We start from the raw sequence: 115,343 nt of genomic DNA, 5'->3' as shown, positions 1-115,343 counted from the left end.
AGCACATGCCGGTGATGGCCTGACTCATCCCGAGGGGTGAGCGGCCCTCACGCCGGCGCGTGGCACACCGCCTCGATGTTGTTGCCGTCGGCGTCGCGCACGAACGCGCCGTAATAGTTCTCGTGATAATGCGGCCGCAGTCCAGGCGCGCCGTTGTCCATTCCGCCTGCGGCGATCGCCGCTTGATAGAACGCATCGACCGTGGCGCGATCCTTGGCGTGGAACGCGACATGCGTCGAGGTCGCGGCCGTCCCGCCGGTGCCGATCCAGAAATCCGGACGGCCGTCGCCGAAGCCGGCATGATCACCATGGCCGCCGGTCTGCGCGTCGGTGATCTCCATCATCAGGACATAGCCGAGCGGCGCCAGGGCGGCCGCATAGAACGCCTTGGCGCGGGCGAAGTCGGAGACAGGGAAGCCGACGTGGTCGAGCATGGTGATCCTCTCGATGATGACGGCCGAATGCTAGCTCCGCGGGCAGGACGGCGCAACGAGGCACGCGGCACGATCACACCGCGAGGATCCACCGCGCCGTCCGTTGCCCACTCGCCAGCGCCGCCTCGACCGTTCCCATGTCGCGGCCGCGATACAACGCCTCGCCGGAGATCAGCACTCGTCCGCCATCCCGGCGCGAAAGCGTATCCTGCGCCTCGCGCGACGTCAGCGTCGCGTAGGAATAGGCGCCGCGCGCGAACGGATCCTTCGCCCAATCCGTGACATGCGACGCGACGAGCTGCTGCTCCAGCAAGCCCGCCGGCTGTGCGAAGATGTCCGCGAGCGCCGAAAGCCCTTTTTCGATCAGCGCGTCCTCGTCGCACGCGGCGAAGGCAGCGGCCGGCGGCCCGGCGAGCCAGCCAGTCATCACCGCGTCATCGTTCGGATGCTGCGTCCACCACACCGGCACGTCGGCGTCGGACAGCACGAACAGCATGTCGGAAAGGTCCTCGGTCCGGGCCTCTCGCCACCAGCGACGCTCGAAGCGCAGCAGCAGCTTGATGACATTGCCGAAGCCGATGGTTTCGGCTGCGGCCAATTGCGGGCGCATGGCCGGCGGCAGCGCGATGGTTCGCAGCAGCGGCAGCGGCACGGTCAGGATAACGAGATCGCCGCGCTGCGCACGGCCGTCAGCCAAGCGCACGACGACACCATCATCGGAGCTCTCCACCGCGCGGACCACCGCCTCGAGCAGCATCGCCACGCCATGCGCCCGGCACTCCGCCAGGAGATGATCGAGCAGCGCCGCGTAGCCGCCGACGATGCGCGCCTGAGCGCCGCGGTCGCCGCCCATCCATTCGTCGCGCAGCGCGAACACGCTGGCACGACCGGGATCGGCCGCGTCATAGCCCTGCACCATCCCCAAGACCGACTTGCGCAGGGCGGCAAGCTCCGCGCCGGCGAAATGCCGATCGAGCAGCGCCGTCACGGTCATATCCTCGTCGAGCTGACGCGCCACGCGGTGCAACTGGCGCATCTGCCGATCAGCGGGATCCTCGCGCGAGAACGCGCCATCCGTCACGTACCAGCGCGCGCCATCGACCGGCGTCGAGGTGAGCCCCGCCTCGACCATCAGCGCGTGGGTGACGGGCGCCTCGCCATGGATGAATTCCGCACCGGCATCCGCGCGATATCCGAACCTGCTCGCGGGCAGCGGATGGATGCGCCCGCCGCAGCGATCGCGCGCCTCCAGCAGCGTCACCTGCTGGCCTGCGCGGGCCAGTTCGCGCGCCGCCATCAGGCCCGCGGCACCGGCCCCGACGATGATGATGTGCATTCGCCGCTCAGCCATGACTTGCCTGGGCCGGCAAGGCCGAGCCGTTGGTGATCTTGTAGCGCAGCCACAGCGCGCCGCCCTCCAGCGCCGTGCTGCTTTCGAGCGTCATTGCCGTGATCGGGGCACGCTCCCCGGACTCGGCTTCCGTCGAATCGAACACGCTGGGCGCCCCCTTGGCGCCATCCACCGCCGGACACAGAACGAGGTTGAACTCGTCGACCAGGCCCGCGCGAAGGAACGCGCCGTTGGCGCCGCCACCGCCTTCGAGCAGCAGGCGTTTCACGCCGAGCTCCTGCGCGACGATCTCGAGCACGCGTGAGAGATCGAGCTTCGCCTGGCCGGCGAAGATGTACGACACGCCCTCGCCGCGCAGTCCCGAAAGATGCGCATCCGACACGGCCTCGGTCAGCACGACGACGATCGGATCGCCGCCGATGTCGGAGCGACCCCAGCAGATCTTGCCATGGGGATCGAGCACGATGCCGTAGGCCTTGGCATCGCGGCGCGCGATCCAATGGGTGCGCGGGAATCGCTCCGTCGTCTCGGCCGGATAGGCCGAGCCCTTGGCGAATTCCTGGCCGGTGACGCGGCCGATCAGCCAGGCGTCGCCGCCGAGCTTGTCATGCACCTGCTCGAACAGATCGCCCGATCCCTTCGGACGCCAGCGGCTCGGCAGGGTCCGGCCGTCGACGCTCGACGCCATCAGGCAGATGACTTCCGGTTTCATGCATCCTCCTTGTCGCCGCTGAACGGGGGTCACCGAATATCGCTCCGGCGGCGTTGTCAACGAAGCGGCGTGCGTTTCGTTCGATTGCGCCGGCGCGGCTCGCCTGCGCCGTCGTTGTTACCGCACCAATTCCTGCGCTAGTTTCGGCTGCAAACGGAGCCGATCATGGACGCTGCGCCGCGCAGACGATACGCCATCGGTTTGCGCGGGGCAGCCCTGCTGGCCGCAGCGCTCGCCGGCCTCGCGCTCTGCGTCGCCGGGATCTGGCGCCTCGAAGCCGAGCGCGCGGGCATCACGATCACCCCGCTGCAGGCAGGCACCACCCCCATCACCGTCTATCGGCGCGACGACGCGGCTGCGGCGCCCGTGGTCGTCATTGCCCACGGCTTTGCGGGCTCACGCCAGTTCATGGAGGCCTATGCGCTGACATTGGCGCGCGCGGGCTATGTCGCGGTCTCGTTCGACTTCGAGGGGCATGGCCGCAATCCGACGCCGATGTCGGGCGACGTCACGCGCGTCGACGGCACGACGAAGAAGCTGATGAGCGAGATCGGCCTCGTGACCGACGCCGCGCTGTCCCTGCCGCGGAACGACGGCCGGGTGGCCCTGCTCGGACACTCGATGGCTTCCGACATCATCGTCCGCCAGGCGCTGGCCGATCCGCGTGTCACGGCGACGGTGGCGATCTCGATGTTCTCCGAGGCCGTCACGGCAAGCGCGCCGCGCAATCTGCTGATCATCACAGGCGAATGGGAGGCGGCCCTGCGCCGGGATGCGCTGCGCAACCTCCGGCTCGCCGATCCCGCCGCGCGCGAGGGCGACACCGTGGGCGATCCCGCCGCAAACGGCGGACGCCGCGCCGTGGTCGCGCCCGGAGTCGAACACGTCAGCGTGCTGTATTCGACGACCGCACTGCGCGAGGCGCGCGACTGGCTCGATCGGGCGTTCGGCCGCGCCAGCAGCGGCCCGGTCGCTTCGACGGGGGGTGCGATCGCGCTGCTGCTCGCCGGCATCGTGCTGCTGGCGTGGCCCTTGGCCGAGCTGCTGCCGAAGGGTGATGCGCCGCCGCCGACAATTCCGCTGCGCGGTCTTGCGATCGCCACGCTGGTGCCGGCGGTGACGACACCGATCGTCCTGAGGTTCGTCGAGACCCGCTTCCTGCCCGTTCTGATCGCCGACTACCTCGCCGTACATCTCTTCGTGTACGGCACGCTGTCGCTCATACTGCTACGCGCGCAGGGCGTTCACTTCGGCCGCGTGGCCTGGCTCGCGGCGCTGGCGCTGGCCGCCTACGGCATCTGCGGCTTCGGTGGCGCGCTCGACCGCTACGTCGCCTCGTTCATGCCGATCGCGGCGCGCCTGCCGATCATCGCAGCGATCGCAATGGGCGCGGTGCCCTACATGCTGGCGGACTGCATCGCCAACAGGGGCGGCCACGCCGCGCTGTGGCGCACCGTGTGGATCCGCACCGCCTTCCTGGCCTCGTTGGGCGGGGCAGTCGCGCTCGACCTCAAGCGGCTGTTCTTCCTGCTCATCATCATCCCCGTGATCGTGCTGTTCTTCATCGTGTTCGGACTGATCGGCGGCTGTGTCGGTCGCAGGACCTGCTCGCCGATGGCCGAAGGCCTCGGTCTCGGCCTGATCCTGGCGTGGTCGCTCGGGGTGTCGTTTCCGATGTTCCTGCCGGGCTAGCGTCCGTTTCCGATATGTGCGAACGAACGTGCTGTCCGACGATCCGAAACGCGGACATGAAGCACGCGCTCGTGCCGTGCCGTCGCCCCTCGCAGACCCGACATGCCTCGCCTACGATCCGATGGAGTCAGCATGGCAAAACACCGCATCTACACGACGAGCTTCGCGAGCGTGTACCGATTGTACGTCGCGAAGGCCGAGAAGAAGGGACGCACCAAGGCAGAGGTCGATCAGGTGATCTGCTGGCTGACGGGCTATGGCCAAAGCGAGCTTGAGATCCGGTTGGAGCGTCAGACGGACTTCGAGACCTTCTTCGCACAGGCGCCAGCGATGAATCCGGCGCGGACCCTGATCAAGGGCATGATCTGCGGCGTCCGCGTGGAGGATGTCGAGGAACCGACGATGCGGGAGATCCGCTACTTGGACAAGCTGGTCGATGAGCTGGCGCGGGGAAAGGCAATGGACAAGATCCTGCGCAAGGCCTGATCGTGTCTCGCGCCCCGGTCTCCCTCAATCCTGCTCCTGCCCTGGCGCCGGTCGTAGCATGAAATGGCCGAAGGCGGTGGCGATCGGCTTCGTCGCATCGTCCTGCCAGGCGCGGGCCTCGAAGGCGACGACGCGGCGCCCCTGCTTGACGATCGACGCCGATGCGACGGTGTCGAGCGCGCGCCCCGACCTCAGATAGTTGATGGTGAGGCCGACCGGCTTCGGCGGCGCCGTGGCGCCGAGCTCGCGCATCACGGTGACGATCGCTGCGGTCTCGAGAAACGCACCGGTCATGCCGCCATGGATCGCAGGCAGCACGGGATTGCCGATGATCCGGCGCGAGAAGGGCATCACCAGCGTGTCGTTCTCGGCGAAGCGGATGCCGAGGCAGCGCGCGAACGGACTGGTGGGAAACGGCCCCGCCGGATCGTCCGGGGCGTCGAGCGGCGGTGGCGCGCCGTCGAAGGCCGCCCGGTCGGTCAGCATGTTGGTGCGGTTGGCGCCAATCATGAAGCAGGCGGTCGCGGTGGCGACCGGTGCGGTCTCCTCCTCCTGATAGGCGGTGGCGCGCACGAACGCGATCGAGCGCGTGACGCGGAAGCAGACCGCATGGGCCTTAATGTCGAGACCGGGGGTCGCCGGCTTCTGATAGTCGATGCGCAGATCGAGCGTGGCGATCGCCCGGCTGCCGTCGAGCGCAAGCTGCACCGCCATGCCGCAGCTCTCGTCGAGCATCGCGGTGACGACGCCGCCATGGATCACCCCGGTCTCGCTGTCGCCGACGAACACGGGACGATAAGGCAGGGTCGACCAGGCTTCGCCGGGCGCGAAGCGATCCATCCTGAGCCCGCTGATATGGCCATAGACCGAGCGGCGCTGCCCGATGGCCTCGGCGAGCACGTCGAAAGCCGGCGGTGCGGCGGTGGGCGGAATGTCGGACATGCGCGATTTAGATCACGATCCCGAGGACGCACGAAGCCTTTTCCGACGGATCCGATCTGCGTGCCAACGATCCAGGCCAGGCCATCACCGTCCCTGCATCCGCACTCTTGAGCGCCGCCGGTCATGCTCACAACTCGAGGCTGCGAGAGCCCATTCCCGCAAAACTACGTGGATGAAATGTTCCGCGGGAGCGGCGCGCTTAGAACATTGGCAACCTTAATATGATCATAATTGTCTCCATCAAATCCCGGAGACCCGTCGATGCGCAGATCCACCAAGACGCCGGACGCCCCGCCGAGCAGCGGCACGGCCTCTCTACGAATTGTCCTGAGTCTGGCGCTCGTAGCCAGCGCCGGTGCGATGTGGTGGAGCAGCGGCGGCGCCAACAGCTTCTCCTTCGGCACCAGAGCGCCTTCGCTCGAGAGCCGCGTCGCCACGCTGACCTCGGAGCTGGCGCAGCTCAAGGCCGAGACCGCCCAGCTGCGCGACCGCCAGAGCGACACCTCCGGCGAGCTTCTGCAATTGCGCGCCAGCCTCACCACGGCCGAAACGGGCCTGGCCGTCCTGCGCACCGCCGCCGACGAGACCGAGGCCCGCCGCCGCGATACGGCCGACAAGATCGAATCCGATCTCGCGCTGCTGAAGCGCCAGACGATCCGCCTCCGCGGCGCCCAGGAAGATGCGGCAACCGAGCTGAGCGGGCTGCGCACCGCGGCCGCGAACAGCGACATGACCATCGAGCAGCTCCGGACCTCCACCGGCGAGATGCGTCAGCAGTTGACGCGCATCGAGACCGCTCGCGAGGCGACCAGCTCGATCTCCCGCAGGCCTCACCGTGTCAGGCGCGTGGCGCGCGCGACCGAGGCGCAGCACGAGCCGCAGCCTTTCTTGATGCAGTGGCCCGGCGTCATCCCCGCAGGTCGCAACTGATTTGAAGGGCCATCCGGCCTGACCCGCGAATCGCGGTCAGGCATCAGCCCGGCTGGTCACCACCAGCCCGGCTGCACCGGCCGGTAGTAGGTCGGAGGCGGACCGCGGCGGCGCGGCGCCGCGACGGGCTGGCCATCCCAGCTGCGCTGGAAGATGCTGCCGAAGCCGTCGTCATATTCGTCCCCGCTGGCGACGACGTCGACATTGGTCGTCGGCCGGCGCGTGATGAAGCCGCCCTGCGGCTGGTTGCTCAGCACCGCGACGAACTCGGTCCGATAATTGGTCTCGCTCGACAGCGGCTCGTCCGAGACGATGATCGAGGAGCGCGGCACGGCCGTCGGCGCGATCCGGTCGAGCACGTCCTTCGGAATGGTGATGCGGTCGAGCGCGTCCTTGGCGGTGTCGCCGTCGTCGATGGTCACCGCCGTCCAGCGCAGCTCCGCGCCGTTCTGCGCCACCGCGGTGAACACATGCGTTCCGATCGGCCGGTCGGGATCGCGGATGGTCACCGGCGCCTCGATCGAGGTGTCGAACACCTCGCCGCCGCCATCGGGGGCCGGCTTGTGCGTGTTGCGCCTGACATAGAGCATCTGCGTCGAACGGCTGATATAGACCGAGACCGGCTCGGTCGCGAGCCTGGCGTCCGTCGCAGCCTTGCTCGCATCGGACTTCCTGGCCGCCGCCGCCTTGGCAGCATCCTTGGTCGAGGTCGCCGCAGCGAGCTTCGCAGTCGCGTCCGACTTGGCGGCCTCGAGCTGCGCTGCCGCGTCGGTCGCCTTGGCGGCGGCCTTCTGCTCCGCATCCTCGGCCAGCGTCCTGGCCTGATCGGTCTTGGCGGCGGCCAACTTCCTGTCGGCGAATTTGAGCTCGGCCTCGGCGCGCGCCTTGGCCTGCTCCAGCTTGCGCAAGGACGCCTTCAGAGCCTTGGCCTCGCGCTCGGCCGCGGCAGCCGCCGCCTTGGCCTCGTCGGCGCTCCTGGCGGCGTCCTCGGCCTCGCGGCCGAGCGTCGCGGCCCGCGAGGGCACCGCGGCGAGCGCCTGCGCATTCGGCACGAACAAGGCGGGATGGGAGAACTCGACGGGCGCCGGGTCACCCGGCGCGATGATCACCCGCATGCCGATCCAGGTCCGGTCGAACAGCTTCTCGGCAAAGCCATAGGGCATGCGGACGCAGCCATGCGAGGCGGCATAGCCGGGCAGCGGCCCGCCATGCAGCGCCACCCCGTTCCAGGTGATGCGCTGCATGTTCGGCATCCAGGCATCGTCGTAAAGAGTCGAGTGGTGGTCCTTGTCCTTCTCGATGATGGCGAACACGCCGGCCGGCGTCTCGCGGCCCGAGACGCCGGTCGACACCGGTGCGCGCCAGATCCAGCCATCGGCGTCGTAGAACGTCACCTTCTGGGTCTTGATCGACACGATCGCCATGATCGGATCGCCATGCGCACGCGGCGCCGTCGCCTCGATCACCGGCGCCGGACGTGCCTGTCGCTCGCGGGCCTCGGAACCTTGCAGAGCCAGCACGGTGGCGGCCGCGACAGTCATCAGGACCGCTCCCCGACGCCGCATCGCTGCAAGGTTCTGAGCCACCGTGGATCGTGTCACCATGCCCTATCCCAATTCGTTATTGCTGTTCCGCCGGCGCGATCGGCGCAGGACGATCTATACGCTCGATCATGTCTTGGGGTGAAGTGAGGCGAAGGCGCGTCCTCATGTCATCGGGCCCCCCTCGCCGCAATTGGGGCAGGATCGGGCAACGAATCGGACTCAAGGCGCGCCCTTCCGTCGCAAGCTCCCCCGAAGGCCCGCATTCCACCACCCTACCAGTTGCTCATCGCTTAACGCCGAACAGGGCGATCTGGTCCGTGGCTGGACTGGAGAACGGCGGGGCGCAGGCGCCGCGCGAGATCAATCTTAGAGCTGCTTCTCGAAGAACAGGTCCGGATAGGGATCGTCGTTGAAGCGGTCGATCTCCGTCCAGCCGGCGCGGCGATAGAGCTGGACGGCCTCGGCGAGCGCGCTGTTGGTGTCGAGGCGAAGAATGCTGATCGAGAGCGTGCGGGCAGCCTCTTCGGCCGCGTCCATCAGGCGGCGGCCGAGGCCGAGGCCGCGCGCGGCGGGCGCGACCCAGAGCCGCTTGATCTCGGCGACATCGCCGCCGCTGCCCTTCAGCCCGACACAGCCGAGCGGCAGGCCGTCGGACAACGCCACGAAGAAAGCCCCGCGCGGCGCCATCATGTCCAAGGCATCGGGATCGCGCGACAGCGACACATCGAAGCCGCGTTCGAAGCGCCGCGACAGCTCGGCGTAGTACTCGCCGAGGCAGTAGCGCGACTGCTCGCCGCGCGGATCAACCTCGTCGATGGCGATGCGGCTGCGTCCCAGCGCGGCCGCGACCAGGTCCATCGCCGCCAAGAGCGCTTCGGGCTGCCCGTGACGCGCCAGCATCGATTCGGCCTGAGCGTTGGAGAGCGTCTCATAGGCCTCGAATTCGCGCCGCCCGGCGGCTGTGAGCCTGGCGATGCGGCGGCGCGCGTCGTCGGGATGCGGCCTGGTCATCACCAGCCCCTCCTCCTCCAGGCTGCGCAGCAGCCGGCTCATCAGCCCGGAATCGAGTGCGAGATAGTCGCGCAGCTCGGCCACGTCGCTGCGGCCATGGCCGATTGCATTGAGCACGCGGGCCGCCCCGAGCGGCCGACCGCGCCCGAGGAACGAGGTGTCGAGCGCGCCGACCTCCGAGGTGACGGCGCGGTTGAAGCGGCGGACGCGGGAGATGGGGTCGAGCATAATATCTGACTTAAGTCAGATATTTCCGTCTGTCAATTGTGCCCGTAGTCGAGTGCAGGCGGCCGCTCCAGCCTCTGTCGTCATTGCCTGCGCAAGCAGGGCATCCAGTACGCCGCAGCGTTTCGATTGATCACAACCGTCATGTCCGGTCCGCGGGTACCAAAAGCATCCCCAAGCAAAAAAGGGCGGCCCAGCCGCCGGCCGAAGCCGGTTGCCGGACCGCCAGGTTTTCCCCGGGAGGAACTCAGTTCAAAAGCTTGGCGACGTTGTCCTTGGTGACGAGGTCGAGGCCGGTGTAGATCACCTCCGGCACCTTCTCGCCCTTCTTGATCGCGAGCAGCGTGTCCATCGCCTTCTCGCCCATCTCGAACGGACGCTGGCCGGTCAGCGCGTTGGAATAGCCGTCGCGCAGCAGCTCGAGCTGCATCTTCAGCGTATCGGCAACGACCAGCGTCAGCTTGCCAGCGTCGATGTCCTTGCGGTTCTTGTTGACGAAGGCCTTGTAGCCCTCGGGCGCGAACATCGGCCAGCCGCCGATCGGCACGATGGCGCCGAGATCCGGCGTCGCGGTGCGCAGATCGGCCATCTGCTGCACGGCGAGCGCGGGATCGTCGTTGCAGAAGGTCGGCGAGCCCGCCACTTCCGTCCACTTCGAGCCCTTCAGCGCCTCGCGCACGCCGTCGACGCGCTCGGCGAGGTTCTTGGCGCCGGGACCGCCGGAGACGACGGCGTACTTGCCGCCCTCAGGCCGGAGCTCGCGGAGCTGCTTGCCGAGCGCGAGGCCGAAGTCCTTGTTGTTGGTACCGATATAGGCAATGCGCTTCGAGCCCGGCGCATCGGCGTCGAAGGTGATGACGGGAATGCCGGCCGCCGTCGCCGCCTCGATCGATTTCGTCATCGATGGAACGTCGGCGACCGAGATGGCGAGGCCGTCGACCTTCTGGGTGATGAAGTCCTGGATGATCTGCGCCTGCGTGGCCGGCTCGTGCTCGACCGGGCCCTTGTAGATGCACTCGACATTGCCGAGCTCCTTGGCGCGCTTCAGACAGCCGTCGCGCGCGACGTCGAAGAACGGATTGTTCATCGCCTTCGGCACGATGGCGAAGCGGTATTTGGTCTCGGCCTGCGCCGGGGCCATCAAAATCGCGAGCGATGCGACCGCATAGAGCAGCTTCTTCATGGGTTTCCCTCCTCCATGTCTATCCCTGATCATTGTCTGTTCCGGGTGAGGATAGACGCGATTGTCACCCCGGCCAGTATTCGTCACAGCAGGCGCGCGCGGATACGATCCACAAGCACGGCGGCGATGATGATCACGCCGACCAGGGTCTGCTGCCAGTAGGAGTTGACCTGCGCCAGCACCAGCCCGTTACGGATCACCTCAAGCAGGACGCAGCCGACGATGGCGCCGAGCGGACCACCGAGACCACCGGCGAGGTTGGCGCCGCCGATCACGGCCGCGGCGATCACGTTGAGCTCGTAGGACGTCGCCATGTTCGCGGGCGCCGATCCGAGCCAGCCCGAGATGATGATGCCCTGCAGGCCGGCGGCAAGCGCGCCGATCACATAGACCTCGATCTTCACCCGGGGCACGGAGACGCCGGTGAGCTCCGCGGCCTTCTCGTTGCCGCCGATCGCGAACACGTGGCGGCCGAACGCGGTGTGGTGCAGCACCAGCGCCATCACCAGCGCCAGCACGATGAGATAGATGAAGGGCGCCGGCACGCCGTACACATCGCCCTGCGTCAGCGCATAGAAATAATCGGCGTCGGGGCCGCCGGGGAAGCTGCCCTTGCCGTTCGAGATCACGTAGCTGAGACCGCGCACGATCGACAGCATGCCGAGCGTGGTCACGAACGGCGACAGCCCGAGCAAGGCGATGCAGACGCCGTTGATCAGGCCGACGACCAGCGAAACCGCCAGGCCTGCCAGCACCGAGACGATCAGGATCAGGCCGGGCACGTTCGCGACCACGGTCTTGCCGTCCGCGGCGAGATGCACGAACAGCGACGACTGCGGCATCCCCGGCGTCGATAGCGTCGTCATCACCATCGAGGTGATCATCGCCGCGAAACACATCATCGAGCCGACCGACAGGTCGATGCCGCCGGTAATGATGACGAAGGTGATGCCGAGCGTCGCGATGGCGATGAAGGAGAAGTTCTTGGCGACGTTCTGCAGATTGCCTTCGGTCAGAAAATAGGGACTGGCGAAGCTCATCACGATGATGAGGGCGATGAGCGCCAGCGTGACGTAGGCCGTCTGCGAGGCGAACACGCCGCGGTGCCACCATCTGATGACGCCGACATTGGTGAAGGTGACGTCGGTGCCGGCGGAGCTGGTCTCGGATGGAACGGACATCACGCCGCCTCCTTGGCGCCAGTGATCAGCGCGGTCACTTCCTCGGGGCTGGTCTCGCCGACCGGCTTGTCGGCCTTCTTTTCGCCGCGGCGCATCACCACGACGCGATCGCACACCGCGAAGATGTCAGGCATGCGGTGCGAGATCAGGATGACGGCTATACCCTGTTCCTTCAGGCGATGGATCAGGCTCAGCACCTGCTCGACCTGGCGCACCGAGATCGCCGCGGTCGGCTCGTCCATCATCACCAGTCTGGCGTTGGACAGCCGCGTCCGCGCGATCGCCACCGCCTGGCGCTGGCCGCCCGACATGTCCTTGACGAGATCGTGCGGCCGCGTCTCGGAGCGCAGCTCGCGAAACAGCTCCAGCGCGCGCGCCTCCATGCCCTTGTGGTCGAGCAGCGCCAGCGGGCCGAAATTGCGCTTCAGCTCGCGGCCGAGAAACACGTTGGCCGCTGCCGTGAGGTTGTTGGCGAGCGCCAGGTCCTGGTACACGACCTCGATGCCGACGCTGCGCGAATCCATCGGGCGATGGAAATGCACCTCGCGGCCGCCGAAATGGATCGTGCCCTGGCTCGGCGGAAAATTGCCGGCGATGATCCGCACCAGCGTGGACTTGCCGGCGCCGTTATCGCCCATCAGGCCGACGACCTCGCCGGAGCCGATCGAAAGATCCACGCCCTGCAGCGCGCGGATCGCGCCGAACTGCTTGCCGATGCCCTTCAGCTCAAGGACCGGCTGCGCGGCGGTGCTCATCACGGCGCGCTCAGCGTCATTCGTCATCGTGCGCAGGCTGCTGTCGTCAGACATAGCGGTTCACCACGCTTTCGAGATATTCCTGCCGGCCGGACCGCGGCTGCGGATCGAGGCCGGTGTTGACGGCGCGGTCGGCGAGCTCGGCGAGCGAGCGGCGGCCGGCGAGGATCGCCTGCCCCTCGTCGCCGTCCCAGCCGGCGTAGCGCCGCGCCAGCGGCGCGGTCAGCGCACTGTCGGTCAGCATCTCGTCGGCGGCGATCAGCGCCCGCGCGCAGGCATCCATCGAGCCGACATGGGCGTGCAGCAGGTCATCCGGATCGATCGACTGCCGGCGGATCTTGGCGTCGAAATTCAGCCCGCCCGTGGTGAAGCCGCCGCCCTTGAGCATGTCGTGGAACACCAGCGCCAGCTCCGGCACGTTCATCGCGAACTGGTCGGTGTCCCAGCCGAGCAGATCGTCGCCGCGGTTGATATCGAGGGAGCCGAACACGCCGAGCGCCTGCGCCAGCGCGATCTCGTGCTGGAACGAATGACCGGCGAGGATGGCGTGGTTCTGCTCGATGTTGAGCTTGACGTCGTTCAAAAGGTCATAGCGCTGCAGGAAGCCGTAGCAGGTGGCGACGTCGAAATCATACTGATGCTTGGTCGGCTCCTTCGGCTTCGGCTCGATCAGCAGCGGGCCCTTGAAGCCGATCTTGTGCTTGTGCTCGACGACCAGCGCGACGAAGCGGCCGAGCTGGTCGAGCTCGCGCTTCATGTCGGTGTTGAGCAGCGTCTCGTAGCCCTCGCGGCCGCCCCACAGCACGTAGTTGGCGCCGCCGAGACGATGCGTCACCTCGAGTGCGGCACGCACCTGTCCCGCCGCGTAGGTGAACACGTCCGGATCCGGATTGGTCGCGGCGCCCGCCATGTAGCGGCGATGCGAGAACAGATTGGCGGTGCCCCACAGCAGCCGCACCTTGGCAGACGCCATCTTGTGCTCGAACAGATCGCCGATCGCATTGAGATTGGCAACCGACTCCTTCAGCGTCGCGCCTTCCGGCGCCGCATCGACGTCGTGGAAGGTGAAGAACGGCACGTCGAGCAGCCGGAACAATTCGAACGCCACGTCGGCCTTGGCCCGCGCCATCGCCATCGCGTCGTCGCCATGCTGCCACGGCCGCAGGAAGGTCTCGCCGCCGAACGGATCGCTGCCCGGCCAGCAGAACGAATGCCAGTAGCAGACCGCGAAGCGCAGATGATCCTCCATCCGCTTGCCCCGGATGACGCGATCCTTGTCGTACCAACGGAACGACAGCGGGCTGCGTGACTCGGGCCCGCCATAGCTGACGGTCGCGCCGGTCTGGAAGAAGGGGGCCTGGACGTTCACGACGTTACTCCTTGAGAGCAGGATAGAGCTTGCGCCATTGCGCGTAGGCGGCGTCATATGCCGCGCGCTGCGGCGCGCGGGGTTCGAAACTCTGCAGCCGCTGCGGCTTGCGGCAGACATCGGCCGGTGCTGCGCCGGTCGCGGCAAGACGGCCGAGCCGCGCGGCGCCGATGGCGGCGCCGACCTCGCCCTCCTCGACCCGGTGCACGGTGACGCCGAGCACGTCGGCCATGATCTGCGCCCACAACAAAGAGCGCGAGCCGCCGCCGACGAGATCGAGCTCTGTGATCGGCTGCGCGCTGCGCGCGAGCGCGGCGAACATGTCGCGTGAGGCAAACGCCACGCCCTCCAGCACCGCCTGCACGAGATCACCGCGGCCGGCTGCGCTGCGCAGGCCAACCAAGGCGCCGGCGGCATGGGCATCGTTGTGCGGCGTGCGCTCGCCGTCGAGATAAGGCAGGAACTGCACCGGGCTCGGACGTTCGACGCTGATACCGAGCGGCGCCAGCAGCGCGGCTTCCGGCGTCTCGAGAAGGCGGGCCAGCCACGCCAGCGAGGCCGCGGCCGACAGCATCACGCCCATCTGATGCCAGAGACCGCCGAGCGCATGGCAGAACGCATGCACGGCCGCTTCCGGCGCTGGCGCGAAGCGGTCGGTCACCCGGAACAGCACGCCTGATGTGCCGAGCGACAGGAAGGCATCGCCGGGCGTGATGGCGCCGAGCCCGATTGCGCTCGCCGCGTTGTCGCCGGCGCCGCCCGCGATCACGACGTCAGCGCCCATGCCCCAGCGCCGCGCCAGCTCGGGCGACAACACGGCACTGCGCTCATTGCCCTCGACGAGGCGCGGCATGTGATCGAGACCGAGCCCGGTCGCCGCCAGCAGTTTCTCAGACCAGCGCCGCGCGCCGACGTCGAGCCACAGGGTGCCGGCCGCATCCGACATGTCCTCGACCATCTCGCCGGACAGCCGATAGCGCACATAGGCCTTCGGCAGCAGCACCTTCGCGACCTCGGCAAATATCTTCGGCTCGTGCTTCGCCACCCAGACGAGCTTCGGCGCGGTGAAGCCGGGCATCGCGAGGTTGCCGGCGATGGCGTGCAGTTCGGGACAGCGGCGTTCGAGCTCGGCGCATTCGGCTTGCGAGCGGCCGTCATTCCAAAGGATCGCCGGCCGCAGCGGCCGACCGGTGCGGTTCAGCAAGGTCGCGCCGTGCATCTGGCCGGACAGGCCGATGCCGCTGACGGCAGCGGTCTCGCGCGGACGCTCCCGCGCGAGATCATCGACCGCGCCGATGACGGCCTCGACCCAGTGATCCGGATTCTGCTCGGACCACAGCGGCTGCGGATGCGACAGCGCCAGCGGCCGCGCGGCGCTCGCGATCAGCGCGCCCGTCTCGTCCTCCAGCACGGCCTTCACGCCGGATGTGCCGACATCCAGTCCGAGAAACACGTCTCCACTCCTCCCACCGACCGCAAGGCGCTTCGGCGATCTGCCGTCGCCTCGAAACCAGCACCTCGGTCTCTTCTCATTCCGTGCTCAGGCCGACCGCGTCATCGCGGCCATCCGCTCACGGCAGATTGTCCCGCATCACGATGTCGATGCGGATCGTCTCCTGTTCGCTCAGGATCGGCTCGCCGCGCGCCAGCGCCAGGAGCACGCGCACCGCGGAGCGCGCCTCGTGTCCCGGGTTCTGCGAAATCGCCGCGTCCATCACGCCGTTCAACAGCAGCTTGCGCGTCAGTGCCGTCACGTCGTGGCCGACGAACACGATGTTGTCGGCGCGCCCCGACTCGGTCAGCGCCTTGGCGACGCCGGCCGTGCCAGCGCCGACATTGTAGAGCCCGACGATGTCGCGATGCTCGGTCAGCAGCTTGCGCATGAGGTGCTCTGAGCGATCGTCCACGTCATGCCCCTCAGCGACCGGCAAAACCTCAAGTTGCCGAAACTCCGCCGCCAGGACCTGGCCGAAGCCGAAGATGCGCTCGGCATGATCGCGCAGGCTTTGCGAGCCGGCCATGATCGCGACCCGCCCCGCCCTGCCACCGGCGAAGCGTCCGACCAGCGCGCCCGCGGTGCGGCCGGCGGCGATGTTGTCGATGCCGACATAATGATGCCGTCGCGACGACGGCACGTCCGACACCAGCGTCACCACCTTGGCGCCGGACTCGACGAGATCGTTGATCGCCGCGCGCACGCTCGGATGATCGAGCGCCACCACCGCGACGCCGTCGACCTGACCGACGAGCTGCTCGAGCTTCGCGGCCAGCACGGCCGCATCGAACACGTCCGTCGTGACCACATCGACCGTGAGCCGGCGCGCGGCCATCCAGCTCGTCAGATCGCCGAGATGCGCCTGAATCTGCTGCATGAAGGGATTGGCGCCGGACGGCATCACGAAGGCAAAGCGCCGCGCGCGGGCACGGGCGAGTTCGGAGGCCGCCGCATGCGGCTGGAACGCGCTGCGCTCCATCGCGTCCTTGACGCGTCGCACCGTATCCGGGCGCACGCCGGGCCGGTTGTGCAGCACGCGATCCACAGTGGCGAGGCTCACGCCCGCCTGCCGCGCAATATCCCGCAATGTCAGCGGCGCGTTCATGCTCCTCCCCTTTGGGTTGAGGACCATAGCGCGGTTTTTGAGGTGCGCAACTCATTTTTGAGGGCGAGCGGGGGAAGCCGACAGACTGAGGCAGCCGGCGCCCTTCCCGACAGCGCGTCCCGGATCGTCTGCCCCCTCCATCTCGAGCTGAGCGAAGTTGCACCAGCCGAAGCAGCCGCAGGCGGATGGGCAAAGCCAATCGCCAGCCTGCCTCAAACCGCTCCCTGGGTATGGGTGCCGGCGTTCGCTGGAACCACAGCGAGGCTATTGATGCGTGATGCCATCAAGCAGCGCAGGCGAAACGCGTCGCGATGACCCCGCTCAAAACGGCAGCCCGACATAGTTCTCTGCCAGCGACCGCTGCGCGGCCTCGGACGAGAACAGATAGGCGAGCTCGGTGTCCTGCAGTCTGTCGTCGTAGGACAGCCGGTCGGGGAAACGATGCAAGAGCGTTGTCATCCACCAGGAGAAGCGCTGCGCCTTCCAGATCCGCGCCAGCGCCCGCTGCGAGTAGCCGTCGATGCCGCGATCGTCGCCTTTCTTGTAGTGGTCGAGCAGCGCATGATAGAGATAGTAGATGTCGGACGCAGCCGAGTTCAGCCCGCGCGCGCCGGTCGGCGGCACGATATGGGCGGCGTCGCCGGCCAGGAACAGCCTGCCGTAGCGCATCGGCTCGGCGACGAAGCTGCGCAGCGGCGCGATGCTCTTCTCGATCGAGGGCCCGGTGATCAGACGGCCAGCGATCTCCGCCGGCAGCCGGCGCTTCAGCTCCTCCCAGAACGCGTCGTCGCTCCAGTCCTCGACCTTGTCGGTGAGCGGCACCTGGACATAGTACCGGCTCAGCACCTGCGAGCGCAGCGAGCACAGCGCGAAGCCGCGCTCGTGCTTGGCATAGATCAGCTCCGGCGACACCGGCTTGGTGCGCGACAGCACGCCGAGCCAGCCGAACGGGTACACCCGCTCGTATTCGGTCAGCTTGTCGTGCGGGATCGACTTGCGGCTGACGCCATGAAAGCCGTCGGCGCCGATGATGTAGTCGCAGTCGATGCGGACGACCTCCTCGTCCTGACGGTAGGTGACGAAGGGCTTGTCGGAAGCGATGTCGTGCGGCGTCACGTCGGCCGCGTTGTGCACGACCTTGCCGCCGAGCTTGTCGCGGGCCTCGTAGAGATCGCGCGTCAACTCGGTCTGGCCATAGACCATCACCGAGTTGCCGCCGGAATATTTGTGCAGGTCGACGCGATCGAGCTTGCCGTCATGGGCGATGTAGAAACCGTGATGGATCTCGCCCTCGCGGTCCATGCGCTCGCCGCACTGCGCCTCGCGCATCAGCTCGGCAAAGCCGTGCTCGAGCACGCCGGCACGGATGCGCGACAGCACGTAGTCGCGGCTGGATTTCTCCAGGATGATCGTATCGATGCCCTGCAGATGCAGGAGCTGCGACAGCATCAGGCCCGACGGGCCTCCGCCGATGATGCAGACTTGGACTTTCATGGGCGTGTTCTCCCGGATTCGCAGACGCAGGCTTGTTGGGTATGCTTTTCAGTCGCGGATTTTAGCAAGGAATGCGCAGGGATCACTTGGATGGACGCGGCATTCTCTTGCACTTTTCCGACACCATGCCGCGATGCACAACGAACGCCGCAATGGTATCGGCGGCACCGATCAGCCTGCCGGCGGCGCCGCGTCGTCTCCGACGCCCATCGCACGCCGATAGTCGCGCGGGCTCGCCCCGGTGTGCCGCTTGAAGAAGCGGCAGAAATAGGCCGGGTCCTTGAAACCGAGCTCGAACGCCAGCTTCGACACCGGCGCCGCAATATAGGTGAGCCGCCGGCACGCCTCGCGCGCGAGCCGCGCATGCACGATGTCGAGCGCGGACTGACCGGTCTCGGCCCGCGTCAACCGATTGAGCCGCTCCGGCGTCATGCCGAGTTCGTCGGCGTAGCGCGCCACCGACCAGTGATCGCGGTGATGCGCCTCGACCAGCACGATGAAGCGGGTGAACAGCGCGGCATGCCCGCTGCCGCGCCGCGCGCCTTGCGACTGCCGCGCGCTCTGCTGCGCCAGCCGCCACACGATCGAGCGACCGAGCCAGTGCGGAACCGGCGAGGCCGCGGAATCGGCGGCGGCGAACTCGTCGGCGAGGTCGACGAACAGCGCGGCGATGCGCCGCGTCGCGACCGCCTGTGCGTCGAGATGCAGGATCTGCGCGGTTGCGAACAAGTCGCGCAACGCCTCGCCGGTCGCCGGCACGTCGCCCTCCACCACCGCCCGCGGATTGAACGTCAGCACATAGCCGTCAGTGTCGCGCGAGAAGCGGAAGGCATGGACGACGCCGGGGGGAATGATCACGGCGACCGGGCCGGCACAGCGCTCGCGGCTTTCGTCCAAGGCGATCTCGGCCGGGCCGGAGCCGACCCAGAGGATCTGGTGCAGGCCCTGATGGGTGTGCGCCTCGATCTCCCAGCGATACAGCTTGCTGCGCACCTGGATCGGCTCGACATGCAGCATGTCCGGCTGCGCGGCCGACGCTTCGCCGTACAGCGCGAACGCGGGGATCGACGGCTTGGTGCGAAAGCGGGGCATGAGCGAGAGCTAACCCTGAATGTCGGAAAAGTACAAGTCTTGGCCGGCTTTCGTGTCTCACGCCGCGGCCACGGCTCGGCTAGATCAATGAAAAGAACAACAACGACCACACTCAATGGAGAGGAGGCCCAAGATGTTCGCGTTCGACCCGTATTCGCCTGCGGTCGATGCCGACCCGTTCCCGTTCTACAAGACGCTGCGCGACGAACACCCCTGCTTCTGGAGCCCGCAGGCCCAGGTGTGGATCCTGTCGCGCTATGCCGATGTGGCGGCGGCCGGAACGAACTGGCAGACCTATTCGTCGGCCAAGGGCAACCTGATGACCGAGCTGCCGAACCGTGCCGGCGCGACGCTCGGCACCACCGACCCGCCGCGCCACGACCGGCTGCGCGGCCTCGTCCAGCATGCCTTCATGAAGCGCAATCTGGAGAGCCTGTCAGGCCCGATCCGCGACATCGCGCGCGACTGCGCCGAGGCGCTGCGCGGCCAGGACCGGTTCGACTTCATCGAGGCATTCTCGTCGAAATTCACCGTGCGCGTGCTGTTCGCCGCGCTCGGCCTGCCGCTCGGCGACGAGCAGACGGTGCGCGACAAGGCGGTGCTGATGGTGCAGAGCGATCCGGTGAGCCGCGCCAAGGGACCGCAGCACATCGCAGCCTACAACTGGATGCAGGACTATGCGGCCGGCATCATCGCGGAGCGCCGCGCGCGGCCGCAGAACGACCTGATCTCGCACTTCAGCATGGCCGAGATCGACGGCGACAAGCTCGACGAGCGCGAGGTGCTGCTGACGACGACCACGCTGATCATGGCCGGCATCGAGTCGCTCGGCGGTTTCATGACGATGCTGGCGTATAATCTCGCCGATCACGCGGAGGCGCGCCGGGCCGTCGTCGCCAATCCCGACCTGATGGCGGACGCCGTGGAAGAGTCTCTGCGCTACAACACCTCGGCGCAGCGCTTCCGCCGCTGCCTGCAGAAGGACGTCACCCTGCACGGCCAGACCATGCGCGAGGGCGATTTCGTCTGCCTCGCCTACGGCTCCGCCAACCGCGACGAGCGGCAGTTTCCCAATCCGGATGTCTATGACATCAGGCGCAAGCCACGCGGCCATCTCGGCTTCGGCGGCGGCGTGCACGCCTGTCTGGGATCGGCGATCGCGCGCATGGCGATCAGGATCGCGTTCGACGAGCTGCACAAGGTCGTGCCGGACTATCGCCGCACCCAGGAGCAACTGCCCTGGATGCCGTCTTCGACCTTCCGCAGCCCGATGTATCTCGAGCTGACGGTGCATTAGTCATCGCGAGGACTAATGGCAGGCTCGAGCTCGCGCCTCGCTGACGGTACGCCCCCTCGCCCCGCTTACGCCGGACGAGGGGCACCAACGGGTCTACAAGAGCTCAAACCAGCGCGCCGAGATCCGCTGCGCTGAAGCCCTTCAGGCCCGCCTTGTCGCCGGCCTTGATCTTGGCGACCCATTCGGCATCGCTGATCAGCGCGCGGCCGACCGCAATGAGGTCGAACTCCTCCTTGGCCATGCGCTCCAGCAGCGCATCGAGATCGGCCGTCGTCGACGGCTTGCCGGCGAAGGCCGAGAAGAATTCATCGGACAAGCCGACCGAGCCGACGCTGATGGTCGCGGCGCCCGTGATCTTCTTGGCCCAGCCGGCGAAGTTCAGGCCCTTCTCGCCGTCCACGTCCGGGAATTCCGGCTCCCAGAAACGGCGCTGCGAGCAGTGCAGGATGTCGACGCCGGCCGCGACCAGCGGCTGCAGCCAGTCGGCCATCAGCGCCGGCGTCTCGGCGAGGCGCGCCGCATAGTCCTGCTGCTTCCACTGGCTGACGCGCAGGATGATCGGGAAATCGGGACCCACCGCCTTGCGGATCGCGGCGACGATCTCGCCGGCAAAGCGGGAGCGCTCCTTGATGGTGGCGCCGCCATAGCGGTCCTCGCGCTGGTTGGTGCCGGACCAGAAGAACTCGTCGACCAGATAGCCGTGCGCACCATGGATCTCGACGGCGTCGAAGCCCGTGCGCTTGGCGTCGGCCGCGGCTTGCGCGAATGCGGCAACGGTGTCGGCGATGTCGTTCTCGGTCATCGCGTTGCCGCGCGGCTTGCCGGGCGCAACCAGCCCGGATGGGCTCTCGACCGGCGCATCGGGCTCCCAGCGGCTCATGCCCTTGGTCGAGCCGGTGTGCCAGATCTGTGGCGCGATGCGGCCGCCGGCGGTGTGCACGGCGCTCGCCACGTTCTGCCAGCCGGCCAGCGCGGCATCGCCGTGGAAGAAGGGAATATTGGGCTCGTTGCGCGAGGCCGGGCGGTTGACGACAGTGCCCTCGGTGAGGATCAGCCCCACGCCACCTTCGGCGCGGCGGCGGTAATAGGCAGCGTTGGCCTCGCCGGGAACGCCGTTCGGCGCGGCGTTGCGGGTCATCGGCGCCATGACGATGCGGTTCTTCAGCTCCAGCGACTTCAGGCGAAACGGACGAAACAGCACGCTGGTATCGAGGTCGGACATTCAGGGGGCTCCATTGCGTTCGGAACCGCTCCAGTATACTTCGTAAACCTGAAGTCAATCAGGCACCCGAAGTCGCTCAGGTATATCGGAGGAAACCGCTGTCGTGACCGCCGCATCGACATCACAGACCGCCCCGCTCCGCTGCAAGCCGCAGCACTTCTCGTCGGAATGCCCGAGCCGGGTGCTGATCGACCAGATCGCCGACAAATGGTCGATGATGGTGCTGGCCGTGCTGGACTCCGGTCCACTGCGCTTCAACGCGATCAAGAAGCAGCTCGAGGGCGTCACCCAGAAGGCGCTGACGCAATGCCTGCGCCGGCTCGAGCGCAACGGCCTCGTCGCCCGCGAGGTGATCGCGGACTCGCCGGTCGCGGTTCAGTACGAGATCACGCCGCTCGGCCGTACCCTGCAGCCCCCGTTCCGCGCGCTCTATGCCTGGACCATCGCCAAGATGCCGGAGGTCGAGCAGGCCCGGCAGGCCTTCGACGAGCGCCGGAGTCGCTGATCCCAGGCGGCCAAAGGCCGCTACTGGAAGGCCACCTCCGCGAAGCTGCGCAGCTTGCGCGAATGCAGCCGCTCCGACTCCTGATGCTTCAAGAGCTCCAGCGCCTTCAGCCCGATCTGGAGATGCTGGCCGACACGCTGGCGATAGAAGTCGCTCGCCATGCCGGCGAGCTTGATCTCGCCATGCAGCGGCTTGTCGGAGACGCAGAGCAAGGTGCCGTAGGGCACGCGGAAACGATAGCCGTTGGCGGCGATTGTGGCCGACTCCATGTCGAGCGCGATGGCGCGCGACTGCGAGAGGCGATGGATGACGGCCGGGCCGGAGATCTCCCAATTGCGGTTGTCGACGCTGGCCACGGTGCCCGTGCGCATCACCCGCTTCAGCTCGAACCCGGAATAGCCGGTGACCGTCTCCACGGCCTCCTCGAGCGCGACCTGCACCTCGGCGAGCGCCGGGATCGGCACCCAGGGTGGCAGCTCCTGGTCGAGCACATGGTCCTCGCGGACATAGCCGTGCGCCAGCACGTAATCGCCGAGCCGCTGCGTATTGCGCAGGCCCGCGCAGTGGCCGACCATCAGCCAGGCATGCGGCCGCAGCACCGCGATGTGGTCGGTGACGTTACGCGCGTTCGACGGACCAGTACCGATGTTGATCAGCGTGATGCCCTGGTGCCCCGGCTCGACGAGATGAAGCGCCGGCATCTGCGGCGTGCGCGCCGGCGCGGAGCCGGTGGTGCCGCCGCCGAGACGGGCATTGCGGGTGATGACGTTGCCCGGCTCGACGAAGGCCTCGGCTGCGCCCTGCCCGGCCGCCAGTTGCTGGCGGCCCCAATCCGCGAAGGCGTCGACATAGAACTGATAGTTCGTGAAGATCACGAAGTTCTGGAAATGGTCCGGGTCGGTGCCCGTATAATGATAGAGCCGGCGCAGCGAGTAGTCGACGCGCGCGGCGCGAAACAGCGACAGCGGCTCGGGCATGCCGGGCTTCAGTCCGAGCGTGCCGTCGGCGATCGCATCGTCCATGGTCGCAAGATCCGGAGCGTCGAACACGTCGCGCAGCGAGCGCGTCACCAGCGGGCTCTCGTGGTGCGGAAGCGCCGTCTCGATGTTGATGTCGCGGCGGTAGGCGAAATGCACCGGGATCGGCTCGGCCGACTCGCCGATCTCGACCGGCACGCCATGATTCTCGATCAACAGACGGATCTGCTCGGTCAGGTACGAGCGGAACAGGTCCGGCCGCGTGACGCTGGTCTCGTGCACGCCGGGCCCCGCGACGAAGCCATAGGCGAGACGCGAGTCGAGCCGGGCGTGACTTGCGGTGGTCAGCCGCACGAAGGGATAGGTGGCGCGGATCCGTGTCGCCGGCACGACGCCGTTGGCATAGGCCTCGAAATGGCCGCGCAGGAAAGCGGTATTGCGCTCGTAGATCTCTTCGAGCCGGGCCACCGCGGCGGCCGCGTCGGTGAAGGTTTCTGTTGCCACGGGTGGCGGAGATTGGACAGTCAATGGCGATCCTTTGTATCCGGCGGACGGTCGTCGAGGCAGACTTGCGCAATCATAGAAATCACCCCTGGCTTTGCCCAGGGGGGCGGGTCACGCGACGACGCCCATGAACTGGACGTTGAGCCATGATGCGCTGCATTGCGACAAGGATTTGTGGCCGAATGTTTCAATTGCCTGTGCGCGTCATTGCTCATAAGACGGTTTCACATTGGCCGGAACAGGTCGATATCTGAAAAGGGAGGTCATCGCGCAGCATGTCGCAAGCGAATGGATTCGGATTGGCTGGCGTCATCGGCATGCCCGTCGCTCATTCCCGCTCGCCCACGATCCACAATTTCTGGCTCAACGCGCACGGCCTGCGCGGCGCCTACGTCCCGCTCGCGGTTCAGCCGGAGCGGCTGAAGGATGCGCTGGCTGGGCTGGTGGCGCTCGGATTCCGCGGCTGCAACGTGACCATGCCGCACAAGCAGACGGCGATGCCGCTGCTGCACCGGGTCAACGACACCGCACGACGCATCGGCGCCGTGAACACGATCGTGGTCGAAGCGGATGGCACGCTGAGCGGCTTCAACAATGACGGCAACGGCTTTGTCCAGAGCCTGCGCGATGCCAGGCCGAACTGGCGCGCCGACGAAGGCCCTGTTCTCTTGCTCGGGGCCGGCGGTGCAGCGCGCGCGGTCGTTGTGGCGCTGCTGGAGAATGGTGCCCGCGACATCCGCATCTGCAACCGCACCACCGAGAAGGCGCAGGCCATCGCAGCCGAATTCGGGACGGCCATCAGCACGGTGGCGTGGGATGATCGTTCGGCGGCAGTCGCCGATGTCGCCCTGCTCATCAACAGCACCGATCGCGGCATGATCGGAAAGCCCGCATTGGAGATCGACCTGGGGCGGCTGTCCGCGACGACGCTCGTCGCAGACCTGATCTACACACCGCTCGAAACGCCCTTCCTCGCGGATGCGCGCGCGCGCGGCTGCACGACGGTCAACGGGCTCGGCCTGCTGCTCAACCAGGCGCGTCTCGCTTTCCAGGCCTGGTTCGGCGTGCTGCCCGACGTAACGCCCGAACTGATCAAGGCCATTCAGGCGACGTTCTGAGCGTCTGTCAGAGAAGGCTCGACCATGGCACTTCCGGCAGGCCCCAGGATCGATTGCCACCTCCACACCATCGATCCCGCGCGCTTCCCCTACGCGCCGGATACGCCCTATCGTCCGACCGGCCAGGAAATCGCGCCCGCCGCGCATCTCATTCGCGTGCTCGACGTCTTCGACGTCCGGCACGCGCTGATCGTTGCGACCAATTCCGGCTATGGCTCCGACAGCCGCATCCTGCTCGACACGCTCAGGCTCGGAGATGGCAGGTTCAAGGGCGTTGCGGTCGTCGAGAAGGACGTCGACATCGGAGAACTGGAGCGGTTGAAGGCCGCTGGCGTCATCGGCATCGCGTTCAACGTGCCGTTTCACGGCACCGACTATTACCGCGACGCCGCGCCGCTGCTGGACAAGCTGACCGACCTCGATCTGTTTCTGCAGGTCCAGGTCGAGCAGGATCAGTTGCTCGACCTGCTGCCCCTCATCGAGCGGTCGACGGTCCGCCTCGTGTTCGATCACTGCGGCCGGCCTGCCGTGGAGCATGGGCTGCGACGCCCATCCTTCCAGGCCCTGCTCGCGCTCGGCCGCGACCGCGACGCGCATGTGAAGCTGTCCGGCTACTACAAATTCGCGCGCCAGCCCTATCCGTACGCCGACACATGGCCGTTCATCGCCGCGCTGGTCGAGGCCTTCACGCTCGACCGCTGCGTGTGGGGCTCCGATTGGCCGTTCCTGCGCGCGCCCGAACGCCTCGACTACGGGCCGCTGCTGGCCGGCATTACCGAGATCTTTCCGGACCCGGACGATCAGCACCGGCTGCTATGGCGAACGCCGTCGCGACTACTGGGTTTTGCAGAGGCACCCGCAAGTTCATCATCATAAGCAAAAAACAATCGGGAGGACGTCATGAGGCATCTGGGAAGATTGAGCGGCTTGGCGGCCGCCATGGCACTGTGGGCGGGTTTGGCCTGGGCAGAGAACACCGTCTACATTCCCGATGTCGTCGAGCTGTCCGGCCCCGGAGCCGTGTCGGGCACGAACTGGCGCGATGGCGTCGCCCTGGCGGTCGACGAGATCAACAATGCCGGAGGCATTCTCGGCCGCAAGATTGCGACCGAGCACCTCGACACCCAGAGCAATCCCGGCGTCTCCCGGGCCCAGGTGCAGAAGGTGCTCGACCGCGAGCCCTATGTAGTGCTGGGGCCGATCTATTCGGGCTCGGTCAAGGTCAACATGGCGCTGACGCAGCAGGCCGAGGTGCCGCAGATCGTCGGCGCCGAGGCCGCCGATATCACGACGCAAGGCAATCCCTGGATCTTCCGCACCGCCTTCGGCCAGCAGTTCAGCATGCCGAAGATCGCCAACTATCTGCATGACCAGCTGAACGTGAAGTCCGTCGCGGTGGTCTGGGTGAACAACGATTTCGGCAAAGGCGGCCGCGACAGCTTCGTCAAGGAGATGAAGGCCCGCGGCATCGAGGTGGTGTCGGACATCTCGACCGAACAGGGCCAGGTCGATTTCGGCTCCGACGTCATCAAGCTGAAGAACGTCAAGGCCGACGCGATCTTCGTCTACACCAACGAGGAAGAAAGCGCGCGTTTCCTGATCGAGGCCAAACGTCAGGGATTGTCGGTGCCGCTGTTCGGAGAGACAACGCTGCTCAGCCAGAAGGTCGTGGAGCTCGCAGGCCCCGCCGCCAACGGCGTGCGCGGCCATGTCGGCCTGAGCGCGGATGCGCCCATTCCTGCCATCCAGGCCTTTGCGAAGAAGTTCAACGAGCGCTACCGCTACTGGCCCGACCATAACGGCATCAAGGGCTATACCGCGGTCTATCTCGTCAAATACGTGACCGAGATGATCGGCAAGTTCGACGGCCACGCTTTCGGCGCCACCATGAAGGGATTGACGCTGACGCCGGACAAGGCGCCGGGCATGCTGATGGAGGCAAGCTGGGACCAGAACGGCGACATCGACCGTGAGAGCTTCCTGGCCGAGATCGTCGACGGCAAGCAGAAGATCGTCGCGACGCTGCCGAAGCTGAAGCCGTCCAAGGCGCCGTAGATCTGCGCCATCGTAGAAGCCCTCCTCACGCGCAACGCGCGCAAGGAGGGAAGAAGTATCAGCCCTTGGCGAGCTGCACGTCGAGATCGTGCAGCACCTGGTAGCAGGGCAGCACCTGGGCCACGGAGGCGTTGGGCTCGCGGCCCTCGCGGATCGCGGCGAAGAACTCGCGGTCCTGCAGCTCGATCCCGTTCATGGAGACGTCGACCTTGGAGACGTCGATCTTCTCTTCCTTGCCGTTCACCAGATCGTCGTAGCGGGCAATGTAGGTGCCGGTGTCGCCGATGTAGCGGAAGAAGGTGCCGAGCGGGCCGTCATTGTTGAACGACAGCGACAGCGTGCAGATCGCGCCATTGGCGGCCTTGAGCTGGATCGACATGTCCATGGCGATGCCCAGGGTCGGGTGGATCGGACCCTGGATCGCATTGGCCTTCACGATCGGCGAGCCCGCCTGATAGGCGAACAGGTCGACGGTGTGGGCGGCGTGGTGCCACAGCAGATGGTCGGTCCAGCTGCGTGGCTGGCCCAGCGCGTTCATGTTGGTGCGGCGGAAGAAGTAGGTCTGCACATCCATCTGCTGGATGTGGAATTCGCCGGCCTTGATCTTCTTGTGCACGAACTGGTGGCTGGGATTGAAGCGGCGGGTGTGGCCGCACATCGCGACCAGCTTGGTCTCCTTCTGCAGCTCCACCACCTGCTGCGCGTCCTTCAGCGAGTCGGCGAGCGGAATCTCGACCTGGACATGCTTGCCGGCCTTGAGGCAGTCGATCGCCTGCGCCGCATGCATCTGGGTCGGCGTGCAGAGGATGACGGCATCGACCTCCGGCAGCTTGAGGCTGTCGGCGAGCTCGGTCGAGACGTGCTTGATACCGTATTTGTCGGCGACTTCCTTGGTCTGGTCGAAGCGGCGGCCGACCAGCGACACCACCTCGACCCCGTCGATGTTCTTGATGCCGTCGAGATGCTTGATGCCGAAGGCGCCGGCGCCGGCGAGCGCGACCTTGATGGTCTTGGCCATATCAGTTGTTCTCCAGGATCAGATGGCCGACGGCCGTGTTGCTCGCCGGCACATGATAGAAGCGGTGACGCACGGTCGGCGCGTTGCCCTTCTTGGTCTCGTTGACGTCGCTCATGGCGCCGCGCGCGATCAGCCACATCACGAGCTCGATGCCCTCGCTGCCGGCCTCGCGGACGTACTCGATATGCGGCACCTTGGACAGGCCTTCCGGATCGTTGATCAGCTTGTCCAGGAACATGTTGTCCCATTCGCGATTGATCAGGCCGGCGCGCGGCCCCTGCAGCTGGTGGCTCATGCCGCCGGTGCCCCAGATCTGCACGTTGAGCGGCTCGTCATAGCTCTCGATCGCCTTGCGGATCGCCTTGCCGAGCATGAAGCAGCGGCGGCCGGACGGCACCGGATATTGCACGACGTTGACGGCGAACGGGATCACCGGGCACGGCCAGGCATCGACCTGGCCGAAGATCAGGCTGAGCGGCACGGTGAGGCCGTGATCGACGTCCATCTTGTTGACGATGGTGAGGTCGAAATCGTCCTGGATCACCGACTGCGCAATGTGCGCGGCGAGCTTCGGATGCCCGATCACCTTGGGGACCGGGCGCGGGCCCCAGCCCTCGTCGGCCGGCTGATATTCAGCCGCGGTGCCGATCGCGAACGTGGGAATCATGTCCAGGCTGAAGGCGGTCGCATGGTCGTTGAAGACCAGGAATACGACGTCCGGCTTCTGCTCCTTCTCCCACTGCTTGGCGAAGTCGTAGCCGGCGAAGACCGGCTTCCAATAATCCTCGCCGGTCTTGCCGAGGTCGAGGGCTGCGCCGATCGCCGGGACGTGCGAGGTGAAGACGCTTGCGGAGATATGGGCCATTTACTTCTTCTCCCCGGTGTAGCGGTTGCCCTCGACCGAGCGGCCGCCCTTGATCATCATCTCGCGGTACTGGTCTTCGGTCATGCCGGTCATGCTGCCGGCCATCTGCTGAAAGCTCTTGCCGTCAGTCGCGCCGATCTTGGCGAGAAAGTAGATGTTGCCGCCGAGCGCAATGCAGCGGTTGAGGTCGCGGTCGAGCACCGCCTGCTTCTGCTCCTCGCTCATCGGCCATTCGTCGAGATAGGCGCGCTCATTGGCCTTGAAGCGGGCGCGGTTCTCCGCCTTCATCAGCGACATGCAGAACTGGTTGAGGTGATAGCCCATCCGCGACATGTCCGCGTCGAAGATGGTCGTGCCGGGAACGTCGGTATAGGGTTTGTCGAGCGACATCGCTTCCCTCCTTCAGGATTCGTCGGGCCAGTACAGCCGCATCGGATTGTCGACCAGGAGCTTGTGCTGCAGCTCCGCGGTGACGGCGATATGCGGAATGAAGTCGACCAGCAGGCCGTCGTCCGGCATGTGGTCCTTCAGGTTCGGATGCGGCCAGTCGGTGCCCCACAGCACGCGATCCGGGAAGGTCTCGACGATGCGTCGGGCGAACGGCACCACGTCGCGATAGGCGCTCTGCTCGCCGTTCAGCGCCGGCGGTCCTTTGACCGAGAGACGCTCCGGGCAGCTCACCTTGGACCAGACGTTGCCGTGCTCGCGCATGAACTTCACGAACAGCTCGAACTCCGGACCATCGACCGGCTTGGTCACATCAGGACGGCCCATGTGGTCGACGACGACCGTGGTCGGCAGCGAGGTGAAGAAGTCCCATAGCTCCGGCAGGTCGACGGCTTCGAAATAGATCACGACATGCCAGCCGAGCTTGCTGATGCGGTTGGCGATCTCGATCAGCTCGTCCTTGGGCGTGAAGTCAACCAGGCGCTTGACGAAATTGAAGCGGACGCCGCGCACGCCGGCGTCGTGCATCGCCTTCAGTTCCTCGTCGGTGACGCTGCGCTTGACGGTGGCGACGCCGCGAGCCCTGCCGTTGGAATGCACCAGCGCATTGACCATGGCGCGGTTGTCGGCGCCGTGGCAGGTTGCCTGCACCACGACGTTGCGCGCGAAGCCGAGATGGTCGCGCAGCGCATAGAGCTGCTGCTTGGAGGCGTCGCAGGGGGTGTACTTGCGCTCGGGCGCATAGGGGAATTCGGCGCCGGGGCCGAACACGTGACAATGCGCGTCGACACTGCCGGCCGGCACCTTGAAGCGCGGCTTCGACGGGCCGTCATACCAGTCGAGCCATCCCGGGGTCTTCTGGAACTCCATGAGGTTCCCTACTCCTTGGACTTGATCTTGTTGAGAATGCGATCGGCCTCGGTGCGCCAGTCCGGGCTGCGCGCGAATTCCTTGGTGCCGCGGGTGCCGAACAGGCCGCCATCGGCGAGATCGGCGACCCAGGCCTGGCGCTCGGCGGTGCCTTCCGCCGACCACGGCGTCAGCCCGATGTCGCGCACGGTCTCGGCAACCTCCCTCACCTCCTCGGCGCGGCGGCGGCCATGCTCGATCACGCGCTGAAAGAAATAGGCGCCCTGCTTCTCCCAGTCGATGCCGGGGAACGTCTCCTGCAGCGAAGCCAGCACCGCGTCCTCGACGCCATAGGCGCGCGCGGTGGTGAAGCTCTCGATCACCATCGCCTCGAGGCCCTTGATCATGATGCTGCGGCACATCTTGGTCGCCGAGGCGACGCCGAGCTTGTCGCTGGCGGGCTTGGCGGCGAAGCCAAGATCGTTGAGCAGCGGCGCCAACTCGCGCGCGCCGGCGCCGCCGAGCAGCAGCGGCACCTTGATGCGATACGGCGGCACCGAGGTCATGACCGCGCCCTCGACATAGCGGCCGCCGGCGCCGTCGATCAGCGCGGCGGCGCGCTGCTTGGCGCCGGGCGAGGCCGAGTTGAAGTCGAGGAACCACGCGCCAGGCTTGATGGCTGCAGCGCAGGCCTCGGCGACGGCCACGTCCTGGCTGGCGGTCACCGCGGAGACGATGAAGTCGGCCTCCGCCGCCAGCTCCGCATGCGATGCGGCCAGCGTCACGCCGATGCTGTCGGCGTGGTCACGCATCGCGTCGCCGCGCGAGTCGGCCAGCTTGACGTCATAGGCCGAGACGCGCACGCCGTCCTTGCGCAGATCCTCGGCGAGGATCTTGCCGACCTCGCCGTAGCCGATCAGCCCGACATGCCATCGGTTCGAAGGATTTGGGTTGGACGCCGCGGTCATGCTCAATCGATGTATTTGAGCCCGGCCTTCGCCAGCGGCTCGCGCATCTTGTACATGTCGAGGCCGAGCACGCCGGACGCGAGCTTCTCGCGCTTGTCGGCCTCGTTGGCCTCGCGCGCAGCAGCGGCGTCGGCTGCCTGGTGGGCGACCGCGGCCGGCACCACGACGATGCCGTCGACATCGGCGACGATCACGTCACCCGGATTGACGGCAGCTCCGGCGCAGACGATCGGGATGTTGACCGAGCCGAGCGTGGCCTTGACGGTGCCGCGAGCCGAGATGGCGCGCGAGAACACCGGGAACTGCATCTCAGTCAGATCAGCAACGTCGCGCACGCCGCCGTCGATCACGAGGCCCTGGGCGCCGCGGGCGCGGAAGCTGGTCGCCAGCAAATCGCCGAAGAAGCCGTCGGTGTTCTCCACCGTGCAGGCGGCGACGACGACGTCGCCGGGCTGGATCTGCTCGGCCGCAACATGCAGCATCCAGTTGTCGCCGGGCTGCAGCAGCACGGTGACGGCCGTGCCGCACATCTTCGCCGTCGGATAGATCGGACGCATGTAGCACTGCATCAGGCCGACGCGGCCCATCGCCTCGTGGATGGTGGCGACGCCGAACTTCGACAGCTTCTCCACCGCCGCCTTGTCGGCACGGGTGATGCTCTTCTTGACGATGCCGAGATTGTTCATGGGGGTGCTCATCTCGCTGGTCCTAGTTCACTTGCCCTTGGCCTTCAACGCGGCGTCGAGACGCGGGAACACGCGCCGGGCGTTGCCTTCGTAGATCTGGTGGCGCTGCTCGGGGGTCAGCTTGGCGGCCTCGATATAGCGCTTGGTGTCGTCGTAGTAGAAGCCGGTCTCCGGGTCGATGCCACGGACGGCGCCGATCATTTCCGACGCGAACAGGATATTGTCGATCGGGATCACGCCGGTCAGCAGGTCGATGCCCGGCTGGTGATAGACGCAGGTGTCGAAGAAGATGTTGTTGAGCAGATGATCCTTCAACAGCGGCTTCTTCAGTTCCTGGGCGAGGCCGCGGAACCTGCCCCAGTGATACGGCACCGCGCCGCCGCCATGCGGGATCAGGAACTTCAACGTCGGGAAGTCCTTGAACAGGTCCGACGTCAGGCACTGCATGAACGCCGTGGTGTCGGCGTTGAGGTAGTGCGCGCCCGTCGTGTGGAAGCAGGCGTTGCAGCTGGTGGAGACGTGGATCATCGCGGGGATGTCGAGCTCGACCATCTTCTCGTAGATCGGATACCAGTGCCGGTCCGACAGCGGCGGCGAGGTCCAGTGTCCGCCGGACGGATCCGGGTTGAGGTTGATGCCGACGAAGCCGTACTCCTTGATGCACTTCTCCAGTTCGGGAATGCAGGTCTTGGGGTCGACGCCCGGCGACTGCGGCAGCATCGCGACGCCGATGAAATTGTCCGGGAACAGCTTGCTGACGCGGTAGCACAGCTCGTTGCAGATCGCGGCCCAGGTCGAGGACACCTGGAAGTCGCCGATGTGGTGCGCCATGAAGCTCGCGCGCGGCGAGAACACGGTGAGGTCGCTGCCGCGCTCCTTCATCTTCTTGAGCTGGTTGCTCTCGATGCTCTCGCGCAGCTCGTCGTCGCTGATTTTCAGCTCCGACGCCTTCGGCATGACGGACGGATCCTTGATGCCCGCGATCTGCCGGTTGCGCCACTCTTCCAGCGCCTTCGGGGCCGTCGTGTAATGGCCGTGCACGTCGATGATCACGTCAGTCTCTCCCTCAAAGCTTCTGTGTCTTGCGGTGGCGCGCGCCGCTCAATGCGCCACCACGGCGGAGCCGACATCCTCGCCGCTGCCGCGGCCTCCCGGTCCCACGACCTGCTTTACCACAAGGGCGAGCGCCGCGATCAAGCCGGGAACCGCGATCACGGTGAAAATCTCGCTGAAGGTCAGGTGGCGCGCGGTCAGCTCGGCGACCAGGAATGAGCCGGCGATGCCACCGAAGCGGCCGATGCCCATCATCCAGGCCACGCCGGTGGCCCGGCCCTGGGTCGGATAGAAGGAGGCGGCCAGCGCCGGCAGCGACGACTGCGCCGTGTTCATGACGACGCCGGCGGCGAACACGATCACCACCAGGAAGCCCATGTTGCCGACCGCCTGCCCGATCAGGAAGATCGTCACCGCGGTCAGGGCGTAGCCGACCGCGACGATGCGGTTGGCGTTGAAGCGGTCCATCAGCAGGCCAAAGAACACCGCGCCGACGCCGCCGAGCGGGAACAGCGCCGAGATCAGGGTCGCGGTCTGCGGGTTGAGCCCGACATCCTTGAACAGGACCGGCATCCAGTTGATCAGCGAGTAGAAGATCACGAGCCCCATGAAATAGGTGACCCACAGCATCACCGAGCCGACGCGCAGCACCGGCGACAGCACCATGCCGATGCCGGTGGCGTTGACGCGCCGGGTGGTCTCGGCGTGCTCCGGCTCCAGCATCACGAACTGGGCGACATCGGAGGCTGCAGCCGATATCCGGCGCATCACCTTGCGGACGCGCTCGACGCTCGCGCCGCGCGACAGCAGGTAGTGCACCGACTCCGGCAGGATCGCGATCAGCAGCACGGTCAACACCAGCGGCGTGACGCCGCCGAGCACCAGCACGCTGCGCCAGCCCCATTGCGGGATCATCCACGCCGCGAGGAAGCCGCCGCAGGCCGCGCCGAGCGGAAAGCCGCAGAACATCAGGTTGGTCATGGTCGCGCGCAGCCGGCCCGGACAGTACTCGCTGAGCAGGGTCACGGCATTCGGCATGGCGGCACCGAGGCCGATGCCGGTGACGCAGCGGAGCACGGTAAGCTCGGTGAGGTTGCTCGCGAACGCCGAGGCCAGACAGGCGATGCCGAAGATCAGCACGGAGCCGACCAGCACCAGCTTGCGGCCGAGACGATCGGCGATCGGCCCCGCGAACAGCGCCCCGCCGGCAAGACCGAACAGCGCCGCGCTCAGCACCGGTCCCAGCGCCGATTTCTCGATGCCCCACTCCTTCAGGAGCGACGGCGCGATGAAGCCGATCGCCGCGGTGTCGAAGCCGTCGAGCAGCACGATGACGAAGCCGAGCGCGAAGATCAGCCACTGGAAGCCGGAGAACTTGTGGTCGTCGAGAAAGGCCTGGACGTCGACGCGGGCGGTCGTTGGCATCGCTTCTGCTTTCCTTGGGGTGCTGTTCTTGCGCCTTGACCGACGTCCGCAGGCGCGCGTCCCCTGACGGGATCGGCCCTGCGCTTCGGAGGCTTGACCGGGTATGTGACCGAGCGCGCCGGCCCGCGCCAGCGCCCGGAGGCTTCTATCAGCTATTCCGAAACGGCATAAGATATCAGAGGAGCCATGCTGATTTTAGAATGGGTCTGAACAACTCCGCTGTTGGCTTTCGCACGGCTCAGACACCGCGGGCTCCACCCTCCCCTGGAGGGGGAGGGTCGGCTCACGGGGAGCGAAGCGAGCCGTGAGCCGGGGTGGGGTGATCTCTCCTCTGGCACCGGCGCGCGGGGAGAGATCACCCCACCCCGCTCGCCCGCTTCGCGCGCGAGCGACCCTCCCCCTCCAGGGGAGGGTGGCACTGCCCGAGCCGAGATCACCCGCGATTCACCGCGGCAGCTTCCGGATCAGCGCGGTCGCCAGCTTGATGGTCTGCTGCGCCAGCGGCGTCGGGCGCTTGTGCGCCGAGGTGACGAAGCACAGCACGCTGGTCGGGGCGGGCTCGGTCAGTGGGCGGATGGCGAGCTCGCTGGCGCGGCCCGAGGCGGCGACGCCACTCGGGGTCAGCACGGCGTGGCCGTAGCCGGCGCAGACGAGATCGATGATCGAGGGCACGCTCGACACCTCCCAGGCGATGTCGAGCTTGATCCCGGCGAGCGCCGCTTGCGTCTCCAGCAGGCGCCGCATCGCGTGCACCCGCTCCGGCATGATCAGCTGGTAGCGCGACAGCTCGGCCATCGGCAGCGGCGCGGTGACGCGGCGCTTGCCCTTGGGCGCGTGGCTCACCAGCGCCAACGGCTCCTGCAGCACCGGCGTGATCTCGATGCCGGGCTGGGCTTCCGGATTGTAGACCATGCCGACGTCGATGCGTCCGGTGGTGACCCACTCCACCACATGCGTCGACAGGCCCTCGACGACGGCCAGTCGCGCCGCCGGATACTCCTTGCGGAAGCGATCGATCAGCGGCAGCGTCAATTGCCGCGCGATGCTCGGTGGCAGGCCGATGGTGACGCGGCCGACCGGCGCATCTCGGCTGGCGCCGAGATCTTCGCGCGCATGCGCCACCAGCTGCAGCACGCCGACGCTGTGGTCGAGCAGCCGCTTGCCGGCCTCGGTCAGCGCCACGCCCCGCCCGTTGCGCGCGAACAGCTGCTGCTTCAACTCCGATTCCAGCGCCCGCACCTGCCGCGACAGCGCCGGCTGCGCCACGTCGAGCACGGACGCGGCCTTGCTGAACGAGCCGAGCTCGGCGACCTGCACGAAATATTCGAGCTGCTTGAGGTTCATGGGTGAACGCCTCGACCATCAAGCGTCAGTCTGCCGCGCTGCCCGCCCCACCCCCGACTGTCGTCCCTGCGAACGCAGGGACCCATAACCACCGGCCCTGATTGTTGAGCACGAAAGGCAACTCGGAGTCTTTTCCGACAATCGGCCGTCCGCGGTATGGGTCCCTGCGTTCGCAGGGACCACAGCGGAGGATGCGGCGGCAGCACACCCGATTGTTGACAGCGTCGCCCCATCAGCCGCCTCATCTCAATTCAGCACGTTCACCGAGAAATTCAGCGCCGACGCGAACGCGACCCAACAGGCATAGGGCACGAACAGCAGCGCCGCGATCCGGTCCTCGCGCCATTGCATCACGATGAAGGTCACGATCAGCACGAACATGCTGGCGATGATCGCGAACGCGACCCACATCAGATGCGCGGTGAAGAACACCGGCGACCAGGCGAAGTTCAGCACCAGCTGTCCCCACCACACCTGCATCACCGCACCGCTTTCGACCCGCTCATAGGTGCGCCAGCCGGCGACCGCGATCATGATGTAGAGCACGGTCCAGGCGACCGGAAACAGCCAGCCCGGCGGGGTGAACCAGGGCTTGTTGAGCGAGCCGTACCAGGCGCCGGGCATGTTGGAGGCGCCGATGATCCAGCCGCCTCCGACCACGAGAACCAGCAGGACGAGGAGATGCAGGATGGATCGGTTCATATTCCGCTCGGCGTGATTTGCAGGAGGAGGTTCTCGGTCCGGTCCGCTGGCGACCGGCAGCCATGCGGCCGAGGCACCCACGCGCGCACTGGACAGGGCTGCCCGGGACGCGTAGCCAGGACATAACACAATGCGAGGAAAAGTCAGGGTTTTCGCCTGACCACCAACGTCCAGGGACCGGAACGCCGATCACATCTGCGCCGGGTCCTGATACCAGGAAACGGAGTTTCGTCAGTGGCTGATTCCCCGGCCCCCTCTTCAGCCATCGTCTCGATCGCGGCCGTCGAAGCCGGCCTCGCCGCCCAGGGCTATATCGCCAGCCGCCAGATCGCCACCGCCGTCTACCTGTCGCAGGCGATCGACAAGCCGATCCTGGTCGAGGGCCCAGCCGGCGTCGGCAAGACCGAGCTTGCCAAGGCGATCGCCGCCTGGCGCGGCCTCAAGATGATCCGGCTGCAATGTTATGAGGGGCTCGACGAGGCCAAGGCGCTCTACGAGTGGAAATACGCCAAGCAGCTGCTCTACACCCAGATCCTGAAGGACAAGCTCGGCGAGGTGCTCGGCGGCGCTCAGACCTTGCATGCGGCGCTCGGCCAGCTGCACGATTTCGGCGACGTGTTCTTCTCCAAGGAGTTCGTCGAGCCGCGGCCGCTGCTGCAGGCGCTGCTCGAGCCCGAGGGCTGCGTGCTGCTGATCGACGAGATCGACAAGTCCGACGCCGAGTTCGAGTCGCTGCTGCTGGAGATCCTTTCGGACTTCCAGGTCACGATCCCCGAGCTCGGCAGCATCGCCGCCGCCAAGCCGCCGACCGTGATCCTGACCTCCAACTCCGAGCGCAATCTCGGCGACGCCCTGAAGCGGCGCTGCCTGCATCTGCACATCGGCTTCCCCGAGCAGCGGCTGGAAGAGCGCATCGTCGAGAGCCGCGTGCCCGGCATCTCGCAGAATCTGCGCCGGCAGCTCGTGGCCTTCATCCACGACGTCAGAACGCTCGACCTGAAGAAGCAGCCGTCGGTCAGCGAGACCATCGACTGGGCGCGCGTGCTGGTGCTGCTGCAGGCGGCCGAGCTCGGCCATGACGTGGTGAAGGATACGCTCAACGTTCTCTTGAAATACGAGTCCGACATCGAGGTGGCGCTGCCGCAGGTGACGACCTTCGTCGCCAAGGCGCAGCGCCAGAACATCTTCGGGTGAGGCTCTCATGCAGGAGAACCTGCATCGGTTCTTTCGGGCGGCGCGCGGCGCCGGCGTGCACGTGTCGCCGGCCGAGAGCATCGACGCGATGCGCGCTGTGGCGAGCGTCGGTCTCGCCGATCGCACGGTGCTGCGCGACAGCCTGCTGCTGACGCTCGCCAAGAGCGAGGACGAGAAGAAGGCGCTCGGCGCCTGCTTCGACCTGTTCTTCGCCCATGTCGATCCGGCGCAGGCCGAGGCGAATGACGAGACGCAGCAGGACGCGGCGTCGAATGAGGCCCAGTCGGCCCCGCCATCCGGAGAGCCGATCGGCGGTGAGGCGGACGCGGAGCTCGGCGCTCTTGCCCAGATGCTGCTGGCGCAGAACACGGCTGACATCTCGGCCGCGATCGCCAACGCGTCCAGCGCCGTCGGGCTGTCGGAGATCCGCTACTTCACCCAGCGCGGCCTGTTCTCCAGCCGCATGCTGGAGACGATGGGGATCCAGCGGCTGCGCGACGATCTCGATAGGCTCACCGAGACCAATCCGGCGTTGGCGGAGCGGCTGCAGGCCGGGCTCGACGGCCTGCGCGACACCGTGCGCGATGCGGTCGCGCAGGCGCTCGCGCTGTACGGCCGCGAGGAGACCGAGAACCTGCGCCACGAGATCCTGCGCAACGCGCAGCTGTCGCGGATCGAGCCGCGCCAGGTCGCGGAGATGCGGGCGCTGATCCGGCAGATCGCGCGCCGCCTGCGCGAGCGCTATGCGAAGCCGCGCAAGCGCCAGCGCCGCGGCCATCTCGACGTCCGCCGCACGCTCCGCCGCAACGCGGCCTGGGGCAGCGTGCCCTTCCTCACCGCGTGGAAGCGCCGGCACCGCGACCGCCCGAAGATCGTCGCGCTGTGCGACGTCTCGGGCTCCGTCGCCCGCGTCTCGGATTTCTTCCTGCTGCTGATCCACAGCCTGCACGACGTCGTCAGCGATGTTCGCTCGTTCGCGTTCTCCGGCCACCTGATCGAGGTCAGCGAGATCCTTGAGCAGAAGCCGGCCGAGGAGGCCATGGCCGAGATCATGCACAAGGTCGGCTTCGGCTCGTCCGACTACGGCTCGTCGCTGGTGGATTTCGAGAAGCAGTTCATGGCCTCGGTGACGCCGCAGACGACCGTGATCGTGCTCGGCGACGCCCGCAGCAACAAGCTCGACCCGCGCGCCGATATCCTCAAAGCCATCTCCGAACGCGCCAAGCGCGTGGTCTGGCTCAATCCAGAGGGCCGCATGACCTGGGGCTGGGGCGATTCAGAGATGCCGCGCTACCAGACCTTCTGCAACGTCGTCCGCCCCTGCGCGACAGCTCAGCAATTGGAACGCGCTGTGAGCGACATCGTCTCGGCGTATCAGTAGCACTCCGATCTCCCCACGCGTCATTGCGAGCGCAGCGACGTGTCCGCCGAAGCCCTCTCGGGCGAAGGCGGAAGCAATCCAGGGCCGAGTGCGCGACTCTGGATTGCTTCGTCGCTGCGCTCCTCGCAATGACGCCATAAGTTCGTAGGGTGGACAAAGCCGTCGCGCGGAGTAAGCCGCACGATCGCGTGCCCACCGGCGGACCATCCGCGAACAACGGCGGGCACGGCGCGATCAGACAGTGCCAGAAAACAATCGCGCCTTTGCCCACCCTACGCACCGGGAGCGGAGCTACCGTCCCCCCGCGGCACGCTTCAGCAACGCCGCACGCTGCTGATCTGTAAAAGTCACACCCGACTTCTTCTCGACCACCCGCACGGCCCATGACCGCATCGGATCGTCATCCACCCGCGCCGGCTCGCGCAGGATGGCGACGCCGATCTCCAGCATCTTGGCGTCGGCCTGATGCTCGATGCCGCCGCCCCCGGCCGTCGCCAATGCCAGCGCGCCGGCCGCAGCGCCGATGCCGGCGGCCAGCGCCGTCGTCACGAAGAGTTTCCAGTCCAAGTCCGCCCCCTGCTCTCACCCGCCACTGCGCCGTCACGTTCGAACAGGTTGATGTCTGCGACATGGCGATCCCAAGTCGTTCATTCGGCGGCAGGATCATCAGACGACCACAATTGTTCCACTAACGAAGCGACATGCCTGCGAACCGTGATGTCCTGTGTGACTGCCCGTCGCGTTACCATGTCGCAGCGCGCTGGCCTTGTGCCGTCGGGCAAATCACGACGATGCTTGCGCCCAACCTGCCCAGGCGAAGAGGGGCGTACGCGTCGTCACGATACGTGGGGCAGGCCGCGATGGACGCCGTTGCATCATGCGCTTGTTGCGCGGACGAGTGATGTCGTGGCGTACGGTGAAGTCGTGATGTCCTGATACCCCGACGCTGGTATCACGTTCGCGACGATGCTCAGTGCATCGCGCGGATCATGGTGGCCAACAAGCCCGGCGCACCAGGGAGACCACGTATAAGCCGTCAAACATCGCGCAGGGAAGGCCGGCATGTTCGGCCCACCTGTGGTTCCTGCCCCGTGCATTTTCTGTCGCACGGGGGCCGCGGGTGTGGTGGACACCCGGCCTTCCCTGCGCCCTCGATTTTCGCCGGGGGTGATCGACCAGCAAAGCTCGGGCCGACCAGCCGCGAGAACGCGATGTCACGTTCCAAATTCGACCGGTCAAAGACCAGCCCCTGCCGGCAGCACGCGCCCTCAGCGCGGCACCACCGCAGTCGCCTCGATCTCCACCCGCGCGGCCTTCTCGACCAGCCTGACGACCTGCACCAGGGCCATCGCGGGATAATGACTGCCAAAGATCTCGCGATAGATCTTCCCAAGCTCCCTCAAATTGCCGAGATACTCATCCATGTCGACGACGTACCAGGTCAGCCGCACCAGGTGCTCCGGACGCGCATTGCCTTCAGCCAGGATCGCGGCGATGTTTTCCAGCGCCTGCCGGACCTGCGTCACAAAGCCATCGGCGAGCGTCTCGCTCGCGTCCCAGCCGATCACGCCGCCGGTGACGACGATGCGCCCCTCGGCGCTGATGCCGTTGGCGTAGCCCTTTGGCATCGGCCAGCCGCTCGGCTGCAGCACGCGCATGCCCTCGGCCTCATCCTGCTTCACCACGGCCAGCGTGGGCGCCTTGGTCGTGCTCACGAACGTCTCTCCTTGTCTCTCCTACGAGGCCGCGCCGGGCGACCGCGCGGCAGCCTGCGCGATCTGCCGCAGGGCGAACCGCTTCAGCTTGCCGGTCTCGGTCTTGGGCAGTTGCGTCACGAACTCGATCGCGCGCGGATATTTGTACGGCGCGATCTCGCGCTTGACATGCTCCTGCAGCTCGGCCACCAGCGCCGGCGTGCCTTCCGCCCCCGGCGCCAGCACGACATACGCCTTCACGACCATTCCGCGCGCGTCGTCGGGAGCGCCGACGACGCCGCATTCGGCGACCGCCGCATGCGTCAACAGCGCCGCCTCGACGTCGGTGCCGGCGATGTTGTAGCCCGACGAGACGATCATGTCGTCAGAGCGCGACTGATACCAGAAATAGCCGTCCTCATCCATCACATAGGTGTCGCCGGTGACATTCCAGCCGTTCTGGACGTATTTGCGCTGACGCTCGTCGGCGAGATAGCGGCAGCCGGTGGGACCCCGCACCGCGAGCCGCCCCATCGTGCCCGGCGGCACGTCGCGGCCCTCGTCGTCGACGATCTTGGCCTCGTAGCCCGGCACCGGCTTGCCGGTGGCGCCGGGACGGATCTCGTCCTCGACGGCACTGATGAAGATATGCAGCATCTCGGTCGAGCCGATGCCGTCCATCAGCTTCAGCCCGGTCGCCTTCAGCCAGGCGTCGAAGGTCGGCTTCGGCAGGGTCTCACCGGCGGAGACGCATTTGCGCAGCGAGGAGATGTCGCGCCCCTCGAGCTTGCTCAGCATCGCCCGATAGGCGGTCGGCGCCGTGAAGCAGATGGTGGCCTTGTAGCGCTCGATGGCCGCGAGCAGATCGTCCGGCGAGGTCTTTTCCAGCACGACGTAGGATGCCCCGATGTGCATCGGAAACAGCACGCCGCCGAAACCGAAGGTAAAGGCGAGCGGTGCGGTGCCGATGAAGCGGTCGCTCTGGCTGGCGCGCAGCACGTTGCGGGCGTAGCCGTCGCACACCGCGAGCATGTCGCGGTGGAAATGCATGGTGCCCTTGGGATCGCCGGTCGTGCCGGAGGTGAATGCGATCAGGCAGAGATCGTCGGAGGCGGTATCGACCGCGGTGAACTCCGGGCTGGCATCGGCGATCAGCGCCTCCAGCGCGTTGGGCTGGCCGTTGCCCCAATAGACCACCTGCTTCAGCGCCGGCGCGATCGGGCGGGTCTTTTCCATCTCGTCGGCCAGCTTGCCGTCGCACAAGGCCAGCGCGATCTGCGCCTTCTGGATCGGATAGGACAGCTCCTTGGCGCGCAGCAGCGGCATGGTGGCGACCACGATGCCGCCGGCCTTGATGACGGCCAGATAGGTGGCAACCATCATCGGATTGTTTGCGGAGCGGAGCAGCACGCGGCCGCCGGGCACGAGACCGAGCTTGCCGACCAGGACGTTGGCGATCCTGTTCACCAGTGCCTGCAGCTCGCGATACGTGTAGCTGATGTCAGCGCTGATGATGCATGGCGCATCGCCCCGCCCCTCCTTGACCCAGCGATCGACGAAATGCGTCACGCAGTTCAGCCGCGGCGGATACTGGAATTCGGGCCGGCTGAAGACGAAGTCTGGCCACAGCTCACGCGGCGGCAGATTGTCCTGGGCGAAGGTGTCGACGTGGGCGCTATGCGCATGCGCGCTGGCGCTCTCCGGCTGCTGAACCTTGGCGGCAGTGGCCATCACACGCTCCTGTCTGAAGGGAAGGACGCCCGGCACGTTTCAGTCCTAAACATTTTAGACTTAAAACATCTAGGCGCAAGAGCCGAAGATTGTGCACTGCCCGCAAATTGTTTGAGCGCCTGCCGCGCGTGGCAGCGTGGCCTGCGACGTCCTGTCAGGCCCGCTTCAATCCTGCCGGCGCTGCACGGCCTTCTGCGCCGATCCCTTGGTCTTGGCGAGCAGCCGCATCAACTCGCGCACGTCCTTCTCCGTGAGATCGCCGAAGATGTCCGCGATCCAGGTCTCGTGCTCGGCCGCCATCTTGCGGAATTCGGCGCGGCCGAGCTTGGTCAGCCGGATCACCTGGACGCGGCGGTCGGTGTCGGAGGTGCGGCGATCCAGATGGCCGGATTCGACGAGGCGCTCGACCAGTCCGGTGACGTTGCCGTTCGAGACCATCATGCGCTTGGAGACGTCGGACAGGGTCATGCCATCAGGCGCCTTGTCGAGCTGCGCCATCAGGTCGAAACGCGGCAGGGTCACGTCGAAACGCTCGCGCAGCCGGCTGCGGATCTCGCCTTCGATCAGGGTCGTGCAGGTGAGCAGGCGCAGCCACAGCCGCAGCTCCTCGGCATGGTCCTCGGGCAGCTCGACGGCCTTGGTCTCGGAATCAAGCGTCATGACGGAATCACTTGGGCACGTTCAGCCTCGTCTGGCGAGGCTCGTGAGTTTGACCTTCAGGACCTCCTGGGAGCAAGGAAAAATGTACCGTCATTTTGCGCAGGACGATGAGGAGGCAATTCCTTTAACCTTCAAGCAATTGGCGCGGCGCTTGCATGCGTGCCGAAACTGCCCCTTCCGCGAGCAGCTCGCTTGCAGCTGAGGGCGTCATCAGACTAGGCTTGTGACCAAGCTGCGGTCTGGCCCATCGTTTGGTCAGGTGCAAAAAACATAAACCTGAATTTCCGCATCCCGGGGGAGTTGTCATGAAAATGAGTTCGAAGCTGGCCGGTCTCGGCGTCGGTCTTGGCATTGCCGCGAGCCTGCTCGCCCAGCCGGCGCTGGCCGACGACAAAATCAAGATCGGCGTCATCGTCACCCTCTCCGGCCCCGCCGCCGCGCTCGGCGGCCAGGTCCGCGACGGCTTCAACCTTGCCATCAAGGACCTCGGCGGCAAGATGGGCGGCAAGGACGTCGAGGTGGTGGTCGCCGACGACGAGCTGAAGCCGGATGCCGCGATCACCAAGGTCAAGGGCCTGCTCGAGCGTGACAAGGTCGACTTCGTCGTCGGTCCGATCTTCTCCAACATGCTGCAGGCCATCCACCGGCCGGTCACCGAGAACAAGACCTTCCTGATCAGCCCGAATGCCGGTCCGTCCAGCTACGCCGGCAAGGAATGCAGCCCCTACTTCTACGTGACCTCGTACCAGAACGACCAAGTGCATGCCGTTCTCGGCAAGGTCGCGCAGGACCGCGGCTACAAGAAGATGTATCTGCTGGTTCCGAACTATCAGGCCGGGCGCGATTCCGTCGCCGGCTTCAAGCTCGACTACAAGGGCGAGATCGTCGAAGAGTCCTACGTTCCGCTCAACACGCTCGACTTCCAGCCCGAGCTGTCCAAGATCTCCTCGCAGAAGCCGGACGCCGTGTTCACCTTCATGCCGGGTGGCATGGGCGTGAACCTCGTCAAGCAGTTCAAGCAGGCCGGCCTTGCCGACACCATTCCGGTGCTCTCGGCCTTCACGGTCGACGAATCCACGCTCCCTGCGCAGCAGGATGCCGCGGTCGGAATGTTCGGCGGCGCCAACTGGGCGCCCAATTTCGACAATCCGCAGAGCAAGAAGTTCGTCGCCGGCTACGAGGCCGCCTACAACAGCGTGCCCGGCACCTACGCGATGCAGGCCTATGACGCCGCGCTGCTGATCGACAGCGCCGTGAAGGCAGTCGGCGGCAACCTCAGCAACAAGGATGCAGTAGCCGCGGCGCTGAAGAAGGCCGATTTTGCCTCGCTGCGCGGTAACTTCAAGTTCAACACCAACGGCTATCCGATCCAGGACTTCTATCTGACCAAGGTCGCCAAGCGGCCGGATGGCAAGTTCCAGACCGAGATCGTACAGAAGGTGTTCGAAAACTACGCCGACCGCTACGCCAAGGATTGCGCGGCCAAGTAACAGCAGGGAGCGAAAACGACATGAACCATCCGGAAATCGCCGGCATCACCCGGGCCAATGAGGGCATCCAGGGCATCTCCTGGAACATTCTCGGCCAGGTCTATGTGCCGAAGAACCGCACCGAGCACAGCTTCTCCTGGCACGCGACGTTCCCGGTCGGCACCTTCGTGCCGCCGCACATCCACCCCGACCAGGACGAGTATCTCTACATCCTCGAAGGACGGCTCGACTTCTTCCTGGATGGCGCCGAGGAATACGCCACCGCCGGCGACACGGTGCGGCTGCCGATGGGCAAGCCGCACGGCATCTTCAACAAGTCGCAGCAGACGGCAAAGACGCTGTTCTGGGTGTCGCCGACGCGGCGGCTCTACGAGCTGTTCTGGGCGATCCACAACATGCGCGAGCAGAACCCGGACGACGTGGTGAAGCTCGCCGCCGAGCACAACATCCACTTCCTGCCCCCGCCTCCGGGGGCGTGAGTCTGATCTGGCGCTTGTTTCGAACTGTTGCGCAGAACGTAGCGCGCTCCCTCTCCCCGTCCTCACGGGGAGAGGGATGGGGCGAGGGGCAGCCGTTCGGGCAGTCTCAGATCGTTGCTACGACGCCTGCCGCGTCACCATCCGCGCGGCAAAGCCGGCCCGGCTCGCATAACCGCGCACGATACCCTCTCGGGCTTCGTAGTTGAGGATGGTGTTGATGTCCGTGAAGCCTTGCGGCGCGAGCTGCTCGACGGCATCGATGACGCCCTCGGGGCCGCCGCGGCGGTTCGACGCGACGATCTCGGCGGTCATCGGCAGCCGCTTCTGCTCATAGGCCATCAGCGCCTGGCGCGGATGCTCGGAGCGGGCCAAGACATCGGCGAGCGCGCGGGCATCGAGAATGGCCTGCGAGGCGCCATTGGAGCCGACCGGGTACATCGGATGCGCGGCATCGCCCAACAAGGTGACGCGGCCGCTCGACCAGTACGGCAGCGGATCGCGGTCGCAGCAGGGATATTCCCAGAAATCCGGCGTCGCCCGCACCATCGCGGCGAAGTCGACCTGGGGAATGGAGAAGCCGTTGACATGCGGCATCAGCTCGTCCGTCTTGCCGAGCCGCGACCAGTCCTCACGCCGCGGCGGCGCGGTGTTGGCATCGCCGATGCGCACCAGCACGGCCCAGTTGGTGAGGCGGGTCGCGGGGCTCGAGCCCTCGGCGATCGGATAGATCACCGCCTTGGCGTTCAGGCCGCCGGCGATGATCATCGACCGCCCGGTCAGGAACACCGGCCAGTCGGTGGCGCCGCGCCACAGCATCAGGCCGTTCCAGCACGGCGCGCCCTCATTGGGGAACAGCGTCTGCCGGACCTTGGAATGAATGCCGTCGGCGCCGATCAGGACGTCCCCGCGGACGGTGTGAACATGAGCGCCGGTGCGGTCGAAGAAATAGGCGGTCACACCGCCCTCGTCCTGGGTGAACGAGCCGAGCCGGCAGCCGGTGTGGACCTTCTCAGGCCCGAGCCGCTGCATCACCGCCTGATGGATCACGCTCTGCAGACGGCCGCGGTGAATCGAGAATTGCGGCACGTCGTGGCCGGCGTCGAGCCCGCGGGTCTCGTGCCAGACCTCCTGGCCGCGCCGAGTCAAGTAGAACAGCTCATAGGTCCGGATGGCGACTTCGTCGAGCCGGTCGAGCAGCCCGAGCTGGGCGAGCTCCCGGATCGCGTGCGGCAGGGTGTTGATGCCGACACCGAGCTCGCGGATTGCATCCGCCTGCTCGAACAGCTCACAGTCGATGCCGCGCGCCCGCAGCATCAGGGCCGTGGTCAATCCGCCGATACCGCCGCCAACGATGATCGCCTTCATCGCCTCTACTCCACTCGTACTTCTCGTACCGGGCAGCAGCGTGGCACGGAGCCTTACTCCGCCGCAAGCGGCTTCGCAGCCTCTGCCGTCAGCTCGGCCCGCGTTTTCGGCTTAGCCTTAATCTTCAGCTCCTCGAAATCCTGCCGGTCGCGGACGCTGTTGCGGAAGATTTGCTCCTTGCCCGGCAGATATTGCGGCGGACAGAACATGTCGGCGCCGTACCAGGCCGCGGCCTTCATCGTGAAGGCGGGGTCGACCAGATGCGGACGGCCGAGCGCGACGAGATCGGCGCGGCCGGCGGCCAGGATGGTGTTGACCTGGTCGGCCGAGGTGATGTTACCGACGCACATGGTCGCGACATCAGCCTCATTGCGGACCTGATCGGAGAACGGCGTCTGGAACATGCGGCCGTAGATCGGCTTGGCCTCGCAAACGGTCTGGCCGGTCGAGACATCGACGAGATCGACGCCGGCCTCGCCGAACGCGCGGGCGATCAGCACCGCGTCGTCACCAGTGACGCCGCCGTCGGCCCAGTCGGTGGCGGAGATGCGCACCGACATCGGCTTGTGCGCCGGCCACGCCGCGCGCATGGCGGCGAAGACCTCCAACGGAAAGCGTAACCGGTTCTCCAGCGACCCGCCGTATTCGTCCGTCCGCTTGTTGGTCAGCGGCGAGATGAAGCTGGCGAGCAAATAGCCGTGGGCGCAGTGCAGTTCGAGCATGTCGAATCCGCAAGCGTGGCCGCGTTCGGCGGCCGCAACGAAGTCGGCCTTGATCGCATCCATTGCCGCGCGGTCGAGTTCGCGCGGCACCCGGCTGTCCGGGAAGTACGGCAGCGGCGACGCCGACACGATGTCCCAGCCGCCCTGCTCCAGCGGACGGTCCATGCCGTCCCACATCAACTTGGTCGCGCCCTTGCGGCCGGCGTGGCCGAGCTGCAGCGCGAACTTCGCCCGCGAGTTCGCATGAACGAAACCGACGATGCGCTTCCACGCCGCTTGCTGCGCATCGTTCCAAAGGCCGGCGCAGCCAGGCGTGATACGCGCATCGCGGCTGACGCAGGTCATCTCGGTGAACAGCAGGCCAGCGCCGCCGATCGCCCGCGAGCCATAATGCACGAGGTGGAAATCGCCGGGCACGCCCTCCTCGGCCGAGTACATGCACATCGGCGACAGCACGGCGCGGTTGGCGAGCGTCATCTCGCGCAGCTTGAGCGGCTGGAACATCGGCGCGACCGGCTTGTCGACATCGACGTCAAACCCCTTGGATCGCACCTGGCGCGCGAAGGCCTTGTCGACCTCGGCCACGAAGTCCGGCGCGCGCAGAGTGAGATTGTCGTAGGTGATCGCTTTCGAGCGCGTCATCACGCCGAACGCGAACTGAACCGGATCGAAATCCCAGAAGCGGTCGACGTGCTCGAACCAGACCAGCGACACGTCGGCGGCGTGCTGGGTCTTCTCGACCTCCTCGCGCCGGCCATGCTCGTAAAGATCGAGCGCCGCCGGAATGTTGGGCGCGCGCTGCATGGCGTCAGCCAGCGCGATCGCGTCCTCCATCGCAAGCTTGGTGCCCGAGCCGATCGAGAAATGCGCAGTCGACTTGGCGTCGCCGAGCAGCACCATGTTGTCCTTGACCCAGCGCTTGTTGCGGATCATCGGGAAATTGCGCCACATCGAGCGGTTGATCAGCAGCGGATGGTCGCCGAGGAACCAGCCGAAGATCTCCTTCATGCGGTCGGCGGATTGCCGCTCATCGAGCCCGGTCAGGCCGGCCCGCTCGAAGGTCTCTGGATCGGTCTCGAAGATCCAGGTCGAGTGCCCCGCCTCGTATTGGTAGGCGTGCGCGATGAACGGACCCCACTCGGTCTCCTGGAAGATGAAGGTGAAGGCATCGAGCGGCTTGGTCGAGCCCATCCACGCGAACTTGTTGGCGCGCAGATCCACCTCCGGCTGGAAGTGATCGACGTACTTCTGACGGAAACGACTGTTGATGCCGTCAGACAGGATCAGGAGATCCGCATCAGCGAATTGCGACTCGTCCTCGAGGTCGACCTCGAACTGCAGGGTCACACCCAGCTCGCGCGCTCGCTCCTGCAGGATTCGCAGCAGCGTGCGGCGCGAGCAGCCGCAGAAACCATTGCCGCCGACCCGGTGGACCGTGCCGCGGAAATGCACGGCAATATCATCCCAGTAGGCGAACTCCTGGGTGATCCGCTGGTAGCTCGGCAGATCGTGCTTCTCGAAATTGTCGAGCGTGGCGTCGGAGAACACCACGCCGAAGCCGAACGTATCGTCGGCGCGGTTGCGCTCGTAGACCGCGATGTCGGCGCTGGGCCGCTGCTTCTTGAGCAATATCGCCGCATAGAGACCGGCAGGTCCGCCGCCGATGATCGCGATCTTCATGAGCGCCTCCACTGGAGAGCCGAGCCAATGAAAATTATTTTAGACCTAAAATATCTCCTGGCAAGTCCCTTCGGTTCCCGCAGCAGCTCAATTCCCCTGGAAGACCGGTTTGGACTTGGCGGCGAAGGCTTCGAAAGCGCGATTGAAATCCTCTGTTGTCATGCACAAGGCCTGGGCAACTGCCTCCGCCTCGATCGCCTCCTCCACCGACATCGCCCATTCCATGGCCAGCATGCGCTTGGTCATGGTGTTGGCGAAGGTTGGACCGTTCGCGATCTCGGTCGCCAGCGTCACCGCCTGGGTCAGCACTTCGGCCGGCGCAACGATACGGCTGAAGAAGCCCCAGCGCTCGCCTTCGTCCGCGCTCATGAAGCGGCCGGTGTAGAGCAGCTCGGAGGCGCGCGACTGGCCGATGATGCGCGGCAGGATCGCACAGGCGCCCATGTCGCAGCCGGCAAGGCCGACCTTGTTGAACAGGAAGGCGACCTTGGCACCGGTCGTGGCGAGCCGGATATCCGAGGCCATCGCGACGATCGCGCCCGCGCCGGCGCAGATGCCCTCCACGGCAGCCACGACCGGCTGAGGACAGGCGCGCATCGCCTTGACCAGATCGCCGGTCATGCGGGTGAACGCGGTCAGGCCCTTAGTGTCCATCTTCACCAGCGGACCGATGATCTCGAAAACGTCGCCGCCGGACGAGAAATTGCCGCCTGCACCGGCCACGACGATCGCCTTGACGTCATCGTCGAACGCGCAGGCCCGGAAGAAGTCGGTCAGCTCGCGATAACTCTCGAAGGTCAGCGGGTTCTTGCGCTCGGGCCGGTTCAACGTCACGGTCGCGACGCGATCCTTGACCGCAAGCAGGAAATGGCTGGGCTTGTAGTCCGCCAGCGGCACGGTGACGGGATTGGCCGGTCTCGACATGTAAGCTCCCTCTGTTCAACTGTCTTCGTTAGGCCAGGGCGCTGCGGCTCACACTTCGCCGCCGGCAACCGCGATCGCCTGCCCTGTGATCGCACCGGCACCGCTGCCGCACAGCCACAGCACGGTGTCGGCAACCTCCTGCGGCGTGATGAGACGCCCCTGCGGATTGTGCTTGGCAAGTTCGGCGATCGCTTGCTCCCGGCTGCGGCCGGTCTTTTTCATGATGTTGTCGACGCTTTCCGCGACAAGATCGGTATCGGTAAAGCCGGGACACACGGCATTGACCGTGACGCGCGTCGCGGCCAGCTCCAGCGCCAGCGATCGCGTGAGGCCGACGACCGCATGCTTGGCCGCGGTGTACGCGCTGACATAGGGATAGCCCTTGAGACCCGCGGTCGACGCCACGGCGACAATCCTGCCATAGGGCCTGCCCTTCATCGCCGGCAGCACCGCCTGCACGGCGTGGACGACGCCCATGAAGTTGATGTCCATCATGCGGTGGAACAGCGCGGTGTCGGATTTCAGGAACGGCGCCGATTCTGCGCTTCCCGCATTGGCAATCAGGATGTCGATCGGCCGACGCGCGGCGGCGCTTGCGGCTGCGGCATTGAGCGCCGCCGGATCGGCAACATCGGCGATTGCGGCGTGATCCGCGCATCCGGCCGCGACCGCCTCATCGAGCGTTGCGCCGTTGCGACCGACGATCGTCACGGTTGCGCCCGCAAGCTTCAAGGCGCGCGCGATTTCGCGGCCGATGCCGCGCCCGCCCCCCGTCACCATCGCATGCGCGGCTTGCGGAAGTCCGGACATGCGTGCGCCTCCTCTGATTTCGTTGGCAGGTCTCGACGGGGAAGTTATTTTAAACTTCAAATTTTTGCAACAACACGCCGGAAGCGGCTTGACACCTCGGTTACCGCGACTAGCGTTCAAGGGCCCGGAGCGAGCAACGTAGCGGCCTCGGGCATATCTCGGAGGTCTGCGTGCCTGCGTCGCAAATCTTTACCACGAAGGACGGCCGCTTCGGCTACGAGGCATCGGGGACGCCCGAGCAACAGAGCGTTGTGTTCCTGCACGGCATCGGTGGTGCCGCGCGCGCATGGCGTGGTCAGCTCGATTATTTCGGCGAGCGCTGCCATGCGGTGGCCTGGGACATGCCGGGCTATGGCCGATCCGCACGGCTCGACATGGTCAGCATCACCACGCTCGCCGCTGCGCTTCAAGATTTCCTGATCCAGATCGGCGCCAAGCAGCCGATCCTCGTTGGTCATTCCATCGGCGGAATGATCGTACAGGAATGGCTGACGACGCATCCGCAGGCCGCGGCAGCCGTGGTGTTGGCTCAGACCAGCCCGGCCTTCGGCAAGGCCGACGGCGACTGGCAGAAATCGTTCATCGAGGCGCGCCTCGGCCCGCTCGATCGGGGCGCGACGATGGCGTCGCTGGCGCCGGACCTGGTCAAGGAGTTGGTCGGCGACGATCCCGATCCGCGCGGCCTTGAAATTGCAACCTCCTGCATGGCCGGCGTACCCGAGGCAAGCTATCGCGCCAGCATGCTGGCCCTGCTCGGTTTCGACCGGCGACAAGCCTTGAAGGACATCAAGGTGCCGGCGCTGGTGCTCTCGGGCTCGAAGGATCGCAACGCGCCGGCGCCGATGATGGAGAAGATGGCGAGCTTCATTCCTTCGTCCGACTACGTCGAACTTCAGGGCGCCGGTCATCTCGTCAATCTCGAACGGCCCGGCGATTTCAACGCCGCACTCGATACGTTCCTGACGGCACGTGCAACACCAGCGACAGCGGAGAGATGATGACGATCCCGGTCCAGAAGACGGCGACAGCCTCCGGCGAAGCCCTCGATGCTCCGATGTTCGATCCGGCGGCATATCGGCTCACGGCCGAGCAGGCCGACATCATCGCACGGGCCCGGGAACTCGGGCAGAGCGTGCTGGCGGGCCGCGCCGCGACCTGGGATCGCGAGGCGAGCTTTCCGACTGAGAACTACAAGGACCTGCATCGCGCGGGCCTGCTCGGCATCTCCGTTCCCAAGGCTCTCGGCGGCCTCGGTGCGGGCTACCAGACCTATGCACTCACCGCCGCCGAGATCGGCCGCTATTGCGGCGCCACCGCGCTGACCTGGAACATGCACGTCTGCTCGACCCTGTGGTCCGGACCGCTCGCCGACGATCTCGACATGGACGAGGACGTCCGCGCCGAGCACGAGCGGCGGCGCGCGATCCACTACAAGCGCATCGTCGACGACGGCGCGATCTATTCGCAGCCGTTCTCGGAGGGCGGCGCGGCGGCAGCGGGCGGCGTCGCGTTCGGCACCGAGGCCAAGCCGGTCAAGGGCGGCTGGCTGATCAACGGCAAGAAGATCTTCGCCTCGCTTGCCGGACACGCAGATTATTATGGAGTGCTATGCACCGAAGTCAGCGAGGGTGAGAAGGCGTCCCGCCGCAACACGCTCTATCTCGCTGTGCCGGCGAAAACGGAGGGCGTCTCTGTCGTCGGTGACTGGGATCCGCTGGGCATGCGCGGCACGGTGTCACGCACACTGCTGTTCAAGGATGTCTTCGTTGCGGAGGACGCCGCCTTGATGCCGCGCGGCGTCTACTTCCAGGCAGCGATGCGCTGGCCGCACATGTTCATGACGCTGTCGCCGACCTATATGGGGCTGGCGCAGGCCGCGTATGACTTCACCGTCAAATATCTGCGCGGCGAGGTGCCGGGCATGCCGCCGGTCAAGCGGCGGATGTACCCGACCAAGCAGATCGCGGTCGCGCAGATGCAGATCAAGCTGGAACAAGTCAAAGGCATCTGGTTCCAGGCCGTCACCGAGGCACGCGCCAATCCGACGAAGGAGCAGGTGCTGCGCGCCTATGCGGCGCAGTACTCGGTGATGGAGGGGGCCAATGATCTGGCGGCGCTCGCCATTCGCACCTGCGGCGGACAATCGATGCTGAAGACGCTGCCGCTGGAGCGCATCTATCGCGATAGCCGTTGCGGCTCCCTGATGTTGCCCTGGACCGCGGAATTGTGCCTCGACCGCATCGGCCGCGAGGCACTGTACGAGCCCGGCGAGACGGACGACTGAGCGTGGACCTCTGCAGCCTGATCGAGCGCAATGTGGCGTTCACGCCGGACAAGCCGGCGATCCATTTCGAAGGCGTAACGCAGAGTTATGCCGATTTCAGCGAGCGCATCGCGCTGATGGCCCGCGCGCTCAAGTCGGAGTTCAGCGTCGGACGTGGCGACCGCGTCGCGATTCTGAGCCTCAACCGGCCGGACTATCTGGTCCTGCTCTATGCCTGTGCGCGGCTCGGCGCGATCCTGGTGCCGTTGAACTGGCGGCTTGCAGTGCCCGAGCAGGTCTTCATTCTCTCGGATGCTGCCGCCAAGGTGCTGGTGCTGGAGCAGGCGTTCGCGCCGGTGCTGCCGGCGCTGGCCGAGAGCCACCCGGAGACAGCGCCGGTCGGCATCGACTTTGCCCCGGCCGACGGACTGACGCTCGATGAACTGCTGGCGCGCGGTCATGGCGACGACCGCAACCCGCACATCGATCTCTCCTGCCCGCTGCTGATCGTATACACCTCGGGCACCACGGGCCGGCCGAAGGGCGCGGTGCTGCGGCAGGAGGCGCTGCTGTGGAACGGGGTGATGAGCCAGCACATGCATGGCCTGACCTCCGATGATCACGTACTGACGGTGCTGCCGCTGTTCCATGTCGGCGGCCTCAACATCCAGACCACGCCGGCCCTGCATCACGGCGCCACCGTCACGCTGCACGCCCGCTTCACGCCGGATTCGACGCTGGCAGCGATCGTCAACGACCGGCCGACATTGACCGTGCTGGTGCCGGCAACCATCCAGGCCGTCACCGAGCATCCGGATTGGAACGCGACGGACCTGTCCTCGCTGAGAGCTGTTGCGACCGGATCGAGCATCGTGCCGCCAGCGCTGATCGAGCGTATCACGGCGCGCGGCGTGCCGGTGCTGCAGGTCTATGGCTCGACCGAGACCTGTCCGATCGCGGTCTACACACGGCTCGGCGGCGACCTCTCGCGCGCAGGCTCGACCGGCCTGCCCGGGCTGTGCTGCGAGGCCAAGATCATCGACAAAGACGGCGACGAGCTTCCGGCGGGCAAAGCGGGCGAGATCGCCGTGCGCGGGCCCAATTTGTTCTTCGAATATTGGGGCAACGCCAAAGCCACGCAACAGGCGATCCATGACGGCTGGTACCGCACCGGCGACATCGCCCAGCGCGATGCCGAGGGGTACTTCTTCGTGCTCGAGCGCAAGAACAACATGATCATCTCCGGCGGCGAGAACGTCTATCCGGCCGAGATCGAGCGCGTGCTCCGCGAGCATCCCGACGTCGTCGATTGCGGCGTGGTCGGCCGGCCCGATCCGCGCTGGGACGAGGTGCCCGTCGCCTTCGTGGTCAAGCGCCAGGGCTGTGCGCTCGATGCGGAGACCTTGCGGGCGCATCTGCAGTCGCAGCTCGCGCGCTTCAAGGTGCCGCGCGACATCGTTTTCGTCGACGACCTGCCGCGCACCGCGCTCGGCAAGGTGCAGCACCATCTGCTGCGCCAGATCGATGGCCACAAATAAGCGAGACGGAGACGCGCTCTTGAAAATTGCAGTGCTCGGCGGCGGCAACGGCTCCTTTGCGGCGGCAGGCGATTTCGCGCTGGGAGGTCACGAGGTCCGGCTGTGGCGCCGCGATGCGGACGCTGTCGCGCAGCATCGCGCGGCGGGCTCGACGATCGTCGTCAAGGACGTCAATGGCCGGCATGAGGCGCGGCTCGCGCTGGTCACGACCGACATCGGCGAGGCTATCAGCGGTGCCGAGCTGATCCTCTGCCCGGCACCGGCCTTCGCGCAAGCCGACATCGCCCGCCTGCTGGCGCCGCATCTCGCCGATGGGCAGGTCGTGTTCCTGCCCCCGGCGACCTTCGGCACCATGATCTTCGCGGCGGCGGCGCGCGAGGCCCGCAATGAAGCCAGCGTCAGCTACGCCGAGACCGGCACCCTGCCCTGGCTGACGCGCAAGCACGCCCCGTTCGAGGTCGCGATCACCATCCGCGCCAAGCGGCTCCCGGTCGGCGTGTTTCCTCTCAAGACGGCGGAGCACGCGCTCGCGGTGATCGGCCGCGCCTTCCCCGGCGTGATCGAGCCATGCGGCGATGCGCTGTCGGGTGCGCTGATGAATGCCGGCTGCATCATCCATCCGCCGCTGATCGTGATGAATGCAGGTCCCATCGAGCATTTCGAGCGCTGGGACATTCACAAGGAAGGCACGCAGCCCTCTATCCGCCGCGTCACCGACGCGCTCGATGCGGAGCGGATCGCGGTGCGCGAGGCGCTCGGCTACGGCGCGCCGCATTTTCCGCTGGCGCATCACTACGCCAAGGAGGGCGAGATCTGGATGTATGGCCGCGGCTCGCACGATCGGCTCACCGATTCCGGCGATTGGCGCGAGCAGCTCGTGCTGACGCAGCACCGCTACATGCGCGAGGATCTCAGGCTCGGCCTGTCGTTCCTGATCTCGGCCGCCGAGCTGACCGGCACGCCGACGCCGCTCGCCCGCGCCTTCCTGGCCATCGGCGGTGCGATCTGCGGTGAGGATTTCATGGCAACGGGACGCACGCTGGCGAGCCTCGGCCTGGCTGGTCTCGACCGGACCGCACTGCAGGCGTTGCTGCGCGAGGGATTTGCGGCATGAGTGCGCGCGGTCATATTGCCTGCCTCGGCGCCGGCCGCATGGGCCGCGGCATCGCCGTCGCCTTCGCCTATGCCGGCCATCCCGTGACGATGATCGACATCAAGCCGCGCACGGCGGAAGAGTTCGCCAGCCTGCAGCGCGACGCGCTCGGCGAGGTCGGCGCGACATTCGCGACCTTGGCGCGGCTCGGGATGCTGCAGGCCGCTGACGCCGACAAGCTGATGGACAAGATCGCCGTCGCGCCGGCCGGCTCGAGCGGCGATGTCCTCGCACAGACCACGCTGGTGTTCGAAGGCGTGCCGGAAATCGTCGACCTCAAGCGCGAAGTGCTGGCTGCGGCGTCGCGCGCGGTCGCGCCCGACGTCATCATCGCCTCGACGACATCGACGATTCTGGTCGACGATCTCTCCGGTGCGGTGGAGCGGCCTGAGCGCTTCCTGAATGCGCACTGGCTCAATCCAGCCTATCTGATTCCGCTGGTCGAGATCTCGCCGGGCAAGGCGACCGATCCCGAGGTCACGGCGCGGTTGAAGGCGCTACTGGAAGACATCGGCAAGGTGCCGGTGGTCTGCGCGGCGACGCCGGGCTTCATCGTGCCGCGCATCCAGGCACTCGCGATGAACGAGGCGGCGCGGATGGTCGGCGAAGGCGTCGCCAGCGCCGAGGAGATCGACAAGGCGATCCGCTACGGCTTCGGCTTCCGCTACGCGGTACTCGGCCTGCTCGAATTCATCGACTGGGGCGGCGGTGACATTCTCTACTACGCCAGCCGCTACCTCGAAGGCGCACTGGGCAGCGACCGCTACCGCGCACCCGAGGTGATCGAGCGCAACATGGCCGAGGGCCGCATCGGCCTGCGCACCGGCGCCGGCTTCCTCGATTATTCCGGCATGGACGTTGCGGCCTATCGCGAGCAGCGGCTCGGCGCGCTGGTCGAGATGCTGCGGCATTTCAAGCTCGCCCGGCCGCCGGTGGTGGATTGAGGCGGAGCACGCGGCAGCAACGGAGCCGTGAGGTGGGCAAAGGCGCGCCACGCCGTCGCCGGATCGTGACGATCTCTCGCGCGCCGCGCCCACCAGTCGCGCCGATTGCGTGGATCTACGGTGGGCACGCAACCGCCCTGCGGGTGGCCGCTTTGCCCACCCTACGGCTGCGGTGATCTTCGCCTCTCGCGAATGTTGACCGCAACGACATCAACGAACTCCGACGTCGTCCCGGCGAACGCCGACGGCGGTGGGTGGGGTGGGTTCACGGCTCAAACAGCGGGCCAAATAAACAGCTACGACATAACTGGTCGTTCTCGCGGCGCATCTCGCCCGAGTCATGCATCGAATGGGTCCCTCGCGAATCATGCAGAGGGCGCAGGGAATGCCGGGTGAAGGCCTCACCCATGGCCCGCCTGCGAAAAAAATGCAGGCGGCAGGTACCACAGGCAAAGCCGAACACGCCGGCATTCCCTGCGCGATGGGTCTAACGCTTATACGCAGTCTCCCTGGTGCGCCGGGCTTGTTGGCCACCATCACCGCGCGGCACTCAGGCCGACGCGACTTGATACCAGCATCGGGGTATCAGGACGCTGCGACTTCACGTCCGCGAGCGATCGTTCGTCCGCGCCCTCGTAAGAAGACGCTGCGATCTCTCGCGGCCATCGCATCCCCACCTCGCGTGTCGTGACGATCGCGCGCAACGCCCCTCCGCAGTGAGGCGGGATGCAGAGAGAGAACCATGATTTCCGAAAAATAGCAAGAAGATTATTTTTAACAGAATAGCGGGATAATTCTGTCTCGGCGCTTGTCATTTGGGCCGGCCCGCCCCGTGAGGACGGTGCGCTCCCCTCCCCCTTGCGGGGAGGGGTTGGGGGTGGGGGTCCACGAGTTGTGCTTGGAGTGACGAGCACAAGAGCCCTGCATCGATCAACCGATGGCGTGTTGCGGCCCCACGCGTCTCACAGTGGAGGTTTGGGTACGAGCAGTTGTGCCCACAACGAAGTTCAGCGTATGGGGACCCCCACCCCCGCCCCCTCCCCGCAAGGGGGAGGGGAGCGCACTACCGCCGCGGCGGCAGCTCGCCAGTGGAATGCGCAGGACTCTACCCGAACACATCCTGCAGCACGCCCTCCTTGATCACGGCCACACCGTCCAGCTCGATCGTGGTGCCCATCATCGGCAGGTCGAAATGACCCGCCGTGTAGCGGCCGGCAAATTCGTTGGCGCCGGTGGAGAACAGGAAGTTGCCGGGGACGGCGCGCAGCTCGGTGCCGTTGGTGTCGCGCTGGTCGTACATGGCCAGCGCCTCGTAGCGCGCGCCGGGGTTCATGCCCCAGCCGACATGCGACACGGCGTATGCCTCGCGGTCGCCCCAGGACGCGAGATAAGATCGCATCATCGCTGCGTCGGCGCCCTCGCCTGCCAGATCGGTCACGTAGTCGTCGCGCAGGGTCATCGTGACAGGCGAACTCAGATAACGCTTGAAGGTGAGGTTGATGTCTCCGGGCGCCATCACGATGGTGCCGTTGACCGATTTGCTCTTGGGGAAGCTGACGACGATGCCACCCGGCCAGTGCGCCAGGGTGCCCGGACGATCGGTCCAGCCCCAGACGCCGACGGTGGAGGCGCCCTCCATGATCACGTCGAGGTCGGTGCCGGCCTTCGACGTCACGCGCATCCGCTTGGTTCCGCGCAGCATCTTGGCGGCGGCGCGCACCCGCTTTTCGAGCGCCGAGTCCGGCACCATGCGCTCGAGCGCCTCGGGATGCTCGTTGGAGATCACCAGGATGCGCGCGCCGGCCTTCAGGATCTCGGGCGTCTCCACCGCATGCATCAGCCCTTCGATGGTGCAGTCGACGACGAAGCCGGCCTGCTGAAGCGCCGTGACGACGGGTCCGAGCTTGCCGATCGCCTCCGACGCACCGGTGGAGCGCACCGGTACCGGATGGCGGTTGCGCGGCGTCGGCACCACCACGTGGAACGGACGCGCACCCATGCGCAGCAGCGCCAGTTCGGCGATGTGCACGTTGAGCGCGCGCGACTGCGTCTCCGACAGGATCGCAGCGGTGTCGCCCGCCTTCACGGCGCAGCGCTCGAAGATCTCACAGAATGCGTCGATCCATTTCGCCTCGATGCGATCCGCCAGCATGGTCGTTCTCCCGATTGTCGTTGTGTTGTTATCAGACCGAGGGGAAGCCGCGCAGCAGATAAGCGCGCAGGCCTTGCAGCAGGGCGTTGAGAATGAGGCCCAGCAGCGAGATCGTAATCAGCGGCACGAACATGTCGACGGCCTGGAAGGTGCGCGCGGCGGTCACCAGCACGTGACCGAGCCCGTCGGTCGAGGTGATCATCTCGGCCAGGAACACGACGATGCAGGAGATCACGAGGCCGATGCGGCAACCGGTCAGGATCGAGGGCATCGCGGCCGGCAGCACCACCTTCCACAGGACGTCGCGCGGCGGCGTCCCGGCGGCGAGCGCCGACCAGATCAGCTTCTGCTCGACCGTGGCGGCGCCGTAATAGCTCGACAGCAGGATCGGAAACAGCGCATCCGCCGCCACCAGCATGATCTTGGATTCGTGGCCGAAGCCGAGCAGCAGCAGGAAGGCCGGATAGAGCGCGACCTTCGGCAGCGGCGCCAGCACGCGCACGATCGGCTTGACGGCGGCGTTGACAGGCGGGCTCACCGCGGCGGCAATTCCCAGGGAAACACCGAGCACCACGGCGATCGCAAAGCCCGCGAACAGCCGGAACAGCGTCGCCACGATGTCCTGTTGGAAGGTGACGCTGGTGAGTTGCTGGCCCATGCGCAGGAACACCTGTCCCGGCGGCGGCAGCAGGGTCGGCGGCGCGTAGCCGAACGACACCAGCCCCTGCCACAGCAGCAGGACCAGCACGATCGGCGCGGCGCCCAGCAGGATGTCGTTGGAGGTGCGCGTCATGAGAAGCTCAGCGGCATGTCGAACTGCGGCTCGGACCAGCGCACCAGCCAGCGCCTGACGACCTCGAACGCCGCATCGAGGCAGATGCCCATGGCGCCGATGATGATGATCATCGCGAACACCGTGTCGTACTGGCCCATGTCGAGCGCGTTGAACAGGATGTTGCCGGCGCCGGACTGCCGCGCGATCATCTCGCTGGTGACCATCGTGATCAGCGCCAGCACCAGGCCGGTACGGCAGCCGGTCAGGATCTCCGGCAAGGCTGCGGGCAGGACGATGCGCAGCAGGCGCTCGCCGGCCGAGAGTCCCATCGCCGCGCCCGACCACAGCATCTTCTCCTCGACCGCCTTGGCGCCCTCGAAGCTGTGGTAGATCACCGGAAGGCTGACGCCGAGGAAGATCACCAGCGTCTTGGAGATGTCGCCGACGCCGAGCCACAGCATGATGATCGGCATCAGCGCCGCCTTCGGCACCGGGTAGATCAGCATCAGCAGCGGATTGAAGAAGGCGGCGGTCGACCGGCTGCGCCCCATCAGCAACCCGAGCGGAATCGAGAACGCAAGCGCGAGCGCGAAGCCGATCGCCATCCGCCGCAGCGAGGCCATGATGTTGATCAGGGATTCCTTGTCGGTGAGGATCGGCGGGATCGCGCGCAGCGATTCCAGCGCGGTCGGGAAGCTGTCGTTCTTGAGCCCGAGCGAGGCGAGCTGCCAAGCCAGCAGCAGGCCGCAGCAGGCCAGAATCGGCGCGAGCGGCTTCGACAGACCATTCATGACGGCAGCTCGTTGTCACCGGAATCGTCGAACATGCGCTCGATGTCGACGATGTATTTCTGATAGCGCGGGTCCAGCAGCAGTTCCTCGCGGCGGCGCGGCCGGGGCAGATCGATGTCGATCACCTCGCGGATTCGGCCGGGCGAGCGCGACATCATGACGACCTTGTCGGACAGGAACACGGCTTCCTCGACCGAGTGGGTCACGAACAGGACCGTCTTACGGTCGCGCTCCCAGATGTCGAGCAGGTCGTTCTGCAGCCGCGTGCGCGTATGCGCGTCGAGCGCGCCGAACGGCTCGTCCATCAGCAGCACCTCCGGCCCGTAGGCCAGCGTGCGGGCCAGCGCGACGCGCTGCTTCATGCCGCCGGAGAGCTCCTTGGGATAGAATTTCTCGAAGCCGGTAAGTCCGACCATGGCGAGCAAAGTCCGCGCGAGCGCCTCGGCCTTCGCCGGCTTCTTGCCCTGCTGCAGCGGACCATACATGACGTTGCCGAGCACGCTCTTCCAGGGAAACAGCGCGAACTCCTGGAACACCGGGCCGCGATCGGTGCCGGGACCGGTGATCGGCTTGCCCTTCATTTTCGCGGTGCCGCTGGTCGGGCTGACGAAGCCACCGACGATGTAGAGCAAGGTCGACTTGCCGCAGCCGGAGGGACCGAGGATCGAGACGAAGGCGCCCTCGCCGACCGTCAGCGAAATGTCCGACAGCGCGGTGTGGTCGCGGCGCGACGAGGTCTTGAACACCTGCGACACGTGATCGATCTCGATGATCGGCGTGGCCGCGCGACGGCCGAGCGGAGTGCCCGCGAGCTGGCCGGGTCGGATCGGGGTCACGTCCATGTCGGCTTCTCTTTCCGATGCAGCACGCTCAAACGCTCCGTGAAATCAGGCAAGACAGACTGCCGCAGATTAGCAAGAAACCTGCCAATCGTCGCCACGCGCGGATCATTCCCGGTCCTGATCGAACCAGGGCCATTCGGCCGGCCCTTCGTGAGTCACGGCGCCGAGCGGTGCCTGCCCAACGAGTTTCGCGTATTTCGCCAGTGCCCCTGCCCTGTGCCGCGGCGGCCGCTGCGACCACGCGCTGCGACGCACCGCGAGCTCGGACTCATCGAGCAGCACGTCGAGCGTGCGCGCCTTCGCATCGATGCGGATCGGATCGCCGTCTTGCACCAGCGCCAGCGGACCGCCGACGAAGGCTTCCGGCGAGACATAGCCGATGCACATGCCGCGGGTGGCGCCGGAGAAGCGGCCGTCGGTGACCAGCGCGACCTTCTCGCCCATGCCCTGGCCATAGATCAGCGCCGTGACGCCGAGCATCTCGCGCATCCCAGGACCGCCGACCGGACCCTCGTTGCGGATGATCAGCACCTCGCCGGCCTGATAGTTGCGTGCGCGCACCGCGGCGACGCAGGCCTCCTCGTCCTCGAACACCCGCGCGCGGCCCTCGAACACCAGGTTCTTGAGGCCGGCAACCTTGATGACGGCGCCGTCGGGCGCGAGGTTGCCCTTGAGGACAGCGACGCCGCCATCCGCCATGATCGGCCTGGCCGGGCTGAACACGATCTCGCCGTCCGGCGCATTGGCCGCGCCATATTCCTCGGCCAGCGTGCGGCCGGTGACCGTGATGCAGGAGCCGTCGATGTGGCCGCTCTCGATCAGCGCGCGGATCACAACGGCGGCGCCGCCGATGTCGTAGACGTCCTTCGCCGTGTACTTGCCGCCCGGCCTGAGATTGCCGATCAGCGGCGTGCGCGCGAAGACCTCGCCGACATCGTCGAGCGTGAAACGGATGCCGGCCTCATTGGCGATCGCCGGCAGATGCAGCGCGGCGTTGGTGGAGCCGCCGGTGGCCGCGACAATGGCCGCCCCGTTCTCCAGCGCCTTGCGGGTGACGATGTCGCGCGGCAGCGGCCCGCCGCGCGCGAGCATCTGCATGATCAGGCGTCCGGCCTGACGCGCGACGTGCGCTCGCTCGGCATAGACGCCGGGAATCATCGAGACGTTGGGCATCGACAGGCCCATCGCCTCCGACAGCATGCCCATGGTGTTGGCGGTGAACTGCCCGGCGCAGGCGCCGATCGTCGGGAGGCAGGTCCGCTCGATGCCTTCGAGCGTCCGTGCGTCGATCTCGCCGGTCATGTAGCTGCCGACGGCCTCGTAAGAATCGAGCACCGTGAGCGTCCGGCCCTGGTAGCTGCCGGGCAGCGCGCTGCCGCCATAGATGAAGATCGACGGCACATTGCAGCGGACCATGCCCATCATGACGCCGGGCAAGGTCTTGTCGCAGCCGCCGAAGCCGATCAGCGCGTCATAGGCGAGGCCATGGACGACGGCCTCGATGGAGTCGGCAATCAGCTCGCGCGAGAACAGAGAGAACTTCATTCCCTCGTGGTTCATGCTGATGCCGTCGGAGACCGAGACGGTGGCGAACTCGCGCGGCGTGCCGCCGGCCTCCGAGATGCCCGTCTTGGCCGCATCGACCTGGAAGTCGTGCGTCATGTTGCAGGGCGTCTGCTCGCCCTTCTGGCTGACGACGCCGATCATCGGCTTGGCGATGTCGGCATCATCCAGCCCCATCGCGCGCATGAAGGCGCGGTGCGGGGCGCGATCGAGCCCCTCCACCGTCACGCGCGATCGCAGCTTCCTCATCGACAAGGCTCCGCGCCGGCCGCCTACTGGATCGGCGCGACGATCGTCGGATGCTTGAACTGGGCGACGTCGAGCTTCGGCAGCATGCCGGTCTCGGCGTAGATGTCTAGCATCTTCTGGATCGCCGGGAAGTTCGGCGCGGCGACCGGATCGCGGCCGAAATCATTGTCCTTCAGCAGATAGGTGTCGATGACGGCAACCGGCGCCTTCATGACCTCCGACACCACCTTCAAGGTCTCGTCGCGATTGGCGAGCGCCTTCTTCATGCCCGTCGTGATGTCGCGGACATAGGCCTTCACCAGCTCCGGGTTCTTGTCGACGAAGTCGGCGCGGCAGGCCTCAAGGATGTGCACGATGTTCGGCATCGCCTCGGACAGCGAGAACAGCTTGCGGGTGCCGCCCTTGGCCTCGGCGCGCGCTGCAAAGGGTTGATTCATGTTGACGGCGTCGACGCGGCCCTGGCGCAGCGCATCCTCCGACACAGCGAAGCCGACCTCGACCAGCTTGATGTCCTTGGCGGGATCGAGCCCGGCCTGCTTCAGCAGCATGTTGAACGGCCCTTGCGTGCCGCCACCGATCACGGAAATGCCGACCGTCTTGCCCTTCAGGTCGGCGATGGTCTTGATCGGGGAATCGTCCTTGACCGCCCAGTAGACCGAGAAACCGCCCGGCTTCTCATAGACGTGCTGGGCGACGATGTAGGCCTTGAGGCCGCCGCCGACCACGCCGTTCGCCAGCGACAGCGGCGCCTGCGTGGCGCAGTCGAGCGCGCCGGCGGCCAGCGCCTGCGTCATCGGTGCCGTTCCCTGGAACTGGGTCCACTCGATGTTGTAGGTCTTGCCGAGATCCGGAAATTCGGTGGGCCGCTTCATCATCCAGTATTTGGATTCTTCCGCCGGGATGGTCCAGCCGACGCGGATCGTCTGCTGTGCGAATGTCGGCCCCGCGCTCGTCACCAAAGCCATCGCCGCGAGTGCCGCCAGCATCGATCGTTTCCGCATCACGCCCCTCCGCCATTCAAAAAGCAACCTCGCGGAGAATGTTTCATGTCTCAAATATCTGTGCAAGCGCGGAAAACGCCCGCCTTTGCCTGCCCCATGGGCAAGCCCGCCTTGCAGCGCGACAAGGGCGGATCATCGTGAAGTGCCGCGTTCCGTGTGCCGCGGCGCTGTCGACAACGCAAGGTCGCACGCCCCAAGGTGGCGAGAGTGGCCGTTCGGCCGACTGGCGTTGCCGCGTCGCACGCGCTAGGGAGAAGCCCCGAATTGACCTTTTGAGGAGTTCTTCGATGTCGATCCAGCGTTTCGAAATTGGCCCGCGCATGAGCCAGGTCGTCGTTCATGGCAATACCGTCTATCTCGCCGGCGTCGTCGCGCAGAAGACGGCCGGTGAAAGCGTTACCAAGCAGACCGAGGAGATTCTCTCGATCATCGACGGCCATCTCGCCAAGGCCGGCACCGACAAGTCGAAGCTGTTGTCGGCGACGATCTACCTCACCGACATCAAGACATTCGGCGAAATGAACGCCGTGTGGGACGGCTGGGTCTCGGCCGGCAACACCCCGGCTCGCGCCACCGTAGAGGCCGGGCTTGCCGCGCCGCAATACACCGTCGAGATCATGGTGATCGCGGCAAAATAGGCGCTGGGTCGCCGCGCACTAGTCGGTGTCGCGGCGACCAGTGTTGCGATTGAGCGGATCACGCCGCTCGCGCCTGAGCCCTTCCGGAAGCACCGGCTCGGTGCCGGGCACCGGCTCGGCCCGCACGTCGGCGCCCCACTGCTCCTGCTGGCGGGACGTCGTTTTGTCCTTGACCTGTTGCGGCTGCGGCAGACCGTCCTTGCTGACGGGGTCGTAGGCGCCGGAGCGCAGGTCGCGGGTGTCTCGGCCTGTCATGATCCTTCAACAAGCCTTCTCCAGCATTCGTTCCTGATCGCCGGCATGGAACAGATGCCTTCCTGCCGCCGCAGGACGACCGGGTCCGCGAGGAGCATAAGTCGCGCGTCGCAACATCAGATGAGCGCAGTGGTGGTCGGCGTCGACGCGATGACGATGCGGACGGGCGCTGGCGATGCAGCCACGGTCAGGACTGCGGCCGCAGCGGCGCGCCCTCGCGGATGCCATCGACCTTCACGGCGAGCCGCTTGATCTTGTCGTAAAGCGTCTGCTTCGGAATGCTCAGCAGCGCCGCGGTCGCCGGCACGTCGCCGAGCTTGCGGCGCAACGCATCCTCGATGATCGAGCGCTCGATGTTCTCCAACTGCCGTGGCAGCGACAGCTCCGAGGCTGCGGCGCCCGAGCGGTCGAGGACCTTGCGGTCGAGCACACCGAGCACGAAGCGGTCGGCGACGTTGCGCAACTCGCGCACGTTGCCCGGCCATGAGTAGCCGAGCAGCAGCGACATGGTCTGCTCGTTCACGATCGGCGCGTCGCGCTCGAACCGCTTGGCGGCCTCGAGGGTGAAGTGCTCGAACAGGATCGGGATATCCTCGCGCCGTTCGCGCAACGGAGGCAGCTCGATGAAGGCGACGCCGAGACGATAATACAGATCGGCGCGGAACAGCTTCTGCTCGCTGAGCTCGAGCAGATTGGCCTTGCTGGCCGCCACCACGCGGCAGTCCACCGCCACAGGCTTGTTGGAGCCGACGCGCTCGACCGAGCGGTCCTGCAACGCCCGCAGCAGCTTCACCTGCACGCTGAGCGGCATGCTCTCGATTTCGTCGAGGAACAGCGTGCCGCCGTGGGCATATTCGATCTTGCCGATCCGCTGCTTGGTCGCGCCGGTGAAGGCGCCGGCCTCGTGGCCGAACAATTCGCTCTCAACCAGTGATTCCGGCAGGCCGCCGCAATTCACCGCGACATAGTTGCCGCCACGCCGGGCGCTGTGAGCGTGCAGGCAACGGGCGACGACGTCCTTGCCGGTGCCGGTCTCGCCATAGATCGTCACGTCGACATTGGTCGAGGCCAGATTGGCGACGAGGCGGCGCACCTCCTGGATCTGCGGCGAGCGCCCGAGCAGGCTCGCCTCGATGCCCTGGCGGTCGGCGAGCGCCGAGCGCAAGGTGCGGACTTCGAGCGTCAGGCGACGCTTGTCGAGGGCGCGGCGCACGACGGAGACGAGCTGCTCCGACGAGCACGGCTTCTCGATGAAGTCATAGGCGCCGTTGCGCATCGCTTCCACGGCCATCGAGATGTCGCCATGACCGGTGACCAGGATGACCGGCAGGTCCGGATCGAGCCGCTGCAGCTCGGACAGCCACTCGGTGCCGCTCTTGCCGCGCAGCCGCACGTCGGAGACCACCACGAACGGCATGTCGGCGCGAACGATTCCGCCTGCGGCTTCGGCGGAGGCGAACGGCGTCACCGACAGGCCGGCGAGCTGCAGCGCCTGGACGGCGCCGATGCGGACATCCTCGTCGTCCTCGACATAGATCACGCCGACCGGTTGCTCAGGAGTCATGTGGGAACCTCTTCAATCGGCAAGCGGCAGCAGCACGATGAACTCGGCGCCGGACGGCTCAAGATTGCGCGCCCGCAGCTCGCCGCCGAACGACCGCGCGATGTGATTGGCGATCACGAGCCCAAGTCCGAGACCCTTGCCGGCCGGCTTGGTCGTGACGAAGGGCTCGAACAGGCGCGGCAGGACATCGGCGGCGATCGCCGGGCCGCTGTTGGCGATGGCGATGCGGCACTGCCCCTCCTCACGCACGGCGCGGATGTGGATGGACTTCCGCGCGGCGCCCTCGACGGCATCGAGCGCGTTGGCGATGATGTTGCAGAGCAGTTGCTCGAGCCGGATCTGATCGGCCCTGACACGAAGCTCGGGCGCGAGATCGATGGTCACGTCGACATGGCCGTCCTTCACCCGCGCGCCGAGGATCTTGAACGTCTCGGACAGGGCCTGCTCGACCGCGACGGCATCGAGCGGCGCGTTCGATTTGTAGGCGAACACGCGCAACTGACCGGTCAGGCGCGCGAGACGGCGGACCATCTCGCCGATGCGGATGAGATTGCCGCGGGCCTCCCCGATCATGCCGCGATCGACGAATTGCACGGCATTGTCGGAAGCAGTCTGCAGCGCCGCCAAGGGCTGGTTGATCTCGTGCACCATGCCGGCCGACATCTGGCCGAGCACGGCAAGCTTGCCGGCATGGACGAGCTCGTCCTGCGCGGCGCGCAATTCGGCGGTGCGCTCCTGCACCCGCATTTCCAGCCGATCATTGGCGGCCTGCAGCGCGGCCTGGCTCGCCAGCCGCTGCCGGATCTCGCGGCGTCGCTGCGCCAGCAGGCCGAACGCCAGCAGCGCCACGATGCTGGCGAGACCCGAGAGCGCGCCGATGATCAAGGCCGTCCGCCGGATCGGCGTCTCGTCGTCGAGCAGCAGCAGCTGCCATTGCCGCCCGTTGAGCGGACGCTCGTCGACGCTGTAGACCGCGCCGCGCTCGGTCGCGACCTGGCCGCCGCGATCGGTCCTCTCCATGAAGGTCCAGCCGAGCGGCGCGAGGCTGGAGCTGCCGTAGGGCTTCGACGTCGCGATTTCCTCGAGCGCATCCACCGAGAGCGGCGTCAACGGGCGGAACCGCCATTCCTCGCGCGAGGCGAGAATGGTGACGCCGCGGGCGTCGACCAGAAGCATGTCGGCACCGCGGTTGCGCCATTCGCGCTCGAAGGCATCGAGATTGACCTTGACGACGGCGACGCCGATCGTCCGTCCCTGTTGCTTGACCGCATAGGACAGGTAATAGCCGGCGCGCGCGCTGGTGATGCCGATGCCGAAGAACGCGCCGCGGCCGGTCGCCAGCGCCTGGCGCATATAGGGCCGGTAGGACAGGTTGCTGCCGACCGGCGTTCCCGGCTGATCGAAGTCGGCGGCGGCGATCGCATCACCGGCGACCGTGAGGACATAGAGGTTGTCGGCGCCGGCCAGCAGATTGATCGACTTGAGATACAGGCTGACGCTCTGCTGCAGCGCGCGATCGTCCGGCGTACCGAGCAGCCGGAAGACGTCGGGCGAGGTCTCGAGCAGGGAAGGCAGATATTCGAAACGCGAGAGGTAGCCGTCAAGCTGCGCGGCCTCGACCGCCAGCCGCTGCTGGGCCGTGGCGTGCCGCTGATCGAGCCCGCGGGAAAAGGCAATGGCATAGCCGAGCCATGCCGCGACGCCGACCAGCGCAGCCGCCATCACTCCGCGAACGACCAAGCCCGCGCGCCTGCGGACCACCGCGGTGACGTCGGGATGTCCCTCGAGGCCGATCCGGAATGGAAGGTCCGTCATTCCCTTTTCCAGGCCCATCATGTCCAGGCCCATCACGCCCCGGACCCATGTACCGGGCCGGGCCTGCCGTATCCGTAATTGTGCTGCAAGTCTAAGGTCTTGCCGGGCAATAGGCGACAACAAAATCGGCCGTGCCGGCGCCCTCGGCGCGCCCGTCAGTGCAGCTTGACGTGCGGCTCGGTGCGGCGGGTGATCAGGCGCGCCAGCGTGTCCAGCGTGACCTTGGCGAGCCCGTGCAGCGCGTATTCGTGCATCTTGTAGAGCGACAGATACATCATCCGCGCGAACAGGCCTTCGAACACCAGATTGCCGCCGACCAGCGCGCCCATCATCGAGCCGACCGTGCTGAACTCGCCAAGCGACACCAGGGAGCCGAAATCGTGATAGCGGTAGTCCGCCAGCGGCTCGCCCCTGACGAAGCGCGGAATCTGCTTGTAGAGGTGCGAGGCCTGCTGATGCGCGGCCTGCGCCCGCGGGGGCACGTTGCCGCGCTCGCCCCAGGAGCAGGCCGAGCAGTCGCCAATGGCGAAGACGCGCTCGTCGCGCGTGGTCTGCAGGGTCTGCCTGACCACGAGCTGGTTGATGCGGTTGGTTTCCAGCCCCGCGATGTCCTTCAGGAAGTCGGGCGCCTTGACGCCCGCGGCCCAGACGATCAGCTCGGCCGGGATGACGCGGCCGTCGGCGAGGCTCACCTTGTCGGGCCCGACCTCGGCGACCTTGGCGCCGACGAGCACCTCGACGCCGAGCTTTGCGAGCAGCTTCTCGGTCTCGCGCGAGACCCGCTCAGGCAAAGCCGGCAGCACCCGGCCCGCGGCTTCGATCAGCGTGATCCTGATGTCCTTCTCGGCGTCGACCTGGTCGAGACCATAGGCCACCACCTCGCGCGTCGTGCGATGCAGCTCGGCGGCCAATTCGACGCCGGTCGCGCCGGCGCCGATGATCGCGACCTTGAGCTGGTGCGGCGCGATCGGCGAGGACTGCGAATGGACGCGGATGCAGGCGTTGACCATGCGCTCGTGGAAGCGCCGGGCGTCGTGCTGCGATTCCAGCTTGATCGCATGGTCGACCACGCCGGGCGTGCCGAAATCATTGTTCTGGCTGCCGATGGCGATGACGAGCACGTCATAGGGGATGGTCCGCCGCGGCGTGACCTCGCGCCCCTCCGCATCGAGATAGGGCGCCACCAGCACCTCGCGCTTGTCGCGGTCGAGGCCGATCATGTCGCCGATGCGGTAGTGGAAGCCGTGCCAATAGGCCTGGGCGAGATAGTCGACCTCATGGGCCGAGAGGTCCATGCTGCCCGCGGCGATCTCGTGCAGCTTCGGCTTCCAGACATGGGTGCGGTTGCGCTCGACCAGGGTGACGTCGAGCTTCCCCCGGCGGCCGTATCTGTCTCCGAGCCGGGTCGCGAGCTCCAAGCCGCCGGCGCCGCCGCCGACGATCACGATGCGAGGGACACCAGGCTGCGCAACGGCCATCATCGAACCTCTCCAAGGGTGACCGCGGCGCGACGGCATGACTCCGACGGCATGACTCCGATGTCACGCCGGTGACGTCGTCCCTTCGGCACCGCCGCCCCAGCCAGCGCGACCATGTTCACGATACGCCGTATCGTCGCAATGGTCAGAATCCATGCCGACCTTGCGGCACCAGGCGGGATGCCTCCACGGTGAGCCCCTGCCCGCCGCCACCTTAGCAGATTATCCGAGATGTTGGCGCCATCGCGATTGGGCATGGCCGCGACCGGCGCCACCGACGCTGGAATGCGACGGCAGCGCCCCACGGCCGCAGGCCTATCCCGTCGTGACCGCGACTTCGACGTCGGCCGGGTCGATATCGCGATCGAGCGCGATGCGCAGCTTGTCGCGATCGAGCTCGCCTTCCCACCACGCCACGATCACGCAGGCGACGCCGTTGCCGCACAGATTGGTCAGTGCGCGGCACTCGCTCATGAACTTGTCGATGCCGAGCACGATCGCCATGCCAGGAACGAGCTCCGGCCGCACGGCCGCCAGCGTTCCGGCCAGGGTGATGAAGCCGGCGCCGGTGATGCCCGAGGCGCCCTTCGAGGTCAGCATCGCGACCAGCAGGATCGTGATCTGCTCGCCGAAGGACAGGTGAACGTTCATCGCCTGCGCAATGAACAGCGTCGCCAGCGTCATGTAGATATTGGTGCCGTCGAGATTGAACGAGTAGCCGGTCGGAACCACCAGGCCGACGACCGGCTTGGAGCAGCCGAGGCGCTCAAGCTTCTCCATCATCTGCGGCAGCGCACTCTCGGACGACGAGGTGCCGAGCACGATCAGCAGCTCGTCCTTGATGTATTTGAGGAACTTGAAGATCGAGAAGCCGGCGATGCGGGCGATGATACCGAGCACGATTACGACGAAGGCGATCGCCGTGAGATAGAAGGTCGCGATCAGGCCGGCGAGGTTGCCGAGCGCCTGCGGCCCATAGCGGCCGATGGTGAAGGCCATGGCGCCGAAGGCGCCGATCGGAGCGGCCTTCACCACGAGGGCGATGACGCCGAAGATCGCGTGCGCGGCGTCGTCGACGAAGGCGCGCATGGTGTGACCCCGCTCGCCGAGCGTCATCAGCGAAATGCCGAACAGGATCGAGAACAGCAGCACCTGCAGGATCTCGCCCTGCGCGAACGCTCCGACCACCGTGTCCGGGATGATGTGGAGCACGAAGTCGACCGACCTCATCTCGCTCGCCTGCTTGGCGTAGTTGGCGACGGCGGCGGCATTGCTGCTCTGGCCCTGGAACCCTGCTCCCGGCTGAATGAAATTGCCGACGATGAGCCCGAGCGCGAGCGCGAAGGTCGAGACGATCTCGAAATAGATCAGCGCCTTGACGGCGACGCGGCCGACCTTCTTCACCTCGGAGACATGCGCGATGCCCGACACGACGGTGCAGAAGATGACCGGCGCGATCACCATCTTGATCAGCTTGACGAAGCCGTCGCCCAGCGCCTTGATCCATTCGTTCCTGCCGAGCTCGGGCCAGAGCCAGCCGACAATGACACCGAGCACGATCGCGAACAGGACCTGCACATAGAGGACCCGGTAGAACGGTTTCTGCGGCGCCGCGGCCGCTGTGGTGGTTGCAGACATCGAATCTTCTCTCCCTGATCTCACTCGGTCTATCTCTCTGGTCTGCCTATGACCCGCTTCCGCGCCGGCTCCATTGCGTGCCGGGGCAACGTCGTGCGTCTGGACGCAGGCCGCGCCGGGGGCGGACCCGAGAAGCTCGCACAGGCGGGATCGCCTGTCGCCGGGTCTCAGGTCAGGAATGAGCTGTGGGCTGGCATCCGGACGTCCCCTCGCATCTGTTGTTCTGGAGCTGGCGCTCGTTTGGCGGCTCAGCAAGCAGCAATCGTGCCAGCGGTGCGGTGCCGCATGAAGCGCCTGCATGTCCTTCAGTTTGCTACGATTTGTGAACCATCACGCGGCGCGCGACCAAGCCACAGCCCGCGACCTGTCTGGACTTCCGGAAATTTGCCGTCGCAGGCGTCCGAAACATCGGACGCGCCGGCGACATGGTTCCCGCCGGCAATATCCATCCCTGCCTGTCGCGCTCGACCTGGCCGGGGCGGGAGGGATCGAACCTCCGAATGGCGGAATCAAAAGTTGCGCGGTCCGCTACACAAATCAACGCGCATTCTGAAACACAGAGAGAAACCGACCCTGGGTTTTCCAATAGGTTACATCGCTATTCGGAACGCGAGCCCGCCTACGGACTGCCAAATCGGTCTCGAACCACTTCCCGGGTTGCGGGCGCGTCAGGGCAAGCGTCAAGAACAGGGCGAATGACCAATGAGCCATCATTGGCTATTCTCGCGCCTTGATCGCAAACGCGAGGCGCCCGCGGCGCCCGTCGCATCCGAGTGTTGAACTCGGCTATTGGCTTCGCCAGAAGTTGCCGCGGCTGCAGAGTAGATGATGGCCAATTCCATGGGCGGCTAGCGAGCCCAGGGCGGCTTTGGAATCTGAGCGATCGGAGTTAACTATCAGCGCGCCAATCGAACACCGGGCTGGTCGCCGTCGATGAATTGCACGCCTCCCGCCTCCAGGGCGCGCCTGACGGCCGCCAAATTGTTGATTGACGGGATCCGGCCGCCTTTTTCGAAATCGCGAATGGTACTGTCACTCAAATTGGACCGAGCAGCCAATTCAGCCTGAGACCAGTCGAGCAGACCACGAGCTGCCCGAGATCGATCGGGAGTCATCAAACAGCCATTTCATGGGACGCATCGATCGCCGGCTCGGAGAATTCCTCCATGCGGCGGTTGGCCAACTGCGAGCAAGGAAATCGTTGCCGGGATGGAGACCTGCTCGGCCAGCCGAACGCCGGATGCGGTCAACCTACCTTGCTCATGACGTTGACCAGATCGGCATCGGCAGGCGCGTCGGCAGGAACCAGGGTCGGAGAGGTCGCACGTTGTGGCCGCACGGACTGAGCCGTGGCAACAACGCTCGAGCGGCCGACGATGATGTGGGCGGTGATGACAGCCGGAACGCCGAGCCCGAACGCAATGTGGACCGTGCTGATCCAGGGCCGAAGCGCTTCGGATCCGACGTAGTAGAGCCCGAACGCCGTCGCGATGAGCAGACCATACATCGCGAGGCTGACGATACCGGTCGCTCGATTCTTCCCGGCACGCCACGCGCGCTGGACGTGCATGGGACCGAGCGCCCCAAGCAGCATCAGCGTCACCATTGCAGTTCCGCCATGCATGCTCAGCAGGTATGCGGCGGCCTGCTGCCACATCTCGCTGTCCAGCTCCGTGCGGGTCTTCATCTGGTCGGCATAGATCCACAGCGCGCCGCTGGCGAACAAGAGCCCGAGAATTCCGTAGAGGGCGAACCGAAACAAGCCCTTAAGCCGCATGCTGGTGAACTCCTTGCCAGTCCGGTGTCGTATGAATGTCGCCGTTCGCCGCAATCAACATGGCGCTCGCCTGGAAGCGCGCCAATGACGCCGCGGACTGCTCGCCGGCGACCATGACGACCTTGGTCAGCGCGTCGGCAACCATGCAGGTTGGCGCGCTCACGGTGGCGCCGTGGGCCGCCCCTGTGGGCAGCCGGGTCGAAGGCGTGACGACCGCTGTATCCATTGTTTCCGTCGATCGAAACGGGTCGAAGCGGCGCGCCGACGACGCGAGCGCCCCATTGCTTACTTCGACCTGGCACAAAAGCCTGTCCGGGAAACGTGGGTCGCGAATGTGGACGATGCGGGCATCGGGCCCGAAGGCGGCGAGGTCCCCACCTGCATTGACCATTGCGGAGCGCACGCCGCGGCTCTGCAACGCCGCGATCGCGCGGTCCACGGCGAACCCCTTGGCGATGCCGCCGAGATCGATCTTGACGGCGGAATCGCGGAAACGGACGCGGTCGTCGGCGAGCAACTCGATCGCAGTCGACTGCGGGACATCCGCTTGCGCCGTCGAGCCCACAGACGGCCTTGCCGCGCCGGCGACGGCAACGTCGAAGGCGCCGTCGGAGTGATGGGTCACATCGAGCGCCATCTTCAGCACGGCGTAGGTCCAGGAATGCACCTTCACGACGCCGCTCGATGCCGCGCGGTTCAGCCGCGACACGTCGCTGTCGGGATCGTGGAAACTCATCAGCCGATGCACGTCGGTCACCGCGGAAAACGCCGCTTCAACGGCATTCTCCGCATCGCAGCGGCGTGCATCCGTGACGTCGATCTCGACGAATGTCCCGAGCAGAGCCCGTGCTCGTCGAAGGCTAGCGGAAGTGGCTGGCATGATACGACAGCACCTTCTTAACGCCCTCGGTCAAATGGGTAGAGGACAGCGTAGCGCCCGAGATGTTGCGAATGTCGGAGTTGATGCGAAGCTCGTTCTGACTGCTCTTGCCGACGAACTGACCGAGCCAGCTGGCATCGTGCACCTCGCCGCCATAGGATTCGCGATAGTTCAGAATGTCGACGCGACGCACCCGCCCGTCGGGTCCGACGGCAACCGTGTAGTCGATCAGGAGGTGCTTGCCAACGACGTGATCGTAATAGAAGTAGCCGCCATTGCTCGACTTCCATACCCTGCCCGGCTGGACTTCGGAAAAGCTGGCTCCCGGAAAAGCGGCCTTCTGCGCCTCTTCGACGCTCATGTACTGAATGGCATGGGCCGGTGCGGCGATCGACATGACGGCCACGGCGGGCGCCGTCCATTTCAACCAATCGCTCATCTCGTCCACCTCAACTTTGTTTCCATGGTACGCCCTCCCTCGCCGAACGCATTTTCGTCTTCTCAGGGTATCGATCGCTGTCAACCTCTCCTGCGAAGCCGTCTAAACCGCAGCAGCGACGCTCCGAACCATCCAGTTCAGTGCGACGATGAACCCGAGCGATCGATCACACTTTGCCTCGGCAACAGCCCTACCCGTTCGCGGGTCTGCCTCCGTCCTTGCGACGTTCGCAACCACGCGCGCTGCAAATGGCTCCGAATGTCAGTCGAGAGAGTAGTGTTTCGATTGCGGCGAATTGCCGCGTCGATGTTGGCGATTTGCCGGAGCGGCTGGGGAATAACAATGTTGCTGCAGATCGCCACATCGCGGGGACCCGCGCTCGCGCAGCTTGCGGCACGCGAGCCTGACATTTCAAAGTCATGCAAAGACGTTTGCAGCCGTTTAGATCGATTCAAAATGCGTAATCCCTTCTTCGAACAGGACCTGGAAAGCGCGTCGCGTTTGGCAGGCGATCGTCCTTCGCGGCGGTAAGGCGGCCGCGCATGAGCATCGCTGCGCACAAACGAAGGTCGGCGCCGCAGATGTGGCGCCGACCTCGTGAACGACATGGCAGAAGACCGCTGCCGCAACTACCACGGCATCTGGTTCATTGCCTCCCACGGATTGCCGCCATAGGGCGAGGGCACGACCTTGATCTTCGCCATCATGCCCCCGTCCTCATGTTCGAGAATATGGCAGTGATAGACGAACTCGCCGACCTGTGAGAACGGGATATCAACCACCACGGGCTTCGACGTGCACTGCCCGTTCCGCCACTGCTCGATGCTGCAGACCCCGCTCTGGGATTCCATTACTTCCGGGACGTTCGGAGTCGCGACGCCGAGCGGGACGTTGTCCTGCAGCATACCCCCGCCGATGCTCCTGTTCAGCGATACCGACAGCGGCGTGTTCTCTCCCGCCTTGCTGTTGACGGTCCGGAAGCGCGTCTGGTGAATGTGGAAGTTGTGATTTTCCGTCGACAGCTGCACCAGCTCCCAGGTCTCGTGGACGGGGCGCTGTCCCGGCGCGAGCGGCAGACAGACGATGTTCTGCGACGGGTCGAACTGGCTCACCGGGAGCTGGGTGCCGGGCACCGGGTTGCCGTTCTGATCGACCTCCTCATAGCCGAGACCGAAGGTGCCGTCGTCGGTCAGGTCGGCGATGCCGAAGAAGATCCGGCGGCGATGCCCCGCCGGCAGCGGACGGCAGCCGGCACGCAGCGGCGCGGCGTTCGCGTACGGCACCTTGGCATCGAGGATGCCCGACGGCTGCATGGTCGCCAAGGCGTCTCCCCTGATGTCCATGGCGTAGGCGATGTGATTGCGCCAACCGCGCTGGTGGAAGTGCACCTTGGCGAGATCGACCGCCGGCCACTGATCGCCGCTACCCATCGTCAATCCGGCCATCTTGAAGGTCGCGGAGGCGGACCGCCCAAGGCTGGCGATCGCACCTGTCGCGGGATCGCGATAGGTGACGAACACCTCGGTGCGCGAGCTCGGCATCATGACCATCTGGGTGACGCAGACCGGCTTCGAATGAAAGCCCGACGTTGGCGACGGCGGACAGGGAACGACCCTGAAGCGGGCGCCGCCGAGACGAACCATGGTGTCCATCGTCGTATCCTGCGGCAGGTTCACGCTCACGCCGTCGACCGAGATCAGCTGCATGACCATCGGCTTCTGCGTCTCGTCATCGGTCAGCTGAAGATTGTAGGACAGGCTGCCGGACGCATTGGTGAGCCGCCAGACCTCGCCATCGGGATCGGTGACCTTGATCTTCGGGAACGTCTGGCCGTTGACCGTGAAGAACCATTTGCCGCCGGAGAAGTTGGAGCCGCCATCGGCCGACAGATCGACGCCCGGGCACGCCCCCTCACGCACTTCGGAGCTGTCTGCCGGAAACTGGGCGCAGAAGCCCGGATCCTGCTGGTTGATCACCTCGCCGGGCTGGACGTCCACCGGACCGCTGTCGAACTGCACCGGGCCGCCGGGCGCGACCTGAAGATCCTTCAGGATCAGATGGCGCACGCTCGCGTCCGGAAACGGCGAATGCCTGGCATCGCCATGCGCATAGTCCGAGACCTCGCCGACCGAGATGATGCCCGCCAGGCCCTGCGAGACCTGGTTGAGCGAGATGCCGTGGATGTGCGGGTGAAACCAGAACTGGCCCGACGGGTGGTTGCGCGGAATCTCGATGCGGTAATCCGCGGAGTCCATCTTGTTGGAGCCGTGCTGATGGGTGGTCTGCGGCACCGGCATGCCGTTGGCCGAGTTGAAGATCTGAACGAAGACGTAGTCCCCGAACGTCTGGTCGGTCAGCGTCGGCGCGCGCGGCTCGACGATCAGCCCATGGGTATGCAGGTTGGTCGGATTGCGAAACAAATTGGCCTGGCCGGGATCGGTGTTGTGATTCACCTTGGCCGGGTCGAGCTGCGGCAGCTGGTTCACCAGCCTGATCTTCAGCGTATCCCCCTTCTGCAGCGCCAGTCGCACGCCACCATAATCCGCCACCGCGGCGCCGGCAGGACATTTGTCGCCTGAGGCCGGCCGCCGACAGATCTCGTAGACCCAGCCGGTCGGGTTCATCGGCGAGCCCCCAGGGGGCTCATAGGTGATCGTCGAGATCGGCTTGGGGCGCGCGATCATCAGCAGATCGAGCACGCCATGCCAACTCCTGAACACCGTCGGCTCGGCCAGATCGTGGGCCTGCGCCGCAGGACCCGCAACGGTCAAACCGGCCAACATCGCGGCCGCCGACGTCAGTAATCGCAGAGTTGGCTTGCGCACACGCCCAACTAACATGCCTGATCCCCATCTGGCTCGAGATACACCGGTAGGAACGATCGCCGTCCCCGGGATGCGGAATTCGAATGAGCAGTCCGAACTCATCAGCCGATCTGCCGCATCGTCCCCTCAGCCTTCGTCGCCATGTCGGGTGGCTCCTTTGTGACGTTTTCTTTCGCTTTGTGAGAATTGCCGACCGGCGTTTAAGAATCGATCTAACTACACGTCCAGACGCCTGCGTTGTGCGCGTGGCGGACAGCAGCGACACAAAAACGACAACCAGCTCTCGTAGCTCGCCATGAAGCTCATGAGATCGTGTCGGACGCGAACGCTGCCGGACATGTTTGTGAGTGCCCCGCTCCGAGGAGACCGAACGATGCTGCTTGCTGTTGTTCTCGCATGGGCCTGCAACGTAACCGGCATGGCCTGTGGAGCACCGACCACCGAGATCATCCAGAAGGCCTATGAGCAGGAGGCGCCGTCATCCGGCGTCCGCCACGACAAGGGCCTCAAGATCGTCGAGGCGACCTGCGACAAGGGCGACCAGGGCGGGCGTTTCCTGTGCCAGGTCTCTTTCGTATCGGAGGACGACCCCGACAAGCGCCTGTATTTCGACATCGTCTCCGCGGCTCTCACGGACAAGGGATGGGTGCTGACGAGCGGATTGTGCAAGCGCTGAGCGCCATCGACCGAGAGCCTCATCGCTTTTGTCGGTGCGGCCTGCCGGCGCCTATCGTCACGCTTCGATCCAGATCGGATCCATCCTTACAATTGACGGCGTCCCGAGCGTTGGCGTTGATGCATCCGGAGCAGCCTCGACTCCGGCGACAGAAAGGGCGGCCCTGCTTGAGCCAGCGGAGGCGCAGTGGGGGTTGACGGCATCTGGGCAAAGCTTTCGTTAGCTGAATTCGTCGGCTGGGCCGGCGCCTGCGCCGGCAGCAGCGTGAGAACGGTGACGTCCTCGCCCCGTTGCAGCGTGACCGATCTCGCCTCGACAAGACGCAGCGTCCAACCCTGATAGTCCGCGCCGGTTCTGATCCGCAACGGCGTCTTGCTGCTCGTATCGACGAACACCGCAAGGCCGCGGTCCCCGTTCACGACGGTGCCGACGAGCGCGAGTTGCGGCCGTTCCGGTGCGGGCGGCTCCTGCACCACCGGAGCCTCCACGACGGCCGGCAGCGGAGCCTCCGTCGGCGGAGGGCGGCGAGACGGCGAAAATAGCGGGCGCTCGCGCGTCGCCGACAGCTGCTCGAGCGGAATGCCCCATAATGGGTTGCCGGTGCGCGATGGCGTTCGCTGCGCGATGGACGGGCCTTGCGCCGGTCCGCTCGGCTGTTCGGCGGAGACCGCTCCCAAGACGTCCAGACCGGCCGAATGGGCGATGCCGAACGCCGACGCCACCGCCAGAATGCTGCAACAGCCGATCATGCAAAGCTTGGCGCGACTGCTCATTGCGGGCCCTGCCACTGTCCGGAGACCGTCATCAGCACGCGTAATTTTCCGCCGGATGCCGCCGCGGGCGCGTTCCCCTCGACGACCAGCTCGTCGACGAACAGACAGGGCATGCCGGCCTCCAGATCGTAGAGGATCGGCTGCAGTTCGGACTGACCGGCCTCGAAGCTCGCACTCCCGCTGATATGACCGTCCTTGGCGCGGGGGCCCTGCACATCGAGCTGCGACGACGACACGCTGCCGCCATGACGCGTCACCACGTCGCCAAGGCGCTGCAGCAGCGCTGCTCCTGCCACGGTCACGGTCGGTCCTTCGAGAAAGGCCGATCCCGTCATGCCGGCATCGCCGTTGCCGGCCTGACGCGCGGCCGCCATGCTGTGGGCGTCCAGCAGGTGGAGTGTATCGGCGAGCGAGGTCACTTCGCTGCGCTGATCGATCATGCTCTTGATCGACAGCACCGTGACCGAGATCAGCACGATCAGCAGTCCCGCATAGGCGGCGGCGGCGATCGAGGGCGATGCGGAATTGTCCGTGACGAGCTTTGCGACGCTCATGTGCCAAGTCCAAAATGGGGCTTGATGCCCGCTTCGATATGGAACCGTTGTCCGGGATCATCAGCCGAACGCGTGGTCGGCGCGAAGAAGGTCGCGCGCGTGAAGTGCGCCGACTGCTCGATCAATTTGACCAGTGCCGGCGCATCCTGGGTCATTCCGACGATTTGCAGTCTGTCTTTCTCGATCCGCAGCTCGGTCACATACGTGTTGTCGGGCAGTATCCGGGACAGCGCCTCCATCAGCACGACCGCCGCGGGGCTTTCCTGCTTGCGTCGCATCAGGCCTCGCAGCGCGGCGTTGTCGGTGCCCTGCAGATCGAGGCGCAGCGCTGCGCGCCGCTCGGAGATCCTCCGCGTGAGCTGGCCTTGCTGCTCGTCCAGCCTCTCGCCCAGCAGGCTCCCCGCCGCGAAAGACAGCGCCGCTGAGATTGCGGCGACGATCAACAGAGCGGCCAGGACCCGACTGACACGGCCGACGTCGAGCGATCCCCCCAGGCGCTGCTCGGTCAACCTCGTTGCATTGGTTGCGGTGAGCCGGTCGTCGACCGGCATCGGCGCCGTCTCAGGCGCAGCAAACAGGATGATCGATCCAGCCCGCCAGGACTCGGCGAGGCGAATGAGAGATTCCAGCTTCGGCCTTGGCGCGGCGATCACCGTGGTCCGGATGCGCTCACTCGATATCTCGACCGGCGCAGTCCTGCCGAACACGGCCTCATGCGCCGACCACGGCGTCAGCCGATCGAGCTGCGAGCGGACCATGGCATCGAGAAACTCGACGGCGCGCTTGGGCAGATCCAGCGGCCGCCAGAGAAAACGGTCCGGCCTCAGCACGACTTCGATCCGGCTGCCGTGAAGGGCCGCCTTCCAGCTCTCCGGAGGCGCGGGCAGGCTCGCGTCGCCGTCCGGCAGGAGAATGCGACAATCGGGCGGGACGGATCGCCCGGGTCGCGCGAGCATCCGCATGATGAAGACGTTCCGTTCGATCTCGATCAGCCGGACAGACGGCTTGATGGTGAGCCGGCCCATCGCGGCCACCACGGCCTCGGCAACGGAGCCGATCCAGCCCGCCAGTTCGCGGCGCACGCGCGTCGACATCGTCATCTCGGCGCCTTTCCTGTTGGCCGAAGCATCCCCGGAGTGTTGACATCATCGCGCCACGCCAGGACGCGGTAAGGATCCTCACCATCGCCCAGCAGGATGACCGCTTCCGTTGCGGCCCTGCGACCGCCGTCAAAGCCGATCGTGACCCACACGCGGACGGCATCGGCGACCTCCAAGGTCGCTCCGGCGCGCGCCGGCCCCAGCGCCGCGTTGAGCGACCTGACGTCGCGACGCAGGCCGGCCCGCTGATCGAGGAAGCTCTTGAGTTGATCCGGGGTCATCCCGGGAAGCGCGGCCACCACCTCGGGGGCGGCCTCCAGCGCGTCGATCTCGCGCCGGCCGCTGAAGACGGTGACGAAGGACATGGCTCTGTCGACCAGCGGCGGCGGCAGGTTGAGCACCAGCCGAAGCTCCTCGACGTTTGCGAACGGCGCGGAACGAGGCATGTAGTCCGCGCCGGCCGTGCGGTAGAGATCGCGCTCCGCGTCCGCAACGTTGTCAGCCGGCGGCGTTCGCCAGCCGACGATCCGCTCGGCATACTCGCCGGCCTTGTCCGCGCGCGCGCCGAGAACCTCGAACAGGTTGGCCAGCATCTGCCTGGATGCCTGGTTGAGATCGATTCGGGCGGCTTCCGACCGGAACGTGACCGAAACCTGCGCATGATCGAGCCGGAATGAAAAGGCGCCGGCGGCGGGGCGCTGCGGCTTCGGCGACGCGGACAATCTGTAGGCCGCAAGCTCGAGGCCTGCCGAGGCCAGCGCCGCCGATCGCAGGCGAGCATCATCGAGCGACAGGCGTTGAGAGGTGCTGACGAGATAGACGGACAAGGCTCCTGCCAGTCCAGCCAGCGAGACCAGGAGCCACAGCACCGCAATGAGTACGAAGCCGCCTTCCCGATCATCGGGATCCGGATCTCGCGGGTGCTTCTGTCGCCACATCATCATTGCTTCGATGCTGTGGAGGCGCGCCCGACCGTTGCATCGGCCGAGAGAGCGTGTCTGTCGCAGGTGGGGTCCGCGGGCCGGCAGACGCTGTCGGGCGGCGCCGAAACACGAATGACGGCGATCCGTGACAGCGACGGTGCGCTTGCGCGGCTTCCGTCGTGCACCGTCACCCGCACGGCCGCAGGCAGCCTTTCTGCATTCTGCCACGATGGACTCCAGATCCGGTCTGTCCCCGCATAGGCAAACGACACCCGGTACGGCGCCTTCAGCAGCACCACCGGATCACCGAAATCCCGGGCGGACGGACTGCCGGGCGCGAATGCCGCGCGGGTGCGGGTCAACGCCGCGCCATCGCCGCCGCCTTCGGTGATGCGGACCACGTCCAGTCCGCTGCCCCGATGCGGTCCGAGCGCCGTTCGGACGAGCGTGATCGAGGTCTCCGACCCGTCGAACAGAACGGACTTGGCCTGCCCATCCGGCTTGATGAATTCGGAGGCCGCGATATCGGCGCCGATGCGATCGAGCGCCATGCTGATGGATTCGCTGCGCTGGATGCGATACAGGCCGCGATCCCAGTTCGGCAGCCATTGCGACGTGACCGCGAGCAGCCCGGAGATCAGCAGCCCCATCAAGACCATGGCGACGAGGACTTCCACGAGGGTGAAGCCAGCTTGAGTATCGTTGGTCCGCGTCGCCATCACTCGGCCCGCCTTCGAAACAGCCGGACGGTTTCCAGCTCCATGGTCGCGCCCGATGGCGATCGCACCTGGAGCACGATCTTCTTTGGGACCCACGCCGACGCGCTGTCCGGTGCGCCGCCATCGATGGCGAATGGCTCCCCCTGCGCGCGCCAGAGATGAGCCGTCGACTCCCCTGACTGGGTCGGCGATGCCGGCGGCAGGCGGGACGGAAAGGCCAGCCACAGTGCGTTATAGGCCGCCTGTACCAGAGCGACGTGCTGCTCCAGCTTCCTGCTGCCGCGCGCCGAGGACCCCATGAGCGCGCCGATCGCGACGAGCGACACCGCCATGATCGCGAGCGCGACCAATGTCTCGATCAGGGTAAATCCTGCCGTCGGCCTATCGGCTCGACAGACCAGTGCTCGGGACAATCTCGATCCCTCCTGTCAGCCAGTTGACGCGAATTTGGTAGCCCGCATCGAGATGGGTGAGCGTGATGACGCCGCCGCACGACATGCCCGATCCGAAGAAGCTGATGGTCTGGATTGCGGGCCGATCGTCGCAACGACGCGGCAGCACCGTCTCGACCCGCACGTCCGTCGGCAAGCGAACGACCTGCCCGTTCGCGCCCGAGCTGAACGAGCGCGCCTGCGCGTCGATGCGAGTCACGACCTCCAAGCCTCGCCTGATCGCGGCGTTGCGATCGGCCTTCAACAGCGCAGCAGCCTCGATCGCATAGGCCTCGAGTTGCGGCCGCGAGGTCTGCCGCGAGACGGCGGGGACCGCGACGGACGCCAGCAGCGCGACGATCGCGAGCACACAGACCATCTCGATCAGAGTGAAGCCGGCCTCGCAGCCGTCACGGCCGACCATCGTTATTTGGCACCCATCGTGATCGACGAAGAGATGTCGGCGGCGAGATCCACGCCGCCCTCCTGCCCGTCCGATCCGTACGACACGATTTCATAGGGCAAATGCTGTCCGGGCGACCGGTAGACGTAGGCGTGATTCCAGGGATCGCTCGGGACATTTCCTCCCTTGAGATACGGACCCGCCCAGCCTGCGATGGTCGAGGCAGGCCGGACCAGCGCGGTCAGACCTTCCGACGAGGTCGGATAGCGCCCGGTGTCGAGATAGAACAGATCGAGCGCGCTCGAAAAACTCTGAATTTGAATCCGGGCGGTCTTGACGCGGGATTCGTTCAGGGAGGACAGCACACGCGGTCCGATCAGACCCATGATCATTCCGATGATGGCAATGACGACCAGCATCTCGACGAGCGTGAAGCCGCTCTGAGGGTCGTCGCGCGCAATGTTGGTCCGCCGCGCGGTACAACTGATCCCTGCCTGTTTCATGCGATGATCCATCTTGTTCTACCCGACGAGTTGCGTCACCGACAGCAGCGCGGTCATCACCGAGACGATGAGACCGCCCACGACGGTGCTGATGAGAATGATCGCGGCCGGACCGACGATGCCCACGATGCGATCGAGGCCGCGCTGCAGCTTCGCCTCGTAGAACTCGGCGATGCGGCCGGCGAGGACCGAAAGCTGCCCGGTCTCCTCGCCGATCCGGATCATCCGCGTGGCCATGGCCGGCAGAATGTTCGTCGCTGCCAGCGCTTCCGACAGCTTGCCGCCGTGACGAACGCGGTCGGCCGCGGCGTTCCACGCCGCGGTGCTGCCGGTGGCCGCCATGATGTCGACCAGGATGCGCAGCGTCGCCGTCAAGGTCAGCCCGCTGCCGAGCAGGATCGCGAGATTGCGGCAGAATACGCTCGTGCGATACGACCTGAACACGGTTGCGAGACCCGGAAGCCGGCAGACCCGCGCGATCACGGCAGCGCGCACGCTTGCGCGGCCAAGGAGGAGGAGAGCCGCAGCAATCAGCGCGCTCGCCGACAGCGCGATCGCCGCGCCATTGCCGCGCACGAAATCGGAGATGTCGAGAAACGTGTTGATGGCGGCGTCGGACCTGGCGCCGAAATCGCGCAGCACCGCCGAGAACTGCGGCAGCACGACGATGAAGAAGAACAGCATCACCAGAAGCGCGGCGATCAGGACGAACAGCGGGTACTGCATCGCGTCGCTGAGCTTGCGACGCATGGCTTCCGCGCGCGCCCGCTCGGCGCCGAGCACATCGAGCACGTGATCAAGAGTGCCCGAGACCTCCCCGACCCGCACCAGCGCGACATACATCGCGGGAAACTGCAAGGCATGATGCGTCAGCGCTTCGGCGAAACTTTCTCCAGCCAGGACGCTGGATCGCAACCGGCTGACGATCGGACGCAGCCGACCGATATCGGCATCGCCAGCGAGAAGCTCGAGCGAGTCCTCGAGGCGGGCTCCGGCCTTCAGCAACAGCGCCAGATCGCGCGTGAAGGTCGTGACATCGCCAGGCGTCGGACCGCCGAACAGCGCCAACGCGTCGCGGGCGAGGACGCTCGCGGCCCTTTCCTCGACCGTCTCGATCGGCAGCAGCCGCAGATACTCGATCCGGTCGATCACCTCCTTGGCGGTGGCAGCCGAGATCGTGCCGTGCACGACGTCGCCGTTCTCGGTCAGTGCACGATAGCGGAATCTGCTCACCGGCTCACCTTAACGTTGTGACGCGCAGGATTTCCGCGACCGACGTGGCGCCGGCCCGGCACTTCGCGACACCATCGTCGAGCATCGTGGTCATGCCGTTCAGAATGGCGCTGCGGTCGATCACGGCCGCATCGGCCGTGCCCTGGATCAGTGACCGGATCTCCGGATTCAGCTCCAGAACCTCGAAGATGCCGAGCCGGCCGCGATAGCCGGTGCCGCCGCAGCGCTCGCAACCCGCCGGCTCGTAGACCGTCTCGCCGACGTCGAAGCCCACCGCGGCGTAGCGCGGGTCCGCGCAGAGATCGTCGGCGCTCAGCATCCGCTTCGACCTGCAGCGCTCGCACAGCCGGCGCACCAGCCGCTGGGCGATCACCGCGCGGAGCGTCGAGCGCAACAGAAAATCTTCCACGCCGAGATCGAGCAACCGCGGTACCGCCGCCGCAGCGTTTTCGGTATGCAGCGTGGTCAGCACGAGATGGCCGGTCAGCGCGGCATGGACCGCGACGTGGGCGGTCTCGCCGTCACGGACCTCTCCGACCATGATCACATCGGGATCTTGCCGCACGAAGGAGCGCAAGGCCGAGGCGAAGGTCAGCCCGATCGACGACTTGACCTGCGATTGGTTGATGCCCGGTATCTCATACTCGACCGGGTCCTCGATGGTGAGGATCTTGCGCGTGGGCTCGTTGAGGATCGACAGCGCGGTCGCGAGCGTTGTGGTCTTGCCGCTGCCGGTCGGCCCGCAGATCACGATCATGCCGTGCGGCAGCGCCAGCAGGCGGCGCAGCGATCGATCGTCGTGGGGAGAAAAGCCGAGCTTCTCGATCGCGAGCAGACCCCGATCCTTGGGAAGCAGCCGGATCACCGCCGACTCGCCATATTGCGTCGGCATCACGGCGACGCGCACGTCCAACTCGATGCGGCCGATGCGAAGCCGCGCAGCGCCATCCTGAGGCAGGCGCCGTTCCGCGATGTTCAACCCGGCGACGATCTTGATGCGCGAGATGACGGCTTGGGGCAGCACGCCGGACGGCTCAGGGAGCGGCTTCAGCAGGCCGTCGACACGCATCCGGACCGATAGCCCGCTCCGCATCGCCTCGACATGGATGTCGCTGGCGCGCAGCTCCACCGCCCGCTCGAACAGATCGTTGACCGCGCGTACCACCGGCGCTCCGGTGGCGAGGTCGCGCAAGCCCTCGATGTCGTCGTCGCGCAGCTGCGGCTCAGCCGTTTCGTTGCGCGCCGGTACTTCGTCCTCGCCGGCGAGCCGGTTCAGCGCGGTGGCAACATCCTCGGCGGAGGCGACCACCAGTTCGACTGCCGTGCCGAACACCAGCTCCGCGGCGCGTGCCGCTGCGGTGTCGCGGGGATCCGCCACCGCAAGACATGGTCCGTGCCCGGCGGATTGGAACGGGAAGACCATCGTCTCCCGCAGGAAGCGCCGTGAAAAATGTTCTGTGAGCGGTTTGGACGCCAGCAAATCGGACAGCGCGATCCGAGTCAATCCGAGTTGCCGCGCGATGTCGTCGGCGGACTCGGGACCTGCGGGATTGGTCGCCGTCGATGACCCCATCCCCGCGCGGTCCTGCGCCGCAGCGTCGACCCGTCCAGCGGCGAGCCGAACCGGCCCCCGGCCATCCCGCAGATCGTCGGCCAATCGTAGAGGAGGAGTCGAGCTCATGGCGCGTCCCGTGACGGATCGTTGTCGATCACCTCATTGCCGAGGTCCGGACTTTCGAACAGTTCGTTCTCGATACCAAAGATGACCCTTCTGCGGTCAGCTGATTAGAACAACTACAAACCCGAAATCGATGCGGTCGCGCGAACTCCGCCGGGCTGCGTCGGCCGCCATTCGATCGCGAGCCGTTGGCCGTCGGCGATCTGATCGGGCGACATCTTGAACGCGATGGCGTCCCGGATTCGAAAATAAGGTTCGCGCAGACGATTGGGCGCTGCGGCCGCTGCAAGATTGAGCCATTTGTAGGCCAGCACGAGGTCCTGGCAGACGCCATGCCCCTTGTCGTAGCTCAGACCCAAGAGGTGCTGCGCCGTCGGGTCGCCGCGCTCGGCGGCTCCGATATAGAGCTCGACCGCCGCCTCGTAGGACTGCGGGACGCCGAACCCGTTTTCATACATGTAGCCGAGCGCGGTCATGGCGGGCGGATGTCCACTCTGCGCCATCGGCGCCAACGCTGCGGCCGCCGTAACATAGTCGCCGCGCGCCAGCGCGGCCCATGCGTCTCCGCGCGGCCGCGCGTCGGCCGCGGCGATGCCGAAGGCGAGCGCCAGAACAGCGAAGGCCGTCGTCGCATGCCGCATCATCGACTGATCCGCGGTGTCTGAAGCGCACTCGTCGAGACCGGCCTGATCGTGCCGCGCAGCTTGGAGCGCAGCTCTTCCGCGACGTAGTGGGCGTCGGTGCCGTCGCGGATGATCTGGGGGCGAATGAAGATGATCAGCTCGGTCCGTCCGCGACTGCGGTCGTTGTTGCTGAAGAGGTCGCCGAGGCCCGGGATCTGGTCGATCCCCGGCACGCCACTGCGGGTGCCCTGATGGGTCTCGCTGATGAGACCGGCCAGCAGCACGGTCTGGCCGCTGGCAACTGCCACCGAGCTCTTCACCTTGCGCTGCGCGACAGTCGGCGTGAGGCTGTTGGCGGTCTGCGGCGAGACGTTGCTGATCTCCTGCTCGATCTCCAGCCGGACGTTGCCGTTCTCGTTGACCCGCGGAGCGACGCGCAGGATGATTCCGGTGTTGCGGTAGTCGATCGTGTTGACGACCGTGTTGTTGGTCGTCAGCACCGTGGCGCTGCCGGTCGAGACCGGCACCTGGTCGCCGACCTGCAATGTCGCCGCCTGGTTGTCGATCACCACCAGCGACGGGTTGGACAGCACCTTGACATCGGTGACCGTATGCAGCGCGCTGAGGATCGCGCTCGGCTGGGATTCCGACCCGACCAGGAAATTGAACCCGGGAAAAGCGCGGCTGAGAAAGGCGTTGGTGATCGTTCCCGCGGCCGAGGCGACCGTTGCCGGCGCCGATGTCGAGGTGGTGTTGAGCACTGAGCCCTGGTCCGGCCTCAGGCCGAGGTTCTTGCTGGTGAGATAGGCCTGCACGCCGTAGTTCAGCGAATCGTTGAGCGTGACTTCGGCGATCGTCGCGTCGATCGCGACCTGCAGCTGCGGACGATCGCACTGACGCAGGGTAGCTTCGATCAGCCGGTAGTTTTCCCTGTCGGCATAGATGAGAAGCGTGTTGTTGACGACGTCGGGGGTGATCCGCACGCCCTCCATGAGCGGCTTGCCGCCCGAACCCGATGCGCGCGATTCCGATCCCGCATCGAGTCCCGCCTGGGTCGGCGGCGGCGCCCCGCCGAAGCCGCGGTTGGCGACCAGGCCGGCGTTGCCCTGCTGCTGGCTCGCGAAGCCGCCCGACTGGGCCGTCGCGCCGGCGGCCGAGAGCCGTTCGCTGCTCGAGCTCGACGATGCTCCGGACCCGGGAGCGAGGTCAGTCGACGATCCCTCGGCCGCGCTGCCCGCGTTTCCGGTGAACATGTCGTTCAGCACCCGCGCCATCTGGCGCGCCTCGCCATACTTGACACGGTAGACATGGACGCTGTTGCGCAGCGTGTTGCCGGCATCGAGCCGCTTGATCCAGGTCTCCGCCGTATGCAGCAGCGCCGGCTTGCGGCTGATGACCATGACGGCGTTCATCCGGCTGACAGTCTGGAACTTGACCATGTTCTGGCCGAGCCCGCTGTCGCCGGTGTCCATGATCTTCTCGAGCTCGGCGACGATCGGCTCGGGATTGCCATTGACGATGGGAAAGATCCCGACCGACTGTCCGCGCATCCAGTCTGCATCGAAGCTCAGCGCGGCATCGATCGCGGTGCGTCGCTCGGCGCCCGTCCCCTGGATCAGCAGCACGTTGCGGCCGGGATCGGCGCGCACCGTGCCGGGCTTGAGCGCAAAGCTGTCGAGCAGCTTCAGCAGTGTCGGGGCGGAGACATATTGCAGTGGCAGCACGGAGATGCCGTAACCAGGCTCTGCCGAGCCTCCGGCGGCATCGACGTTGCCGGCACCCACTGCGTCGCCGAGTGGAATCAGCCGGTATCCGGAGTTGTCGCGAACCAGCGCCGTCCCCGAGAGCCGGAGCGCGTTCTCGAGCACGTAGGCAACGTCCGATTTCGGGACCGGGCGCACCGAGGACAGGCTGACCGTTCCCTGGATCCTTGGATCGATGGTGTAGCCGACGCCGAGAACGTCGCCGAGCACCACCTTGGCCACCGTCGCGATCGGCGTATTCTCGAAGTTCAGCTCGAACCCGTTGCCAACCGGCTGCGAATGCGCGGCCACCTGCTGGATCGGAAGCGAGCCCGCGGCCGGCGCTTCCGCTCGCGCGTCCCTGGCATCTCGTGCATCGTCGTTGCCGCCATAGATCTCGGCACGGGCGCGCCGCGCCGCCGGCGACTGCTCCGGCATGGCCTGCCTGGGATAGCGCGGCGAAAGGTCGATCCGGCCGACCTTGTCAAGCACGTCATCGCCGCGGCTATCGCTGCCGAGCGTCGCCGGGTTGCAGCCCGCCAACGCGATCGACATCGTGAGCAACGTTGCGAGCGTGCGGCATCGCAGCCAAGCTGCGCTCAAATCAGCAATCTCAACCACTCGCCCGCCCACCCGATCTGCCGAGTCCGTTCTACGTTTCGAGGCACACCCGGGCGGAGAGCGGTCGCGCTCCGCCCGGGTGCTCCAACCTGTGTCTTGCGAGGAGACGCCGCTGCCGTCAGGCCGCGGCCCCTGCTCGCGTCGGTCGGCTACCAGAGCCAGCCGACGCCCGCGAGAACCCGGTCGGACATCGCCCCCGCCGCGCTGTGATCGATCACCTTGGTGTAGTTCAGCTTGTAAACCAGGCTGGGATTCGGAAACACGGCAAGGCCGACGTCGTGGAACGTCATGTCACCGCTGCCCGTGATGTTGTTCAGGCCGTTGGTGAGATCGGAGCCGAGCATGCCCGACGTCTGGAAGTTCTGTCGGGTATAGCGATAGAACGGCACGATGTCGTAGTCGTTGGGCGCCCTGAAGTGGTAGGCGATCTCGCCGGAGTAGCCCCACATGTTCTTGCCGACGTTGTTGTCGTCGACGAGATCATTGTTGGCGCGGAGGTTCTCCGGATTGGAGAAGTTTACGTGGGCATATTCAGCCCGCAGCTCCAGCCCGGTGTTCGGAACGCGATAGCGGGCCTCGGTATTGAAGATCGTCATCGCGTTCTTGCCGAGGGGCACCTCGCTGCCGTCCGGCAGCGTCGCATAGGCGCCCCGCGGCGTGACGTTCGGCGAATAATAGATCGCCGAGCTTCCGGCAAAGCCGGGAAGGAACGACGGCGTGTAGCTCAGCCGCAGTGTATAGGCGAGCTGGTTGCTCAGCTGCCGGAAATCGCCGATCGGCGCTCGCGAGAGCGCGAGCGCTTCCGAGCCGTTGATGCCGCCTTCATAGCCGCCCGGATTGATATGACCATTGTCGCCGCGATGATCGAATCCGTCGCCGAAATCCTCCGCGCTCTGGCTGACCTGGAACTGATAGTTCAAGCCGTCGATGATCTTGCCGTGAAACCCTGCCGATGGCGCGTACCATGTCGTCGGGATCAGGCCGTTGGCAAGCTCCGGCCGCTGCACGCTGTAGAACAGCGTCGGCTCGTGATACAGGTTGGTGAAGGAGATCGGGATGAGATCGATACCCGGCGAACGCAGGGTGAAGTGGTCGTTGAACTTGACGTCGAAGAAGGCCTGCTCGACCTCGACCGCACCATGCAGCTTGTCGTCGTTATCGAATGCGGTGCCGCCATGCTCCCATTCCAGCTCCGCGTTGAAAGTGATGGAGTCATTGACCTGATAGGTCGGCAGCAAGACAAGGCGGGCCATGTCGAAGCCGTTCTGCCACTGACCGTTCGCTGCGGGATTTTGCACCGAGCCGAGCTTGATCTCGCCGTACATGCCGATCTTCATGCCGGGGACCGGCGACGGCGCGGCGCCGAACAGGTCTCTGCTGGGCTGCGGCGCAGGTGCTTTTAGATCTGCTGCCGGCAGGAATCGCGGCTTGGAATCCGAATCGGCGAACGCAGCCGCCAGCCGTGATGCCGGGGATGGCGATGGTCCGGCATCGGCCCCCTTCGCCCCACTGTCCCTGACGTCCTTCGAGTCGGCGAGCGCCATGGCGTTGCCGACCGGCTGGCTTGACGCAGTCTGCGCGTTGTCGGAGGCTTTCGCACCTCCGGCACGCGCGTCCTTGGCGCCGATCAGAGGCATCGGGTCGGCCGGGCGGCGAGATGCGAGTGATGCGGACTGTCCGACGCTGGTCGTCTTCTTTGCCTTGGCGTCCTTGAGCTCGACTTGAAGACTGTTGATGCGCTGCTCCATGGACTCGAGCTTCGCCATCAGCGCTTTGACGGCTGCCCCGTCCGTGGACCGCGCCGAGCCGGCGTCGGCCGCCTGGGCTGCTGCGGCGCTCAACGCCAATGTCGATACGGCGGCAAGCAGAGATGGCAGGAGTCGGTCGCGGCCGCGGAGCGGGCCACCGCCTTTGCCAATACTCAAAGCGCCGTCGTGTGAAGACGCGGAGCAATCTGCGCGCCTTCCGCTGCAGCTAATCAAGACCATCAGTCAAACCTCCCCATGATGATGCGCGGACGTGCATCCCCTTCGCCCGCGCCGCCGTGAGCACAGAATTCGTGCGCGACTGCGAGCCATTCGCGCTAGAAGCCCGCGATGTCGATACTTGGGCTCGTCGGAGATGCTCGCGTGTCAGCACTTGGGCGGCGCTCGTTGCGCGGCGGAGGCACGGCTTGCCGACCAATCGCTTGGACGCCAGCCGAGATCTGGCTAAGTGTTTTCAGTCATTGATAATTGCTGCTGGGTTCATGTCCGGCGTGCGGAGCGTCGAGCGGCGCAGCGTAGAGCTGCATTCATGCCTTTGCATCGCGAAGTAATAAGCGACGTCACACTTCGCCAACGACGGCCCTACTCCGAAAGAAATTGCGTTCGTGCGATGGCGCAGCTCGGACGAAGCAATGGAATCCAACGAAAAGCCGCAAGCGGACGCGACTGAGATTGCGGCAAGACGCCGCACGCTTCTCTCGTGGAGATGTCGCATCTACGCACGCGAATACCAGTCCCTTCCGATCAAGGCAGTCAAACCGGAAAGGCGCTCGGCTTCTTTAAAGAGATTCTAAACCGGTTACGCGAACCGACAGCGGTGGTTCTCGAAATGATAACAAATCAGTTGGCGCAGTTTTCAGGGTCGACGACACGCCCGGACTCGCTCCCATCATTACGCCGCATTGCGTGACGCTATTATTCGCCAGTTAGTGTGGTCTATCTGACGTTGGCTTCAGTATTCCCTCGAATGCCATCGACGAAGACGTCGCCTGACCACATCAGGATCGTGAATAGTCAGATACGTCCATCTTCTTCGACGCGCGTGACGGAATTTTCTGCAAAGCGGGACGGACGTCAGGACGGGAGTTGAGGGTGAACCGATTGCTTCGCTTGGTCGCCGCTATCATCGGAGAGGCACTATGAACGCTGTCCATCGGTTGGAGCCGGCGGCCGGACCGTTGCAGAATGTTCTTGGGTATCTCACCGAGATGATCCTGCGCAATGCACGTGCGGTCGCGCGCCTGTCTGACCATCGGCTTGCGGGCGGACAATGCTTCGTGTTCCATCAGCATGAGCTGGAGAAGCTGCCCGGCATTACCTACAACACGTTCGACGCTGATGGGCCCGTGTGGCTCTCCATCGAACGCCTGGTCGCCACCGATCCTCCCGCCGTCGAGTACGACCTGGCGATGTGGATTGACGTGTCCGCTGATCCGGACCGTCGCCCGCTGGTTCGGCAACGCGTGACGATCACGGTGCACGCGGCGGAAAAAGACCGGTTGATCGCGGCCGGTGACGCACGCGGCGAGCACTGCTCGCCGGCGAACGGCCCGGGGGTGGCCGCCGGGCTCTGGAACGTGCGATTGCATCTTGAGCAACGCCCGGACATCGTCGAGCGTCTGGACCGCTATCTCGCCGGCTCGTGGACAAATTGGGCCGCGGCCGAGCGGCTACGCCGCAAGACCATCGCGGTTCATCAGCGATTGCGCGAGATGGCTCGCGTGGCGGGAGCCGGAGGCAACGATGGCAGCTGCGAAATCGTGTGGGGCATTGGCGTGTCACGCTGGCGGCAACAAGGCCGCGAGTTGGATCTTCCGCTGCTCGAACGCCTGGTCGAGATCGAGGTCCTCGATGGCTCCGACACCGAAATCAGAATCCGGCCCCGCATGGTCGGCGCGACGGTCAATCTCAAGGCGTTCGAACCGCTGACATCAGCGGCCGGATTGGCGGGGCAAACGGCCGAGCAGTTGCTCGAGACGATCGAGCGCGGCAACGAGCTTTCGCCATTCCAGCCCGCCAGCTTCGAGCCGGTTCTCAGCGCCATCGGCTCACAGCTCGACCCGCATGGGATCTACTGTCCCACCATGCCCGACTCCGCGTTGCTGCTTCCCGAGGAGGACGAGCAACTGGTCGTCTCCGATCGCTGGGTGATCTTTGCGCGGCCGCGCTCGGACGCACTGCTGTTGCGCGACATCGAGCGGCTGAAGCGAGCGATCGAATACGCGCCCGGCGACGCTTGCTGCCTGGCCGCACTGTCTCGCCTTCTGCTTGGCGCGCCGGACCACGAAGCCCATGACGGCGCGCGCCGTCGTCTATCCGGCGTGATCGGTGAACCGATCGACGTCGGGCCGGATGCGCAGATCGCGGCGGATCACGGCGACCTGTTCTTTCCGCTGCCGACGAACTCCGACCAGATGGAGGTCGTGCGACAGCTCCGGCGATCGGACGGACTTGTCGTGCAAGGCGCGCGCGGGTCCGAGCGCACGTCCACCCTCGTCAACCTGGTTTGCCATCACCTCGCAATGGGCCTGCGCGTTCTCGTCGTCTCGCGCAACGAGGCTGCACTCGGACTGTTGTCCGAGAAGCTGCCGCGCGCTGTCCGTGATCTGACCGTCGATCTAACCGGCTCCGACAAGGACGTCTTGAAGCATGCGGAGACAGTCGTCAGCCGGCTGCTGTCGATCCTCAAGACCACGAACCCGCGCGCGCAGGCGGAACAGGTCAATCGGCTGGAGCGCGACATCATCGCGACCAGCGTCGAGATATCGCGTCTCGATGACGCGTTCGCAGACATCGCCAGCCGCAGCATGCTGCGGTCATCCGGTGTCCCCGACCTGCCGTTCGACGCGTTGACCACGCTGATCGCCGACCGCGACGCCTATGCCTGGTTCACCGATCAGCCGTCACGATTCGTGAGTGAGAGCGACCTTCTGGTTGCGGCAGTCGAGCAGGCCCGTGAGGCGCGTGTTCGGCTGGGTACCGATCTCGCATATGTCGACGACGCGCTCCCGGAAATCGCGGCCCTGCCGGACGCCGTGACCGTGAGACGTTTGCATGAGGACCTGCAGCCGGCGCGGATCGACGGCGAAAGCCATGACAGCCGGCTTGCCTGCCAGATCATCGCGGAGCTCGGGCCGGACGGAGCGGACTTGCTCGCCGGCGACCTCGACGCGCTCGCGGCGGCCCACCGGATCATTGCCGACGAGCCCTGGCTCGCAGCGCTGTCGCCGGTCGGCCGCAAGGCCGATGCAATGTCGGTTGACGGTGGCATCCTCGTCGATTTTGCCCGCGATGCGTCGTCCCTGCTGTCGCAACGTGCCGGCTTCCTGGTTCGGCCGGTGGAAACGCCGGCGGACGCCTTCGCCAGCCAGGAACTGCTCACGATTGTCGAACGGCTGTCGGCCGGAGCAAGGCCGTTCGCGACATTCTCCCTGTCCGGCCGTGCGTTGAAGCAGACCGTGGAGGCGATCAGGGTGGCTGGCTTCGCGCCGAAAGGCGCGGCCGACTGGGGCCATGTTCGCGACTATCTGACCTGGCGTCGTCACCTGCATTCGCTCGACGCCAGATGGCGATCGCTGGCGGCCGAAATCGGTGCGCCTGCGCCCGAGCCGGACTCCTCTCACACGTTCCACGGTCACGAGCGCGTCGTCAAAAGCGTCGAGGCCGCGATCGTGCTGGCGGCGCTGGCGAAGCGCAATGTTCTCACCGCCGCACCGAAGCTGTCGATGCCGGACGACGCGATCGCCGGATTGCTCGGTGACGGCCGACGACTTTCTGCGCTGGCAGCTGCGGTGAGGAGCATGGCTCTCCGCATCGGCAAGCAGCGGCTGGAGCTCACCCGGCTGAACGGGCTGTTTGGCGGCAGCGGCAAGCTCGCAACGCAGGCTCATGCCGACGTGCTCTCGCAGATCGGCTGCGATGGTGTCGACCCGCGCGACATCGAGGCGCGCTGGAGCACCCTTCGCACCCGGCTGCAGTCGCTGCACGACCGGCGCCAGGATCTCGAGCTGCTCGACGAGGTCTGCCGAGCGATCACCGAGGCCGGAGCGGACGCCTTCGCCCGGCGGATCAGGACCGAGCCGGCACATCCGCAGACCGGGGATCCGGTGCTCGTTGCAGATTGGATGATGGCCTGGAATTGGGCGGTGCTGATGCGGCAGACCGAAGGCATCGGTCAGCATCAGCGTTTGCAGGACCTGTCCGACCAGCGCGCGGCGCTGGAGATGCAGTTGCGCGAGCTGTTCGGCCAGGTCGTCGTGGCACGGATGCATCTCGGCCTGGCACAGAACACCGGCAGCGCCATGAGGCAGGCGCTCACCGTGTTCATGACCACGCTGAGAAAGATGGCAGCGACCTGTTCCGGCCCCACCGCATGCCGGTTGCGTCAGGCTGCACGCGAGGCACTCGAGAGCTGCTGCGAAGGCATCCCATGCCAGCTCGTGCCAGCATGGCGCGTGGCCGAGCAGCTACCGGCCCGGCTCGGCGCATTTGATCTCGTCGTCATCGACGATGCCTCGCAATCCGATCTCCGCGAACTCACTGCGATGCTCCGAGCCCGCAAGGTCGTCGTCATCGAGGACGATCGGCAGACCGGCGAGCGCGTCGCGCAAGGTGAGCACGACATCGAAACCATCGCACGCAGCATCCTGCGCAGCGGTCCGGCTGCCATGCGCCGGTTCCTGCTGCCGGGCGCAGCGCTCTGCGATTTCGTCAAGATGCTGTTTCCCGACCGGATGATCAGACTTCGGGAGCACGCTCGCCGGGTCGATCCGGTCGCGCTTGCAGCCGTCGGCTCACAGCAGCCATCGGCACAGCCGGCGACCAGCCCGCATCCGGCTGCCGCGCGGCTCACTGGCGCGGCGGAGGATCACCCGGCATCCGCGCGATCCGTAACGCGCCGCGCCTATTCGCTGGAAGACGAGATCGCCACGGTGGCCGAAAGCCTGTCGCTGGCGCGGCTCTCGGAGCAACGCGCTGAGCCGGCCATCTCGATCGAGAGCCCGGTGCCGGATTGGCTGGGCAACCGCGCCGGCGCCGGCATCGGGGCGCGTCCAACGCGGCGCCGCGAGCATGAGGTCGCGACCGATGAAACGCGTGCCGCCTCGTCGTCTGATACGCCCGCCTCTGCGCCGCCCGCGTCCGTCGCGCCCGCAGCGCCGGTCGAGATCGAGGAGAATCAGCCGTCCGCGGCCGATCGGCTCGCGGAGGCTGCGAGGTCGCCGGCCGACGATGCCACCATCGCGCGGGTGGCCGTGCTCGCCCGCCCGGCGGAACTGTCCGAGACGACGACGCGCGGCCAAGCCGAGTCGGAGCGCGACGCCGTGCATATCGATCATCGCGCGCTGTCGCCGGGTCGGCGTCCGCGGCCTGATCATGGAGCGAGGCGTCCACACCGCTCGCTCCGCCGGCACATGATGGCCGCTGCCGCCGGCTTGGCGGTCGCGGTGGTTGGCGCATCGATCTACTGGCAGCCGGCGGCGAGCCGGATCACGACGTCCTTGCAAACCGTTTTGAACCGACTCCCGGTGTCCTGGAATGCCGCCTCGCCGGCCGCCGCCGAGCCGCGCAAGGTCATCGCGGATCGGATAACGCCTGACGCCAGGGGCGGTGCTGGCGGCGATGCGATCACCACGGGGAGCGCGACTGAGACGATGGTGTCACATGCCGTGCTGTACCAGGAGGATCCGCAGGATCCGCACGGCAAGCGCTATCTCGGGAAAGTCACCTGGCATGTCGAGCCTGCGGCAGGAGCGGTGCCAGCCTCGATCAAAGGCGATGTCGAGATCGACAAGAGGATGACGGCGACGTTGTCGCTGCGTCCAAACAAGGAAGCCGAAATGCCGGCGAGCCACATCATGGAGATCAAGTTCAACTGGCCGGACGACCCGTCTCACGCCGGGGTGGAGACCTTGAAGGGCGTCAGCATGAAGCCCAAGGAAGCGGGTCGCGGGACCCCGTTGACCACCATGACCGCCAAGGTGACGCCGGAGTTCTTCATGATCGCGCTGTCGGCGGGGGATGTCGACATGAAGCGGAACGTGTTGCTGCTCAAGGGCAAGGACTGGATCGACATCCCGATCGTCTACAATGGCGGCAGCCGGGCGGTGCTGGCGATCGAGAAGGGAGCGGACGGTGAGCGCGCGTTCAAGGATGCGTTTGCCGCCTGGGGCCAATGACCCGGCGGCAAGGCCGGCGCACGAAAGGTGTCCGATGATCGGCATCGACGTCGTCGCGCCAGCGCATGCGCCGGCCACCGATCGGGACGAGCGACCGCTGACCGCCGTGACCTATCCGGTGCCTTGCGAGCAGTGCGGCCGGATCGTGCGGGTGGCGATGAACGCGCTGCGCCCACCCGGCTTCCACCGCCTCGACGAGCAGGTCGCGTGCCCCGACATCCGGGAGCGCCGAAGCAAGGGTGACGGCGGACTGCTGTTGATGATGTGCGGCCCCTTGAAGCAATCGCTCGCCGCACGATGCGATGCGGCCGAGGTCGAGGCCACCGCTCCCGGTGGCGGACAGGCGGGACGGGTCGTCTGCAGCATTCCCGGCGTCTCGATCGCTCAATACGCCCCGAACGAGGCGCGCAGCCGCGCGGAGATCTGGCAGGCGCACGGCTACGACAAGCTGGCCACGAGGCTGCGCGCGGCCGCAGCAAGGGCGGAGCGCAGGCCGCAGGTCTGGACCCGCGCTGCGGCGGCCAGCCTCGGCGCATTGTTGCTCGCTGCCGCCGCCAGCTGGTTCATGCTGGCGCGGGAGCCGGCCGCTCCCCCGCCAACACAGCCGCAAGCCGCCGAGGCCTCCGTGGCCGCGTCGAGCCGCGCAAGCGTCGAGAGTTCGGTGCGCGTCGTCACGGCAGAGGCCATGTCAGCCGCGACCGCCCCCGCCCCGGCGCCGCTGCCGAACGCGCCCTCGGACACTGCAACGCTCTCGCGTTCCACGGAAACCGCGCCGCTCGAGGCGCCCGCCCTGCTCGCGTCGGCAAGCGCTGCGACCGCTCCCGAGACTGCGCCGGCAGCAGAGTCGACCGCGACCCCAGGGCCGGCGGAGGCAGCCGCGATTCGCCTGCCTGACATGGTGACGATTCCAGGAGGGGCATTCGCGATGGGCGGCGTCGAGAGCTCCGAGCTTCCGGTCCACCGCGTCACGATCAAGCCGTTCGCGCTCGGCAAATACCCCGTCACGATTGGCGAGTGGAAGGCGTGCGTGGCTGACGGGGCATGCGCCGACGTGATGAGCGGCCCGGACGACAACCCCGTGACGAATGTCGGCTACGACGACGTCAGGGGCTATCTGGCTTGGCTCTCGCGGGCCGTCGGCAAGCCGTTCCGGCTCCCGACCGAGGCCGAATGGGAATATGCAGCGCGCGGCGGCGCAACGACGGCGTTCTGGTGGGGCGACCGGATGCGCTCCGGCATGGCCAATTGCAACGGATGCAACGAGCCCGGCGCGCCCGCGCAGCTCATGAAGGTCGGAAGCTTTGCGGCCAATCCGTTTGGCCTGTTCGACATGGGCGGGAGCGTCGACCAATGGGTGGCCGACAGCTGGCACAAGAGCTATCAGGGCGCGCCGTCCGATGGCTCGGCATGGATCGACGAGCAGAGCTTCGTCCATGTCATTCGCTCGGGTTCATGGAAGAAGGATGCGAGCTATGCCCGCAGTGGGAGCCGCGACCGCTATGATGGGCGCGTCAGGTATCCGACCCATGGCTTTCGCCTCGCTCTTTCGCTCTGATGCGGCCGCGGTATGCTGAGCCAGGCCAGCGTGCCGTCGACGCCGATGCCGGGCCTGCGCCCGCAAATGTCTCGCGCCACAGCGAACACCAGCGTCGCAGATCCGCAGGACGCCTGGTCTGCCGAGCCTCTTTATTCAAATTCTTATCGGGAATCGTAGGACGAGACCGATCGAAACCTCAAATTTGCCGCGCTACGCCCCATTCATGGACCGGCTACACCGTTCGATATTTGCGATCGATGATCGTCGTTGTTTATGAGTTGGGGATATGTGGAGTGAGAAATCTACGCGTCGCGCGCCGCTACTGGATCGGACGCCCTGGCGACGACGTCGTCTCGCCGCAGTCGCGACGCTCGGGTCCACCGTGTTGGCCTGCACGCTGGTGCTGTTGCCGACTCTCGCATGGGCGCAGGCGAAAACGGCGCCGAAGGACGCCTACCTGTATTTCATCACGCCAACCGACGGCGACACCGTGAAGACCGCGTTCTGGTGCCGGTTCGGACTTCGCAACATGGGCGTGACCCATGCCGGTGACGCCTTTGCCAACACCGGCCATCATCACCTCCTGATCGACGCCGATGAGCCGATCAGCCCGGGCGAGCCGATTCCGCAGGACAGAAAGCACCTGCACTACGGCGCGGGCGAGACCGAGGCCCTGATCGAGCTGCCCCCCGGCAAGCATAACCTGCAGCTCGTCCTGGGCGACGGCATGCACTTCAACTTCGATCCACCGCTGGTATCGAAGAAGATCACGATCACCGTGAGCAGTGCTTCGCAGAGGCACGGGCAGAGCGCCACTCACGCCCACCGGCGGACGCGGCATCTGCACGCGCACACCGCGCGTCAGGCGGCGCAACCGTCGGCCACCGAAGCGCCGCCGTCCGATCCGGCAAAATCGGCGGGAGCCGTCGATTTCATCAAGAGCTTCCTGTCGGGTGCGAAATGAGCCTCCGCCCGCTCCCCGATGGAGCCGGTTCGGCCGGCACATCAGTTCATCGCGACGTGCCGGAGCCTCCAACCGCAGCACTGCATTTGTCCGGCTCGGCTCTATTGATACGACCTCCAGACGCGTGGCTTGCTTCGCCTCGGCGAGCGCCAAGAGCGATCATCAGCATCGGTCCAAGCTCGGAGGCGAGGCGCTGGGAGACCACGCCATTGATCGTCGGGAACAGGTACGACAGGAAATAACCAGCCGCGAATGGAATGAACACCAGAGCCGTAACGGTCCAGCCTGGGATTGCGGCACCACCGACCTTGGCGTCAACGCCCATCCTGCCGAACATGTAGTCCGGCTCAAACTCCCAGAAATCAATAGTTCAGCTTGGAAACTGGCGCTCCCTAAGGAAGCAGGGAAAACCAACAAACTCAAAGAATCAGCACTCCTTTCGGGACGCCATGGCTGCGGTGCCCGTGGCCTCGCCCGACAGATGCTGGTCCGGCGAGTTGGGCTCATTCCCCGTCATGCGATCGCGCGCACCGCATTCGCGATCATCTCCGCCACCGATCCATCGTGGGCGAAGCCGAGGGCCAGCTCGGCGTTGGCATCCAACTCGGGATAGCGGCCGAAGACGTCCTCTATGCCTTGATCGGGATCGAACGTCACGCGCGCGGCGCGCTCCGCGCCGAGCAGCTGCGCCAGGCCGTCCACCACCTCGGCGATCGAGAGACGAAGCGCCGGAAGCTGCAGGGTTCCGCAGACATCGAGCTTCCCGGCGAGGAGGAGATTGTCGACGGCGGCCTTCGCGGACAACCACCAGGCCGTCGCGCCCGGCGACACCGGACAGACATAGCGCTCGCCCGCGGACAGCGCATGCAGCAGCTCGCTCATGAACGCCGATCCGAAGCCGCTCACGGGCCTGGGCCGCGCCACGATGCCGGGCAGCCGCAGTGCGATACCCGACAGATCTCCGCGTCGCGTGTGATCGGCGAGCGCGATCTCCACCATCCGCTTGTGCGCGCCATAGGTGATCGCCGGCCGCGCCTCCGTGCGTGCGCCGACCCGCGCCTCCGCAAGCGCGCCGTAGACGGCGATGCTGCTGGCATAGACCACGCGCGGCCGATGTCGGCTCTCCGCCAGCAGCTGGAAGAGATCCAGCGACGCATCGAGATTGACGCGGCGGCCGAGCGCGGGCGCGGCCTCGGCGCGGCCGCCGGGAATGCTGGCGAGGTGGAACACGAGGTGGAACGGCGCGGCGCCGAGTTGCTCGAGCACGGCGGGATCGTCGAGGCCGCCTCGGATCCAGGACAGACGCGCACCGGACAATCCCGCTGGCGCCTCGGCGAGATCGAGTGCGGTGATTTCAGCACCGTCCATGTCGATCAGCAACCGATGCAGCAGCGCACGGCCGATGAAGCCCGCGGCCCCCGTGACAAGAATACGCATGGTTCAATCCGGCCGATCGGCGCCCGCCGCACGAACCACGCGCTGCGCGACACGCCCGAACGGACCCGGCCGGCCATCGGCGAAGCAGGCCTGCATGGTCACCCCCTCACCGAAGCGCAGGAACGAGGTCCGCGCCGCGCCGTGTTCGATCATCTCGATCGCCCGGACCTCGGCAAGGCAGCTCGATCCGGCGGCGCGATCGGCGTTCGAGACCGTGCCCGAGCCGATGATCGTGCCGGCCGTCAACCGCCGCGTCCGCGCCGCATGGGCGATCAGCTGCGGGAACGAGAACGCCATCTCGCGGCCCGAGGCTGCGCCGATCCGCTCGCCATTGCGCCGGACATGCAGGGCCATGTCGAGCCGGCCATCGCGCCAGGCATCGCCGACCTCGTCCGGCGTCACCGCAAACGGCGCGAAGCTGGTCGAGGGCTTCGCCTGCAGGAAGCCGAAGCCGGTGCGAACCTCGCGCGCGCCGACCGCGCGCAGGCTCCAGTCGTTGATCTGCACCAGCAGCCGGATTCGTTGCGCAGCCTCTTCGGCAGAAGCAGCCATCGGCACGTCGTCGACGATGACGCCGAACTCGCCCTCGAAGTCGATGCCATCAGCTTCTGTCACGAAGGGAACATCGTCCTGCGGCCCGAGGAAGTCGTCGCTGGCGCCCTGGTACATCACCGGGACGGTGTCGAAGTCGGGGATCGGCGGCTTGTTGAAGGCGACATCCATCAGCCGTCCGTGATTCAGGAAGGCCGAGCCATCCAGCCATTGCGGCGCGCGCGGCAGCGGTGCGAGGCATCGCGCGGGATCGAACGCCGTTACATCGGCAGCCGATCCATCCTCGAGACTTTCAGCGAGCTGGCGCAACGCCGGCTCGACCTGCTGCCAATTCCGCAGCGCCGTCAGCAGATCCGGTGCGATGGCGCTGGCATTGCACGCGCGCGCCTGATCCCCGGAGACGATGACCAGGCCGCCGTCGGGGCTGCCGTTCCGATAGGTCGCGAGTCTCATCAGCTGGCCTTGGTCGGGTTGGCTTCGGGACCGAACTTGCCGTCGACCAGGATGAACAGCATCCGGCACGGCTTGTCGCTGCGGTTGGCCCAGGCGTGGTTGGTGCCGCGCTGGATCACCACGTCGCCGACCTTGAGGTCAGCGGTGCCCTTGTCGAGCACCAGCGTGATCTCACCGGAGATGACGATGCCATAGTCGATCGTCTCGGTGCGGTGCATCAGCGGATGTGGCGATTCCGTCGTCACGGTCGAGGCGTGGGGGTCGCCGATCTGGCTGAACGCGGCATTCATGCGCGCCGCGCCGTTGCGGAGAAAGTCCTCGGTATCCGGCGGAATGTCGACGAAGCGGATGCGGCTGCCATGCGTTGGCGGCGGCAGCCGCAGCGGCCCGATCGTCGGATCGGGACCGTTGTCGATCAGCGCCGGCGTTGCCTGCGTGCTCCAGACCTCGTGGAAGAAGGTGCCGGGGATCGCCGCCAGCTCGGTGACGGTTGGCAAGGCGCCGTCGGACGAGATCACGGCGGCGCCCTGCGCGTCATGGCCGGTGACGACGCGGCGGATCTGCGGAAGGGTCATGCTGGAGGCCTCCTGGTCAGGCGATTTCGAGAGAGGCGGCGGACGCTGCGCCGCGCGCAGCGAACACGCGCGAGAACATCACGACGGCGACGGATGAGATGATGACGGCGCCGAGCCCGAGCGCAGGATAGCCGAACAGCTGCACCAAGGTGCCGCCGAGAATGGGGCCGATCGCAGCGCCGATCATCAGCATCGCCGGCGTGCCGGCCAACGCCCGCGCGGTCGGGTCGAGACGCGACAGCAGCCCGAACGCAAAGGTGTGGGTGAAGATCATTACCGCGGCAAAGATCGCGGTCGGGACCGCATAGGCGACGAAGCCGGAGCCGAAGGTGATCGTCACGGCGATCAGCGCCTGGCAGACCGGGCCCGCCAGCAGCACGTGTCTCGCCGGTAGCCGCCGCTCCATTATGGCGGCGAGCGGCGCCGGCAGCAGGTTGACGAAGCCGAGCGCGATCAGCACGCCCGTCACCGCGTCAGCTTCGAAGCCGCGGTCAGCGCCGATGCGCTCGATGAAGCTGAACAGCATCGCCTGGGTCAGCGCCATGCAGCTGATGCCGGCAATGCCGAACCAGACGGCGCGCGGCAGATGGCTGACCTCCGCGATCAGATCCTCGTCACTGCGCACCACGCCCTTCGGAAATGATAGCGCCGCCGCCAGCGCCGCGACCGCCATCACGCCGGCAAACACGACGAACAAGGCCTGGCCGCCGAAGCTCGCCACGAGATTGGGCGTCATGCCGAGAAACAGAATGGCAAACACACCGAGCGCCATTCCGACGATGGCGAACAGGCGGTGCGGGTTGGCGCTGCGTGCGATGGTGCCGTGAGTGAAGCTCAGCCCGCAGGCCGCTGTTGCGCCGCCCAGCGCGTGCAGCATCGCGAGCAGCGCAAACTCCGACGTTCGGCTCGCGGCCAGGAACACCAGCGCGGCCACGGCGTATCCCGCAGCCGCCGCCAGGCGGGCGTTCATCCGGTTGAAGCGAGGCGCGAAGAACAGGCTGCTGAGCACGGCGCCCAGCAGGAACAGCGTGGCCAGCAGTCCCGCCTGCTGCGGGCTGAACCTGTAGCGCTCGATCAGCGCGCCCACCCAGACCGGCAGCGCGACGAGATCGACCATCCCGGCGCAATGCGCGACCATCAGCGCGATGCGCCCGCGCCACGTCTCCGTCGTCACCGTCATTGCTTCCTCCCCGTTGATGATGTTGTTCGTTGATGTTGTTGGCTCAGATCGGCTGCGTCAGCCCGACGATCGACTCGCGCATGATCCTGGCGTGCTCCGCCTTGTCGCCGTTCTCCATTTCGATGCGGCAGAGCTGCGCCGAGTTCTCGATCACCATGCGGCAGCGCTCCCAGCGGCGCGCATGGAAGCGGTCGAACGCCTCCTGCAGGGTCGTCGCGCGAGCCAGCTCCTCGGCCAGCACGATGCCGCTCTCGATGCCGATGCCCGCGCCGGAGGCGAGGTGAGGCGTGGTCGCGGCCACGGTGTCGCCGATCAGGATGACGCGGCCGCGATTCCACGGCGCCGGCACCAGCAGGTTGGCGAGCGGCCGATAGTCGATGGCGGCGTCGGGAGCGAACAGATGCGCCCGCAGTGCCACCAGCACGGGATCGCTGAACGGCGCCAGCAGGTCCGCGACCAGTTGCGGCCAGGACGCGCGCTCGGCCTGGAGCTTTTCCGGCCGCGCCTCCGTCACGAACATATACATGTGGCTCGGCGACACCGGGTTGACGCCCGCCTTGACCGCACCACCCAGCCACATCCGCGGACGCACGATGTCGGCCGGCCGCGGCAGCACGGCGCGCCAGACCACCTGGCCGATGTATTGCGGCGGCTTGACCTCGGGAAACAGCAGCGCCCGCGTCTTCGAATGCACGCCATCGGCAGCCACCACGAGATCATAACGGCCCGTCGTGCCATCGGTGAAGGCGACCTCGACATCGCCGTCGTGCTGCGTGATCCGCGTGTAGGTGCAGCCGACACGCACGTGAACGCCAGCGGCGCGCGTCGCATCGGCGAGGATGCGCCCGAGTTCGGGCCGCATGATTCCGCCGCCGCCGGGCACATCCGATCCTACGGCCTTCGGTGTCGGGATCTCGCCGATCCGATGCCCCGATGGCGCGAACAGGTCGACACCGTCAGCCGTGTAGCCGCGCCGCGCGAATTCCGCGAACACGCCGATCGTCTCGAGCGCGCGCAAGGTCGGTCCGCTGACCGTGATGCCGGCGCCCTCCGGCCGCCAGTTCGGATCGACCTCGACGAGATCGATGTTGATGCCCGCCTTGCGCATCTGGATCGACGCGGCCATACCGGAAAAGCCGCCTCCGATCGTCAGCACCCTGCTCACCACTGCCATGGTGCTTCCCCCTCTGCAGTCCGCCCTTGCGGGCATGTTATGACTTTACGAACAACTCGCCGTCGATGACGACGAGCTCGAGACGGCTCAACCGCTCGCCGCGGCACGGCCCCTGCACGCACAGCCCGGTGTCGGGCATGAACTCGGCGCCGTGCGCGTGACAGACGATACGCGTGCCGTCGGCGTTGAGATACGCATCCCTGCGCCAGGCCATCGGCGCACCGCCGATATGCGGACAGGCGTTGCGCCAGCCATGCAGCTGTCCGTGCCGGCGCACGACGAACAGGCTGTCCTGCCCCTCATCATCGGGATCGAAGCCGCGCGACTGCGCCTCGCCGATCTCATCGGCGCGGCACAGCCGGATCCATCGCGCCTCGGCCTCACGCGTAGTCGCCATTCTCGGGGATTCCGGGGCCGGGGTACCATTTCTTGCGCATCTTCATCAGGAAGGTCTGCGAATTGTCGGCGGATGCCGTCGCCTCGCGCGGCTGCCAGCTCGCATCGTGCTGGTCCATGTCGGCATCCATCTCGATGTGGCAGCCGAACGGGCTATTGAAGTACCAGAACCAGTTCGAGCCCAGGATGTGACGGCCGGGGCCCCAGAACGCCTGATAGCCCTTCTCGACGAAGCGATAGCCGTTGGTGATCATTTCCGAAGGACCACCGAAATGGAACGTGAAGTGCTCCACGCCGTGCATGTGCGGCGGCGCGCCGATCAGGAAATGGGTGTGATGGTCGAGCGAGCCGCCCGGCTGCAGGAACGGCCCGGTGCCGGTGAAGCGATCGGTGCAGCGGAAGCCGAGCCGGTTGACGTAGAACGCCTCGGCCTTCACCACGTCGGGCACGAAATAGACCACATGCGACAGCGAGCGCGGACGGATCACGCTGCCCGGCGGCGGCACGCCGAGGCTGTTGATCGGCCGGAACACCACGCCGCCCGGCGCATTCGAGATCTCGCTGGCCAGCAGGAACGGCCGCCGTGCCGTCAGTTGAAAGCCAATCACGAAGTCGGAATCGTCGGTCGACTCGATCGAGCCATCGGGCAGCCGCCGGACCTCGCGGTCGCGCCGCAGCTCGGCGGTGATCGCCCCCAGCGTCGCCTCGTCGGCGACGCCCATCACCGTCTTGCGCAGACGGCAGCCCGGCACGGGCGCCGGCGGCAGAGCCGGATCATCCTGCCGTGCGATCACCACGGCGGTGCCGTCGATCGCCTCGAAGCGGCCGCCGCGATCGGAGACGTCGACGGGCGTCAGCCCGTAATCGACCAGGAAGCGCGCCGCGCCTCTCACGTCGTCGACACCGAATATCAGGCTCTCCAGACCGACAATTTTCATAACTTTCCTCTCCACCTGCTGCTTCAGGCGATGTGTCCGTTCAATGTCTCTGCGACCCAGTCCGCGATGTAGTGGCCGGCATTGATGCTGTTGTCGAAGCTCGCATGCTGGGCGCCGCCTTCACGCGCGGTGAAGACCTTCAGCTCGCGCTTGGGCGAATTCACCAGTTGCTCATAGGTCCGCTCGGCCCAATGCAGCGGAATCTGCGAGTCCTTTTCGCCATGCGTCACCAGGAACGGCACCTTGATGCGATCGAGAATGCCGTCGAGGTGAACCTGCTCGGCAATCCGCATGAAGTCGTCCTGATCTCTCGCACCCCACACCCAGCGCACATGCGCCCAGTAATGCGGGACCGGGAAATCACCTTCCTTCTGCAGGCGCCTCTTCTGCACGTCGCGCCAATCGTGATTGGCACCCCAGGCGACGCCGCAGGCAAAGCGCGGCTCGAAAGCCACCGCGCGCGGACAGTAGTAGCCACCGAGCGAGACGCCCTCGAGACCGATCCGCTTCGGGTCGACGTCGCTGCGGGTCTCCAGCCAGTCGACGACCCGGGACGCCCAATGCTCGCTGTCATGGCGCGCGGTGAGACCCTGCAGCCGGAGCGCCTCGCCCGATCCGGGCTGGTCGATCACGAGCGACGACACGCCCCGTCGGGCGAGCCAGGCGGGCAAGCCGACGCGGTATTTCATCTCCTTGGTCGAATCCAGGCCGTTGACCTGCACCAGCAGCGGCGCCGGCCCGTCGCGCCCTTCCGCGCGGACCATGAGACCGGCAATGTGGGAGCCTTCATAGGGAATCTCGACGCGCTCGCAGTTCTCCCGCGCCAGTGCAATGCCCTTGGCGAAGACGTCGAGACATCTGCGGTACAGCGCCAGCCGCCCCGGCGCCTCGTGCGCCTGCAGACGCTCGCAGGTGATCAAATAGCTCGCTGCGCGGCCATATTTCTCGCCGGCCGACAGCAGCCGCCCTTTCGCCTCGTCCTCGGACGCGAGCGCACAGAGCTTGTCTGCCATCCGCGCCCAGGTCTCGCGGAAGGCCTGGGTACCGTTGGCATCGGGCTGCCGGGCCGCCTCCTGCAGCGGCGCGCACATCTCTTCGATCTCGCCGATCCGCGCGCCCATCTCGATCGCGAGATCGACCGAGAGATTCCAGACATAGTTGGTCGGAAAATACTTGAACATGAATGCACTCGCGACGCGCGGCCCGGCCACGCGTCTTCCTCGACGTTCTTCCCGAGGTCTGGCATAGCCCCGTTTGACCATTTCGAAAAATTGATTAACAAGATTGATCGCATTGATCTCTTGAATACCTCGAGCGAGGCCGCCGATGCGCTTCAACAACAAGTTCGACCTCAATCTCCTGGTCGCGCTCGACCATCTGCTGCACCTGCGCAGCGTCAGCGGCGCCGCCGCGCGCATGAACATGACGCAGTCCGCGATGAGCAATGCCTTGCTGCGTCTGCGAACCTATTTCGATGACGAACTGCTGGTGAAGATCGGCCGCAAGATGGAGCTGACGCCGCGAGCGGAGACGCTGAAGGACTCGATCAGGGACCTTCTGGTGCGGGTCGACTGGGCCATCGCCTCGTCTGCCGAGTTCGATCCCGCGCAGTCCGACCGCTGCTTCAAGATCCTGGCGTCGGACTACACGCTGGTGACGCTGATCCCGCGGCTGCTGGCGCGCAGCGAGGCCCTTGCGCCCGGTATCCGCTTCGACTTCCTGCAGCAGGTGCAGCGGCCGGAGCGCGCGCTCGAGCGCGGCGACGTCGACCTGCTGATCATCCCGGAGGAATTCAGCTCCAAGCTGCACCCGTCCGAGGTGATCTTCGAGGACGACTTCTGCGTCATCGCGTGGAGCAAGGGAAAGTATGGCAAGGGCAAGCTGTCACGGCAGGATTTCGCCAAGTCGTCCCACGTCGTGATGCGGCCGGCGATCGCGGCGCAATCGCTCGAAACCTATTATCTGGAGCAGCGCAACACGAGCCGCAGCGAGGACGTTTCGGTCTACGCGTTCACCGCCATTCCGCATCTCGTTGCCGGGACGAACCGCCTTGCCACCGTGCACCGGCGGCTCGCCATCGCCGCCCAGCGCAGCCTTCCCATCCGCATCATCGAGCTGCCGATCGCGCTGCCGGCGCTGCGGCAGCGCGTGCAATGGCATCGCTACCGCTCCAACGATGCCGGCCTGCTGTGGCTGCGCACTCTGATCCGCGAGGTCGTCGCCGAGCTGCCCTGACCACCGTCGACCGGCACTGGCGATGGCGAACGGCCGGCGCGAGACGCCGGCCGCCTTCGTTGATGAGCGATCAATCCAGCTTGCGCGAGTCAGCGCTTGATCGGTCCGGCTCCGGGCGGCGGCGCGGGCACCCAGATCGGGAATGCCAGATTGGCCCAGACCGTATCGCCGCGGCTGCCGTTCTCGACGTAGAATGTATGCTGGTAGTTCACGTTGATCTGGAAGGGACCCGCATTATAGGTCAGCGACGGGCCTGCATTGATCGAGCGCAACCGGTTGCCGTCCTGCACCCCGGCGAAATTGAATGCCTTGACGCCGTTGATCTTGTCGTCCTGATACTGATGCGTATAGCCACCGACGACGCCGAGCTTCCAGGCGCCGATATTATAGCCCGCGTTGAAGTCGACCACCAGCGCATCACCGCTGCGGTACTGCTGGGTCAGCTGCGTGAAGGCGTTGACCGAATCGGTATTGGTGCCGTTGAGCAGCAGACGTGGCGAGACGGCGAATTCGAAGCCCTTCGGATCGGCATAGCGATAGGCGAGGACGGGCGAGATGGTGGTGTAGTTCGTGCCGACGTTGAGGGGCTGCCGCGCCGAATAGGTGCCGGTGTTGGGCATGATGTCCAGGCCGACCGTGAAGGTCTGCACGGGCGACAGCGCCCAGCTCAGAATGATCGGCGAGAAGGTCAGATTGGCAAGGCCGTTGGCCTGGAACGATCCGCCGGGATTGGTGCTTTCGAGATGGACGAAGGGCACCACGAGCTGCGAATAGACATGGGCGCCGAAAAAGTCGCCGGGATAACTGGCGAGAAACCGCATCGTCTCCGACACGGCGGAGAGCTTGAAGTCGATCGGCAGCTTTTTGCCCTGCCCGTCATACAGGCCGTTGGCGCTGGTGTAGCTGGTCTGGCTGATCGCAAACAGGCCCGGGATCGGCGGAAACGACGCAATGAACACGCCGGGCGAGCCCGCCGGATAGTTGGTGGCCGCGTTCTCGGCGGCCCACGCACCCTGGATCATCCCGGCCAACATCAACGCTGCGGAAGCGGACCGCTGCAGTCCTCTTGTCATGAATCCCCCCTTGGTGGCGCGTTTTCTACGAAACGAGCTTGCCCCCGACCGACCTCACGGCGACGCGCCCGCGCCCGACCGATCGCGTCATTGATGAGCGATCCCAGATCATTCGTAAAATTGATCGTTTTGATCCGAGCTATTCACAGTCTCGATGTGCCGGCCTCACGGGCGTCGATTGATGTCGCGCTCCTTGGTTCGAGCAGAGTGAGCAACCACGGGCACGTCACCGACGACATAATCGATCTCACCCACCGTGTTGAAGATTGCCCGTACGAGGCCTGCAGTTCAGGCCTTGGATCAAACACAACCATAGATTGTTGGCGGCAGGCGCATAGGGCTCGAACCTAGGACCCGCTGATTAAGAGGCATATGACTTGCCAGTAACTTCCATGGTCATTCCACCAATGACGATTCCATGACGTCGGGCCACGCTGCTGGATGAGAGGCCGCATGGCGGATTCAAAATCAGTTTGATGATGCAACGATATCAAAGCCATTTTGGCAAATCGTCGAGACGAACTGCCGCAATATCAATCGGTTGTTTGCCTTCTCAATGAACGCGTCGTATCCCGACGCGCGGCGCGATCGGTTCAGCAGGCCGGCTGTTCGCGTTGATGGCGAAAAAACGCTGCGCTTGCAGACCGCTTTTCAAGTGCTGGCTGGATCAGTCTTCTCATCGTCAATCAATACGTGTATTCGCTGACACTCTCGTCTCCTACCCAGGACGTCGGGGCCGCCGGCTTCTGGCCGTTCATTATCGTTCGGTCGCGTTTGATGGCAGCGAGAGCCGCCCAGCAGAGGAATCGGTGAATGGGTTTCGCCACAGCTTTCTTGATGTCTGCGGCCGATTACCAGAGTCGTACGGCAGACATTCGACGCACCGCTCCGACCAGATTGCCATTCAATCTGCAAAAAACCATTCCAAGGAAACCAGAACGGTTGCATTCCTATACCGTCACTGCTAATCATCCGCAGAGGTTGTAGGGCATGTCGAAGAAGCGACTCTCCAATTTTTTTGTGCACGACCGCGCGGGCGAGACGAGGAATTTCTGAACGGAACGTCGGGAGGAGGTGCGCTGGTTGAATGTGTGGCGACTCGCGAACTTCTAGGGTGACTGTCCGGACGAGAGATATCCGTCAGCTATCGGCAGTATCCTGACTACTTTGCGTTCGAGACAGAAGGCAATGTTTGAGATCCCTCAGGCCTATGGCGAAGCTATCGCTGATGCTACTAGCATCGACAGCCTACTCGAGCTGCTTCTAGCCTCCACTGAGCGCTTCGGAGTGACCGGCGTCTTTATCGCTGACCTGCCGAGCCGAATGGAAATCCTCGAGCCTCATATCCAGCTACGTGGCTGGAATGATGCCTGGATCAGATATTATAATGAGAGAAATTATGTCCATATAGACCCGATTGCCCAACTGCTTCGGGAAAGAGCGACGCCGTACGTCTGGAGCGAGGAGTGTGCGGTTCAGCCGCTCACCGCAAAACAACGAAAGCTCATGGACGAAGCAAGGGACGCAGGACTGATTGACGGCTTCACGGTCCCCATCCACGGTCCGCAAATGCGCACAACCTGCGTATCGTTTGCGACGGGCGCCAAGCCGCTGCAGCGAAGCGATCGGCACAATCTTCATTTCATGGCGTTACTCAGTCATCAGCGTGTCGACCAAATGATACACGCGAAAAGACCTGCAACGGCGAAAGAGGAGCGAGCGTGCGTGCTCGCGCCGCGCGAACTGGAATGCCTACATTGGGCGATGCACGGCCTGAAATCCAAGGAAATCGCCTTTGAGGCTCGTCTTTCCAAGCGAACCGTCGATCAATATCTTCGCAACGCGATGTCGAAGCTTCGCGCCGGCAGCCGAACAGAGGCCGTCCGCATCGCGATATTGAACGGTTCGCTAAAGCCAGTATGAAGTAAATACTGTACTAGAACGGCATCGCCAATACTTCTGCAAAATGATCGGTTGGTCTCCCTACCCGAGGAGACCATGATGATATTTGCGTTCTACGAGGATTCAAAACTGGCGACCCCCAGCCTTATGGATGAAATCTACGATCTTAGATATAGGATCTTCGTGGAAGCGCTTGCGTGGTCAAGCCTTGTCAAGCCGGACCGGCGCGATCGGGACCAGTTTGATGGTGATGATGCGCTGCATGTAGTTGATATCCACGACGGACGGGTGATGGCGTACTCGCGGCTTCTTCCGACGACCAGGCCGCATCTCCTGTCGCACGTGTATCCGGAGCTGGTGCGGGGGCGATCATATCCGAAGGCGCCGGACATCTTCGAATGGACCCGTCTTTGCGCCAGGTCCGAGATCGGAGACGGTGACGTTCTAGCCTCGCGTCGACTGATGGTCGCCATAGCAGAGATATGCCAGTACCTCGGCATCACGGGTCTTATCGCGCAATCCAAGCCGGGTTGGGTACGGCGGCTGAACCGGCTTGGATGGAATGCGCAACCACTCGCCGATCCCGTGGTCTTTGATGGGCGACCGACCCTTGCGTTGGAGGCGAGAGTCTCTGACCGTACGGTATCTACATCGCGCAAATGCTTGGGAATCGACACTGACATCTTAGACCAACCATCCCTCCGAGACCTCGCCGCTTCCAAAGCAAAACGTCACATCTGCGCAGGAGCGCTGCGCAGGACCGGGGTACTTCACGCGCAACGAGAGATTGTACCCGAGCCGTTAGATCTATGCTCCTTGCAGGTGGACAGCGCCAACCGCACCTACAGCGCGGCGACCCCGGTGACCTAACCAGACCTCTCATTCCGGGCCCAAGTTGCCTTCTGGCTGTTGGCTACAGCGAGCCGCCCGCAAGCACCTGCAGGCGGTAAGCCCCGTCCAAGGACGAGAGCTCGGCAGTTCGAGTGCCGATCAGCAGTTTGCGGTCCGCCGCGCCAAGAGCGTGCCGAGCCAGCGTTCGCGCTGACAGCTGTGCGATCGACGATCGTCACCGCGGAATGGCTGGGAGCATTTGCCGATACTTCGCTCTCGGGCGACAGGAAGCGCGGGCTGACTGCGATTGTCGCACCGGACGGCAAGCCGGGCGCGATCGTCTCGGACAAAGTACCGAGCTCACCCGCAGCGTCATGATGAACCGGATGCAGAGATCCGCGACGAGTTCTTGAACGAAACGCTGTTCTTCGACCTTGCGGTCCGGCTCGCTGACAACAACAACCTGCAACCGCATTCATCCAGCACAGCAATTCGCCCAGCCGCTATTGCGGAACGCACATCAAGAGCCGCATTGCTAACCGGCGACCCACCTCGCGGGATACGACCTCTCACGCCGACTTTCGACAGAAGTATACCCCCGTGAGAACCAATCCAACTGCAGCAAAAATGCTCATCGAAAGCTGCTCTCCCAGAAAGATCACGGCTATCAAGAGTGATACGATCGGCTGTCCGAACTGCAGAGGCGCAATCGCCGAGACGCCTCCCTTGTCCAAAGCCCAGAACCATGCGGCGAATCCGATCAAGGTGCAAAAGACCGCAAGAAAGAACAGGGCCCCTCCTCCTACGACCGTCACCCCGGAGATCGCCTCCAGGACAGAGGGCAACAGCGGCGTCACAAGAGCAGCACCGAAGATGATCGACCATGCCGTCGCTCCGAACAGGCCAATTCGCGCAGATGCGCGAGCGCCTGCCACATATCCAATGCTGACCGTAATGGTGCCGATGAGAACGATGATGTCGCCCACCATTGTTCCACTGCCGAAGACATCGCCGTTCGAACGAGCGCCGATCAGAAACGTCTCACCACACAATGCCATCGCGCTTCCGATCAGCCAAAGAGTGCGGGGAAATGTCCGGGACAGCACATGCTGGACGATGGATGTAAACACCGGAGCGCAAGCCAAGACGAGAGCCGCGTGCGAAGTCGACGTTCGCGAGAAGCCCAGACCCTGCAGAAAGAACGAGCCACCGAACCCGATCACACCGTTGATCGCGACGGCGATCCAACCTCCCCTATCGGTCGGAAGCGGCGGCCGAAGCAGGAGAACCATTGGTAGGAGGAACATCGCGGCCAGGAGAAGTCTGGACGGCCCGATCAACGATGAGGGCATGTCATGGGCGACCAGTACCGTCGCGGCCGGAGTCGTTCCCCAAAACATGACTGCGATCAGCCCCGAAACATAGGGACCGGATCGACTGGATCCTGACTCAACCGGCGGCAACGGCGCGCCCGAGGAATCGGCTTCCGTATCACCCGATTTGACCAAAGATGCTTCCTCGACCGCCATGTGACTGCCTGTCAGCCCTACGGAATAAATCTCATGAGAGTCGCGCCTTCACGCTGCAAGGCCAACTCATCGCCAGCCAGCGTGATCGACTCGCCTTCGTTCCAAAGCGGCGTCAGGTTTCCGTAAAAGCGCGAGAAGATATGGCCAGATTGGCCGGTCGCAGTCATGAAGCGGGACCGATCCGGATCGCCGAGATCATATAGGGCTCTAAATGTCGGAACGTGTTTCCGCTCGAACGGGCGATCATGGTGCGGCTGCAGAGCACCTCCGCTGTTGAGCGTATACAGGTCCCCGCCACTTCCGACGCCAAGCTCGCTCAATGACCTGAAGATCGGTATCCGCGAGTAGAAGACGTGCGAAAGCGTCGAGATGTGCTCGTCTCCCCACCGCCATTTCGTCAGGTCAGATCCGCGGCGCCTCGAGAGCAGCGCCATAGCTTCTTCGAGAGCCCGCGTCAGACATGCACGACATTCCAGATCCGTCTCTTCGCCCGAAGCGCACCATTTGGGATGCTCCAGGATAAGCTTCCTGAGGAGCGAAGCCGCACATGGCCCGACATACTCAAGCTTCACCTTCGCCTTGTCATCGATCAGCATTCGTCGGAGCGCCTGCATCCACCCGTTGAAAATGAGCGGTTCTGCCCAGTCCTTGTGCATCGTGCCGTCCCACTTCGAGAGCAGCGCGAGGGCTTGCCGTCCCAGTGGACTGGACGGGGTTGCTCGAAGCAAAATCGGCAGAAGATCCTGAGCGGCGAGAGATAGAATGTCGGCCTGCATTTGGGCAGATGTTTCCAGCGAGTGCAATCTGATGTTGTCGAAAAACTGCTGGACTCTTTGTGTCCGATACGGCTCTTCCCAATCGCATCCCATAAAGACATCGTGCCCACACCAGGCCGGTCGACCATTCGCATTATGGATATAGCCACAGGCCGGATTGAACGAGTGCGGCATCTGCTCGAACGGAACGTAGCCTGACCAGTCTGCATCACCCGTTGATCCCGCCGCGGGATGCAGGCCATATTCCGACTTGCGCACTGGGACCCGCCCTAGACTCATCACTCCGATGTTGCCGGCGACGTCGGCGTAGAACATGTTCTGCGCAGGCGTTTCGTACAGCCGCAGACTATCCTTGAACTCCTCCCAATTCCGCGCCCGATTGAGCTTCAGAAACGCCTCGGCAGTGCGGTCACAATCTCCGAGCCCGCTGAAGGATAGCGCGATGACGCCATCGCTGCCCGCCAGCGCGGCAAGACGCGGGACAGCATCGGATAGCACCGGGCCATGCCGCGACTTGCGGATGGTGAATTTGACGTCGGGCCGACCTCGGACTCGGATCGTCTCTTCATGCCTGTCAAATGCGTGAGAGCCAGCCTGCGCAAGATATTTGGTCGGATCCGCCGGATCCAGAGTTTCCACGAACAGATCCTGAACGTCGGACATCGCCGCCGTGGTTCCCCAGGCGACGCTCTCGTTCTGTCCAAGCAGGATCATCGGTACGCCTGGTACTCCGGCTCCCTTCACCCATCCTTCGGGGGTGACGATCCGGCATAAAAACCAGAGCACTGGCGACGACACGTCAAGATGCGGATCGTTCGCGAGGAGCGGGTGGCCGCTGGTGGTTCGCTCGCCGGCGACGACCCAAGCATTTGAAGCGCCATTGGCCAATCCGAGCAGCGCTCCCATCTTGTCTGAAAAGTCGGATTGTCCGCGCGAGCCACCAGACCCACCCGACGCCGATGGTCCAGTCTTGCCCCGCATGGGATCGGGATAGAACGGGCCGGCATCGACCGTTCCGATTCTGCTGGTCAACTCGGCTCGATTCAGTGAGCTGCCACCGAAGTTTCATCCAGCAGAGTTTAGAGTCCGGGTGGGTTGTACGCCGAGTGGCGCGGGTGGAGCAA

The 115,343-nt window shown here is 65.8% G+C and carries 101 protein-coding genes (1 of these 101 running past the window's edge); 26 read left to right on the top strand and 75 right to left on the bottom strand.

What is annotated here, in order from left to right:
- Positions 1 to 23, top strand: partial view of a LysR family transcriptional regulator gene (locus tag QW887_RS11010; RefSeq protein WP_316188149.1) — the 3' portion only. Its footprint begins 910 nt before the window's first position; 23 of the gene's 933 nt are visible here — the last part of the coding sequence; its start codon lies beyond the left edge, outside the window; it ends in the stop codon at positions 21 to 23.
- A gap of 24 nt (positions 24 to 47) precedes the next feature.
- On the opposite strand, the gene QW887_RS11005 is transcribed toward QW887_RS11010, so the two are convergent.
- The 3 genes from QW887_RS11005 to QW887_RS10995 form a co-directional block, all read right to left on the bottom strand.
- Positions 48 to 434 (bottom strand): VOC family protein, encoded by a 387-nt coding sequence (locus QW887_RS11005; protein ID WP_315715658.1) that lies wholly within the window; start codon positions 432 to 434, stop codon positions 48 to 50.
- A 73-nt stretch (positions 435 to 507) separates the two neighbouring features.
- Positions 508 to 1,785, bottom strand: a complete 1,278-nt coding sequence (locus QW887_RS11000) for an NAD(P)/FAD-dependent oxidoreductase (RefSeq protein ID WP_316194534.1) — start codon at positions 1,783 to 1,785, stop codon at positions 508 to 510.
- Positions 1,778 to 2,497: a RibD family protein gene (locus QW887_RS10995; protein ID WP_316194533.1), complete on the bottom strand. Its 720-nt coding sequence runs from the start codon at positions 2,495 to 2,497 to the stop codon at positions 1,778 to 1,780. The genes QW887_RS11000 and QW887_RS10995 overlap by 8 nt, the downstream gene beginning before the upstream one ends.
- Before the next feature lie 165 nt (positions 2,498 to 2,662).
- Here QW887_RS10995 and QW887_RS10990 point away from each other — a divergent pair, with 165 nt between their 5' ends.
- On the top strand, positions 2,663 to 4,189 hold the full coding sequence (locus QW887_RS10990; protein ID WP_316194532.1) for an alpha/beta fold hydrolase: 1,527 nt from the start codon (positions 2,663 to 2,665) through the stop codon (positions 4,187 to 4,189).
- 132 nt (positions 4,190 to 4,321) lie between these two features.
- Positions 4,322 to 4,675, top strand: coding sequence for a DUF2200 domain-containing protein (locus tag QW887_RS10985; protein WP_315715654.1), 354 nt, complete (start codon positions 4,322 to 4,324; stop codon positions 4,673 to 4,675).
- 24 nt (positions 4,676 to 4,699) lie between these two features.
- Here the strand turns inward: QW887_RS10985 and QW887_RS10980 are convergent, their stop codons facing one another.
- Entirely contained in the window at positions 4,700 to 5,617 is a 918-nt protein-coding gene (locus QW887_RS10980) for a PaaI family thioesterase (protein WP_315715653.1), read from the bottom strand.
- A gap of 261 nt (positions 5,618 to 5,878) precedes the next feature.
- Here QW887_RS10980 and QW887_RS10975 point away from each other — a divergent pair, with 261 nt between their 5' ends.
- On the top strand, positions 5,879 to 6,547 hold the full coding sequence (locus QW887_RS10975) for a hypothetical protein (RefSeq protein WP_316194531.1): 669 nt from the start codon (positions 5,879 to 5,881) through the stop codon (positions 6,545 to 6,547).
- Positions 6,548 to 6,603: 56 nt separating this feature from the next.
- Here QW887_RS10975 and QW887_RS10970 read toward each other — a convergent pair whose 3' ends face one another.
- The 10 genes from QW887_RS10970 to QW887_RS10925 all read right to left on the bottom strand — a co-directional run bounded on the left by QW887_RS10970 (position 6,604) and on the right by QW887_RS10925 (position 19,001).
- Positions 6,604 to 8,151: a L,D-transpeptidase gene (locus QW887_RS10970; protein ID WP_316194530.1), complete on the bottom strand. Its 1,548-nt coding sequence runs from the start codon at positions 8,149 to 8,151 to the stop codon at positions 6,604 to 6,606.
- 306 nt (positions 8,152 to 8,457) lie between these two features.
- A complete protein-coding gene (locus tag QW887_RS10965; protein WP_315715649.1) occupies positions 8,458 to 9,330 on the bottom strand; it encodes a helix-turn-helix domain-containing GNAT family N-acetyltransferase in 873 nt (290 codons plus the stop codon).
- A gap of 244 nt (positions 9,331 to 9,574) precedes the next feature.
- A complete protein-coding gene (locus QW887_RS10960) occupies positions 9,575 to 10,510 on the bottom strand; it encodes a sugar-binding protein (RefSeq protein WP_315715648.1) in 936 nt (311 codons plus the stop codon).
- A gap of 83 nt (positions 10,511 to 10,593) precedes the next feature.
- On the bottom strand, positions 10,594 to 11,691 hold the full coding sequence (locus QW887_RS10955; protein WP_315715647.1) for an ABC transporter permease: 1,098 nt from the start codon (positions 11,689 to 11,691) through the stop codon (positions 10,594 to 10,596).
- The gene (locus QW887_RS10950) at positions 11,691 to 12,446 is read right to left on the bottom strand and encodes an ATP-binding cassette domain-containing protein (RefSeq protein ID WP_315715808.1); all 756 of its coding nucleotides are present in this window, start codon (positions 12,444 to 12,446) and stop codon (positions 11,691 to 11,693) included. The genes QW887_RS10955 and QW887_RS10950 overlap by 1 nt, the downstream gene beginning before the upstream one ends.
- Positions 12,447 to 12,492: 46 nt before the next feature.
- Positions 12,493 to 13,815, bottom strand: a complete 1,323-nt coding sequence (gene xylA / locus QW887_RS10945; RefSeq protein ID WP_315715646.1) for a xylose isomerase — start codon at positions 13,813 to 13,815, stop codon at positions 12,493 to 12,495.
- 4 nt (positions 13,816 to 13,819) lie between these two features.
- Positions 13,820 to 15,268 (bottom strand): xylulokinase, encoded by a 1,449-nt coding sequence (xylB, locus tag QW887_RS10940; RefSeq protein WP_315826456.1) that lies wholly within the window; start codon positions 15,266 to 15,268, stop codon positions 13,820 to 13,822.
- A 118-nt stretch (positions 15,269 to 15,386) separates the two neighbouring features.
- Positions 15,387 to 16,415 (bottom strand): LacI family DNA-binding transcriptional regulator, encoded by a 1,029-nt coding sequence (locus QW887_RS10935; protein ID WP_315751983.1) that lies wholly within the window; start codon positions 16,413 to 16,415, stop codon positions 15,387 to 15,389.
- A gap of 321 nt (positions 16,416 to 16,736) precedes the next feature.
- Positions 16,737 to 17,909 (bottom strand): 4-hydroxybenzoate 3-monooxygenase, encoded by a 1,173-nt coding sequence (gene pobA, locus QW887_RS10930; RefSeq protein ID WP_315715643.1) that lies wholly within the window; start codon positions 17,907 to 17,909, stop codon positions 16,737 to 16,739.
- A gap of 171 nt (positions 17,910 to 18,080) precedes the next feature.
- The gene (locus QW887_RS10925; RefSeq protein ID WP_315751984.1) at positions 18,081 to 19,001 is read right to left on the bottom strand and encodes a helix-turn-helix domain-containing protein; all 921 of its coding nucleotides are present in this window, start codon (positions 18,999 to 19,001) and stop codon (positions 18,081 to 18,083) included.
- A 133-nt stretch (positions 19,002 to 19,134) separates the two neighbouring features.
- On the opposite strand from QW887_RS10925, the gene QW887_RS10920 reads away from it, so the two are divergent.
- On the top strand, positions 19,135 to 20,298 hold the full coding sequence (locus QW887_RS10920; RefSeq protein ID WP_315751985.1) for a cytochrome P450: 1,164 nt from the start codon (positions 19,135 to 19,137) through the stop codon (positions 20,296 to 20,298).
- Positions 20,299 to 20,401: 103 nt separating this feature from the next.
- On the opposite strand, the gene QW887_RS10915 is transcribed toward QW887_RS10920, so the two are convergent.
- Positions 20,402 to 21,520, bottom strand: coding sequence for an NADH:flavin oxidoreductase (locus QW887_RS10915; protein WP_315767957.1), 1,119 nt, complete (start codon positions 21,518 to 21,520; stop codon positions 20,402 to 20,404).
- 181 nt (positions 21,521 to 21,701) lie between these two features.
- On the opposite strand from QW887_RS10915, the gene QW887_RS10910 reads away from it, so the two are divergent.
- Positions 21,702 to 22,025: a winged helix-turn-helix transcriptional regulator gene (locus QW887_RS10910; RefSeq protein WP_409977936.1), complete on the top strand. Its 324-nt coding sequence runs from the start codon at positions 21,702 to 21,704 to the stop codon at positions 22,023 to 22,025.
- Between the two features lie 20 nt (positions 22,026 to 22,045).
- Here QW887_RS10910 and QW887_RS10905 read toward each other — a convergent pair whose 3' ends face one another.
- Positions 22,046 to 23,530: an AMP nucleosidase gene (locus QW887_RS10905; RefSeq protein ID WP_315715638.1), complete on the bottom strand. Its 1,485-nt coding sequence runs from the start codon at positions 23,528 to 23,530 to the stop codon at positions 22,046 to 22,048.
- Positions 23,531 to 23,781: 251 nt separating this feature from the next.
- Here QW887_RS10905 and QW887_RS10900 point away from each other — a divergent pair, with 251 nt between their 5' ends.
- The 3 genes from QW887_RS10900 to QW887_RS10890 are packed head-to-tail and all read left to right on the top strand — an operon-like array spanning position 23,782 to position 26,679.
- Positions 23,782 to 24,624: a shikimate dehydrogenase gene (locus QW887_RS10900; protein WP_315826459.1), complete on the top strand. Its 843-nt coding sequence runs from the start codon at positions 23,782 to 23,784 to the stop codon at positions 24,622 to 24,624.
- 24 nt (positions 24,625 to 24,648) lie between these two features.
- Positions 24,649 to 25,500, top strand: a complete 852-nt coding sequence (locus QW887_RS10895) for an amidohydrolase family protein (RefSeq protein ID WP_316194529.1) — start codon at positions 24,649 to 24,651, stop codon at positions 25,498 to 25,500.
- Positions 25,501 to 25,524: 24 nt separating this feature from the next.
- Positions 25,525 to 26,679: an ABC transporter substrate-binding protein gene (locus QW887_RS10890; RefSeq protein WP_316194528.1), complete on the top strand. Its 1,155-nt coding sequence runs from the start codon at positions 25,525 to 25,527 to the stop codon at positions 26,677 to 26,679.
- Positions 26,680 to 26,737: 58 nt separating this feature from the next.
- Here the strand turns inward: QW887_RS10890 and QW887_RS10885 are convergent, their stop codons facing one another.
- The 10 genes from QW887_RS10885 to QW887_RS10840 all read right to left on the bottom strand — a co-directional run bounded on the left by QW887_RS10885 (position 26,738) and on the right by QW887_RS10840 (position 35,994).
- Complete coding sequence (locus QW887_RS10885) at positions 26,738 to 27,697, bottom strand: Gfo/Idh/MocA family oxidoreductase (protein ID WP_315751989.1); 960 nt, start codon at positions 27,695 to 27,697, stop codon at positions 26,738 to 26,740.
- A 1-nt stretch (position 27,698) separates the two neighbouring features.
- The gene (locus QW887_RS10880; protein WP_315715633.1) at positions 27,699 to 28,562 is read right to left on the bottom strand and encodes a class III extradiol dioxygenase subunit beta; all 864 of its coding nucleotides are present in this window, start codon (positions 28,560 to 28,562) and stop codon (positions 27,699 to 27,701) included.
- Positions 28,563 to 28,952, bottom strand: a complete 390-nt coding sequence (ligA, locus tag QW887_RS10875; protein ID WP_257168873.1) for a protocatechuate 4,5-dioxygenase subunit alpha — start codon at positions 28,950 to 28,952, stop codon at positions 28,563 to 28,565.
- Positions 28,953 to 28,964: 12 nt separating this feature from the next.
- Positions 28,965 to 29,879, bottom strand: a complete 915-nt coding sequence (locus QW887_RS10870) for an amidohydrolase family protein (RefSeq protein WP_316194527.1) — start codon at positions 29,877 to 29,879, stop codon at positions 28,965 to 28,967.
- A gap of 8 nt (positions 29,880 to 29,887) precedes the next feature.
- Entirely contained in the window at positions 29,888 to 30,826 is a 939-nt protein-coding gene (locus QW887_RS10865; RefSeq protein WP_315715630.1) for an NAD(P)-dependent oxidoreductase, read from the bottom strand.
- Between the two features lie 2 nt (positions 30,827 to 30,828).
- Entirely contained in the window at positions 30,829 to 31,524 is a 696-nt protein-coding gene (gene ligK / locus QW887_RS10860; RefSeq protein WP_315741189.1) for a 4-carboxy-4-hydroxy-2-oxoadipate aldolase/oxaloacetate decarboxylase, read from the bottom strand.
- A 15-nt stretch (positions 31,525 to 31,539) separates the two neighbouring features.
- Positions 31,540 to 32,565 (bottom strand): amidohydrolase family protein, encoded by a 1,026-nt coding sequence (locus QW887_RS10855; RefSeq protein ID WP_008971778.1) that lies wholly within the window; start codon positions 32,563 to 32,565, stop codon positions 31,540 to 31,542.
- 48 nt (positions 32,566 to 32,613) lie between these two features.
- On the bottom strand, positions 32,614 to 33,990 hold the full coding sequence (locus QW887_RS10850; protein WP_316194526.1) for an MFS transporter: 1,377 nt from the start codon (positions 33,988 to 33,990) through the stop codon (positions 32,614 to 32,616).
- 444 nt (positions 33,991 to 34,434) lie between these two features.
- Positions 34,435 to 35,334: a LysR substrate-binding domain-containing protein gene (locus QW887_RS10845; protein WP_316191800.1), complete on the bottom strand. Its 900-nt coding sequence runs from the start codon at positions 35,332 to 35,334 to the stop codon at positions 34,435 to 34,437.
- 246 nt (positions 35,335 to 35,580) lie between these two features.
- Positions 35,581 to 35,994 (bottom strand): TspO/MBR family protein, encoded by a 414-nt coding sequence (locus QW887_RS10840; protein WP_316194615.1) that lies wholly within the window; start codon positions 35,992 to 35,994, stop codon positions 35,581 to 35,583.
- 276 nt (positions 35,995 to 36,270) lie between these two features.
- Between QW887_RS10840 and QW887_RS10835 the strand changes: the two genes are divergently transcribed.
- Positions 36,271 to 37,230 (top strand): MoxR family ATPase, encoded by a 960-nt coding sequence (locus tag QW887_RS10835; protein WP_316194525.1) that lies wholly within the window; start codon positions 36,271 to 36,273, stop codon positions 37,228 to 37,230.
- A 7-nt stretch (positions 37,231 to 37,237) separates the two neighbouring features.
- Entirely contained in the window at positions 37,238 to 38,611 is a 1,374-nt protein-coding gene (locus tag QW887_RS10830) for a vWA domain-containing protein (RefSeq protein WP_316194524.1), read from the top strand.
- Positions 38,612 to 38,902: 291 nt separating this feature from the next.
- Here QW887_RS10830 and QW887_RS10825 read toward each other — a convergent pair whose 3' ends face one another.
- The 4 genes from QW887_RS10825 to QW887_RS10810 all read right to left on the bottom strand — a co-directional run bounded on the left by QW887_RS10825 (position 38,903) and on the right by QW887_RS10810 (position 42,696).
- On the bottom strand, positions 38,903 to 39,178 hold the full coding sequence (locus tag QW887_RS10825) for a hypothetical protein (protein ID WP_315715622.1): 276 nt from the start codon (positions 39,176 to 39,178) through the stop codon (positions 38,903 to 38,905).
- Between the two features lie 701 nt (positions 39,179 to 39,879).
- The gene (locus tag QW887_RS10820) at positions 39,880 to 40,326 is read right to left on the bottom strand and encodes a RidA family protein (protein ID WP_315715621.1); all 447 of its coding nucleotides are present in this window, start codon (positions 40,324 to 40,326) and stop codon (positions 39,880 to 39,882) included.
- A 21-nt stretch (positions 40,327 to 40,347) separates the two neighbouring features.
- A complete protein-coding gene (locus tag QW887_RS10815) occupies positions 40,348 to 42,036 on the bottom strand; it encodes a benzoate-CoA ligase family protein (protein WP_316194523.1) in 1,689 nt (562 codons plus the stop codon).
- Between the two features lie 165 nt (positions 42,037 to 42,201).
- Positions 42,202 to 42,696, bottom strand: coding sequence for a MarR family transcriptional regulator (locus tag QW887_RS10810; RefSeq protein ID WP_315751998.1), 495 nt, complete (start codon positions 42,694 to 42,696; stop codon positions 42,202 to 42,204).
- A gap of 305 nt (positions 42,697 to 43,001) precedes the next feature.
- On the opposite strand from QW887_RS10810, the gene QW887_RS10805 reads away from it, so the two are divergent.
- Both QW887_RS10805 and QW887_RS10800 read left to right on the top strand, forming a co-directional pair.
- Entirely contained in the window at positions 43,002 to 44,186 is a 1,185-nt protein-coding gene (locus tag QW887_RS10805) for an ABC transporter substrate-binding protein (RefSeq protein WP_315715618.1), read from the top strand.
- Between the two features lie 20 nt (positions 44,187 to 44,206).
- Entirely contained in the window at positions 44,207 to 44,665 is a 459-nt protein-coding gene (locus QW887_RS10800) for a cupin domain-containing protein (protein WP_315751999.1), read from the top strand.
- Positions 44,666 to 44,782: 117 nt separating this feature from the next.
- Here the strand turns inward: QW887_RS10800 and QW887_RS10795 are convergent, their stop codons facing one another.
- The 4 genes from QW887_RS10795 to QW887_RS10780 form a co-directional block, all read right to left on the bottom strand.
- On the bottom strand, positions 44,783 to 46,030 hold the full coding sequence (locus tag QW887_RS10795; protein ID WP_316194522.1) for a flavin-dependent oxidoreductase: 1,248 nt from the start codon (positions 46,028 to 46,030) through the stop codon (positions 44,783 to 44,785).
- Positions 46,031 to 46,083: 53 nt separating this feature from the next.
- Positions 46,084 to 48,432 (bottom strand): bifunctional salicylyl-CoA 5-hydroxylase/oxidoreductase, encoded by a 2,349-nt coding sequence (locus tag QW887_RS10790; RefSeq protein ID WP_315715615.1) that lies wholly within the window; start codon positions 48,430 to 48,432, stop codon positions 46,084 to 46,086.
- A gap of 87 nt (positions 48,433 to 48,519) precedes the next feature.
- Positions 48,520 to 49,356 carry an enoyl-CoA hydratase family protein gene (locus QW887_RS10785; protein WP_315715614.1) on the bottom strand — a complete coding sequence of 279 codons (837 nt, stop codon included), beginning with the start codon at positions 49,354 to 49,356 and terminating at the stop codon, positions 48,520 to 48,522.
- Between the two features lie 48 nt (positions 49,357 to 49,404).
- Positions 49,405 to 50,166, bottom strand: a complete 762-nt coding sequence (locus QW887_RS10780; RefSeq protein ID WP_315715613.1) for an SDR family oxidoreductase — start codon at positions 50,164 to 50,166, stop codon at positions 49,405 to 49,407.
- A gap of 170 nt (positions 50,167 to 50,336) precedes the next feature.
- Here QW887_RS10780 and QW887_RS10775 point away from each other — a divergent pair, with 170 nt between their 5' ends.
- From QW887_RS10775 to QW887_RS10755, 5 genes are read left to right on the top strand one after another with little or no spacing between them, the layout of a single operon-like run.
- On the top strand, positions 50,337 to 51,164 hold the full coding sequence (locus tag QW887_RS10775) for an alpha/beta hydrolase (protein ID WP_316174704.1): 828 nt from the start codon (positions 50,337 to 50,339) through the stop codon (positions 51,162 to 51,164).
- Positions 51,164 to 52,450 carry an acyl-CoA dehydrogenase family protein gene (locus QW887_RS10770; protein WP_315715611.1) on the top strand — a complete coding sequence of 429 codons (1,287 nt, stop codon included), beginning with the start codon at positions 51,164 to 51,166 and terminating at the stop codon, positions 52,448 to 52,450. The genes QW887_RS10775 and QW887_RS10770 overlap by 1 nt, the downstream gene beginning before the upstream one ends.
- A gap of 2 nt (positions 52,451 to 52,452) precedes the next feature.
- The gene (locus tag QW887_RS10765) at positions 52,453 to 53,967 is read left to right on the top strand and encodes a class I adenylate-forming enzyme family protein (RefSeq protein WP_315715610.1); all 1,515 of its coding nucleotides are present in this window, start codon (positions 52,453 to 52,455) and stop codon (positions 53,965 to 53,967) included.
- Between the two features lie 19 nt (positions 53,968 to 53,986).
- Entirely contained in the window at positions 53,987 to 55,081 is a 1,095-nt protein-coding gene (locus QW887_RS10760) for an NAD/NADP-dependent octopine/nopaline dehydrogenase family protein (protein ID WP_315715609.1), read from the top strand.
- Positions 55,078 to 56,064 (top strand): 3-hydroxybutyryl-CoA dehydrogenase, encoded by a 987-nt coding sequence (locus QW887_RS10755; RefSeq protein ID WP_315715608.1) that lies wholly within the window; start codon positions 55,078 to 55,080, stop codon positions 56,062 to 56,064. The genes QW887_RS10760 and QW887_RS10755 overlap by 4 nt, the downstream gene beginning before the upstream one ends.
- A gap of 1,105 nt (positions 56,065 to 57,169) precedes the next feature.
- Here QW887_RS10755 and QW887_RS10750 read toward each other — a convergent pair.
- The 6 genes from QW887_RS10750 to QW887_RS10725 all read right to left on the bottom strand — a co-directional run bounded on the left by QW887_RS10750 (position 57,170) and on the right by QW887_RS10725 (position 63,437).
- Positions 57,170 to 58,216 (bottom strand): peptidase M29, encoded by a 1,047-nt coding sequence (locus QW887_RS10750; RefSeq protein WP_315715607.1) that lies wholly within the window; start codon positions 58,214 to 58,216, stop codon positions 57,170 to 57,172.
- 31 nt (positions 58,217 to 58,247) lie between these two features.
- Positions 58,248 to 59,009, bottom strand: coding sequence for an ABC transporter permease (locus tag QW887_RS10745; RefSeq protein WP_315715606.1), 762 nt, complete (start codon positions 59,007 to 59,009; stop codon positions 58,248 to 58,250).
- On the bottom strand, positions 59,006 to 59,782 hold the full coding sequence (locus QW887_RS10740; protein WP_315715605.1) for an ABC transporter permease: 777 nt from the start codon (positions 59,780 to 59,782) through the stop codon (positions 59,006 to 59,008). Before QW887_RS10740 ends, QW887_RS10745 begins: the two co-directional genes overlap by 4 nt.
- The gene (locus QW887_RS10735; RefSeq protein ID WP_315715604.1) at positions 59,779 to 60,624 is read right to left on the bottom strand and encodes an ABC transporter ATP-binding protein; all 846 of its coding nucleotides are present in this window, start codon (positions 60,622 to 60,624) and stop codon (positions 59,779 to 59,781) included. Before QW887_RS10735 ends, QW887_RS10740 begins: the two co-directional genes overlap by 4 nt.
- A gap of 105 nt (positions 60,625 to 60,729) precedes the next feature.
- On the bottom strand, positions 60,730 to 62,436 hold the full coding sequence (ilvD, locus tag QW887_RS10730; RefSeq protein WP_316174708.1) for a dihydroxy-acid dehydratase: 1,707 nt from the start codon (positions 62,434 to 62,436) through the stop codon (positions 60,730 to 60,732).
- A 23-nt stretch (positions 62,437 to 62,459) separates the two neighbouring features.
- Positions 62,460 to 63,437 (bottom strand): ABC transporter substrate-binding protein, encoded by a 978-nt coding sequence (locus QW887_RS10725; RefSeq protein ID WP_316170664.1) that lies wholly within the window; start codon positions 63,435 to 63,437, stop codon positions 62,460 to 62,462.
- Positions 63,438 to 63,724: 287 nt separating this feature from the next.
- Between QW887_RS10725 and QW887_RS10720 the strand changes: the two genes are divergently transcribed.
- Positions 63,725 to 64,075 (top strand): RidA family protein, encoded by a 351-nt coding sequence (locus QW887_RS10720; RefSeq protein ID WP_315715601.1) that lies wholly within the window; start codon positions 63,725 to 63,727, stop codon positions 64,073 to 64,075.
- An 18-nt stretch (positions 64,076 to 64,093) separates the two neighbouring features.
- On the opposite strand, the gene QW887_RS10715 is transcribed toward QW887_RS10720, so the two are convergent.
- The 10 genes from QW887_RS10715 to QW887_RS10670 all read right to left on the bottom strand — a co-directional run bounded on the left by QW887_RS10715 (position 64,094) and on the right by QW887_RS10670 (position 76,545).
- A complete protein-coding gene (locus QW887_RS10715; RefSeq protein WP_316174712.1) occupies positions 64,094 to 64,330 on the bottom strand; it encodes a hypothetical protein in 237 nt (78 codons plus the stop codon).
- 187 nt (positions 64,331 to 64,517) lie between these two features.
- A complete protein-coding gene (locus QW887_RS10710; protein ID WP_315715599.1) occupies positions 64,518 to 65,894 on the bottom strand; it encodes a sigma-54 dependent transcriptional regulator in 1,377 nt (458 codons plus the stop codon).
- Positions 65,895 to 65,906: 12 nt separating this feature from the next.
- Positions 65,907 to 67,709: an ATP-binding protein gene (locus tag QW887_RS10705; RefSeq protein WP_316174714.1), complete on the bottom strand. Its 1,803-nt coding sequence runs from the start codon at positions 67,707 to 67,709 to the stop codon at positions 65,907 to 65,909.
- A 155-nt stretch (positions 67,710 to 67,864) separates the two neighbouring features.
- Complete coding sequence (locus QW887_RS10700) at positions 67,865 to 69,187, bottom strand: NAD(P)/FAD-dependent oxidoreductase (RefSeq protein ID WP_315715806.1); 1,323 nt, start codon at positions 69,185 to 69,187, stop codon at positions 67,865 to 67,867.
- A 315-nt stretch (positions 69,188 to 69,502) separates the two neighbouring features.
- Positions 69,503 to 70,825 carry a dicarboxylate/amino acid:cation symporter gene (locus tag QW887_RS10695; RefSeq protein WP_316194520.1) on the bottom strand — a complete coding sequence of 441 codons (1,323 nt, stop codon included), beginning with the start codon at positions 70,823 to 70,825 and terminating at the stop codon, positions 69,503 to 69,505.
- A gap of 896 nt (positions 70,826 to 71,721) precedes the next feature.
- Complete coding sequence (locus QW887_RS10690) at positions 71,722 to 71,940, bottom strand: helix-turn-helix transcriptional regulator (protein WP_315752144.1); 219 nt, start codon at positions 71,938 to 71,940, stop codon at positions 71,722 to 71,724.
- A 131-nt stretch (positions 71,941 to 72,071) separates the two neighbouring features.
- Positions 72,072 to 72,602: a hypothetical protein gene (locus tag QW887_RS10685; RefSeq protein ID WP_315828123.1), complete on the bottom strand. Its 531-nt coding sequence runs from the start codon at positions 72,600 to 72,602 to the stop codon at positions 72,072 to 72,074.
- Positions 72,592 to 73,482 (bottom strand): FAD:protein FMN transferase, encoded by an 891-nt coding sequence (locus tag QW887_RS10680; protein ID WP_315828122.1) that lies wholly within the window; start codon positions 73,480 to 73,482, stop codon positions 72,592 to 72,594. Before QW887_RS10680 ends, QW887_RS10685 begins: the two co-directional genes overlap by 11 nt.
- Complete coding sequence (locus QW887_RS10675) at positions 73,463 to 73,921, bottom strand: FMN-binding protein (RefSeq protein WP_315752014.1); 459 nt, start codon at positions 73,919 to 73,921, stop codon at positions 73,463 to 73,465. Before QW887_RS10675 ends, QW887_RS10680 begins: the two co-directional genes overlap by 20 nt.
- Positions 73,922 to 74,550: 629 nt before the next feature.
- The gene (locus QW887_RS10670) at positions 74,551 to 76,545 is read right to left on the bottom strand and encodes a multicopper oxidase domain-containing protein (RefSeq protein ID WP_316164823.1); all 1,995 of its coding nucleotides are present in this window, start codon (positions 76,543 to 76,545) and stop codon (positions 74,551 to 74,553) included.
- Positions 76,546 to 77,119: 574 nt separating this feature from the next.
- Here QW887_RS10670 and QW887_RS10665 point away from each other — a divergent pair.
- Positions 77,120 to 77,422 (top strand): hypothetical protein, encoded by a 303-nt coding sequence (locus QW887_RS10665; protein ID WP_316170669.1) that lies wholly within the window; start codon positions 77,120 to 77,122, stop codon positions 77,420 to 77,422.
- A gap of 86 nt (positions 77,423 to 77,508) precedes the next feature.
- Here the strand turns inward: QW887_RS10665 and QW887_RS10660 are convergent, their stop codons facing one another.
- The 13 genes from QW887_RS10660 to QW887_RS10600 form a co-directional block, all read right to left on the bottom strand.
- Positions 77,509 to 78,195, bottom strand: coding sequence for a hypothetical protein (locus tag QW887_RS10660; protein WP_316194519.1), 687 nt, complete (start codon positions 78,193 to 78,195; stop codon positions 77,509 to 77,511).
- Positions 78,192 to 78,749, bottom strand: a complete 558-nt coding sequence (gspM, locus tag QW887_RS10655; protein WP_316194517.1) for a type II secretion system protein GspM — start codon at positions 78,747 to 78,749, stop codon at positions 78,192 to 78,194. Before gspM ends, QW887_RS10660 begins: the two co-directional genes overlap by 4 nt.
- A complete protein-coding gene (locus QW887_RS10650) occupies positions 78,746 to 79,849 on the bottom strand; it encodes a PilN domain-containing protein (RefSeq protein ID WP_316194515.1) in 1,104 nt (367 codons plus the stop codon). The genes gspM and QW887_RS10650 overlap by 4 nt, the downstream gene beginning before the upstream one ends.
- Positions 79,846 to 80,787: a type II secretion system protein GspK gene (locus tag QW887_RS10645; RefSeq protein WP_316194614.1), complete on the bottom strand. Its 942-nt coding sequence runs from the start codon at positions 80,785 to 80,787 to the stop codon at positions 79,846 to 79,848. Before QW887_RS10645 ends, QW887_RS10650 begins: the two co-directional genes overlap by 4 nt.
- A 2-nt stretch (positions 80,788 to 80,789) precedes the next feature.
- Entirely contained in the window at positions 80,790 to 81,491 is a 702-nt protein-coding gene (locus QW887_RS10640; protein WP_316194514.1) for a prepilin-type N-terminal cleavage/methylation domain-containing protein, read from the bottom strand.
- Complete coding sequence (locus QW887_RS10635) at positions 81,491 to 81,904, bottom strand: type II secretion system protein (RefSeq protein ID WP_316194513.1); 414 nt, start codon at positions 81,902 to 81,904, stop codon at positions 81,491 to 81,493. The genes QW887_RS10640 and QW887_RS10635 overlap by 1 nt, the downstream gene beginning before the upstream one ends.
- On the bottom strand, positions 81,873 to 82,346 hold the full coding sequence (locus tag QW887_RS10630; RefSeq protein WP_315828115.1) for a prepilin-type N-terminal cleavage/methylation domain-containing protein: 474 nt from the start codon (positions 82,344 to 82,346) through the stop codon (positions 81,873 to 81,875). Before QW887_RS10630 ends, QW887_RS10635 begins: the two co-directional genes overlap by 32 nt.
- A gap of 2 nt (positions 82,347 to 82,348) precedes the next feature.
- Entirely contained in the window at positions 82,349 to 82,828 is a 480-nt protein-coding gene (gspG, locus tag QW887_RS10625; protein ID WP_316194512.1) for a type II secretion system major pseudopilin GspG, read from the bottom strand.
- A gap of 18 nt (positions 82,829 to 82,846) precedes the next feature.
- Positions 82,847 to 84,061 (bottom strand): type II secretion system F family protein, encoded by a 1,215-nt coding sequence (locus QW887_RS10620; RefSeq protein WP_315715585.1) that lies wholly within the window; start codon positions 84,059 to 84,061, stop codon positions 82,847 to 82,849.
- 4 nt (positions 84,062 to 84,065) lie between these two features.
- Positions 84,066 to 85,742, bottom strand: coding sequence for a GspE/PulE family protein (locus tag QW887_RS10615; RefSeq protein ID WP_315813930.1), 1,677 nt, complete (start codon positions 85,740 to 85,742; stop codon positions 84,066 to 84,068).
- A 113-nt stretch (positions 85,743 to 85,855) separates the two neighbouring features.
- On the bottom strand, positions 85,856 to 86,383 hold the full coding sequence (locus QW887_RS10610; RefSeq protein WP_316194511.1) for a tetratricopeptide repeat protein: 528 nt from the start codon (positions 86,381 to 86,383) through the stop codon (positions 85,856 to 85,858).
- On the bottom strand, positions 86,380 to 88,737 hold the full coding sequence (gene gspD / locus QW887_RS10605; protein ID WP_316194510.1) for a type II secretion system secretin GspD: 2,358 nt from the start codon (positions 88,735 to 88,737) through the stop codon (positions 86,380 to 86,382). Before gspD ends, QW887_RS10610 begins: the two co-directional genes overlap by 4 nt.
- Before the next feature lie 137 nt (positions 88,738 to 88,874).
- Positions 88,875 to 90,713: a porin gene (locus QW887_RS10600; RefSeq protein ID WP_316194509.1), complete on the bottom strand. Its 1,839-nt coding sequence runs from the start codon at positions 90,711 to 90,713 to the stop codon at positions 88,875 to 88,877.
- Positions 90,714 to 91,630: 917 nt separating this feature from the next.
- On the opposite strand from QW887_RS10600, the gene QW887_RS10595 reads away from it, so the two are divergent.
- The 3 genes from QW887_RS10595 (at position 91,631) to QW887_RS10585 (ending at position 99,168) form a co-directional block, all read left to right on the top strand.
- Positions 91,631 to 96,667 (top strand): helicase, encoded by a 5,037-nt coding sequence (locus QW887_RS10595; protein WP_316194508.1) that lies wholly within the window; start codon positions 91,631 to 91,633, stop codon positions 96,665 to 96,667.
- Between the two features lie 34 nt (positions 96,668 to 96,701).
- Positions 96,702 to 98,222, top strand: coding sequence for a formylglycine-generating enzyme family protein (locus tag QW887_RS10590; protein ID WP_316194507.1), 1,521 nt, complete (start codon positions 96,702 to 96,704; stop codon positions 98,220 to 98,222).
- 382 nt (positions 98,223 to 98,604) lie between these two features.
- On the top strand, positions 98,605 to 99,168 hold the full coding sequence (locus QW887_RS10585; protein WP_316164821.1) for a DUF4399 domain-containing protein: 564 nt from the start codon (positions 98,605 to 98,607) through the stop codon (positions 99,166 to 99,168).
- 46 nt (positions 99,169 to 99,214) lie between these two features.
- Here the strand turns inward: QW887_RS10585 and QW887_RS34910 are convergent, their stop codons facing one another.
- From QW887_RS34910 to QW887_RS10540, 9 genes are all read right to left on the bottom strand, one after another.
- Positions 99,215 to 99,505, bottom strand: coding sequence for a hypothetical protein (locus tag QW887_RS34910; RefSeq protein WP_410051841.1), 291 nt, complete (start codon positions 99,503 to 99,505; stop codon positions 99,215 to 99,217).
- A 176-nt stretch (positions 99,506 to 99,681) separates the two neighbouring features.
- On the bottom strand, positions 99,682 to 100,605 hold the full coding sequence (locus tag QW887_RS10575; protein WP_316164279.1) for an NAD-dependent epimerase/dehydratase family protein: 924 nt from the start codon (positions 100,603 to 100,605) through the stop codon (positions 99,682 to 99,684).
- Between the two features lie 3 nt (positions 100,606 to 100,608).
- Positions 100,609 to 101,610, bottom strand: coding sequence for a fumarylacetoacetate hydrolase family protein (locus tag QW887_RS10570; RefSeq protein WP_316194506.1), 1,002 nt, complete (start codon positions 101,608 to 101,610; stop codon positions 100,609 to 100,611).
- Positions 101,610 to 102,185 carry a cupin domain-containing protein gene (locus QW887_RS10565; RefSeq protein WP_315715576.1) on the bottom strand — a complete coding sequence of 192 codons (576 nt, stop codon included), beginning with the start codon at positions 102,183 to 102,185 and terminating at the stop codon, positions 101,610 to 101,612. Before QW887_RS10565 ends, QW887_RS10570 begins: the two co-directional genes overlap by 1 nt.
- A gap of 16 nt (positions 102,186 to 102,201) precedes the next feature.
- Positions 102,202 to 103,359 carry an MFS transporter gene (locus QW887_RS10560; RefSeq protein ID WP_315715801.1) on the bottom strand — a complete coding sequence of 386 codons (1,158 nt, stop codon included), beginning with the start codon at positions 103,357 to 103,359 and terminating at the stop codon, positions 102,202 to 102,204.
- A gap of 49 nt (positions 103,360 to 103,408) precedes the next feature.
- Entirely contained in the window at positions 103,409 to 104,539 is a 1,131-nt protein-coding gene (locus QW887_RS10555; RefSeq protein ID WP_315715575.1) for an FAD-dependent oxidoreductase, read from the bottom strand.
- Positions 104,540 to 104,576: 37 nt separating this feature from the next.
- Entirely contained in the window at positions 104,577 to 104,936 is a 360-nt protein-coding gene (locus tag QW887_RS10550) for a Rieske (2Fe-2S) protein (RefSeq protein ID WP_315715574.1), read from the bottom strand.
- Positions 104,920 to 105,873, bottom strand: coding sequence for a VOC family protein (locus tag QW887_RS10545; protein WP_315715573.1), 954 nt, complete (start codon positions 105,871 to 105,873; stop codon positions 104,920 to 104,922). The genes QW887_RS10550 and QW887_RS10545 overlap by 17 nt, the downstream gene beginning before the upstream one ends.
- 23 nt (positions 105,874 to 105,896) lie before the next feature.
- Complete coding sequence (locus QW887_RS10540; protein WP_315715572.1) at positions 105,897 to 107,054, bottom strand: alpha/beta hydrolase family protein; 1,158 nt, start codon at positions 107,052 to 107,054, stop codon at positions 105,897 to 105,899.
- A gap of 145 nt (positions 107,055 to 107,199) precedes the next feature.
- Here QW887_RS10540 and QW887_RS10535 point away from each other — a divergent pair, with 145 nt between their 5' ends.
- Positions 107,200 to 108,108 (top strand): LysR family transcriptional regulator, encoded by a 909-nt coding sequence (locus QW887_RS10535; protein WP_315715571.1) that lies wholly within the window; start codon positions 107,200 to 107,202, stop codon positions 108,106 to 108,108.
- A gap of 89 nt (positions 108,109 to 108,197) precedes the next feature.
- Here QW887_RS10535 and QW887_RS10530 read toward each other — a convergent pair whose 3' ends face one another.
- The gene (locus tag QW887_RS10530) at positions 108,198 to 109,181 is read right to left on the bottom strand and encodes a transporter (RefSeq protein ID WP_315715570.1); all 984 of its coding nucleotides are present in this window, start codon (positions 109,179 to 109,181) and stop codon (positions 108,198 to 108,200) included.
- Between the two features lie 1,188 nt (positions 109,182 to 110,369).
- On the opposite strand from QW887_RS10530, the gene QW887_RS10525 reads away from it, so the two are divergent.
- A complete protein-coding gene (locus QW887_RS10525; protein WP_315715569.1) occupies positions 110,370 to 111,104 on the top strand; it encodes a LuxR family transcriptional regulator in 735 nt (244 codons plus the stop codon).
- 78 nt (positions 111,105 to 111,182) lie between these two features.
- Complete coding sequence (locus tag QW887_RS10520) at positions 111,183 to 111,953, top strand: acyl-homoserine-lactone synthase (protein ID WP_316194505.1); 771 nt, start codon at positions 111,183 to 111,185, stop codon at positions 111,951 to 111,953.
- Positions 111,954 to 112,483: 530 nt separating this feature from the next.
- Here QW887_RS10520 and QW887_RS10515 read toward each other — a convergent pair.
- Together QW887_RS10515 and QW887_RS10510 are read right to left on the bottom strand one after the other, a co-directional pair.
- Positions 112,484 to 113,443: a DMT family transporter gene (locus QW887_RS10515; protein WP_316194504.1), complete on the bottom strand. Its 960-nt coding sequence runs from the start codon at positions 113,441 to 113,443 to the stop codon at positions 112,484 to 112,486.
- Between the two features lie 17 nt (positions 113,444 to 113,460).
- Positions 113,461 to 115,251: a penicillin acylase family protein gene (locus tag QW887_RS10510; RefSeq protein ID WP_316194503.1), complete on the bottom strand. Its 1,791-nt coding sequence runs from the start codon at positions 115,249 to 115,251 to the stop codon at positions 113,461 to 113,463.
- Between the last annotated feature and the right edge of the window lie 92 nt (positions 115,252 to 115,343).

The sequence above is a fragment of the Bradyrhizobium sp. SZCCHNRI3052 genome (assembly GCF_032484895.1).
In the GTDB taxonomy this organism is placed as follows: Bacteria; Pseudomonadota; Alphaproteobacteria; order Rhizobiales; family Xanthobacteraceae; genus Bradyrhizobium.
Note: the sequence above shows the minus strand (reverse complement) of the source record. Positions and strands in the feature narration are given on the sequence as shown.

Coding starts and splice junctions, on each gene's coding strand:
- QW887_RS11005 (WP_315715658.1), bottom strand. CDS start 434: ATGCTCGACCACGTCGGCTTCCCTGTCTCCGACTTCGCCCGCGCCAAG.
- QW887_RS11000 (WP_316194534.1), bottom strand. CDS start 1,785: ATGGCTGAGCGGCGAATGCACATCATCATCGTCGGGGCCGGTGCCGCG.
- QW887_RS10995 (WP_316194533.1), bottom strand. CDS start 2,497: ATGAAACCGGAAGTCATCTGCCTGATGGCGTCGAGCGTCGACGGCCGG.
- QW887_RS10990 (WP_316194532.1), top strand. CDS start 2,663: ATGGACGCTGCGCCGCGCAGACGATACGCCATCGGTTTGCGCGGGGCA.
- QW887_RS10985 (WP_315715654.1), top strand. CDS start 4,322: ATGGCAAAACACCGCATCTACACGACGAGCTTCGCGAGCGTGTACCGA.
- QW887_RS10980 (WP_315715653.1), bottom strand. CDS start 5,617: ATGTCCGACATTCCGCCCACCGCCGCACCGCCGGCTTTCGACGTGCTC.
- QW887_RS10975 (WP_316194531.1), top strand. CDS start 5,879: ATGCGCAGATCCACCAAGACGCCGGACGCCCCGCCGAGCAGCGGCACG.
- QW887_RS10970 (WP_316194530.1), bottom strand. CDS start 8,151: ATGGTGACACGATCCACGGTGGCTCAGAACCTTGCAGCGATGCGGCGT.
- QW887_RS10965 (WP_315715649.1), bottom strand. CDS start 9,330: ATGCTCGACCCCATCTCCCGCGTCCGCCGCTTCAACCGCGCCGTCACC.
- QW887_RS10960 (WP_315715648.1), bottom strand. CDS start 10,510: ATGAAGAAGCTGCTCTATGCGGTCGCATCGCTCGCGATTTTGATGGCC.
- QW887_RS10955 (WP_315715647.1), bottom strand. CDS start 11,691: ATGTCCGTTCCATCCGAGACCAGCTCCGCCGGCACCGACGTCACCTTC.
- QW887_RS10950 (WP_315715808.1), bottom strand. CDS start 12,446: ATGAGCACCGCCGCGCAGCCGGTCCTTGAGCTGAAGGGCATCGGCAAG.
- QW887_RS10935 (WP_315751983.1), bottom strand. CDS start 16,415: ATGAACGCGCCGCTGACATTGCGGGATATTGCGCGGCAGGCGGGCGTG.
- pobA (WP_315715643.1), bottom strand. CDS start 17,909: ATGAAAGTCCAAGTCTGCATCATCGGCGGAGGCCCGTCGGGCCTGATG.
- QW887_RS10925 (WP_315751984.1), bottom strand. CDS start 19,001: ATGCCCCGCTTTCGCACCAAGCCGTCGATCCCCGCGTTCGCGCTGTAC.
- QW887_RS10920 (WP_315751985.1), top strand. CDS start 19,135: ATGTTCGCGTTCGACCCGTATTCGCCTGCGGTCGATGCCGACCCGTTC.
- QW887_RS10915 (WP_315767957.1), bottom strand. CDS start 21,520: ATGTCCGACCTCGATACCAGCGTGCTGTTTCGTCCGTTTCGCCTGAAG.
- QW887_RS10900 (WP_315826459.1), top strand. CDS start 23,782: ATGTCGCAAGCGAATGGATTCGGATTGGCTGGCGTCATCGGCATGCCC.
- QW887_RS10895 (WP_316194529.1), top strand. CDS start 24,649: ATGGCACTTCCGGCAGGCCCCAGGATCGATTGCCACCTCCACACCATC.
- QW887_RS10890 (WP_316194528.1), top strand. CDS start 25,525: ATGAGGCATCTGGGAAGATTGAGCGGCTTGGCGGCCGCCATGGCACTG.
- QW887_RS10885 (WP_315751989.1), bottom strand. CDS start 27,697: ATGGCCAAGACCATCAAGGTCGCGCTCGCCGGCGCCGGCGCCTTCGGC.
- QW887_RS10880 (WP_315715633.1), bottom strand. CDS start 28,562: ATGGCCCATATCTCCGCAAGCGTCTTCACCTCGCACGTCCCGGCGATC.
- ligA (WP_257168873.1), bottom strand. CDS start 28,952: ATGTCGCTCGACAAACCCTATACCGACGTTCCCGGCACGACCATCTTC.
- QW887_RS10870 (WP_316194527.1), bottom strand. CDS start 29,879: ATGGAGTTCCAGAAGACCCCGGGATGGCTCGACTGGTATGACGGCCCG.
- QW887_RS10865 (WP_315715630.1), bottom strand. CDS start 30,826: ATGACCGCGGCGTCCAACCCAAATCCTTCGAACCGATGGCATGTCGGG.
- ligK (WP_315741189.1), bottom strand. CDS start 31,524: ATGAGCACCCCCATGAACAATCTCGGCATCGTCAAGAAGAGCATCACC.
- QW887_RS10850 (WP_316194526.1), bottom strand. CDS start 33,990: ATGCCAACGACCGCCCGCGTCGACGTCCAGGCCTTTCTCGACGACCAC.
- QW887_RS10845 (WP_316191800.1), bottom strand. CDS start 35,334: ATGAACCTCAAGCAGCTCGAATATTTCGTGCAGGTCGCCGAGCTCGGC.
- QW887_RS10830 (WP_316194524.1), top strand. CDS start 37,238: ATGCAGGAGAACCTGCATCGGTTCTTTCGGGCGGCGCGCGGCGCCGGC.
- QW887_RS10815 (WP_316194523.1), bottom strand. CDS start 42,036: ATGGCCACTGCCGCCAAGGTTCAGCAGCCGGAGAGCGCCAGCGCGCAT.
- QW887_RS10810 (WP_315751998.1), bottom strand. CDS start 42,696: ATGACGCTTGATTCCGAGACCAAGGCCGTCGAGCTGCCCGAGGACCAT.
- QW887_RS10805 (WP_315715618.1), top strand. CDS start 43,002: ATGAAAATGAGTTCGAAGCTGGCCGGTCTCGGCGTCGGTCTTGGCATT.
- QW887_RS10800 (WP_315751999.1), top strand. CDS start 44,207: ATGAACCATCCGGAAATCGCCGGCATCACCCGGGCCAATGAGGGCATC.
- QW887_RS10795 (WP_316194522.1), bottom strand. CDS start 46,030: ATGAAGGCGATCATCGTTGGCGGCGGTATCGGCGGATTGACCACGGCC.
- QW887_RS10790 (WP_315715615.1), bottom strand. CDS start 48,432: ATGAAGATCGCGATCATCGGCGGCGGACCTGCCGGTCTCTATGCGGCG.
- QW887_RS10785 (WP_315715614.1), bottom strand. CDS start 49,356: ATGTCGAGACCGGCCAATCCCGTCACCGTGCCGCTGGCGGACTACAAG.
- QW887_RS10780 (WP_315715613.1), bottom strand. CDS start 50,166: ATGTCCGGACTTCCGCAAGCCGCGCATGCGATGGTGACGGGGGGCGGG.
- QW887_RS10770 (WP_315715611.1), top strand. CDS start 51,164: ATGACGATCCCGGTCCAGAAGACGGCGACAGCCTCCGGCGAAGCCCTC.
- QW887_RS10755 (WP_315715608.1), top strand. CDS start 55,078: ATGAGTGCGCGCGGTCATATTGCCTGCCTCGGCGCCGGCCGCATGGGC.
- QW887_RS10750 (WP_315715607.1), bottom strand. CDS start 58,216: ATGCTGGCGGATCGCATCGAGGCGAAATGGATCGACGCATTCTGTGAG.
- QW887_RS10745 (WP_315715606.1), bottom strand. CDS start 59,009: ATGACGCGCACCTCCAACGACATCCTGCTGGGCGCCGCGCCGATCGTG.
- QW887_RS10740 (WP_315715605.1), bottom strand. CDS start 59,782: ATGAATGGTCTGTCGAAGCCGCTCGCGCCGATTCTGGCCTGCTGCGGC.
- QW887_RS10735 (WP_315715604.1), bottom strand. CDS start 60,624: ATGGACGTGACCCCGATCCGACCCGGCCAGCTCGCGGGCACTCCGCTC.
- ilvD (WP_316174708.1), bottom strand. CDS start 62,436: ATGAGGAAGCTGCGATCGCGCGTGACGGTGGAGGGGCTCGATCGCGCC.
- QW887_RS10725 (WP_316170664.1), bottom strand. CDS start 63,437: ATGCGGAAACGATCGATGCTGGCGGCACTCGCGGCGATGGCTTTGGTG.
- QW887_RS10720 (WP_315715601.1), top strand. CDS start 63,725: ATGTCGATCCAGCGTTTCGAAATTGGCCCGCGCATGAGCCAGGTCGTC.
- QW887_RS10715 (WP_316174712.1), bottom strand. CDS start 64,330: ATGACAGGCCGAGACACCCGCGACCTGCGCTCCGGCGCCTACGACCCC.
- QW887_RS10710 (WP_315715599.1), bottom strand. CDS start 65,894: ATGACTCCTGAGCAACCGGTCGGCGTGATCTATGTCGAGGACGACGAG.
- QW887_RS10705 (WP_316174714.1), bottom strand. CDS start 67,709: ATGACGGACCTTCCATTCCGGATCGGCCTCGAGGGACATCCCGACGTC.
- QW887_RS10700 (WP_315715806.1), bottom strand. CDS start 69,187: ATGGCCGTTGCGCAGCCTGGTGTCCCTCGCATCGTGATCGTCGGCGGC.
- QW887_RS10695 (WP_316194520.1), bottom strand. CDS start 70,825: ATGTCTGCAACCACCACAGCGGCCGCGGCGCCGCAGAAACCGTTCTAC.
- QW887_RS10690 (WP_315752144.1), bottom strand. CDS start 71,940: ATGACTCCCGATCGATCTCGGGCAGCTCGTGGTCTGCTCGACTGGTCT.
- QW887_RS10685 (WP_315828123.1), bottom strand. CDS start 72,602: ATGCGGCTTAAGGGCTTGTTTCGGTTCGCCCTCTACGGAATTCTCGGG.
- QW887_RS10680 (WP_315828122.1), bottom strand. CDS start 73,482: ATGCCAGCCACTTCCGCTAGCCTTCGACGAGCACGGGCTCTGCTCGGG.
- QW887_RS10675 (WP_315752014.1), bottom strand. CDS start 73,921: ATGAGCGATTGGTTGAAATGGACGGCGCCCGCCGTGGCCGTCATGTCG.
- QW887_RS10670 (WP_316164823.1), bottom strand. CDS start 76,545: ATGAACCCGACCGGCTGGGTCTACGAGATCTGTCGGCGGCCGGCCTCA.
- QW887_RS10665 (WP_316170669.1), top strand. CDS start 77,120: ATGCTGCTTGCTGTTGTTCTCGCATGGGCCTGCAACGTAACCGGCATG.
- QW887_RS10660 (WP_316194519.1), bottom strand. CDS start 78,195: ATGAGCAGTCGCGCCAAGCTTTGCATGATCGGCTGTTGCAGCATTCTG.
- gspM (WP_316194517.1), bottom strand. CDS start 78,749: ATGAGCGTCGCAAAGCTCGTCACGGACAATTCCGCATCGCCCTCGATC.
- QW887_RS10650 (WP_316194515.1), bottom strand. CDS start 79,849: ATGACGATGTCGACGCGCGTGCGCCGCGAACTGGCGGGCTGGATCGGC.
- QW887_RS10645 (WP_316194614.1), bottom strand. CDS start 80,787: ATGTGGCGACAGAAGCACCCGCGAGATCCGGATCCCGATGATCGGGAA.
- QW887_RS10640 (WP_316194514.1), bottom strand. CDS start 81,491: ATGGCGACGCGGACCAACGATACTCAAGCTGGCTTCACCCTCGTGGAA.
- QW887_RS10630 (WP_315828115.1), bottom strand. CDS start 82,346: ATGGTCGGCCGTGACGGCTGCGAGGCCGGCTTCACTCTGATCGAGATG.
- gspG (WP_316194512.1), bottom strand. CDS start 82,828: ATGAAACAGGCAGGGATCAGTTGTACCGCGCGGCGGACCAACATTGCG.
- QW887_RS10615 (WP_315813930.1), bottom strand. CDS start 85,742: ATGAGCTCGACTCCTCCTCTACGATTGGCCGACGATCTGCGGGATGGC.
- QW887_RS10610 (WP_316194511.1), bottom strand. CDS start 86,383: ATGATGCGGCATGCGACGACGGCCTTCGCTGTTCTGGCGCTCGCCTTC.
- QW887_RS10600 (WP_316194509.1), bottom strand. CDS start 90,713: ATGGTCTTGATTAGCTGCAGCGGAAGGCGCGCAGATTGCTCCGCGTCT.
- QW887_RS10595 (WP_316194508.1), top strand. CDS start 91,631: ATGAACGCTGTCCATCGGTTGGAGCCGGCGGCCGGACCGTTGCAGAAT.
- QW887_RS10590 (WP_316194507.1), top strand. CDS start 96,702: ATGATCGGCATCGACGTCGTCGCGCCAGCGCATGCGCCGGCCACCGAT.
- QW887_RS34910 (WP_410051841.1), bottom strand. CDS start 99,505: ATGTTCGGCAGGATGGGCGTTGACGCCAAGGTCGGTGGTGCCGCAATC.
- QW887_RS10575 (WP_316164279.1), bottom strand. CDS start 100,605: ATGCGTATTCTTGTCACGGGGGCCGCGGGCTTCATCGGCCGTGCGCTG.
- QW887_RS10570 (WP_316194506.1), bottom strand. CDS start 101,610: ATGAGACTCGCGACCTATCGGAACGGCAGCCCCGACGGCGGCCTGGTC.
- QW887_RS10565 (WP_315715576.1), bottom strand. CDS start 102,185: ATGACCCTTCCGCAGATCCGCCGCGTCGTCACCGGCCATGACGCGCAG.
- QW887_RS10555 (WP_315715575.1), bottom strand. CDS start 104,539: ATGGCAGTGGTGAGCAGGGTGCTGACGATCGGAGGCGGCTTTTCCGGT.
- QW887_RS10550 (WP_315715574.1), bottom strand. CDS start 104,936: ATGGCGACTACGCGTGAGGCCGAGGCGCGATGGATCCGGCTGTGCCGC.
- QW887_RS10545 (WP_315715573.1), bottom strand. CDS start 105,873: ATGAAAATTGTCGGTCTGGAGAGCCTGATATTCGGTGTCGACGACGTG.
- QW887_RS10540 (WP_315715572.1), bottom strand. CDS start 107,054: ATGTTCAAGTATTTTCCGACCAACTATGTCTGGAATCTCTCGGTCGAT.
- QW887_RS10535 (WP_315715571.1), top strand. CDS start 107,200: ATGCGCTTCAACAACAAGTTCGACCTCAATCTCCTGGTCGCGCTCGAC.
- QW887_RS10530 (WP_315715570.1), bottom strand. CDS start 109,181: ATGACAAGAGGACTGCAGCGGTCCGCTTCCGCAGCGTTGATGTTGGCC.
- QW887_RS10525 (WP_315715569.1), top strand. CDS start 110,370: ATGTTTGAGATCCCTCAGGCCTATGGCGAAGCTATCGCTGATGCTACT.
- QW887_RS10520 (WP_316194505.1), top strand. CDS start 111,183: ATGATATTTGCGTTCTACGAGGATTCAAAACTGGCGACCCCCAGCCTT.
- QW887_RS10515 (WP_316194504.1), bottom strand. CDS start 113,443: ATGGCGGTCGAGGAAGCATCTTTGGTCAAATCGGGTGATACGGAAGCC.